Origin of the sequence: Pseudomonas caspiana, assembly GCF_002158995.1 — a bacterium.
Classification (GTDB): Bacteria; Pseudomonadota; Gammaproteobacteria; order Pseudomonadales; family Pseudomonadaceae; genus Aquipseudomonas; species Aquipseudomonas caspiana.
The window spans coordinates 22688-138030 of the sequence record NZ_LOHF01000012.1 but is presented as its reverse complement, the minus strand read 5'-3'; the positions used below and the strand labels follow the sequence as shown (position 1 = coordinate 138030).

At 56.9% G+C, this 115343-nt stretch carries 100 protein-coding genes and 1 pseudogene (1 of these 101 cut by a window edge); 63 read left to right on the top strand and 38 right to left on the bottom strand.

Annotated elements, in window-relative coordinates; translation table 11 throughout:
- The 4 genes from pyrC to bfr form a co-directional block, all read left to right on the top strand.
- Nucleotides 1-960, top strand: the 3' portion of a protein-coding gene (pyrC, locus tag AUC60_RS15580; RefSeq protein WP_087269124.1) for a dihydroorotase. The gene continues 87 nt to the left of window position 1, outside the view; 960 of the gene's 1047 nt are visible here — the last part of the coding sequence; its start codon lies beyond the left edge, outside the window; its stop codon occupies nt 958-960.
- Nucleotides 957-1628 carry a ribonuclease T gene (gene rnt / locus AUC60_RS15575; protein WP_087269122.1) on the top strand — a complete coding sequence of 224 codons (672 nt, stop codon included), beginning with the start codon at nt 957-959 and terminating at the stop codon, nt 1626-1628. The genes pyrC and rnt overlap by 4 nt, the downstream gene beginning before the upstream one ends.
- A 434-nt stretch (nt 1629-2062) precedes the next feature.
- Nucleotides 2063-2281, top strand: a complete 219-nt coding sequence (locus AUC60_RS15570) for a bacterioferritin-associated ferredoxin (RefSeq protein ID WP_087269118.1) — start codon at nt 2063-2065, stop codon at nt 2279-2281.
- A 201-nt stretch (nt 2282-2482) separates the two neighbouring features.
- Nucleotides 2483-2956 (top strand): bacterioferritin, encoded by a 474-nt coding sequence (gene bfr, locus AUC60_RS15565; RefSeq protein WP_087269115.1) that lies wholly within the window; start codon nt 2483-2485, stop codon nt 2954-2956.
- Nucleotides 2957-3121: 165 nt separating this feature from the next.
- Here the strand turns inward: bfr and grxD are convergent, their stop codons facing one another.
- From grxD to AUC60_RS15550, 3 genes are all read right to left on the bottom strand, one after another.
- Nucleotides 3122-3463, bottom strand: coding sequence for a Grx4 family monothiol glutaredoxin (grxD, locus tag AUC60_RS15560; protein WP_087269113.1), 342 nt, complete (start codon nt 3461-3463; stop codon nt 3122-3124).
- Between the two features lie 100 nt (nt 3464-3563).
- Nucleotides 3564-5672: a molybdopterin oxidoreductase family protein gene (locus AUC60_RS15555; RefSeq protein WP_087269110.1), complete on the bottom strand. Its 2109-nt coding sequence runs from the start codon at nt 5670-5672 to the stop codon at nt 3564-3566.
- 180 nt (nt 5673-5852) lie between these two features.
- Entirely contained in the window at nt 5853-6143 is a 291-nt protein-coding gene (locus AUC60_RS15550; protein WP_027900758.1) for a hypothetical protein, read from the bottom strand.
- A gap of 453 nt (nt 6144-6596) precedes the next feature.
- Here AUC60_RS15550 and argF point away from each other — a divergent pair, with 453 nt between their 5' ends.
- Together argF and AUC60_RS15540 are read left to right on the top strand one after the other, a co-directional pair.
- On the top strand, nt 6597-7517 hold the full coding sequence (gene argF, locus AUC60_RS15545; RefSeq protein ID WP_087269107.1) for an ornithine carbamoyltransferase: 921 nt from the start codon (nt 6597-6599) through the stop codon (nt 7515-7517).
- Complete coding sequence (locus AUC60_RS15540; protein ID WP_087269104.1) at nt 7514-8587, top strand: ABC transporter ATP-binding protein; 1074 nt, start codon at nt 7514-7516, stop codon at nt 8585-8587. The genes argF and AUC60_RS15540 overlap by 4 nt, the downstream gene beginning before the upstream one ends.
- Nucleotides 8588-8647: 60 nt before the next feature.
- On the opposite strand, the gene AUC60_RS15535 is transcribed toward AUC60_RS15540, so the two are convergent.
- The gene (locus AUC60_RS15535; protein WP_087269101.1) at nt 8648-9436 is read right to left on the bottom strand and encodes a PhzF family phenazine biosynthesis protein; all 789 of its coding nucleotides are present in this window, start codon (nt 9434-9436) and stop codon (nt 8648-8650) included.
- A gap of 282 nt (nt 9437-9718) precedes the next feature.
- Nucleotides 9719-10189, bottom strand: a complete 471-nt coding sequence (ybaK, locus tag AUC60_RS15530) for a Cys-tRNA(Pro) deacylase (RefSeq protein WP_087269098.1) — start codon at nt 10187-10189, stop codon at nt 9719-9721.
- Nucleotides 10190-10546: 357 nt separating this feature from the next.
- On the opposite strand from ybaK, the gene AUC60_RS15525 reads away from it, so the two are divergent.
- From AUC60_RS15525 to AUC60_RS15475, 11 genes are all read left to right on the top strand, one after another.
- Nucleotides 10547-11413: an MIP/aquaporin family protein gene (locus tag AUC60_RS15525; protein WP_087269232.1), complete on the top strand. Its 867-nt coding sequence runs from the start codon at nt 10547-10549 to the stop codon at nt 11411-11413.
- 49 nt (nt 11414-11462) lie between these two features.
- Nucleotides 11463-12968 (top strand): glycerol kinase GlpK, encoded by a 1506-nt coding sequence (glpK, locus tag AUC60_RS15520; protein WP_087269095.1) that lies wholly within the window; start codon nt 11463-11465, stop codon nt 12966-12968.
- Nucleotides 12969-13084: 116 nt separating this feature from the next.
- Nucleotides 13085-13840, top strand: coding sequence for a DeoR/GlpR family transcriptional regulator (locus AUC60_RS15515; RefSeq protein WP_027900765.1), 756 nt, complete (start codon nt 13085-13087; stop codon nt 13838-13840).
- A gap of 283 nt (nt 13841-14123) precedes the next feature.
- A complete protein-coding gene (gene glpD / locus AUC60_RS15510) occupies nt 14124-15662 on the top strand; it encodes a glycerol-3-phosphate dehydrogenase (RefSeq protein ID WP_087269092.1) in 1539 nt (512 codons plus the stop codon).
- Nucleotides 15663-16074: 412 nt separating this feature from the next.
- A complete protein-coding gene (locus tag AUC60_RS15505) occupies nt 16075-16989 on the top strand; it encodes a glutamate/aspartate ABC transporter substrate-binding protein (protein ID WP_087269090.1) in 915 nt (304 codons plus the stop codon).
- Nucleotides 16990-17087: 98 nt separating this feature from the next.
- On the top strand, nt 17088-17834 hold the full coding sequence (locus AUC60_RS15500; protein ID WP_087269087.1) for an amino acid ABC transporter permease: 747 nt from the start codon (nt 17088-17090) through the stop codon (nt 17832-17834).
- Nucleotides 17834-18505: an amino acid ABC transporter permease gene (locus AUC60_RS15495; RefSeq protein WP_167384359.1), complete on the top strand. Its 672-nt coding sequence runs from the start codon at nt 17834-17836 to the stop codon at nt 18503-18505. Before AUC60_RS15500 ends, AUC60_RS15495 begins: the two co-directional genes overlap by 1 nt.
- Entirely contained in the window at nt 18502-19236 is a 735-nt protein-coding gene (locus tag AUC60_RS15490) for an amino acid ABC transporter ATP-binding protein (RefSeq protein WP_087269085.1), read from the top strand. The genes AUC60_RS15495 and AUC60_RS15490 overlap by 4 nt, the downstream gene beginning before the upstream one ends.
- 67 nt (nt 19237-19303) lie before the next feature.
- Complete coding sequence (aauS, locus tag AUC60_RS15485; RefSeq protein WP_087269083.1) at nt 19304-21196, top strand: two-component sensor histidine kinase AauS; 1893 nt, start codon at nt 19304-19306, stop codon at nt 21194-21196.
- A gap of 118 nt (nt 21197-21314) precedes the next feature.
- On the top strand, nt 21315-22643 hold the full coding sequence (gene aauR / locus AUC60_RS15480; protein ID WP_087269080.1) for a two-component response regulator AauR: 1329 nt from the start codon (nt 21315-21317) through the stop codon (nt 22641-22643).
- 142 nt (nt 22644-22785) lie between these two features.
- Nucleotides 22786-23115, top strand: coding sequence for a GlpM family protein (locus tag AUC60_RS15475; RefSeq protein WP_167384360.1), 330 nt, complete (start codon nt 22786-22788; stop codon nt 23113-23115).
- Nucleotides 23116-23251: 136 nt separating this feature from the next.
- Here AUC60_RS15475 and AUC60_RS15470 read toward each other — a convergent pair whose 3' ends face one another.
- The 3 genes from AUC60_RS15470 to metE form a co-directional block, all read right to left on the bottom strand.
- Nucleotides 23252-23899 (bottom strand): DsbA family oxidoreductase, encoded by a 648-nt coding sequence (locus tag AUC60_RS15470; RefSeq protein WP_087269074.1) that lies wholly within the window; start codon nt 23897-23899, stop codon nt 23252-23254.
- 56 nt (nt 23900-23955) lie between these two features.
- A complete protein-coding gene (locus AUC60_RS15465) occupies nt 23956-24948 on the bottom strand; it encodes an alpha/beta fold hydrolase (protein WP_087269071.1) in 993 nt (330 codons plus the stop codon).
- A 236-nt stretch (nt 24949-25184) separates the two neighbouring features.
- Nucleotides 25185-27485, bottom strand: a complete 2301-nt coding sequence (metE, locus tag AUC60_RS15460; protein WP_087269068.1) for a 5-methyltetrahydropteroyltriglutamate--homocysteine S-methyltransferase — start codon at nt 27483-27485, stop codon at nt 25185-25187.
- Nucleotides 27486-27607: 122 nt separating this feature from the next.
- Between metE and metR the strand changes: the two genes are divergently transcribed.
- The 6 genes from metR (at nt 27608) to AUC60_RS15430 (ending at nt 34576) form a co-directional block, all read left to right on the top strand.
- A complete protein-coding gene (metR, locus tag AUC60_RS15455; protein WP_087269065.1) occupies nt 27608-28525 on the top strand; it encodes a transcriptional regulator MetR in 918 nt (305 codons plus the stop codon).
- 325 nt (nt 28526-28850) lie between these two features.
- A complete protein-coding gene (gene gcvH / locus AUC60_RS15450; protein ID WP_087269062.1) occupies nt 28851-29234 on the top strand; it encodes a glycine cleavage system protein GcvH in 384 nt (127 codons plus the stop codon).
- A 10-nt stretch (nt 29235-29244) separates the two neighbouring features.
- The gene (gene gcvP / locus AUC60_RS15445) at nt 29245-32109 is read left to right on the top strand and encodes an aminomethyl-transferring glycine dehydrogenase (protein WP_087269060.1); all 2865 of its coding nucleotides are present in this window, start codon (nt 29245-29247) and stop codon (nt 32107-32109) included.
- Between the two features lie 149 nt (nt 32110-32258).
- Nucleotides 32259-33383: a glycine cleavage system aminomethyltransferase GcvT gene (gene gcvT, locus AUC60_RS15440; RefSeq protein WP_087269057.1), complete on the top strand. Its 1125-nt coding sequence runs from the start codon at nt 32259-32261 to the stop codon at nt 33381-33383.
- A gap of 394 nt (nt 33384-33777) precedes the next feature.
- Nucleotides 33778-33990 carry a cold-shock protein gene (locus AUC60_RS15435; RefSeq protein WP_027902257.1) on the top strand — a complete coding sequence of 71 codons (213 nt, stop codon included), beginning with the start codon at nt 33778-33780 and terminating at the stop codon, nt 33988-33990.
- Nucleotides 33991-34090: 100 nt separating this feature from the next.
- Nucleotides 34091-34576: an RDD family protein gene (locus tag AUC60_RS15430; RefSeq protein ID WP_087269054.1), complete on the top strand. Its 486-nt coding sequence runs from the start codon at nt 34091-34093 to the stop codon at nt 34574-34576.
- A gap of 249 nt (nt 34577-34825) precedes the next feature.
- Here AUC60_RS15430 and lptG read toward each other — a convergent pair whose 3' ends face one another.
- Complete coding sequence (gene lptG, locus AUC60_RS15425; RefSeq protein ID WP_087269051.1) at nt 34826-35887, bottom strand: LPS export ABC transporter permease LptG; 1062 nt, start codon at nt 35885-35887, stop codon at nt 34826-34828.
- The gene (gene lptF, locus AUC60_RS15420) at nt 35880-37001 is read right to left on the bottom strand and encodes an LPS export ABC transporter permease LptF (RefSeq protein WP_087269049.1); all 1122 of its coding nucleotides are present in this window, start codon (nt 36999-37001) and stop codon (nt 35880-35882) included. Before lptF ends, lptG begins: the two co-directional genes overlap by 8 nt.
- A 320-nt stretch (nt 37002-37321) precedes the next feature.
- Here lptF and AUC60_RS15415 point away from each other — a divergent pair, with 320 nt between their 5' ends.
- From AUC60_RS15415 to rlmF, 5 genes are all read left to right on the top strand, one after another.
- Nucleotides 37322-38812 carry a leucyl aminopeptidase gene (locus tag AUC60_RS15415; protein WP_087269045.1) on the top strand — a complete coding sequence of 497 codons (1491 nt, stop codon included), beginning with the start codon at nt 37322-37324 and terminating at the stop codon, nt 38810-38812.
- A gap of 206 nt (nt 38813-39018) precedes the next feature.
- Nucleotides 39019-39447, top strand: coding sequence for a DNA polymerase III subunit chi (locus AUC60_RS15410; RefSeq protein ID WP_087269042.1), 429 nt, complete (start codon nt 39019-39021; stop codon nt 39445-39447).
- Between the two features lie 7 nt (nt 39448-39454).
- Nucleotides 39455-39886, top strand: coding sequence for a DNA polymerase III subunit chi (locus AUC60_RS15405; protein ID WP_087269039.1), 432 nt, complete (start codon nt 39455-39457; stop codon nt 39884-39886).
- Nucleotides 39887-40208: 322 nt separating this feature from the next.
- The gene (locus tag AUC60_RS15400; RefSeq protein WP_087269035.1) at nt 40209-43055 is read left to right on the top strand and encodes a valine--tRNA ligase; all 2847 of its coding nucleotides are present in this window, start codon (nt 40209-40211) and stop codon (nt 43053-43055) included.
- Between the two features lie 180 nt (nt 43056-43235).
- On the top strand, nt 43236-44252 hold the full coding sequence (gene rlmF, locus AUC60_RS15395; protein WP_158099125.1) for a 23S rRNA (adenine(1618)-N(6))-methyltransferase RlmF: 1017 nt from the start codon (nt 43236-43238) through the stop codon (nt 44250-44252).
- Between the two features lie 233 nt (nt 44253-44485).
- Here the strand turns inward: rlmF and AUC60_RS15390 are convergent, their stop codons facing one another.
- Nucleotides 44486-44767 (bottom strand): HU family DNA-binding protein, encoded by a 282-nt coding sequence (locus AUC60_RS15390; protein ID WP_027900723.1) that lies wholly within the window; start codon nt 44765-44767, stop codon nt 44486-44488.
- Between the two features lie 405 nt (nt 44768-45172).
- Here AUC60_RS15390 and yejK point away from each other — a divergent pair, with 405 nt between their 5' ends.
- Both yejK and AUC60_RS15380 read left to right on the top strand, forming a co-directional pair.
- Nucleotides 45173-46174, top strand: coding sequence for a nucleoid-associated protein YejK (yejK, locus tag AUC60_RS15385; RefSeq protein ID WP_087269032.1), 1002 nt, complete (start codon nt 45173-45175; stop codon nt 46172-46174).
- Between the two features lie 12 nt (nt 46175-46186).
- Entirely contained in the window at nt 46187-46537 is a 351-nt protein-coding gene (locus tag AUC60_RS15380; RefSeq protein WP_087269029.1) for a glutaredoxin family protein, read from the top strand.
- A gap of 138 nt (nt 46538-46675) precedes the next feature.
- Here the strand turns inward: AUC60_RS15380 and AUC60_RS15375 are convergent, their stop codons facing one another.
- From AUC60_RS15375 to AUC60_RS15360, 4 genes are all read right to left on the bottom strand, one after another.
- Entirely contained in the window at nt 46676-47608 is a 933-nt protein-coding gene (locus tag AUC60_RS15375; protein ID WP_087269026.1) for a glutathione S-transferase family protein, read from the bottom strand.
- 243 nt (nt 47609-47851) lie between these two features.
- Entirely contained in the window at nt 47852-48163 is a 312-nt protein-coding gene (locus AUC60_RS15370) for a GIY-YIG nuclease family protein (protein ID WP_087269023.1), read from the bottom strand.
- 44 nt (nt 48164-48207) lie between these two features.
- Entirely contained in the window at nt 48208-48693 is a 486-nt protein-coding gene (locus tag AUC60_RS15365; protein WP_087269019.1) for a nuclear transport factor 2 family protein, read from the bottom strand.
- Nucleotides 48694-48783: 90 nt separating this feature from the next.
- The gene (locus AUC60_RS15360) at nt 48784-50010 is read right to left on the bottom strand and encodes an MFS transporter (RefSeq protein WP_087269014.1); all 1227 of its coding nucleotides are present in this window, start codon (nt 50008-50010) and stop codon (nt 48784-48786) included.
- A gap of 650 nt (nt 50011-50660) precedes the next feature.
- Between AUC60_RS15360 and AUC60_RS15355 the strand changes: the two are divergent.
- The 4 genes and pseudogenes from AUC60_RS15355 to AUC60_RS15340 all read left to right on the top strand — a co-directional run.
- A pseudogene (locus AUC60_RS15355) lies at nt 50661-50867 on the top strand (DUF6124 family protein); the annotation flags it as partial.
- Between the two features lie 259 nt (nt 50868-51126).
- Entirely contained in the window at nt 51127-51609 is a 483-nt protein-coding gene (locus AUC60_RS15350; RefSeq protein WP_087269008.1) for an Hcp family type VI secretion system effector, read from the top strand.
- Entirely contained in the window at nt 51609-52304 is a 696-nt protein-coding gene (locus AUC60_RS15345; protein ID WP_087269005.1) for a DUF4225 domain-containing protein, read from the top strand. The genes AUC60_RS15350 and AUC60_RS15345 overlap by 1 nt, the downstream gene beginning before the upstream one ends.
- On the top strand, nt 52301-52888 hold the full coding sequence (locus tag AUC60_RS15340; protein WP_087269002.1) for a hypothetical protein: 588 nt from the start codon (nt 52301-52303) through the stop codon (nt 52886-52888). Before AUC60_RS15345 ends, AUC60_RS15340 begins: the two co-directional genes overlap by 4 nt.
- Nucleotides 52889-53545: 657 nt before the next feature.
- Here the strand turns inward: AUC60_RS15340 and AUC60_RS15330 are convergent.
- The 4 genes from AUC60_RS15330 to AUC60_RS15315 form a co-directional block, all read right to left on the bottom strand.
- Nucleotides 53546-54310, bottom strand: coding sequence for an amino acid ABC transporter ATP-binding protein (locus AUC60_RS15330; protein ID WP_027900712.1), 765 nt, complete (start codon nt 54308-54310; stop codon nt 53546-53548).
- Between the two features lie 10 nt (nt 54311-54320).
- Nucleotides 54321-55418 carry an amino acid ABC transporter permease gene (locus AUC60_RS15325; protein ID WP_087268995.1) on the bottom strand — a complete coding sequence of 366 codons (1098 nt, stop codon included), beginning with the start codon at nt 55416-55418 and terminating at the stop codon, nt 54321-54323.
- Between the two features lie 10 nt (nt 55419-55428).
- The gene (locus AUC60_RS15320) at nt 55429-56610 is read right to left on the bottom strand and encodes an amino acid ABC transporter permease (RefSeq protein WP_087268992.1); all 1182 of its coding nucleotides are present in this window, start codon (nt 56608-56610) and stop codon (nt 55429-55431) included.
- 70 nt (nt 56611-56680) lie between these two features.
- The gene (locus AUC60_RS15315; protein ID WP_087268989.1) at nt 56681-57709 is read right to left on the bottom strand and encodes an amino acid ABC transporter substrate-binding protein; all 1029 of its coding nucleotides are present in this window, start codon (nt 57707-57709) and stop codon (nt 56681-56683) included.
- Nucleotides 57710-58189: 480 nt separating this feature from the next.
- Here AUC60_RS15315 and AUC60_RS15310 point away from each other — a divergent pair, with 480 nt between their 5' ends.
- Entirely contained in the window at nt 58190-58846 is a 657-nt protein-coding gene (locus AUC60_RS15310; protein ID WP_087268986.1) for an alpha/beta hydrolase, read from the top strand.
- Between the two features lie 264 nt (nt 58847-59110).
- On the top strand, nt 59111-60604 hold the full coding sequence (gene rhlB / locus AUC60_RS15305; RefSeq protein ID WP_087268983.1) for an ATP-dependent RNA helicase RhlB: 1494 nt from the start codon (nt 59111-59113) through the stop codon (nt 60602-60604).
- A 127-nt stretch (nt 60605-60731) separates the two neighbouring features.
- On the opposite strand, the gene moaE is transcribed toward rhlB, so the two are convergent.
- The 5 genes from moaE to AUC60_RS15280 form a co-directional block, all read right to left on the bottom strand.
- Nucleotides 60732-61181 carry a molybdopterin synthase catalytic subunit MoaE gene (gene moaE, locus AUC60_RS15300; protein ID WP_087268980.1) on the bottom strand — a complete coding sequence of 150 codons (450 nt, stop codon included), beginning with the start codon at nt 61179-61181 and terminating at the stop codon, nt 60732-60734.
- Nucleotides 61182-61183: 2 nt separating this feature from the next.
- A complete protein-coding gene (locus tag AUC60_RS15295) occupies nt 61184-61429 on the bottom strand; it encodes a MoaD/ThiS family protein (protein WP_087268977.1) in 246 nt (81 codons plus the stop codon).
- Nucleotides 61426-61914, bottom strand: coding sequence for a cyclic pyranopterin monophosphate synthase MoaC (gene moaC, locus AUC60_RS15290; RefSeq protein WP_087268974.1), 489 nt, complete (start codon nt 61912-61914; stop codon nt 61426-61428). The genes AUC60_RS15295 and moaC overlap by 4 nt, the downstream gene beginning before the upstream one ends.
- A gap of 191 nt (nt 61915-62105) precedes the next feature.
- The gene (locus AUC60_RS15285; RefSeq protein ID WP_087268972.1) at nt 62106-63500 is read right to left on the bottom strand and encodes a PhoH family protein; all 1395 of its coding nucleotides are present in this window, start codon (nt 63498-63500) and stop codon (nt 62106-62108) included.
- A 332-nt stretch (nt 63501-63832) separates the two neighbouring features.
- Complete coding sequence (locus tag AUC60_RS15280) at nt 63833-64969, bottom strand: polysaccharide deacetylase family protein (RefSeq protein ID WP_087269223.1); 1137 nt, start codon at nt 64967-64969, stop codon at nt 63833-63835.
- Nucleotides 64970-65165: 196 nt separating this feature from the next.
- Here AUC60_RS15280 and yaaA point away from each other — a divergent pair, with 196 nt between their 5' ends.
- From yaaA to AUC60_RS15210, 14 genes are all read left to right on the top strand, one after another.
- A complete protein-coding gene (gene yaaA, locus AUC60_RS15275) occupies nt 65166-65945 on the top strand; it encodes a peroxide stress protein YaaA (protein WP_087268968.1) in 780 nt (259 codons plus the stop codon).
- 817 nt (nt 65946-66762) lie between these two features.
- A complete protein-coding gene (locus AUC60_RS15270) occupies nt 66763-68079 on the top strand; it encodes a nucleotide sugar dehydrogenase (RefSeq protein WP_087268965.1) in 1317 nt (438 codons plus the stop codon).
- A gap of 209 nt (nt 68080-68288) precedes the next feature.
- Nucleotides 68289-69770 carry a mannuronan synthase gene (alg8, locus tag AUC60_RS15265; RefSeq protein ID WP_087268962.1) on the top strand — a complete coding sequence of 494 codons (1482 nt, stop codon included), beginning with the start codon at nt 68289-68291 and terminating at the stop codon, nt 69768-69770.
- Between the two features lie 41 nt (nt 69771-69811).
- On the top strand, nt 69812-70981 hold the full coding sequence (locus tag AUC60_RS15260; protein ID WP_087268959.1) for an alginate biosynthesis protein Alg44: 1170 nt from the start codon (nt 69812-69814) through the stop codon (nt 70979-70981).
- Nucleotide 70982: 1 nt separating this feature from the next.
- Nucleotides 70983-72401, top strand: coding sequence for an alginate biosynthesis TPR repeat lipoprotein AlgK (gene algK, locus AUC60_RS15255; RefSeq protein WP_087268955.1), 1419 nt, complete (start codon nt 70983-70985; stop codon nt 72399-72401).
- On the top strand, nt 72398-73879 hold the full coding sequence (locus AUC60_RS15250) for an alginate export family protein (RefSeq protein ID WP_087268952.1): 1482 nt from the start codon (nt 72398-72400) through the stop codon (nt 73877-73879). Before algK ends, AUC60_RS15250 begins: the two co-directional genes overlap by 4 nt.
- 26 nt (nt 73880-73905) lie before the next feature.
- Nucleotides 73906-75522 carry a mannuronan 5-epimerase AlgG gene (gene algG / locus AUC60_RS15245; RefSeq protein WP_087268949.1) on the top strand — a complete coding sequence of 539 codons (1617 nt, stop codon included), beginning with the start codon at nt 73906-73908 and terminating at the stop codon, nt 75520-75522.
- Between the two features lie 13 nt (nt 75523-75535).
- Complete coding sequence (locus tag AUC60_RS15240) at nt 75536-76975, top strand: alginate O-acetyltransferase AlgX-related protein (protein WP_087268946.1); 1440 nt, start codon at nt 75536-75538, stop codon at nt 76973-76975.
- 8 nt (nt 76976-76983) lie between these two features.
- Nucleotides 76984-78105, top strand: a complete 1122-nt coding sequence (locus AUC60_RS15235) for a mannuronate-specific alginate lyase (protein WP_087268943.1) — start codon at nt 76984-76986, stop codon at nt 78103-78105.
- 196 nt (nt 78106-78301) lie between these two features.
- Nucleotides 78302-79879 carry an MBOAT family O-acyltransferase gene (locus tag AUC60_RS15230; RefSeq protein WP_087268940.1) on the top strand — a complete coding sequence of 526 codons (1578 nt, stop codon included), beginning with the start codon at nt 78302-78304 and terminating at the stop codon, nt 79877-79879.
- 9 nt (nt 79880-79888) lie between these two features.
- The gene (locus AUC60_RS15225; RefSeq protein WP_087268937.1) at nt 79889-81076 is read left to right on the top strand and encodes an alginate O-acetyltransferase; all 1188 of its coding nucleotides are present in this window, start codon (nt 79889-79891) and stop codon (nt 81074-81076) included.
- Nucleotides 81077-81089: 13 nt separating this feature from the next.
- A complete protein-coding gene (locus AUC60_RS15220) occupies nt 81090-81758 on the top strand; it encodes an alginate O-acetyltransferase AlgF (RefSeq protein WP_087268936.1) in 669 nt (222 codons plus the stop codon).
- A 117-nt stretch (nt 81759-81875) separates the two neighbouring features.
- On the top strand, nt 81876-83327 hold the full coding sequence (locus tag AUC60_RS15215; RefSeq protein WP_087268933.1) for a mannose-1-phosphate guanylyltransferase/mannose-6-phosphate isomerase: 1452 nt from the start codon (nt 81876-81878) through the stop codon (nt 83325-83327).
- Between the two features lie 507 nt (nt 83328-83834).
- Nucleotides 83835-84746 (top strand): hypothetical protein, encoded by a 912-nt coding sequence (locus AUC60_RS15210; RefSeq protein WP_087268929.1) that lies wholly within the window; start codon nt 83835-83837, stop codon nt 84744-84746.
- Between the two features lie 31 nt (nt 84747-84777).
- Here AUC60_RS15210 and AUC60_RS15205 read toward each other — a convergent pair whose 3' ends face one another.
- Nucleotides 84778-85365 (bottom strand): hypothetical protein, encoded by a 588-nt coding sequence (locus AUC60_RS15205; RefSeq protein WP_087268926.1) that lies wholly within the window; start codon nt 85363-85365, stop codon nt 84778-84780.
- A 544-nt stretch (nt 85366-85909) separates the two neighbouring features.
- Between AUC60_RS15205 and AUC60_RS15200 the strand changes: the two genes are divergently transcribed.
- From AUC60_RS15200 to AUC60_RS15190, 3 genes are all read left to right on the top strand, one after another.
- A complete protein-coding gene (locus AUC60_RS15200; protein ID WP_144443265.1) occupies nt 85910-87784 on the top strand; it encodes a hypothetical protein in 1875 nt (624 codons plus the stop codon).
- 142 nt (nt 87785-87926) lie between these two features.
- A complete protein-coding gene (locus AUC60_RS15195; protein ID WP_087268920.1) occupies nt 87927-88391 on the top strand; it encodes a multidrug transporter in 465 nt (154 codons plus the stop codon).
- A 16-nt stretch (nt 88392-88407) separates the two neighbouring features.
- On the top strand, nt 88408-89220 hold the full coding sequence (locus AUC60_RS15190; RefSeq protein ID WP_087268917.1) for an SDR family oxidoreductase: 813 nt from the start codon (nt 88408-88410) through the stop codon (nt 89218-89220).
- Nucleotides 89221-89287: 67 nt separating this feature from the next.
- On the opposite strand, the gene AUC60_RS15185 is transcribed toward AUC60_RS15190, so the two are convergent.
- Entirely contained in the window at nt 89288-89500 is a 213-nt protein-coding gene (locus tag AUC60_RS15185) for a DUF6124 family protein (RefSeq protein WP_087268913.1), read from the bottom strand.
- A 622-nt stretch (nt 89501-90122) separates the two neighbouring features.
- Between AUC60_RS15185 and AUC60_RS15180 the strand changes: the two genes are divergently transcribed.
- Nucleotides 90123-92183, top strand: a complete 2061-nt coding sequence (locus AUC60_RS15180; RefSeq protein ID WP_087268910.1) for a hypothetical protein — start codon at nt 90123-90125, stop codon at nt 92181-92183.
- Between the two features lie 287 nt (nt 92184-92470).
- Here AUC60_RS15180 and AUC60_RS15175 read toward each other — a convergent pair whose 3' ends face one another.
- The 4 genes from AUC60_RS15175 to AUC60_RS15160 form a co-directional block, all read right to left on the bottom strand.
- Complete coding sequence (locus tag AUC60_RS15175; protein WP_087268908.1) at nt 92471-93346, bottom strand: efflux RND transporter periplasmic adaptor subunit; 876 nt, start codon at nt 93344-93346, stop codon at nt 92471-92473.
- A 16-nt stretch (nt 93347-93362) separates the two neighbouring features.
- Nucleotides 93363-93563 carry a DUF1656 domain-containing protein gene (locus AUC60_RS15170; protein WP_087268906.1) on the bottom strand — a complete coding sequence of 67 codons (201 nt, stop codon included), beginning with the start codon at nt 93561-93563 and terminating at the stop codon, nt 93363-93365.
- A complete protein-coding gene (locus AUC60_RS15165; RefSeq protein WP_087268903.1) occupies nt 93553-95724 on the bottom strand; it encodes an FUSC family protein in 2172 nt (723 codons plus the stop codon). Before AUC60_RS15165 ends, AUC60_RS15170 begins: the two co-directional genes overlap by 11 nt.
- A 187-nt stretch (nt 95725-95911) precedes the next feature.
- Nucleotides 95912-97414 carry an efflux transporter outer membrane subunit gene (locus AUC60_RS15160; RefSeq protein ID WP_087268900.1) on the bottom strand — a complete coding sequence of 501 codons (1503 nt, stop codon included), beginning with the start codon at nt 97412-97414 and terminating at the stop codon, nt 95912-95914.
- Nucleotides 97415-97596: 182 nt separating this feature from the next.
- On the opposite strand from AUC60_RS15160, the gene AUC60_RS15155 reads away from it, so the two are divergent.
- Together AUC60_RS15155 and AUC60_RS15150 are read left to right on the top strand one after the other, a co-directional pair.
- The gene (locus AUC60_RS15155; RefSeq protein ID WP_027900201.1) at nt 97597-98544 is read left to right on the top strand and encodes a LysR family transcriptional regulator; all 948 of its coding nucleotides are present in this window, start codon (nt 97597-97599) and stop codon (nt 98542-98544) included.
- Nucleotides 98545-98777: 233 nt separating this feature from the next.
- Nucleotides 98778-99752 (top strand): 2-hydroxyacid dehydrogenase, encoded by a 975-nt coding sequence (locus AUC60_RS15150; protein ID WP_087268897.1) that lies wholly within the window; start codon nt 98778-98780, stop codon nt 99750-99752.
- Between the two features lie 97 nt (nt 99753-99849).
- Here AUC60_RS15150 and AUC60_RS15145 read toward each other — a convergent pair whose 3' ends face one another.
- The gene (locus tag AUC60_RS15145; RefSeq protein WP_087268894.1) at nt 99850-100749 is read right to left on the bottom strand and encodes a DMT family transporter; all 900 of its coding nucleotides are present in this window, start codon (nt 100747-100749) and stop codon (nt 99850-99852) included.
- Between the two features lie 121 nt (nt 100750-100870).
- On the opposite strand from AUC60_RS15145, the gene AUC60_RS15140 reads away from it, so the two are divergent.
- Nucleotides 100871-101749, top strand: coding sequence for a helix-turn-helix domain-containing protein (locus AUC60_RS15140; RefSeq protein WP_087268891.1), 879 nt, complete (start codon nt 100871-100873; stop codon nt 101747-101749).
- A 41-nt stretch (nt 101750-101790) separates the two neighbouring features.
- Here AUC60_RS15140 and AUC60_RS15135 read toward each other — a convergent pair whose 3' ends face one another.
- From AUC60_RS15135 to AUC60_RS15125, 3 genes are read right to left on the bottom strand one after another with little or no spacing between them, the layout of a single operon-like run.
- Complete coding sequence (locus AUC60_RS15135; RefSeq protein ID WP_087268886.1) at nt 101791-102123, bottom strand: DUF3325 domain-containing protein; 333 nt, start codon at nt 102121-102123, stop codon at nt 101791-101793.
- On the bottom strand, nt 102123-103712 hold the full coding sequence (locus AUC60_RS15130; protein ID WP_087268883.1) for a PepSY-associated TM helix domain-containing protein: 1590 nt from the start codon (nt 103710-103712) through the stop codon (nt 102123-102125). Before AUC60_RS15130 ends, AUC60_RS15135 begins: the two co-directional genes overlap by 1 nt.
- The gene (locus tag AUC60_RS15125; RefSeq protein WP_087269220.1) at nt 103709-104065 is read right to left on the bottom strand and encodes a DUF3649 domain-containing protein; all 357 of its coding nucleotides are present in this window, start codon (nt 104063-104065) and stop codon (nt 103709-103711) included. The genes AUC60_RS15130 and AUC60_RS15125 overlap by 4 nt, the downstream gene beginning before the upstream one ends.
- A 208-nt stretch (nt 104066-104273) precedes the next feature.
- On the opposite strand from AUC60_RS15125, the gene AUC60_RS15120 reads away from it, so the two are divergent.
- From AUC60_RS15120 to fecA, 3 genes are all read left to right on the top strand, one after another.
- Nucleotides 104274-104777: a sigma-70 family RNA polymerase sigma factor gene (locus AUC60_RS15120; protein ID WP_087268881.1), complete on the top strand. Its 504-nt coding sequence runs from the start codon at nt 104274-104276 to the stop codon at nt 104775-104777.
- Nucleotides 104774-105751, top strand: a complete 978-nt coding sequence (locus tag AUC60_RS15115) for a FecR domain-containing protein (protein ID WP_087268878.1) — start codon at nt 104774-104776, stop codon at nt 105749-105751. The genes AUC60_RS15120 and AUC60_RS15115 overlap by 4 nt, the downstream gene beginning before the upstream one ends.
- A gap of 241 nt (nt 105752-105992) precedes the next feature.
- Nucleotides 105993-108347 (top strand): TonB-dependent Fe(3+) dicitrate receptor FecA, encoded by a 2355-nt coding sequence (gene fecA / locus AUC60_RS15110; RefSeq protein WP_087268875.1) that lies wholly within the window; start codon nt 105993-105995, stop codon nt 108345-108347.
- 347 nt (nt 108348-108694) lie between these two features.
- Here fecA and AUC60_RS15105 read toward each other — a convergent pair whose 3' ends face one another.
- Nucleotides 108695-111187 (bottom strand): TonB-dependent siderophore receptor, encoded by a 2493-nt coding sequence (locus AUC60_RS15105; protein ID WP_087268872.1) that lies wholly within the window; start codon nt 111185-111187, stop codon nt 108695-108697.
- A 251-nt stretch (nt 111188-111438) separates the two neighbouring features.
- Between AUC60_RS15105 and AUC60_RS15100 the strand changes: the two genes are divergently transcribed.
- Complete coding sequence (locus tag AUC60_RS15100; RefSeq protein WP_087268869.1) at nt 111439-111867, top strand: HPF/RaiA family ribosome-associated protein; 429 nt, start codon at nt 111439-111441, stop codon at nt 111865-111867.
- 86 nt (nt 111868-111953) lie between these two features.
- Here the strand turns inward: AUC60_RS15100 and AUC60_RS15095 are convergent, their stop codons facing one another.
- Both AUC60_RS15095 and AUC60_RS15090 read right to left on the bottom strand, forming a co-directional pair.
- A complete protein-coding gene (locus AUC60_RS15095; protein ID WP_087268866.1) occupies nt 111954-112916 on the bottom strand; it encodes a FecR family protein in 963 nt (320 codons plus the stop codon).
- A complete protein-coding gene (locus tag AUC60_RS15090) occupies nt 112913-113458 on the bottom strand; it encodes a sigma-70 family RNA polymerase sigma factor (protein WP_087268863.1) in 546 nt (181 codons plus the stop codon). The genes AUC60_RS15095 and AUC60_RS15090 overlap by 4 nt, the downstream gene beginning before the upstream one ends.
- Before the next feature lie 165 nt (nt 113459-113623).
- On the opposite strand from AUC60_RS15090, the gene AUC60_RS15085 reads away from it, so the two are divergent.
- Complete coding sequence (locus tag AUC60_RS15085; RefSeq protein WP_087268860.1) at nt 113624-113959, top strand: DUF3509 domain-containing protein; 336 nt, start codon at nt 113624-113626, stop codon at nt 113957-113959.
- A 243-nt stretch (nt 113960-114202) separates the two neighbouring features.
- On the opposite strand, the gene AUC60_RS15080 is transcribed toward AUC60_RS15085, so the two are convergent.
- Nucleotides 114203-114652: a phosphate-starvation-inducible protein PsiE gene (locus tag AUC60_RS15080; protein WP_087268857.1), complete on the bottom strand. Its 450-nt coding sequence runs from the start codon at nt 114650-114652 to the stop codon at nt 114203-114205.
- Nucleotides 114653-115010: 358 nt separating this feature from the next.
- On the opposite strand from AUC60_RS15080, the gene AUC60_RS15075 reads away from it, so the two are divergent.
- Nucleotides 115011-115265, top strand: coding sequence for a YebG family protein (locus tag AUC60_RS15075; protein WP_087268854.1), 255 nt, complete (start codon nt 115011-115013; stop codon nt 115263-115265).
- The last annotated feature ends 78 nt before the right edge of the window (nt 115266-115343 follow it).

The following is a 115343-nucleotide window of genomic DNA, read 5'->3' as shown; positions in this document are numbered from 1 at the left end:
GTTGCGCGCACTTTTGGCCGCGCAATCATCATGCCTAACCTGGTACCGCCCGTTCGCAATGCTCAGGAAGCCGACGCTTATCGTCAACGCATCCTGGCTGCCCGGCCGGCCGGCAGCCGCTTCGAGCCGCTGATGGTGCTTTACCTGACCGACCTGACGCAGCCGGAAGATATCCGGACGGCCAAGGCCAGCGGTTTTGTCCATGCCGCGAAGTTGTATCCCGCCGGAGCGACCACCAACTCCGACTCGGGCGTGACCAGCATAGACAAGATTTTTCCGGTTCTTGAAGCCATGGCCGAAGTCGGCATGCCGCTTCTGGTCCATGGCGAAGTAACACGCAGCGACATTGACGTGTTCGACCGCGAGAAAATCTTCATTGATGAGCATCTGACCCGCGTGGTTGAGCGCTTTCCGACCCTGAAAGTGGTGTTTGAACACATCACCACCGGCGAGGCCGTACAGTTCGTCAATCAGGCATCGGCCAATGTTGGCGCGACGATCACTGCGCACCATTTGCTCTACAACCGCAATCACATGCTGGTTGGCGGCATACGTCCGCACTTCTATTGCTTGCCGATCCTCAAGCGCAACACGCATCAGACCGCTCTGCTCGATGCCGCCACCAGTGGCAGCACGAAGTTTTTCCTCGGCACCGACTCGGCGCCGCATGCTCAGCACGCCAAGGAAAATGCGTGCGGGTGCGCTGGCTGCTACACCGCCTACGCCGCTATCGAGTTGTACGCTGAAGCTTTTGAGCAACGCAATGCACTGGACAAGCTGGAAGGCTTCGCCAGCCTGCACGGTCCTGCGTTCTACGGCCTGCCACTGCCAAAAGACACCATTACGCTGGTCCGTGAAGAATGGACCGCGCCCACCAGTCTGCCGTTTGGCGAGCTGTCCGTAATACCGCTGCGCGCGGGTGAAAAACTGCGCTGGCGTCTGCTGGAGAAACACGCGTGAGTGAAGATCATTTCGACGACGACCAGGAAGGTCAAGGCGGCGGTTCGCGCCACCCGATGGCCGCCCGCTTTCGCGGCTACCTGCCTGTCGTCATCGATGTAGAAACCGGTGGTTTCAACTGCGCGACCGATGCCCTGCTGGAAATCGCAGCAGTAACCATCGGCATGGACGAAGATGGCTTTGTGTTCCCGGAGCACACGCACTTTTTCCGTGTGGAGCCGTTTGAAGGCGCCAACATCGAAGCGGCTGCGCTTGAGTTCACCGGCATCAAACTCGATCACCCGCTGCGCATGGCGGTCAGTGAAGAGACGGCACTGAATGATATCTTTCGCGGTGTTCGCAAGGCGTTGAAGGCCAATGGCTGCAAGCGCGCGGTGCTGGTCGGCCACAACGCCAGCTTTGACCTGGGCTTTCTGAACGCTGCGGTTGCGCGACTGGACATGAAACGTAATCCATTCCACCCGTTCTCCAGCTTTGATACCGCCACGCTGGCCGGGCTTGCCTATGGCCAGACCGTGCTCGCCAAGGCCTGTCAGGCAGCCGGCATCGATTTCGACGGCCGTGAGGCGCACTCAGCGCGTTACGACACCGAAAAGACCGCTGAACTGTTCTGCGGGATCGTCAACCGCTGGAAACAGATGGGTGGCTGGGAAGACTTCGGCGATTGATTGCGAGGGCCTGCAACGGGTCTTGCCAACTGCAACGTTTGCTTTGAACTGACCGACGCCATTGCGAAAAAGCTCGGCTCTTACAGGAAATACGGTTTTCTGTAGGAGCTCACGAGCACGGCGAGGCAGCGATAGCTTTCTGCCTGAACCCACCGCAATCGCGGCCTCGCGATGCTCGTGCGCTCCTACGGAAATCATTCCATTTCAAATAGCTAATCATGCTGCATAAGGCCACAGCTTGCCCGTGATAGTGATTCAACAGGCAGCCGCGAAGCCGGATGGAGTACCGCAAATCCAACGCACTCAGCGCAGCCGCCCGACGTTGTTTCACCACTCGTCGGCCCCGAGAGAAACCTTCTCAATGAGTTTTGACAAGCATTCTCATTAACATTAGTATCCCCGGCAACGAGAAATTACAGCGACGGTTCTCATTTATGTATGTCTGCCTCTGCCAAGGTGTTACCGACGGTCAAATCCGCGATGCAATTTTCGAGGGTTGCTGCAGCTACAAAGACGTTCGTGAAACGCTGGGTGTTGCCACCAAATGTGGTAAATGCGCCTGTTTAGCCAAAGAAGTGGTACGCGATACCCTTACCGAATTACAGAGTAGCCAGGCTTCATTGGCTTATCCGGCAGAATTTTCAGCCGCCTGATTCAACCGAATTCAAAGAACCGGACCTCGTGTCCGGTTTTTTTATGCCCGTAATTCAAACGCTTAGCGTCAAGATGCGGAACACAAACATTCTTATTACTATTTATTTTCACTTACTATTCAATAACTTAGGTTTGACAGACTAATACGCGCGGCTCAAACTCGCCCTTTATATATACAAACCATTGGCAGGACCTCAAAAATGAAAGGCGACATTACAGTCATCCAGCATCTCAACAGGATCCTCGGAAACGAGCTGGTCGCAATCAATCAGTACTTTCTGCATGCGCGCATGTATGAAGATTGGGGCCTGAACAAACTGGGTAAGCACGAGTATCGCGAATCCATCGACGAGATGAAGCACGCTGACAAGCTCATCAAGCGCATCCTGTTTCTCGAAGGTCTACCTAACCTGCAAGAGCTGGGCAAAATCCTGATCGGCGAACACACCAAGGAAATGCTTGAGTGCGACCTGAAGATCGAGCACAAAGGCCTGGTTGATCTCAAAGCAGCCATCGCTCACTGCGAAGTCATTGGTGACTTCGGTAGTCGCGAAATGCTGGAAGATATCCTGGAGTCCGAGGAAGAACACATCGACTGGCTGGAAACCCAACTGGGCCTGATCGAGAAAGTCGGCATCGAGAACTACCTGCAATCGCAGATGGGCGAAGACTGATTCGTCAGATCTGCTGAAATGGAAAAGCCCCGCTTTCGAGAGAAAGCGGGGCTTTTTTGATCCCGGTGATAATCTGTAGGAGCTGCCAGAGGCTGAGAAATACGGAGCATCATTAGAATGCTATCGCAGCCTTCGGCGGCTCCTACAGGTACACGCAGCCAGTAATCAGGCTTCGGTGTTACCCGCAGCAGCTTTGGCAGCTGCGCCTTTCACCAACTCCTGCAGCGAACCGTCCGCCTGCATTTCAGTGATGATGTCGCTACCGCCTACCAGCTCACCGGCAACCCACAGTTGTGGAAAAGTTGGCCAGTTGGCGTACTTTGGCAGGTTGGCGCGGATTTCAGGATTCTGCAGGATGTCGACGTAGGCGAATTTTTCGCCACAGGCCATCAATGCCTGAGAGGCTTTTGCCGAAAAGCCGCACTGCGGGGCATTCGGAGCACCTTTCATGTAGAGCAGGATGGTGTTGTTGGCAATCTGGTCTTTGATCGTTTCGATGATATCCATGGAGCACCTCGGCTTAACTTTTCCGACTCAGTTGTCGACACGGTGGCGCATTGTAACGGAAACCCGAGCGTGACGCTCTGACTTCCCAGCCCGCCCACCATCATGCCGCCGCGACTTGAACGCTCACACCATTGAGCACCGCATTGCCGGACAGGCTATCAAGTTCTCGCTCATCGGTCAGGTCATTGGCACTCTCCCCCGGCTGATGCGAGGCAATCTCCATCTGTACACCGGGCTTTGCGTGCCCCCAACCATGAGGCAGGCTGACAACACCCGGCATCATGTCCAGACTCGCCATAACCTGCACTTCAATGACACCCACCCGGGAACTGACCCGCACCTGCTGCCCGTCATTCAAGCCCCGACTGGCCAGATCATCGGGGTGCATCAACAGATGATGACGAGGCTTACCCTTAACCAACCGGTGATAGTTATGCATCCATGAATTATTGCTGCGCACATGGCGGCGGCCAATCAGCAGCAGCTCACCATTCCCTGGAGCGCTATCAACAGCGAAACGTGCAATGTCAGCCATCACGACGTCAGGTGCAGCCTGAACGCGACCACTGGCAGTCTTGAGGCGTGAAGCCAGATTAGGCTTCAACGCGCCCAGGTCCAGACCATGAGGATGGTCCCGCAAAGTGTCCAGCGAGAGCTTGTAGTCCGAGCCGTCGCCGTACAATCCACCACGCAAACCGCGATCAATCATCTGCGCCGGGGGCATGGTCGGCTTCAGCTCACGCCCCGCCCTTTCGGCAAAGGCTTTCGCCAGGCCGACGAAAATCTCCCAGTCATGCAGTGCACCCTCGGGCTTCGCCAGAATGGCCCGATTGAATCGTGTGACATTGCGCACTGCAAACGTGTTGAACGTCGTGTCGTAGTGGTCATTTTCCAGCGCGGAGGTAGACGGCAGAATCAGGTCGGCGTGCCGCGTGGTCTCGTTGATATACAGATCGATGCTGAGCATGAATTCCAGACCGTCCAGCGCGTGATCCAGTTGACGGCCATTAGGCGTCGACAACACCGGGTTGCCCGCAACCGTTACCAGTGCCTTGATCTGCCCTTCTCCCTCACTGAGCATTTCCTCGGCCAACGCCGCGACCGGCAACTCACCGGCGTATTCGGGCAACCCGGAAACCCGACTCTGCCACTGATTGAAATGACCACCGGAGGTTGAGCCCACCAGATCCACCGCTGGCTCAGTGCACAGCACACCGCCCACCCGATCCAGATTGCCAGTGACCAGATTGATCAACTGCACCAGCCAATGGCACAGCGTGCCAAACACCTGAGTGGAAATCCCCATGCGGCCGTAGCACGCCGCCTTATCGGCAACCGCGAAGTCTCGGGCCAGTTGGCGGATCTGCTCAGCGGGCACCCCGCAGCGCGGGCTCATGGCTTCGGCGCTGAAGGCCGCGATGGCCGAGCGCACTTGATCCAGACCATCGACCGGTAAATGGCTGTCCCGAGTCAGGCCTTCGTCAAACAGGGTGTTCAGCAGGCCAAACAGCAGCGCCGCATCCCCCCCCGGTCGCACGAACAAATGCTGATCGGCGATAGCGGCCGTTTCAGTACGTCGCGGATCAACGACCACCACTTTGCCGCCTCGTGCCTGGATAGCCTTCAGGCGTTTTTCGACATCCGGTACTGTCATGATGCTGCCGTTGGATGCCAGCGGGTTACCGCCCAGTATCAACATGAAATCAGTGTGATCGATATCGACAATGGGCAGCAGCAGGCCGTGGCCATACATCAGAAAACTGGTCAGATGATGGGGAAGCTGGTCGACTGAGGTCGCCGAATAGCGATTACGGGTTTTCAGCAAACCCAGAAAATAATTGCTGTGGGTCATTAACCCGTAGTTATGCACGCTCGGGTTGCCCTGATACACGGCCACGGCGTTCTGCCCGTGGCGCCGCTGGATGTCCAGCAACCGCTCGGCGACCAGATCGAATGCGGCTTGCCACTCAATGGGCTGCCACTGATTGCCCACGCGCTGCATAGGCTGGCGCAATCGGTCAGGGTCATTCTGGATATCTTGCAGCGCCACGGCCTTGGGGCAAATATGGCCGCGACTAAACGCATCCAGAGGATCGCCCTTGATCGAGGTGATCGACACCTGGTTTTCAGCACTTGTAGTGGTTTCAATGCTCAAGCCGCAAATGGCTTCGCAGAGATGGCAGGCACGGTGATGGAGGGTCTTGGTCATGGCCAGCCTCATGTTTTTGTCGTGACGATCTGAAACGATCGCTCAAACGAAACTATGAGGCGTGCCTTGCGACTGCGCCAGAGACGTTCGTCTCATGAATCGGCGGGCATCAAGCGGGCCGATGGCTGGCTGACTCTAGCCAGGCAAATGACCTGGCATCCGGCGGGCCTGTGCGATGGATCAGCCGCCGATGGGGGTGATTTTGCGCTGCAGCTGAATCTCGTGAACCGTTTCGATCTGCTCTTGAGCCAAGTGAACACCGGTCAGCTCACCGATCAGACGCCAGTGTTCATCAAGACCAGAACTGATCGTAGCCATTCGATCGATCATGTGCCGTCCCGCAGCCCGGGTGACTTCGTCGTTGCTACGCAGGAGTTCGAAAGACATCGATGTCATCGAAGCGGTGAGATGCGTCAGGGTGCGAGCCGTTAGCCCGAGCAGTTCCGTCAGCTGTTTTTCTTTCGATTCCATTCCCCAGACCCCTTGATACACGATGAGCAGTTATACCCTGCGCCGATTATTTATGGAACGGACCACTAGCGCGCCGCGTGAAGCAGATCGCATAAGTGCAACGATATGACCGCTCAACTGCTCAACTGTTGCAGGATCGGCAGTAATTGCAATCTCGCATGAGGGCAGTGTACAAATACTCCCCTCGGGACACCTCTGGCTGGCCAGTTGCCGCCACCTAGAGCATTGCTCAGCTTGATAACTCAGGCAAGCTCCGAATGCAGAAAACTGCCTCTGTTGCGAATAAAAAACATTCGGACATAAGCATCCTATTGGTAAGAGGCGACATTTTTTTATACCATCGCGCCTTTCCTATTCGTCGCCCCGTGCGGCTTCCGCCGCAGGTCTCGCCCGTTTTCCCGATAAAACCCGGCTTTGAGCATCTGCGGTCTGTTGCAAAAAAGGTAGTTAATAATGAACGCCAGGCACTTTCTCTCGATGATGGATTACAAGCCAGAAGAACTCCTGCGCTTGATCCGTCGAGGCGTAGAGCTCAAAGACCTGCGAAACCGAAGCGTGCTTTTCGAACCGCTTAAAAGCCGGGTTCTGGGCATGATCTTCGAGAAATCTTCGACACGTACCCGTGTTTCGTTCGAAGCCGGCATGATCCAGCTGGGTGGTCAGGCCATCTTTTTGTCACCTCGCGACACCCAATTGGGTCGTGGCGAGCCGATTGCCGACTGCGCGAAAGTGCTTTCGAGCATGCTTGATGCCGTGATGATCCGTACATTTGCTCATAGCAACCTGACGGAATTTGCCGCTAATTCTCGTGTGCCCGTCATCAACGGCCTGTCCGATGACTTGCACCCCTGCCAATTGCTGGCCGACATGCAAACCTTCCTCGAGCATCGCGGCTCGATCAAAGGCAAGACCGTTGCCTGGATCGGCGATGGCAACAACATGTGCAACAGCTATATAGAAGCGGCGATCCAGTTCGACTTCCAGTTGCGCGTGGCTTGCCCTGAAGGTTATGAGCCTAATCCCGAGTTTCTGGCGTTGGCCGGTGATCGTGTGACGGTTCTGCGGGACCCGCGCGCGGCAGTGGCTGGCGCCCATCTGGTGAGCACTGATGTCTGGACCTCCATGGGCCAGGAAGAAGAAACCGCCAAGCGCATCGCCTTGTTCACCCCCTTCCAGGTGACCCGCGCACTGCTCGATCTCGCCGACAAAGACGTGCTGTTCATGCACTGCCTGCCAGCCCATCGTGGTGAAGAAATCAGTGTCGACCTGCTTGATGACCCCCGCTCCGTCGCGTGGGATCAGGCTGAGAACCGTCTGCATGCACAGAAAGCGCTGCTGGAATTTCTGGTTGCGCCATCCTGCCAGCCTGCATGAGTTCGCCACTGCTGCTGAACTTGCGCAATCTGGCCTGCGGGTATCAGGAACAACGCGTGGTGCAGGACCTGAACCTGCACCTCAACGCTGGTGATATCGGCTGTTTGCTGGGTTCATCCGGCTGTGGCAAAACTACGACTTTGCGCGCCATTGCCGGTTTCGAGCCGGTTCATGCCGGGGAAATCACTCTGGCGGGCGACGTTATCTCCAAACCAGGGTTCACCCTGCCGCCTGAGAAACGCCGGATCGGCATGGTGTTCCAGGACTACGCACTGTTTCCGCACTTGAGCGTTGCCGAGAACATCGCTTTCGGCATTCGCAAGCATCCACGTCTCCAGCAAGTCACCAACGAGCTGTTGGAGTTGGTCAATCTGGGCGATCTAGGCAAACGCCTGCCCCATGAACTGTCCGGCGGCCAACAGCAGCGCGTTGCGCTGGCGCGAGCCTTGGCACCAGAGCCGCAACTGTTATTGCTCGACGAGCCATTTTCAAATCTGGATGGCGAACTGCGCCGCCGCCTCAGCCATGAAGTCCGCGACATTCTCAAGGCCCGAGGCACCAGCGCAATACTGGTCACCCATGATCAAGAAGAAGCCTTCGCCGTCAGTGACCATGTGGGCGTATTCAAAGAGGGTCGTCTGGAACAATGGGACACGCCCTACAACCTCTATCACGAACCGCTGACACCTTACGTCGCCAGCTTTATCGGTCAGGGGTATTTCATTCGCGGCGTGATGATCGACCCCCAATCGGTGCAGACCGAACTGGGCGTTCTGCTGGGCAACCGCGCCTATCCCGGCACGAAGGGCAGCGCGGTGGATGTGCTACTGCGACCGGATGACATCATCTACGACCCGAACAGTGAGCTGAAAGCCCGGGTGAGCAGTAAAACCTTCCAGGGCGCCGCAACGCTGTATCGCCTGCAACTGCCGACGGGCAGCCAGCTGGAAGCGATCTTCCCCAGCCATGCGGATTATCAAGCCGGTGAGCAGGTGGGTATCCGGGTGTCGGCCGACCATCTGGTGCTGTTCCCCGCTGCTGGCAGCGTGGCGGTGCAGCAGGCGGTTTAGCCTGGATGAATTGAAATGTATTCTCCTGTGGGAGCGCATTCCAACTGGAGGCCGCGTGATTCAGCCCAGGCTAACCATCAACTTACCGCTCGCCACCAACGTGGCATGACCGCCGATTTTCACCCGTTCCCCTTCCAGTCGACAGAACAACGCCCCGCCGCGCTCCGAACATTGGTAGGCATTTAACACATCCTTGCCCAGTCGCCCGGCCCAGTACGGAATCAGCACACAGTGCGTCGATCCGGTTACCGGGTCTTCCGGGATGCCAATCGCCGGGGCGAAGTAACGCGAGACGAAGTCAAACTGTTCGCCCTTGGCGGTCACGATGACACCGGGCCATGGCAGCTTTGCCAAGGCAGCCATGTCAGGCCTGCATTCACGTACCGCCTGTTCGGACTCAAGCACTACCATCAATTCCACTGAGCCGAGCGCATCAACAATGCTGGTGCCCAAGGCACGCTCAAGCTCCAACGTCACCCCGACCTCGTGAGGGATCATCGCCGGGAAATCCAGCATTAATAACCCGTCCTCTCGAGTAACGCTTAACGCACCGGACTTGCAGAAAAAATCGAGCTGTTCCGCAGGCTCGCCGAAAACAGTAAACAGCACATGGGCAGCCGCCAGCGTTGCATGCCCGCACAGTGGCACTTCAGTCTTGGGTGTAAACCAGCGAATGTGCCAGCCGAGCGCTTCGCGCACCACAAACGCGGTTTCCGCCAGATTGTGCTCGGCAGCAATGCGCTGCATCAACTCGTCAGCCAGCCATGCATCAAGGCGATAAACCATCGCCGGATTACCGCTGAACGGACGATCACTGAAGGCATCGACCTGATGAAATTCGAGAAACATAAGTGATGCTCCAGTGCGATTGATGCGTTGCACAATGCATGCCTGCAGCCGTGTTCACCAGAGACAGATGGCCCGATTACCGAGCATACATCCACAGCGCGAGGCGAAAGGTTTGATCCTTTCAAACAAAACGCGCTCTTCCGATATGGCCCAAATCCTGTAGGAGCTCACCGAGGTTACGAGGCCAGCGATCGCGGAGTGTCAGACAAACCGCTATCGCGGCCTCGCGGTGCTCGTGCGCTCCTACAAATCCAATGTTTGCTGCGAGACAGCGCGCAGCTTTCAGCCTCGCCCCACCGACGCAAACATCGCGCCGGTATGTTCAGCAAGTACCGTCGGCGCCAGTTCTACTTCAAGACCACGACGTCCGGCGCTGACGTAAATCGTCGCGAACTGCTCAGCGCTTTGATCAATAAAAGTACGCAACCGCTTCTTCTGACCCAGCGGGCTGATACCGCCCAAGAGATAGCCGGTGGAGCGTTGCGCAGCAGCCGGGTCAGCCATTTCGGTTTTCTTGGCTTTCGCAGCGGTAGCCAGAGCCTTGAGGTCCAGGGTGCCAACAACCGGCACCACAGCGACCAGTAATTCACCTTTTTCGGTACTTGCCAGCAGTGTCTTGAACACCTGCGCCGGTTCGAGCCCCAGTTTTTCCGCCGCCTCAAGGCCGTAGGAAGCAGCTTTCGGGTCATGTTCGTAGCTGTGGATACGGTGTTCAGCGCGAACTTTTTTCAATAGATCCAATGCAGGTGTCATGCAGCGCTCCAAAGGCCAAAGCGGCCAGTTCAGGTGGATTATTCTAGGCGCTCAACCGTCTGTACACCCCGTTTTTACTGGGCAAAACGTGAAACGCGGAAAAAAGCCAAAGAAGGTGTACACAACACCGATCAATCCGCGTAAAAAGCCATGCGCCTGACATCGCCTGCAGGTTCGCTTCTACTTTCAACCACATTCGTTCCTGTCTATTTTTGTTCGTTTACGAATATTCACTGGAACTTTAGTGCCATTTAAGGTCGAATCCTGAGGTCGAGGATGGGGTTTCCTCGAGCTCGTTATAAGACGCGCACTGGTGAATTTCACACAGAGCCGCACAAGAACAAAAAAGAGGTTTTCATGACTAACGCACTGCAAGAACCAACGCTGAAAGGTCAATGTGTGGCCGAATTCATGGGCACTGCCCTGATGATTTTTTTCGGTACCGGCTGTGTCGCAGCGCTCAAGGTTGCGGGTGCCACGTTCGGGCTTTGGGAAATCAGCATCATCTGGGGTCTGGCGGTCGCCATGGCCATTTATCTGAGCGCAGGCGTTTCCGGGGCGCACCTCAATCCGGCAGTCAGCATCGCACTGAGCATTTTCGCCGGTTTTGAAAAACGAAAATTACCCTTCTACATTGCCGCGCAAATCGCAGGAGCTTTTTGCGGTGCCGGTCTTGTTTATCTGCTGTATATCAGCCTGTTCTTCGAATTCGAACAAACGCACCAGATGATTCGTGGCTCGGTTGCCAGCCTCGAACTGGCCTCTGCATTTTCCACTTACCCTAACCCGTCTATTTCTGTAGGCCAGGCGGCGCTGGTGGAGTGTGTGATCACTGCGATTCTGATGTGCGTCATCATGTCCCTGACTGACGACAACAACGGCCTGCCGCGCGGCACCCTCGCGCCACTGCTTATCGGTTTGCTGGTTGCACTGATCGGTGCCTCGACAGCCCCATTGACAGGCTTCGCGATGAATCCGGCCCGTGATTTTGGTCCTAAACTGATGACGTTCCTGGCAGGCTGGGATGAGGTCGCGTTTACCGGTGGCCGTGACATCCCCTACTTTCTGATTCCGATTTTCGCGCCGATTCTCGGTGCGTGCCTCGGTGCCGCTGGCTATCGTGCGCTGATTGCGCGCCATCTGCCGCCCACCGTTCCTGCTGTAGAGACTGCGACTGTAAAAGACGCTGACGTTGTTCCAGGCAAAGCCCAGATTTCATCTTGAATCTCGCGCGTCTGCTTTTAACTTCACCCATTAGCACAAGGCAATCGACATGACCGACTCACAGAACAAGAACTACATCATTGCCCTCGATCAGGGCACGACCAGCTCTCGTGCAATCATCTTTGACCGCGACGCCAATGTCGTCAGCACCGCGCAAAGCGAATTTGTTCAGCACTACCCGCAAGCGGGCTGGGTTGAACATGATCCAATGGAGATCTTCGCCACTCAAACCGCGTGCATGACCAAAGCACTGGCTCAGGCTGATCTGCACCACAACCAGATTGCTGCCATCGGTATCACCAACCAGCGTGAAACCACGGTTATCTGGGAAAAAGAAACCGGTCGCCCTATTTATAACGCCATCGTCTGGCAGTGCCGCCGCAGTACCGAAATCTGCCAGCAGCTCAAGCGTGACGGCATGGAAGAGTACATCAAGGACACGACTGGCCTGGTGATCGACCCGTACTTCTCGGGTACCAAGGTCAAGTGGATTCTCGACCACGTTGAAGGCAGCCGCGAACGCGCCCGCAAAGGCGAGTTGATGTTCGGCACCATTGATAGCTGGCTGATCTGGAAATTCACCGGCGGCAAAGTGCACGTCACCGATTACACCAACGCATCGCGCACCATGCTCTTCAACATCCATACCCTGGAATGGGATCAGCGCATGCTCGAAGTGCTGGATATTCCACGTGAGATGTTGCCGGAAGTGAAAAGCTCTTCCGAGGTTTATGGCCAGAGCAAAAGCGGTATTCCGATTGCCGGTATCGCAGGCGATCAGCAAGCCGCGCTGTTCGGTCAGATGTGCGTTGAGCCAGGCCAGGCCAAAAACACCTATGGCACCGGTTGCTTCCTGCTGATGAACACCGGCAAGAAAGCCGTTAAGTCCGCTCACGGCATGCTGACCACTATCGGTTGCGGCCCGCGCGGCGAAGTCGCCTACGCCCTTGAAGGCGCTGTGTTCAACGGCGGCTCGACCGTGCAATGGTTGCGGGACGAACTGAAAATCATCACCGACGCTGTCGACACCGAATACTTCGCGGGCAAGGTCAAGGACAGCAACGGCGTTTATCTGGTCCCGGCCTTCACCGGTCTGGGCGCTCCGTACTGGGACCCTTATGCCCGTGGCGCATTGTTCGGTCTGACGCGCGGTGTGAAAGTCGATCACATCATTCGCGCAGCGCTGGAATCCATCGCCTACCAGACCCGCGACGTTCTGGACGCCATGCAGCAGGATTCCGGCGAGCGCTTGAAATCGCTGCGGGTTGACGGCGGCGCAGTGGCCAACAACTTCCTCATGCAGTTCCAGGCCGACATCCTCGGCACTACGGTTGAACGCCCGAAAATGCGTGAGACCACAGCACTGGGCGCGGCCTATCTGGCCGGTTTGGCCATCGGCTTCTGGAGCAGCCTGGACGAGTTGAAAAACAAAGCCGTTATCGAGCGCGAGTTCGAGCCGCAATGCGCCGAAGAAGAGAAGGAAAAACTCTACGCCGGTTGGCAGAAGGCTGTAGCGCGCACCCGCGACTGGGAACCGCACGAAAACAACGAGTAACCGTTACGCTTGCGACGGGTAGCAGGATCATGGCTAACGAGTTTCCGGCTGACAGGCAGTACATGCCTGCGGCATCATGGGCCGCATTTGGCAGCCTGTAAGGAAACCCAACAAAAATGAATCTGCCTCCCCGTCAGCAGCAAATCCTCGAACTGGTCCGTGAACGCGGCTACGTCAGCATCGAGGAAATGGCCACGCTGTTCGTCGTGACCCCGCAGACCATCCGCCGCGACATCAATCAGTTGGCGGAATCGAACCTGTTGCGCCGCTACCACGGCGGCGCAGCTTATGACTCAAGCATCGAAAACACCGCCTACGCCATGCGTGCGGACCAGATGCGCGATGAGAAGCAGCGGATTGGCGAAGCCATTGCCGCACAAATCCCCGATCACGCGTCGATATTCATCAACATCGGTACTACCACCGAATCGATCGCGCGCGCCCTGCTCAACCACAACAACCTGAAAATCATCACTAACAACCTTCATGTGGCCTCGATGCTCAGCGCCAAGGAGGACTTCGACGTCCTGCTGGCGGGAGGCAACGTGCGCCGTGACGGCGGTGTGATGGGTCAGGCCAGCGTGGATTTCATCAACCAGTTCAAAGTCGACTTCGCGCTGGTGGGCATCAGCGGGATTGATGAAGACGGCAGCCTGCTGGACTTCGACTATCAAGAAGTACGCGTCTCTCAGGCGATCATTGCCAACGCCCGGCAGGTCATCCTGGCCGCCGACTCCAGCAAGTTCGGCCGCAATGCCATGGTGCGTCTCGGCCCGATCACCCTGATTGACTGTCTGGTAACCGATCAAGCTCCCGCTCCGGCGCTGGTGCAGTTGCTGGCGCAGAACAAGATTCGGCTGGAAGTGGTGTAGTTAACTTTCCTGACAACACACATCTACCCCTGTGGGAGCTGGGTTCGCCCGCGATAAACGATAACGCGGCATGTCTACTGGCTGCGTCTCATGCATCGCGAGCAAGCTCGGCTCCACGAGACCAACGTCCCGCCCCATGTTCACTTTTGTTCTTTTCCCCCTCCCCGATCAGTATTTTCAATGACAACTGACTGGAAGCCCCTGCGTTATTGAGCTATGATTTTCGAAAATGAACATTAATGTTCGAATTCGTTATCCGAACAATAAACTCAGGAGGCCACCGATGCCCCATTCCAACCTGTCTACACCGCCACTTTCCGAGGTCTACGACATCGCCGTCATCGGTGGTGGGATCAACGGTGTCGGGATCGCAGCGGATGCCTCCGGTCGCGGTCTGTCAGTTTTTCTGTGCGAAAAAGACGACCTGGCCAGCCACACCTCTTCTGCCAGCAGCAAATTGATTCACGGTGGCTTGCGCTACCTGGAACATTACGAATTCCGTCTGGTGCGTGAAGCACTGGCTGAACGTGAAGTGCTGTTGGCCAAGGCGCCACACATCGTCAAACCAATGCGCTTTGTCCTGCCACACCGCCCACACCTGCGCCCTGCGTGGATGATCCGCGCTGGCTTGTTCCTTTACGACCACTTGGGCAAACGCGAGAAGCTGCCGGGTTCGCGCAGCCTGCGCTTCGGCAGCGAAAGCCCGCTGAAATCGAATATTACTCACGGTTTCGAATACTCCGACTGCTGGGTCGACGACGCCCGCCTCGTGGTGCTCAACGCCATGGCCGCCCGCGAACAGGGCGCGCACATTCACACCCAGACGCGCTGCCTGAATGCCCGCCGTACTAACGGCCTGTGGCACCTGCACATGGAGCGCGCCGACGGCACGCTGTTCTCGATCCGCGCCAAGGCCCTGGTCAATGCTGCCGGTCCATGGGTGGCCAAGTTCATTCGCGATGATCTGAAGCTGGATTCGCCTTACGGCATTCGCCTGATTCAGGGCAGCCACTTGATCGTGCCGAAACTGTACGAAGGTGAAAACGCTTTCATCCTGCAGAACGAAGACCAGCGCATCGTGTTCGCGATTCCTTATCTGGAGCACTTCACCATCGTCGGCACCACGGACCGCGAGTATCAAGGTGATCCGAATAAGGTCGAGATTACTGATGGCGAGATGGACTACATGCTCAAAGTGGCCAACGACCACTTCAAAAAGCAACTGAGCCGCGATGATGTGATCAGCACATGGTCGGGCGTTCGCCCGCTGTGCAACGATGAATCAGACAATCCCTCGGCCATCACCAGGGACTACACCTTGTCGTTGTCCGGTAGCGCTGATGAAGCCCCTATCCTTTCGGTATTCGGTGGCAAGCTGACCACCTATCGCAAGCTGGCAGAGTCGGCGATGGCTCAATTGGCTCCATTCTTCAAACAGATGAAGCCGAGCTGGACCGCCAAAGCCAGCCTGCCTGGCGGCGAAGACATGACTACCCCAGCCGAGTTGGCCAACCAGTTGACGAGCCGCTTCGTCTGGCTGCCAAGCGAAATCGCGCAACGCTGGGCACGCACTTACGGCAGCCGCACCTGGCGCCTGCTGGAAGGCGTACAGAGCATTGCCGACCTGGGTGATCATTTGGGCGCTGGCTTGTACACACGCGAAGTCGATTACCTGTGCAGCACTGAATGGGCAACGGCCGCCGATGACATTCTGTGGCGCCGCAGCAAACTCGGCCTATTCATGACGGCTGAAGAGCGCGAAGGCGTTCAACAGTATCTGGACACCGTGGCGCGTAACAAAGGTGCTTTCGCAGCGGCTTGATGCGCTGACCCTTGTAGGAGCTGACGAAGGCTGCGATGCGATGTCTCTGTTACACCGCTTTCGCAGCCTTCTCCTACAACATGTGGTCCCGCGCTCCAACCTGATGTATCAGACCCAAAATATCTGCAGTTCTGCCGTTAATGCACCATTCGGATTTCCGAACATCCCTCCCCCATTAGTTCGGCATCCCGGACGCCAGACACTATCCCGCCAAACACAAACACCATATTAAAGCCTTATAAATCATAACGTTAACCTCAAATAAACAGCTTGGCACGCCTCCTGCTCTGTACTAATCAGTCGATCGCTTCGACCGTAGCCTGTCTCCTGTCGGCCGCAGTTGAAGCATGGGCCGAAGAGGCGGGCCGCCAGGTAGCAGGCCCCATAAAAAAAACAATCCGAGGTATAACCGATGCGCATCGTTCCCCATCTTCTGGGCGCAGCAATTACTGCTGCTCTGATCAGCTCTCCAGTTTTCGCCGCCGAATTGACCGGCACTCTGAAGAAAATCAAAGAGTCCGGCACTATCACCCTCGGTCACCGCGACGCTTCGATCCCGTTCTCCTACATCGCTGACGCTTCCGGCGTACCGGTTGGCTACTCCCACGACATCCAGCTGAAAATCGTCGAAGCCATCAAGAAAGACCTGGACATGCCGGACCTGAAGGTCAAGTACAACCTCGTCACTTCGCAAACCCGTATCCCGCTGGTACAGAACGGTACCGTCGACGTTGAGTGTGGTTCGACCACCAACAACGTTGAGCGCCAGCAGCAGGTCGACTTCTCGGTCGGTATCTTCGAAATCGGCACTCGCCTGCTTTCCAAGAAAGATTCGAGCTACAAAGACTTCGACGACCTGAAAGGCAAGAACGTCGTGACCACCGCTGGCACCACGTCCGAGCGCATCCTCAAGGCCATGAACGCTGACAAGCAAATGGGCATGAACGTGATATCGGCCAAAGATCACGGCGAATCCTTCCAGATGCTGGAATCGGGTCGCGCAGTAGCGTTCATGATGGACGACGCGCTGCTGGCCGGTGAAATGGCCAAAGCCAAGAAGCCGACGGACTGGGCCGTTACCGGCACTCCACAGTCGTACGAAATCTACGGTTGCATGGTGCGTAAAGGCGACGAGCCGTTCAAGAAAGCCGTCGATGACGCCATCGTTGCGATCTACAAGTCGAACGAGATCACCAAGATCTACAGCAAGTGGTTCGAACAGCCGATCCCGCCAAAAGGCCTGAACCTCATGTTCCCGATGAGCGACAAGGTCAAAGAGCTGATCACCAATCCGACCGACAAAGCGGCTGACGACAAAAAGGCTTAATTGCCAAAACTGGATCGTCAATAAAAACAGCCTGAGACCGCCCCGTGCGGTTTCAGGATGCCGTGCCTGCATCTGGATCGATCAGAGGGGAGACCCTGATGAATTACAACTGGGACTGGAGCGTTTTCTTCAAGTCCACTGGCGTTGGCAGCGAAACCTATCTGGACTGGTTCATTTCCGGTCTGGGCTGGACTATCGCCATTGCTGTCGTCGCCTGGATTATTGCCTTGCTGCTGGGCTCCGTACTGGGCGTCATGCGCACAGTGCCGAACCGTGTGGTGGCCGGCATTGCCACGGTCTACGTGGAAATCTTCCGTAATGTGCCGCTGCTGGTGCAGCTGTTCATCTGGTACTTTCTGGTGCCGGACCTGCTGCCCGAAGGCATGCAGGAGTGGTACAAGCAAGACCTGAACCCGACGACCTCTGCATTTCTCAGCGTAATCGTCTGTCTGGGCCTGTTCACCGCTGCGCGAGTATGTGAACAAGTGCGCACCGGTATCGAAGCGCTGCCTCGCGGCCAGGAGTCTGCGGCGCGCGCCATGGGTTTCAGCCTGCCGCAGATCTACTGGAACGTGCTGCTGCCGCAGGCGTACCGGATCATTATTCCGCCGCTCACCTCCGAATTTCTCAACGTGTTCAAGAACTCGTCAGTGGCATCGTTGATCGGCCTGATGGAATTGCTTGCGCAGACTAAACAGACCGCCGAGTTCTCCGCCAACCTGTTCGAAGCCTTCACCCTGGCGACGTTGATCTACTTCACCCTGAACATGAGCCTGATGTTGCTGATGCGCCTGGTCGAGAAGAAAGTCGCTGTGCCCGGACTGATCTCCCTGGGGGGCAAATAATGGATATGGACTTCTCAGGAGTCGTGCAAGCCATTCCCGGCATGTGGAACGGCATGGTCATGACTCTGCAACTGATGGTCATGGGCATTATCGGCGGCTTGGTGCTTGGCACCATTCTGGCCTTGATGCGCCTGTCGTCGAGCAAGCTGCTGGCCAGCGTGGCCGGCGCTTACGTCAACTATTTCCGCTCCATTCCGCTGCTGCTGGTCATCACCTGGTTCTATCTGGCAGTGCCGTTCGTGCTGCGCTGGATTACTGGCGAAGACACGCCTATCGGCGCATTCACCTCCTGCGTCGTGGCTTTCATGATGTTCGAGGCGGCCTACTTCTGCGAAATCGTCCGCGCCGGTGTGCAGTCGATTTCCAAGGGCCAGATGGGCGCAGCCCAAGCGCTGGGCATGACCTACGGGCAAATGATGCGGTTGATCATCCTGCCTCAGGCTTTCCGCAAGATGACCCCGCTGCTGTTGCAGCAAAGCATCATTCTGTTTCAGGACACCTCGCTGGTTTACACCGTAGGCCTGGTGGACTTCCTCAACGCCTCGCGGGCCAGTGGCGACATCATTGGCCGTGCCAATGAGTTCCTGATCATCGCCGGTCTGGTGTACTTCACGATCAGCTTTGCCGCCTCGTTGCTGGTGAAGCGTCTGCAAAAAAGGTTCGCCGTATGATTTCCATCAAAAACGTTAACAAGTGGTATGGCGACTTCCAGGTGCTGACTGATTGCAGCACCGAGGTCAAAAAAGGCGAAGTGGTCGTGGTCTGCGGTCCTTCGGGCTCCGGCAAATCGACCCTGATCAAGTGTGTGAACGCCCTGGAACCGTTCCAGAAAGGCGACATCATCGTTGACGGCACTTCGATTGCCGACCCGAAAACCAACCTGCCGCAATTACGCTCCCGGGTTGGCATGGTGTTCCAGCATTTCGAACTGTTCCCACACCTGAGCATCGTTGAAAACCTGACGATTGCGCAGATCAAAGTGTTGGGGCGCAGCAAGGAAGAAGCCACTGAAAAAGGCCTGAAGCTGCTGGATCGCGTTGGTCTTTCCGCCCACGCCAACAAGCATCCCGGCCAACTGTCCGGCGGTCAGCAACAGCGTGTGGCGATTGCCCGCGCACTGGCAATGGACCCGATCGTGATGCTGTTCGACGAGCCGACCTCGGCACTCGATCCGGAAATGGTCAACGAAGTGCTCGACGTGATGGTGCAGCTGGCTCAGGAAGGCATGACCATGATGTGCGTGACCCACGAAATGGGCTTCGCCCGCAAAGTGGCCAACCGCGTGATCTTCATGGATCAGGGCCAGATCGTTGAAGACTGTGAGAAAGAAGAGTTCTTCGGTGATGTCAGCGCCCGCTCCGAACGTGCGCAGCAGTTCCTCGCCAAAATCCTTCAGCACTAAAAGCGACACCTGGCAGCGGCCCGGCTCCTTGAAGCGTCGGGCCGCTGTTCGGCTCAGGACGACTGTGATGAAATGCGACCCCAATCTTTATCGCGCCGCGCCGCCATCACTTGCCGTGAAACCCCGTCTGATACGCCACTTGTTTCTGCCGCCGTTGATCATCGTGCTGATGTTCGGCCTGGGCTACGTCGCCTATTTGATCAGCGAACACTACGGCATTAAAACCCTGAGCGAGAGCGGTGAACGCCAGCTTGAGCTGCATGCCCGCACCCTCGAAAGTGAAATCAACAAATACACGTATCTGCCCAGCGTGCTGGAGCTGGAGTCCAGTGTTTCAGCACTGCTCAACGAACCGACCCCCGAGCTACGCAGCGAGGTCAACGATTACCTTGAAGGCCTGAACCGCCGCAGCCGCAGCCGCGCGATTTATGTGCTCGACACCACCGGTCGGGTATTGGCCACCAGTAACTGGCGCGATGCCGACAGCTATCTGGGTGAAGACCTGTCATTTCGCGCCTATTTCCAGGATGCCGTGCGCGGCTTGCCGGGACGCTTCTACGGCATCGGCAGCACCACCGGCGAGCCCGGTTATTACCTGGCGCACGGCCTGGAAGAGAAAGGCAAAATCGTCGGCGTGGCGGTAATCAAAGTGCAGCTTGAAGCCCTGGAGCAACGCTGGCAACGTGCGCGACTGGAGGCCTTCGTCAGTGACGAGAACGGGATCATCATTCTCTCCAGCGACCCGGCTCGCCGCCTCAAATCGGTACGCCCGCTCACGCCGGAAATCAAAGAGCGTCTGGCCCGCAGCCTGCAATATTACTGGTGGCCACTCAACGAACTGGTGCCACTGGAACGTGAGTTGCTTTCGGAGGGCGTGGAGAAGCTGACCTTCCCGGCCAACGTCAGCGTCGACCTTGAACACAAACAGGTCAGCTATCTGGCCCAGACCCGCCAGCTCAGCGATACACCCTGGCACCTGACATTGCTGACGCCCCTCGAAGATCTGCGCCGCGAAGCCGGTAGCCAGGGCATGCTGGTCGCAGTGGCCTGTGCATTAGTCGCGTTCCTGCTGATCGCCTGGAATGAGCGCCGCAAAGTCCTCTCCACGCGCCTCGCCGCACGTGAAGCCCTGCAAGCCGCCAACGACGAACTGGAGCGCAAGATTGCCGAGCGCACCGAGCATTTGCGCGCCAGTAACGAACGCCTCAAGGGTCAGATTCGCGAACGTCGGCAGGCTGAAGACACCTTGCGCAAAGCGCAGGACGAACTGGTTCAGGCAGGTAAGCTGGCGGCGATCGGGCAGATGTCCACCAGCATTGCCCACGAGCTTAACCAGCCGCTCGCCGCACTGCGCACCTTGTCCGGCAATACCGTGCGTTTCCTCGAACGGGGCGCGCTGGATACCGCCAGCACCAACTTGCGCACCATCAACGATCTGGTCGACCGCATGGGCCGCATCACCGCCAGCCTGCGCGCCTTCGCCCGTCGCGGCGATGACAAGGGCCAGGCGAAGCTGAGCAAAGCCGTTGAGGCGGCGTTGCAATTGCTGGCACCTCGCCTGGAAAACTTCTCTCTTGAGTTACATCAGTTGTATGCCGACGCCGATCTGATGATTGATCAGACTCGACTTGAGCAGATTCTGGTCAATTTGATCGGCAACGCTCTGGACGCCATGCACGCGCAGCCCTTGCCGGAAATCTGGCTTGAGGGCTCGATGATCGAGGGCCGCTATTGCTTACGGGTTCGGGACAACGGCCACGGCATAGACGACGAAACCCGCAAGCATCTGTTCGAACCGTTTTTCACCACCAAACCCGGTGAGCAAGGTCTGGGACTGGGCCTCACCCTCTCCGCCAGCCTCGCTGCAGCAACCGGTGGCAGCCTGAGCGCTGAACAGCCGGAGCATGGCGGTACAGAGTTTGTGTTGTGGTTGCCGGTGGTAAAGGAGCCTAACGTATGACCGGCTCTGCTTTTGTAGGAGCTGCCGCAGGCTGCGAAAGCGATGAACCTGACGCACTGCGGTTCGCAGCCTGCGGCAGCTCCTACAGGGTTAACCACGCCAACGATGAGACCTTCAAATGACCACTGACCTGACCGTACTCATCGTCGAAGACGACCCCCACGTCTTGCTCGGCTGCCAACAGGCGCTGGCGCTGGAGGACATTCCCAGTGAAGGTGTGGGCAGTGCCGAGGAAGCGCTTGAACGGATCGGCGATAACTTTGCCGGGATTGTGATCAGTGACATTCGGCTGCCGGGCATCGACGGCCTGGAGTTGCTCAGCCGTCTCAAATCTCGTGACCGTAGCCTGCCGGTGGTGTTGATCACCGGCCATGGCGACATCTCCATGGCAGTGAATGCCATGCGCGACGGCGCTTATGACTTCATGGAGAAGCCTTTCTCCCCTGAGCGCCTGGTGGAAGTCACCCGTCGTGCACTGGAGCAACGGGGTCTGGCGCGAGAAGTCTGGGCATTGCGCAAGCAACTGGCCGAGCGCGATTCACTCGAAGGCAAAATCATCGGCCGCTCCCCGGCCATGCAGAATCTACGGGCGCTGATTGCCAACGTCGCCGACACCTCAGCCAATGTGCTGATCGAAGGTGAAACCGGCACCGGTAAGGAACTGGTCGCGCGCTGCCTGCACGATTTCAGTCGTCGGCATCAGCAACAGTTCGTCGCGCTCAACTGCGGTGGCCTGCCGGAGACCCTGTTCGAAACCGAGATCTTCGGCCACGAATCCAACGCCTTTACAGGTGCAGGCAAGCGGCGCATCGGCAAGATCGAACATGCGCACAATGGCACGCTGTTCCTTGATGAAGTGGAAAGCATGCCAATCAGTCTGCAGATCAAACTGCTACGGGTATTGCAGGAACGCACGCTAGAACGACTGGGCTCCAATCAGAGTGTCGAAGTCGATTGTCGGGTGATCGCAGCCACCAAATCCGACCTCGATGAGCAAAGTAAAGCCGGACAGTTTCGCAGCGACCTGTATTACCGGCTGAACGTGGTGACGCTGGAGTTGCCGCCTCTACGGGAACGTCGCGAAGACATCCTGCAACTGTTCGAACACTTTCTGCAGCTGTCCGCGCTGCGTTTTGATCGCGAGACACCGCAACTGGACCCGCAAACCTTATCCAGCCTGATGAGCCACGACTGGCCGGGCAACGTGCGCGAGCTGCGCAATGTTGCCGAGCGCTTTGCGTTGGGCCTGCCAGCGTTCAAAAAACCTAATGCAAGCCTTGAAGAAAGCCAGAGCCTGGGCTTTGCCGAGGCAGTAGAAGCCTTCGAGAAAAACCTGCTCAGCGAAGCCCTGCAGCGCAGCGGCGGCAATCTTAGCCAGGCCAGCCAGGAGCTGGGCATGGCCAAGACCACACTGTTTGATAAGGTCAAAAAGTATGGGCTTGGATAATTCACCGAATCTGTACAAGCTCACGAGCACCGCGAGGCAGCGATGGCGGTGTTTCAGGCAGGCCGCTATCGCTGCCTCGCGGTGCTCGTAAGCTCCTACAGGATGCGTATTTCAATTTTAGGAAGGGGATTCTGTGGATTTGTTGTTCAAGGCCCTGCTGGGCGCCGCTGTTGTGGTCATCCTCGCCGCGTTGGCCAAGACCAAAAACTACTACATCGCAGGCCTGGTTCCGCTGTTTCCGACCTTCGCGCTGATCGCTCATTACATCGTTGGCAAAGGCCGCTCACTGGACGACCTGAAGACCACCATCCTGTTTGGCATGTGGTCGATCATTCCCTACTTTGTTTATCTTGCGGCGCTTTACCTGCTGGTCGATCGCTGGCGGCTGGAGGTTTCCCTCGCATTGGCCGCCGTTGCGTGGCTGGTGGCGGCCACGTTGCTGGTGACGGTGTGGGTAAGATTTCACGGTTGATCAGCGACGAAAACTCCAACCACAGGAAGCGAATTCAGTCACGAAGAGGCCAGTACATCCGATAGAAATTCGTCGTTTGTACAAACGCATTCGCGAATAAATTCGCTCTTACAGGCTTTAACCCAGCAATTGCGACTTACTTGCCCTCAGCCACTATCTGCCGAATGGCTCCCACGAACACCTCGACCGGCTGCCCACCTGAGACCGCATATTGGTCATTGAAGACAATCGTCGGCACTGAACTGATGCCCCGTGAAACCCACAATTGCTCCTGCTCGCGAACCTCGGCCGCAAACTGGTCGCTGCTCAGAATCGCCTCGGCCCGAACACGATCAAGACCGACTTTCTGTGCAACATCGGCCAATACGCGATGGTTGGAAGGATCGGCGAGGTCTGTGAAATAAGCCGCGAACAATGCTTCTTTCAGTTCTTTTTGCTTGCCTTCAAGCTCAGCCCAGTGCAGCAGCCGGTGGGCGTCAAACGTGTTGTAGATACGACGGTCACCCTGGGTGAAAGTGAATCCCAGCTCGGCCCCACGCTGACGAATGTTTTCCCGGTTGGCGGCAGACTGCTCAGGCGTAGAACCGTATTTCTCGAAGATGTGCTCGTTCAGGTCCTGACCTTCGGCGGGCATGTTCGGGTTCAGCTCAAAAGGCTGGAAATGAATCTGTGCCCTAACTTCATCGCCCAATTCAGCGAGTGCTTCGTTCAGCGCGCGCAGACCGACGACACACCAAGGGCAAGACACATCAGAAACGAAATCGATTTTTAGCGGAGTGCTCATGGCAGGCTCTCTATGGAAAAGAAAGCCACCACGATACGCCTAAGTTGGAAGATTGTTCAAAGCTGAGCCATGTTCCGGCCGTCGTCGTGCTGCGCTCGCAAGTAGGGCAACACGGCGGCCAGCAAGGGCGCTTTGAAGGCTTCCTGAAAACGGTGCGCCAGGCCCGGAATCAGCCGCAACTGGCTACCCCGAATATGCGCCGCCACATGCACACCGTGCATGACCGGCAACAGTGGATCGGCGGTGCCGTGCACCACCAACACCGGCAGACGAAGACGGTCGAGCAATTCCACCCGGCTAGGCTCGGCCAGAATCGCCAGGATTTGACGCTTCACGCCTTCAGGATTGAACGCCCGGTCGTAGGACGCGGCGGCCTGTTGCAACAACATGGCGCGGTCATCTTTGACTTCCGGGCTACCCAACGCCGCGAGCAAGTCAGCCTGTTGTTCCAGCGCTGCTTCGCGATTTGGCGCACCGCGCTTGGCCAACAATTGCAGCAACGCAGCATTGGGCATCGGTAAACCCTGCGCTCCAGAGCTGGTCATGATCAAAGTCAGGCTTTCAATGCGCTGCGGTGCAAGATCGGCCAGATGCTGCGCAATCATGCCGCCCATACTCGCGCCCAGCACATGGAACTGGCGAATCTGCAGCGCATCCATCAAACCCAGCGCATCGTCTGCCATGTCGGTCAATGAATACGGCGCAGACACCTGCAAGCCAAGCTTGTAGCGCAGCACTTCATAAGTGAGATTGGCGTTGGCTGGCGGGGCAATCCAGGTCGACAGCCCGACGTCACGATTATCGTAGCGGATGACCCGATAACCCTGCTGACACAGCGCTGCCACGACCTCGTCAGGCCAGTGAATCAACTGGCCACCCAGCCCCATGACCAGCAACAAGGCAGGGTCGGATTCGTTGCCGATACTCTGATAAGCCAGCCGCACTTCTTTGAGCGCGGCTATCTGCACAGGAACATTGACATCACATTTGGAGGCCGCAAAAGACGGCAAGCCGCACAAAAGTGCGGCCAGAAAAAGAAGAACGCGCATTAACAAACACCAACAAACAGATCCCCAGTAGGCAACGAGTGTGATGAAGTTTTGCAAAGCGCGCTGCCACAGTTACGTGACAGTTTGATGAAGGGGGCTGAGCGGTCGTTTTCAGGTTGCCGCTGACGTGGGACCGGCTTTAGCCGGGAAGAGGCAATGACATCCAATGCATTTGTTGCGTCAGACATGCCGCCTTCCCGGCTGAAGCCGGTCCCACGAGGTGTGCGGAGCTTGCCTTATGCCAACTCGCTGCGCAGAGCCCGCGCCGCGGCCACCATATTCACCAATGCCGCCTCGGTCTCGGGCCAGGCGCGGGTTTTCAGGCCGCAATCCGGGTTGACCCACAAACGCTCGGCCGGCACGTGCTGCACGGCCTTGCTCATCAACCGCACCATCTCTTCAGTGCCCGGGACTCTGGGCGAGTGAATGTCGTAAACCCCTGGACCGATGTCGTTCGGATAGTCGAACGCCTTGAAGGCCTCCAGCAACTCCATGTCTGAACGCGAGGTTTCGATGGTGATCACATCGGCATCCATCGCCGCTATGGACTCAATCACATCGTTGAATTCGCTGTAGCACATATGGGTATGGATCTGCGTCTCGTCCTGCACGCCGCTGGCGCACAGACGAAACGCTTCAACCGCCCAATCCAGATACTCCTGCCACTGTGCCCGGCGTAGCGGCAGGCCTTCACGAAAGGCGGCTTCGTCGATCTGCACAATCTTGATGCCGGCCGCTTCCAGGTCCACCACTTCATCGCGAATCGCCAGCGCCAGTTGTTGCGCCTGTACCTTGCGGGACACGTCTTCACGTGGGAACGACCACATCAACATGGTCACCGGACCGGTCAGCATGCCCTTCATCAGCTTGTCGGTCAGGCTTTGTGCATAGCTGATCCACTCCACGGTCATGGCCTGCGGGCGGCTCAGATCACCAAAGATCACTGCTGGTTTGACGCACCGAGAACCATAGCTCTGTACCCAGCCAAAGCGGGTGAATGCATAACCGTCCAGTTGCTCGGCGAAGTACTCGACCATATCGTTGCGCTCGGCCTCACCGTGTACCAGTACGTCCAGCCCAAGACGCTCCTGAATCTGCACGGCATGGCGGATCTCATGACGCATCGCGTCGTGGTAATCATTAGCGGACAGCTTGCCCTGCTTGAAAGCCTGTCGCGCCAGACGAATCGACGCAGTCTGTGGGAACGAGCCGATGGTCGTTGTCGGAAAGGCGGGCAAGTTCAGGCGCTGGCGTTGCTGCTCGATACGCTCGGCGAATGCTGACTGGCGCTGGCTGTCCTGCGCTGTGATAGCAGCGATACGTGCCTGGACCTGCGGCTTGTGAATACGCGGCGATTGCAGGCGGCTGGTTTGTACGGCGCGGCTTTCGGCCAACGCATTTTTTATACTGTCTGGATCATTCAAAGCTTTGGTGAGCAGCGAAATTTCGTCGCATTTCTGCACGGCAAACGCCAGCCAGCTCTTGAGTTCGGCATCGAGCTTGTCTTCACGGCTCAGATCAACCGGGCTGTGCAACAAGGAGCAAGAGCCGGCCACCCACAGATTGTCGCCAAAACGCTGCTGCGCTTCACGCAATTGATCCAGTGCTTGCTCAAGATCACAACGCCAGACATTGCGCCCGTTGACCACTCCCAGTGACAGCACTTTATAAGTCGGCAAGCGATCCAGCACCGCAGCCAGTTGGTCCGGCGCGCGCACCAGATCAATGTGCAGACCATCCACGGGCAACGAAGCCGCCAGCCCGAGATTGTCTTCCAGGCCACTGAAGTAGGTCGCGATCAGCTTCTTCAACGGCGAGTATTGCAAGCTGTGATAAGCCCGCTCGAAGGCGTTTTTCCAGTCCTGAGGCAGGTCCAGAGTGAGGATCGGCTCGTCGATCTGTACCCATTCCACACCCTGCCCCGCCAGCCGACCGAGGATTTCCCCATACACCGGCAGCAGGCGTTCCAGCAGCTCCAGCTTGTCGAAGTTGTCGCCCTTGGCTTTGCCCAGCCACAGGTAAGTCAACGGGCCGATTAGCACTGGCTTGACCTTGTGGCCCAGAGCACGGGCTTCGTCCACCTCTTCGAACAACTGCTCCCAGCTCAGTTGGAAGCGCTGATCCTGAGTGAATTCCGGGACCAGATAGTGGTAGTTAGTGTCGAACCACTTGGTCAGCTCCTGAGCGTATTGCTCTTGACCATGGCCGCCGCAGCAGCTTTCGGCACCGCGGGCCATGGCGAACAGGGTATCCAGCGTTGGCAAGCCGCGAGAGTCTTTGGTGCCCGCAAAGCGCTCAGGAACCACACCGAACGCCAGTGAGTGGCCCAGCACTTGGTCGTACCAGGCAAAATCGCCTACCGGCAACAGGTCGATACCCGCGTCTTTTTGCAGCTGCCAATGAGTGGCGCGCAGGTCTTGGCCGACACGGCGTAGCCCGTCCTGATCAAGACTGCCTTTCCAATACGCTTCCAGCGCTTTTTTCAATTCGCGATCAGCACCGATGCGCGGAAAACCAAGATTGTGGGCCAAGGCCATGATGAAGCTCCTGTCGAAATATGACGCTATTGTCGACAGCCGGAGCAACGTGAGACAAACTCATTGTTTTCGCGTTGATCACAAAATCTATTCATGAAGTGCTAATATGCCTGCGAGACGACATGCTTGAGATACGCCATCTGAAAACCCTGCACGCCTTGCGTGAGGCAGACAGCCTTGTAGAAGCCGCCGAGCGCCTGCATCTGACGCAATCAGCGCTATCCCACCAGTTCAAGGAACTGGAGGAGCGGATGGGTATGCCGTTGTTTGTGCGCAAAACCAAACCCGTACGCTTTACTAGCGCCGGCCTGCGCCTGCTGCAACTGGCCGACTCCGTATTGCCGCAATTGCGCGGCGCAGAACGCGACATTGCGCGGCTGGCGGGCGGCACTGCCGGGCGCTTGCACATGGCGATTGAATGCCATAGCTGTTTTCAGTGGCTGATGCCGACTATCGACCAATTCCGCGACGCCTGGCCGGAAGTCGAACTGGACCTCGCCTCAGGCTTTGCCTTTGCGCCCCTGCCTGCCCTGGCCCGTGGCGATCTGGACTTGGTAGTGACGTCAGATCCGCTTGAGCTGGTGGGCATTACCTACGTCCCGTTGTTTACCTATGAGGCCATGCTGGCGGTTGCCAATCAGCACCCATTGGCCAGCAAGCCCTATATCGTGCCAGAAGACCTGATCAAGGAGACCCTGATCACTTACCCGGTGGAGCGTGATCGGCTGGACATCTTCACTCGCTTCCTCGAACCCGCCGACATCGAACCGGCTCAAGTCCGCACATCGGAGCTGACCGTGATGATGATGCAACTGGTCGCCAGCGGCCGCGGCGTGTGCGGGATGCCGCATTGGGCTCTGCATGAATACAGCTCGCGGGGCTATGTGAAAGGCAAGCGCCTGGGCGAAAAAGGATTGTTCGCTACACTCTATGCCGGAGTGCGAACCGACATGCTGGACGCGCCCTATATGCGCGACTTTTTGCTCACCGCAAAAGACACCTCGTTCTCGACACTGGATGGGGTGAGTGCGGTGCGGTAGCGATAGGGGCAAACAAGCTCTCAACTTGGCAATGCGATCCTGTGGGATCGTTGAGCACCACCCTCACTTGTATCGAAATCAATACGACGTAACGATTTCATTACGACATCCGTATATCCATAGCCGCCAAGGCTTTGATCCACCAGGCATTTGTAACGCGATACAAGCTGTATCGATTTCGCTACAGGACAGTGCAAGACCGCCACCCGGAAAACTCTCAAGCCATTGATTAATATAGAAAATTAATTATTGGCCGCATATTTGCTAAGTGATTACGATCAATGATTGCGCCCGCCGCGAGCGCTACGTCACCTTAGGAGTATTTATGAGCGAGTTGCGATTCACTGTCGATCACGAATGGCTGCGAGCCGAAGCCGATGGCAGTGTCACCGTAGGCATCACGCCCTATGCGCAAGAATCTCTGGGTGACGTGGTTTACGTACAACTCCCTGAGCTGCAGACCTACGCCAAAAACGCCGAAGCTTCGGTAGTGGAATCGGTAAAAGCAGCCAGCAGCATCAACATGCCGCTCGATGGCGAAGTGGTTGAAGTCAACCAGGCCCTCGACGCTACTCCAGAACTGGTCAATGAAGACGCCCTTGGCGCTGGCTGGTTCTTCCGCTTCATTCCCCAAGACGCCAGCGCTATCGGTAGCCTGCTTGATCAGGACGCTTACGACCGTCTGATCAAAGCCAACGCCGAAGCCTGAGGAGCAGACCATGACTGACCGCATTCAACTGAGCACCGCCAACGAATTCATCGCCCGTCACATCGGCCCACGTGCTGCTGACGAGCAAGCCATGCTGCAAACCCTGGGCTTTGATTCGCTGGAAGCCTTGAGCGCCAGCGTCATCCCGGAAAGCATCAAAGGCACCAGCGTACTGGGCATGGAGCCGGGCCTGAGCGAAGCCGACGCACTCGCGTCAATCAAAACCATCGCCAGCAAGAACCAGCTGTTCAAGACCTACATCGGTCAGGGCTACTACAACACCCACACGCCTGCGCCGATCCTGCGCAACCTGCTGGAAAACCCGGCGTGGTACACGGCCTACACGCCTTATCAGCCAGAAATTTCCCAAGGCCGTCTGGAGTCGCTGCTGAATTTCCAGACCCTGATCAGCGACCTGACCGGCCTGCCGATCGCCAACGCCTCGCTGCTCGACGAAGCCACCGCTGCTGCCGAAGCCATGACCTTCTGCAAACGCCTCAGCAAGAACAAGAGCAGCCACCAGTTCTTCGCTTCCAGCCATTGCCATCCGCAAACCCTCGACGTGCTGCGCACCCGCGCCGAACCACTGGGCATTACTGTTGTAGTGGCTGACGAAGCAGAACTGACCGATGTCAGCCCGTTCTTCGGCGCCCTGCTGCAATACCCGGCCAGCAATGGCGACCTGTTTGATTACCGCGAACTGGTTGAGCGCTTCCACGCCGCCAACGCACTGGTGGCTGTAGCGGCCGACCTGCTGGCGCTGACTTTGCTGACCCCACCCGGTGAATTCGGCGCAGACGTGGCCATCGGCAGCGCCCAGCGTTTTGGCGTGCCACTGGGTTTTGGCGGCCCGCACGCGGCTTACTTCTCGACTAAAGATGCGTTCAAGCGCGACATGCCAGGCCGACTGGTCGGTGTTTCGGTGGACCGTCACGGCAAGCAGGCATTGCGCCTGGCGATGCAGACCCGCGAACAACATATCCGACGCGAGAAAGCCACCAGCAACATCTGCACCGCCCAGGTGCTGCTGGCCAACATCGCCAGCATGTACGCTGTTTACCACGGCCCGCGCGGCCTGACGCAAATCGCCAACCGCGTGCATCAGTTGACGGCCATTTTCGCCAAAGGCCTGAGCCAGTTGGGTTTGAACGTCGAGCAGCAGTACTTCTTCGACAGCGTGACCGTAAACACCGGCGCCGATACTGCAGCGCTGCATGCCAAGGCTCGCGCCCAGCAGATCAACCTGCGGGAAATCGACGCTCAGCGTCTTGGCCTGTCGCTGGACGAAACCACCTCGCAAGCATCGATAGAAGACCTGTGGGCGATCTTTGCCGGCGAAGGGCAGACCCTGCCGGACTTCGCAGCATTGGAGCAAAATACTGAATCCCGCCTGCCGCAAGCACTGCTGCGTGAATCGGCGATCCTCAGCCACCCGGTATTCAACCGCTACCACTCCGAAACCGAGCTGATGCGCTACCTGCGCAAACTGGCCGACAAGGATCTGGCGCTGGATCGCACCATGATCCCGCTGGGCTCGTGCACCATGAAACTCAACGCTGCCAGCGAAATGATCCCCGTGACCTGGGCTGAATTCGGCAACCTGCACCCGTTCGCCCCTGCCGAACAAAGCGCGGGTTATCAGCAACTGACCGACGAACTGGAAGCAATGCTCTGCGCGGCGACCGGTTACGACTCGATCTCGCTGCAGCCTAACGCCGGTTCTCAAGGCGAATACGCCGGCCTGCTGGCGATCCGCGCCTATCACCAGAGCCGTGGCGACGAACGCCGCGACATCTGCCTGATTCCGCAATCGGCTCACGGCACCAACCCGGCCACCGCCAACATGGCTGGCATGCGCGTTGTTGTGACGGCGTGCGATGCCCGTGGCAACGTCGACATCGAAGACCTGCGCGCCAAAGCCATCGAGCACCGCGATCATCTGGCCGCGATCATGATCACTTACCCGTCGACTCACGGCGTGTTTGAAGAAGGCATCCGCGAAATCTGCGCCATCGTTCACGACAACGGCGGCCAGGTTTACATCGACGGCGCCAACATGAACGCCATGGTTGGCCTCTGCGCACCGGGCAAGTTCGGCGGCGACGTGTCCCACCTGAACCTGCACAAGACTTTCTGCATCCCTCACGGCGGTGGCGGCCCGGGCGTTGGCCCGATTGGCGTCAAGTCGCACCTGACCCCGTTCCTGCCGGGCCACGCCACCATGGCACGCAAGGAAGGCGCGGTCTGCGCAGCGCCATTCGGCAGCGCCAGCATCCTGCCGATCACCTGGATGTACATCAGCATGATGGGCGGCGAAGGTCTCAAACGCGCTTCGCAACTGGCAATCCTCAACGCCAACTACATCTCTCGCCGCCTGGAAGAACACTACCCAGTGCTCTACACCGGTAGCAGCGGTCTGGTGGCTCACGAATGCATCCTTGACCTGCGTCCGTTGAAAGAAACCAGCGGCATCAGCGTTGATGACGTTGCCAAGCGCCTGATCGACTTCGGCTTCCACGCGCCAACCATGTCGTTCCCGGTCGCGGGCACCTTGATGATCGAGCCGACCGAAAGCGAATCCAAAGAGGAACTGGACCGCTTCTGCGACGCCATGATCAAGATCCGCGAAGAAATCCGTGCAGTGGAAAGCGGCGTACTGGACAAGGAAGACAACCCGTTGAAAAACGCCCCGCACACGGCGGCGGAAATCGTTGGCGAGTGGACCCACCCGTACAGCCGCGAACAAGCGGTGTATCCGGTCGAGTCGTTGATCGATGGCAAGTACTGGCCACCGGTTGGCCGCGTCGACAACGTGTTCGGCGACCGCAACCTGATCTGCGCCTGCCCGTCCATCGAGAGCTATCAAGAGGCGTGATTCATTAACCGGGAATCGTCGTGGGACCGGCTTTAGCCGGGAAGAGGCCAGTACATCCTGTGCATTTATTGCGTCAGGAATGCAGCCTTCCCGGCTAAAGCCGGTTCCACGTCCCGGCCATCAGCGCCATCTATTCAAAGGAATCGATCATGACCACCGAACAACTCCTTACCACCCCGCTACACGCCCTGCACCGCGAACTCGGTGCCAAGATGGTGCCTTTCGCGGGCTACGACATGCCAGTGCAATACCCGGCTGGCGTGATGAAAGAACACCTGCACACCCGGGAAAAAGCCGGGCTGTTTGATGTATCGCACATGGGTCAGATTCGCCTGACGGGGGCCGATGCGGCCAAAGCACTGGAAGCGCTGGTACCGGTCGACATCATCGACTTGCCCGTTGGTATGCAGCGTTACGCAATGTTCACCAATGAAAGCGGTGGCATCCTCGACGACTTGATGGTCGCCAACCTGGGCAATGATCAACTGATGCTGGTGGTCAACGCTGCCTGCAAGAACGAAGACCTCGCCCACCTGCGCAAACACCTGGGCAACCATTGCGAAATCCAGCCACTGTTTGAAGAGCGTGCCCTGCTCGCCCTGCAAGGTCCGCAAGCGGTAACAGTGCTGGCGCGCCTGGCTCCGGAAGTCGCAAAAATGACCTTCATGCAGTTCGCCAGCGTGCAGTTGCTGGGCGTTGACTGCTACGTCAGCCGCTCGGGCTACACCGGCGAAGACGGCTACGAAATTTCCGTTCCGGCTGATCAGGCTGAAACACTGGCTCGGCGCCTGTTGGCCGAACCGGAAGTGGCCCCGATTGGCCTGGGTGCACGTGACTCCCTGCGTCTGGAAGCAGGCCTTTGCCTGTACGGCCATGACATGAACACCGAGACAACGCCTGTCGAAGCCAGCCTGCTGTGGGCAATCTCCAAGGTTCGCCGCGCAGATGGCGCACGCGCTGGCGGCTTCCCGGGCGCAGAGCAGATCTTCGCTCAACAGCAAACAGCGCCCTCCCGCAAACGCGTTGGCCTGCTGCCACAAGAACGCACGCCGGTGCGCGAAGGGACAGACATCGTCGATGCCGATGGCAACTCCATTGGTACTGTATGCAGTGGCGGCTTCGGACCAAGTCTTGGCGGCCCTTTGGCGATGGGTTATTTGAAAAGCGCGTTTACGGCACTGGACACTCAAGTCTGGGCGGTAGTGCGCGGCAAGCAAGTACCAATGCTTGTTAGCAAAATGCCTTTCGTCGCACAGCGTTACTTCCGCGGCTGAAACTTCGCGGCTGATTATCGGCGTCAAAAAAATGTGGCGGCTGACACTCATATCGGCCGCCTGTAATACGCGCACTAAACAGCAGCGCAACAATCAACACAGCGCACTCGAAGAGTGCGCCTAACAGTAAAAAACTATCGATTAAGCGCAACTGGTAAATATTTTAAAACGCCGCAAAACCTCCTGAATACAGGCACCGGACAGGGGCTTGTGTTTGTAACAAGAGTTAGCGTAAAGTTTCTCAACTGTGTTTGCATGGGTCGCTGAAACGGGACCTGGGCAGTAGCGCCAAGTTTGCTACAACCCGCTCTACGCTTCTTTATTCCTGCAACCAGCCCAGTACTCTTTCATGTGAATGAGGCTGTCATCAATTCAAGTTCCAGGGAATAAGAAAATGGCTGAACGTCAGAGCGGTACCGTCAAGTGGTTTAACGACGAGAAAGGTTTTGGTTTTATCACTCCAGAAAGCGGTCCGGATCTGTTTGTGCACTTCCGCGCTATTCAGGGCAACGGCTTCAAGAGCCTGAAAGAAGGTCAAAAAGTGACTTTCGTTGCTGTGCAAGGCCAGAAAGGTATGCAGGCTGACGAAGTTCAAGCCGAAGCGTAAGCCTCGGAACATGAAAAGCCCTCTGGTATTGATATCAGAGGGCTTTTTTGTGGGCGCGAGTTAGTAATATGGGCTTTTCGGACCACTGAGAACTGCCGCCATGCCCCGACACATGCTTAGCCCGCAAGGCGACTTCCCTCCCGCCAGCCTGGGCCGCCGCTTCGCTGCGATCTGCTATGACGCGCTGCTGTGCGTTGCCCTGCTGCTGGTGACGGCGTTTATCTACAAGCTTGTGTTGATGGCGTTTTTGGGTGAGGCCCGACTCAAGGTGATGTCCGAGTCCGGCTCGCTGGACGGTGATCCGCTGCTCTCTTCCATTCTGCTGCTGGTGGTGTTCGGGTTCTTCGCCAAGTTCTGGACCCACTCAGGGCAGACGCTGGGCATGCAAGTGTGGGGCATCCGGGTGCAGAACGCCGACGGCAGTGGGATCAGTCTGCTGCAAGCGCTACTGCGGTTTATGGTGTCTATCGCATCCTGGCTGTGTGTCGGCCTGGGGTTCATCTGGGCGCTGTTTGATAAACAGAATCGCAGCTGGCATGACCTGTATTCCAACAGCCAGCTGGTGCGGGTGCCGAAGCAGAGGTAGGGCTTCTCATCTTTGCGTTTGGATATTTCAAGCCCGAGCATTGTGGAGTGCCATTGATTTGTTCGTCGTCTGCGACATCGTCATCGCAGGCAAGCGCCAAGCGCGCAGCTACGTTGAACGACGATCGCATGTAGGAGCGCGCTTGCCCGCGATGGCTTCGATACATTCACAACAGTCTTTAAAAGTGAATGCCGGTCTCGCGCGCACAAAAAAACCGACATGAAGTCGGCTTTTTCACAGCAGCAAACCCTACCCGGCCCTGCGCAACAGCAGCACCCCGGCCAGCGCACAGACACCTGCTGGCACCAGCACGGCAAACAACGGCGAGAAGCCGAACACCAGACTCGATGGCCCCAGCAGGTCCTGCACAATGCGGAAGGTGAAACCCACCAGCACGCCGGTAAACACCCGCTGGCCCAACGTCACGGAACGCAGCGGACCGAAGATGAACGAGATTGCCATCAGCACCAGCGCCACGGTTACCAGTGGCTGCAAAACCTTGGTCCAGAACGCCAGCCAGTAACGGCCATTGCTCAGCCCTTGATCAGCGAGATAGTGCGCGTACTGCCACAAGCCAGTAATCGACAGCGAGTCAGGCGGCATGATGACGGTACTGAGCAATTGCGGGCTCAGCGCTACGTCCCAGCGCTCGTCCGCGGTCTTGATGACTTCGGTACTGCCATCGCGGAAGAAGGTGGTGGAGATGTCATTCAGCGACCAGTGATCTTCGTTGAATTTGGCCTGCCTGGCGAAGCTGGCACTGAGCATGTGCCGTTCATTGTCGAATCGATACCGGGTCACGCCATACAGAATGCCGTTAGGTTGCACCGAGTTGATGTGAATGAACTCATCGCCCTGACGGTGCCACATGCCATGCCGCGCACTCTGTGCGTCACCACTGCCCTGCGCCAGCGAACGGTTGGCCTGAGCCTGATTTTCAGCTGCCGGGGCCACGTATTCGCCGATCAGCACACCAGCAATCATCAGCACCAGCATGGGTTTCATGACCGCCCAGACGATACGACCGATGGAGACACCTGCGGCGCGCATGATGGTCAATTCGCTGCTGCTGGCCAGGCTACCCAGACCAATCAGGCAACCGATGAGTGCCGCCATCGGCAGCATTTCATACACACGCCGTGGCGCCGTCATCAAGACGAAGCTGCTGGCGTCCAGCAAGGTGTAGGTGTCGCTGACATCGCCCATTTCATCGATGAAGGCAAACAGCGAGGCCAGACCGAGAATGATGCCGAGTACTGCAAGGATCGCAACGAAAACACTTTTACCGATGTAACGATCGAGCTTAACCATGAGCCACCTCCGACGCGCTGCGGCGACTCGCCATCTTCAAGCGTAAAGGCTCCCAATACAAAAGCCCCAGGCCGATCAACAGGAACAATACGTGCACCCACCAGATACCGAGTGCCATCGGCAGCTTGCCTTTCTCCAGCGCACCGCGCACAGCAATGAGCATGGTCAGGTAAGCCATATAAAGAAGGATCGCGGGCAACAGCTTCAGATAGCGACCCTGACGCGGATTGACCCGCGACAGCGGCACAGCCATCAAGGTCACGATGAAGACCAGAATCGGAAGCGAGATACGCCATTGCAGTTCAGCCTGATTGCGACGTACATCGCTGCCAAACAGATCGGTTGTCGGGATGGCTTCACGGTCCGTAATTTCGTCGCTGATGTCCGGCTTGGGCAGCATTGCGCCATAAGTGTCGTACTTGATCGCACGATAGTTGGCTTCGCCCGGATTGCCGTCGTAGCGATAACCGTTTTCCAGAATCAGGAAGCGGTTACCGTCGGCCTTGACCTCCTGATGGCCTTTTTCTGCCACCAGAACGGTAATCCCGCGATCCTTGCTCTTGTCGGAAGACATGCGTTTTTCCGAAATGAACACGCCGCTCAGATTCGAGCGATCATCGGAAAGCTCCTGCGTGTAGGTGACACGAGTCCCGTCGCGCAAGGCCTGGAAACGGCCTGGCACCAAGGTATCGAACTCGGTCATTGCGTCTTGCTTGTTGATCAGCAGGGAAAACTGCGTCGCACCTTGTGGGGCCAGACTGAAACTCAACCACGCTACCAACAGCGCCACGACGGTTGCAGGCGCCATCGTCATCCACAGCAAACGCTGCTGGCTCATACCGGTGGCGGCAAGAACGGTCATTTCGCTTTCAAGGTAAAGCCGACCGTAAGCCAGCAGAATCCCCAGAAACAGCCCCAGAGGCAGAATCAGTTGCAGGAAGCCGGGCATACGAAAACCCATGATCATGAACAGCACGCCTGGATCCAGCGCCCCGGACGCGGCCTGCGCGAGGTACTTGATGAAGCGTCCGCTCATGATGATTACCAACAACACGGCGCTCACAGCGCTCAAGGTAACCAGCACTTCTCGGGACAGATAACGAAAGACGATCAAACCAGACACTCCAGGGTCGCCAGGCTCAGGCAGCCAGACAAGAAAAAGGTACTAGCAGTGGCGGCAGACTTAACAGGGCTCTGCCAAAAATATGCGGCATTATCCTGTGAATGGAGTGCTCTGTCACTGCGTGCTCCGGATAGTTCTCACGGAAACGTCCTGCATAGAGCCACATTCGCGTGTTTTACGGGGTTGTCAGCGGTCCCGTGGCGGGGTCAAACTGCGGGCCTTGTCGTTGGCATGTTGATGCGAAGCACCTGCTCCCTGCCACGCACGTCATTCATTTCGCGATAGCTCATCGTTTATTCGGGGACCCCGACATGGAATTGGTTGTTAAAAGCGTAAGCCCAGAAACCTTGAAGACCGCGACCCTGGTAGTCGCCGTAGGCGAAGGTCGCACGCTCAGCGATGCCGCAAAAACCGTAGACGCTCTCAGCGGCGGCGCCATCAGCGCAGTGCTCAAGCGCGGCGATCTGGTCGGCAAAGTGGGTCAAAGTCTGCTGCTGCACGCCCTGCCAAACTTGAAAGCCGAACGCGTTTTGCTGGTCGGCACCGGTAAAGAGCCCGAATTGTCTGACCGTCAATTCAAGAAAATCATCAGCGCTGTGCTGTCGACGCTTAAAGGTCTGGGCGGCAGCGACGCAGCCATCGCTCTGGATCAGGTCGTCGTCAAGAATCGCGACACTTACGGTAAAGCGCGCCTGCTGGTAGAAACACTGGCCGATGGCGAATATGTTTTTGATCGTTTCAAGAGCCAGAAAGCCGAAGCCAAAGCGCTGAAAAAGGTCACGTTGCTGACCGACAAAATCAGCGTCGCCGATGTAGAGCGTGCAGCCACCCACGCCCAGGCCATCGCTACCGGTATGGCCTTGACCCGCGATCTGGGCAACATGCCGCCGAATATCTGCCACCCGACTTATCTGGGCGAACAAGCCAAGGCGTTGGGCAAGGCACACAAGAACCTCAAGGTTGAAGTTCACGACGAGAAGAAACTCGCTGATCTGGGCATGGGTTCGTTCCTCGCCGTGGCACAGGGCAGTGCTCAACCGCCACGCCTGATCGTCATGAACTACTCCGGCGGCAAGAAAAGCGAAAAACCGTTCGTACTGGTCGGTAAAGGCATCACCTTCGACACCGGCGGCATCAGCATCAAGCCTGCTGCGGGCATGGACGAGATGAAGTTCGACATGTGTGGCGCTGCCAGCGTGTTCGGCACCCTGCGCGCCGTGCTGGAACTGCAACTGCCGATCAATCTGGTGTGCGTCATCGCCGCCGCCGAGAACATGCCGAGCGGCACCGCGACTCGTCCTGGCGACATCGTCACCACCATGAGTGGCCAGACCGTGGAAATCCTCAACACCGACGCCGAAGGCCGTCTGGTGCTGTGTGATGCGCTGACCTACGCCGAGCGCTTCAAGCCTCAGGCCGTGATCGACATCGCTACCCTGACCGGCGCTTGCGTCGTCGCATTGGGCGGTCACACGTCCGGCCTGCTGGGCAACAACGATGCGCTAATCAATCAGTTGCTCGACGCGGGCAAGTTCGCCGACGACCGTGCCTGGCAGTTGCCGTTGTTCGATGAGTATCAGGAGCAACTGGACAGCCCGTTCGCCGACATCGCCAACATTGGTGGCCCGAAAGGCGGCACCATTACCGCAGCCTGCTTCCTGTCGCGCTTCACCAAAACCTACGACTGGGCGCACCTGGATATCGCCGGCACAGCCTGGTTGAGCGGCGGCAAGGACAAGGGCGCCACTGGCCGTCCGGTTCCATTGCTGACCCAATACCTGCTCGACCGCGCAGGCGCATAAGGAAAACCGGGGCGGTTGCAGTCATATGGAAAAAAACGCAGCCCTGTAGGAGCTCACGAGCAACGCGAGGCAGCGATGGCGGTTTTCCTGATACACCGCTATCGCGGGCGTCGTAACCTCCGTGCGCTCCTACAGGGATATGCATTTCAAATCCATGATTGATGTGATGTTGATGAGAAACAAGCGCCCCGCGACCTGGAAACTACATGACACAAGTCGACTTTTACATTCTCCCCAGCCCTGATCCGTCAGCGCGCCTGGACTTTGCCTGCAAGCTCACGGAGAAAGCCTGGCGCATGGGTCACCGGATTTACCTGCACTGCAGCGATGCCGCGCAGCGTGAAGAACTGGATGCCCGGCTGTGGCGCTTCAAAGGTGAAACTTTTATTCCCCACGGTGACGCCGAAGATGATCAGGTCGCGCCTGTGGTGCTGGGCCTGGGTGAAGACCCGGGGCAACATCAGGATCTGCTGGTCAATCTGGACCTGCGCATCCCCGAATTTTTCAAACGTTTCGCCCGCGTGGCGGAAATAGTGGTGGAAGACCCCGCCATACGACTGGCCGCACGAGAGAGTTTTCGTTTCTATCGTGAACAGGGCTATCCTCTGCAAGATCACCGACTACAGCGGCTTTGAGCACACGATGGATAATTCAAAACCTCTGAAAGACCCCGCCCACTTGCTGGACGACCTTGAATCAATCCGCCAGTTGCTGGGCGATGACACTCAACAGGCACCGGCTCACGGCGAGGGCCAGATCCCTTTGCTGTTCGACGTCGTGGGTGCAAAACCGGCGCTCAGCCAGGAACTGGATTTCGGCGATGAAGATGATGCCGAGATTCCAACCTTGACGCCCGAGCCAGTCGTGCCGCCTGTGGTGCCAGTCGCTGCAGCAGAACCGGTGCAGGCAAAATCCAAAGAGGACGCGCTGCTCCATCTCGACTCCGAACTGCGCGCTGCTGCACAGCTGATCATGCAAGACGTCATCGACGACTTCGCCCCGCATATCGAAACCGAGATCAAACGCCGCCTTGAAGCGCGGATGGAGCGGTTGCTCAGTCAGTATCAGAATTAACCCCACTCCACAGGACACACTGATGACGTGGGACCGGCTTTAGCCGGGAAGAGGCCAGTACATTCACTAGATATTTGTCGTCAGAAACGCCGCCTTCCCGGCTAAAGCCGGTCCCACGTCAACTTGCGGGCAAACATAGAACCTCCCACATACGACTGCGTTAATTTCACGACAGCGCGGTGTCACAGACACCGCAGCAGTCCGCGCCCGACAATTGCCTTCTAATTTTTACAGCCCATTATCGCCCCGCTCTACGCCCAGCCGTTCATCCCCGCTATACTTGTCGGCTTTCCTGAATTACAGCAATAGGTTCCCGCCGCGCATGGACAAGACCTACCAGCCGCACGCTATTGAAACTTCCTGGTATCAAACCTGGGAATCCGAGAATTACTTCGCCCCGCAAGGCGCTGGTGACTCGTACACCATCATGATCCCGCCGCCGAACGTCACCGGCAGCCTGCACATGGGCCATGGTTTCAATAACGCGATCATGGACGCCTTGATCCGTTTCCGCCGCATGCAGGGCCGTAACACCCTGTGGCAGCCGGGCACCGACCACGCCGGTATCGCCACGCAAATGCTGGTAGAGCGTCAGATCGAAGCTCAAGGCCTGAACCGCCACGATCTGGGCCGCGATAAATTTCTGGAAAAAATCTGGGAATGGAAGGATCAGTCCGGCGGCAACATCAGCCGTCAGATCCGTCGCCTGGGCTCGTCCGTCGACTGGAGCCGTGAGCGTTTCACCATGGACGACGGCCTGTCCGATGCGGTTAAAGAAGCCTTTGTGCGCCTGCATGAAGACGGCCTGATCTATCGTGGCAAGCGTCTGGTCAACTGGGACACCAAGCTGCACACCGCTATTTCCGACCTTGAAGTGGAAAACCACGACGAGAAAGGCTTCCTGTGGAACCTGCGTTATCCACTGGCTGACGGCGCGAAAACTGCTGACGGCCTGGATTACCTGATCGTTGCCACGACTCGCCCGGAAACCATGCTGGGTGATGCCGCCGTTGCCGTTAACCCGGAAGACGAGCGTTACAAAGCACTGATCGGCAAGTTCGTTGAGCTGCCACTGGTTGGCCGCCGCATCCCGATCATCGCGGATGAATACTGCGACCCTGAGTTCGGCACCGGCTGCGTGAAAATCACCCCGGCCCACGACTTCAACGACTACGAGGTGGGCAAGCGCCACAACCTGCCGCTGCTGAACATCTTCGACAAGAACGCAAACGTTCTGGCGACGGCGCAGGTGTTCAATCTCGACGGCACCCTGAACGAAACCGTGGATGGTACTTTGCCTGCCGAATACGCAGGTCTTGACCGTTTCGAAGCGCGCAAACAGATCGTTGCTGCCTTTGACGCCGCCGGCCTGCTGGTCAGCGTTGACGATCACGCTCTGAAAGTCCCGAAAGGCGACCGTTCCGGCACCATCATCGAGCCTTGGCTGACTGACCAGTGGTACGTGTCCACCAAGCCTCTGGCTGAACCGGCCATTGCTGCTGTCGAAGACGGCCGCATCGCCTTCGTGCCCAAGCAGTACGAAAACATGTACTTCTCCTGGATGCGTGACATCCAGGACTGGTGCATCAGCCGTCAGCTCTGGTGGGGCCACCGCATCCCGGCCTGGTACGACGAGTCCGGCAAGGTATACGTCGGTCGCGACGAAGCCGAAGTCCGTGCCAAGAACAACCTGGGCCCCGACGTTGCGCTGCAACAGGACAACGACGTACTCGATACCTGGTTCAGCTCGGGCCTGTGGACGTTCTCCACCCTGGGCTGGCCGGAAAAAACCAAGGCGCTGGAGACCTTCCACTCCACCGATGTGCTGGTCACCGGCTTCGACATCATCTTCTTCTGGGTTGCCCGGATGATCATGCTCACCATGCATTTGGTGAAAGACGAAGACGGCACGCCGCAAGTACCGTTCAAGACTGTTTACGTGCACGGTCTGGTCCGCGATGGCCAAGGCCAGAAGATGTCCAAGTCCAAGGGCAACGTACTGGACCCACTGGACATCATCGACGGCATTGAGCTGGAAGATCTGGTGCAGAAACGCACCTCCGGCATGATGCAGCCGAAACTGGCGAAGAAGATTGAAAAGCAGACCCGCGACGAATTCGCCGACGGCATCGCCAGCTATGGCACCGACGCCCTGCGCTTTACCTTCTGCTCGCTGGCGTCCACCGGTCGTGACATCAAGTTCGACATGGGCCGCGTTGAAGGCTATCGAAACTTCTGCAACAAGATCTGGAACGCCGCGCGCTACGTGCTGGACAAAGGCGAAGACTGCGGCCAGAACGGCGAAGCGGTCGAACTGTCGCTGGCTGATCGCTGGATCATCTCGCAACTGCAACGCACCGAAGCCGAAGTAACCCGTCAACTGGACCAGTTCCGTTTCGACCTCGCCGCGCAAGCGCTGTACGAGTTCATCTGGAACCAGTATTGCGACTGGTACCTGGAACTCTCCAAGCCAGTGCTGTGGGACGAGAATGCCCCGGTTGAACGTCAGCGCGGCACTCGCCGTACGCTGGTTCGCGTGCTGGAAGTTGCGCTGCGTCTGGCGCATCCGTTCATGCCGTTCATCACCGAAGAAATCTGGCAGCGCCTCGCGCCGCTGGCAGGTGCGGAAGGCAAAACCATCATGCTGCAACCTTGGCCAGTGGCCAACGAAGCACGCATCGATCAGGCCGCCGAAGACGACATCGAATGGCTCAAGGGCCTGATGCTCGCCACCCGTAACATCCGTGGCGAAATGAACATCGGTCCGGGCAAGCCGCTGCAACTGTTCCTCAAAAACGTCAACGCCGAAGACTTGCGCCGCCTGCAGGAGAACGATTACCTGCTGAAGAAACTGGCCAAGCTGGAATCCATCACCGTACTGGAAGCAGGCGCTGAAGCGCCGCTGTCAGCGACCGGGCTGGTGGGCGAGATGGAAGTGCTGGTGCCGATGGCGGGGCTGATCGACAAAGATGCCGAGCTGGCACGTCTGGACAAGGAAATTCTGCGTCTGCAAGGCGAAGTGCAACGGGTGGGCGGCAAGCTGTCCAACGCCGCCTTCGTCGACAAGGCACCGCCGGAAGTCATCGCCAAGGAACGCGCCAAAATGGCCGAAGCCGAACAGGCTTTGGGCAAACTGGCCGAGCAGCATGCGCGGATTGCGAGTTTGTAAACACAGCGATGACTAAAAAGGGAGGTCCATCGCGACCTCCCTTTTTTATCGCATATTTTTTGTAGGAGCTGCCGCAGGCTGCGAAGCGGTGGTAGCTTCAAAGGTGCTGCAAGGGTTTAGACCCATTCGCAGCCTTCGGCAGCTCCTACAGGGGTCGCCTTCCTCACAGAATCTGACCCCATGACCATCCCGAACACCCCAAAACCACCCCGCAAGAAGCCCAAACCGGCGCAGCCATCCAAGCCTGCCGAGCCCCGTGAAAAGGCTACTTTGCACCCACGTAACCGCCATCAAGGCCATTACGACTTTCCCAAGCTGATCAAAAGCAGTCCGGAGCTAGGCCAGTTTCTGATCACCAACCCGTACGGCAAAGAAAGCATCGACTTCGCCAACCCTGCCGCCGTACGCGTGTTCAACCGTGCGCTGCTCAAGTCGTTCTACGGCATCGCCCACTGGGATATCCCGGCCGACTACCTGTGCCCGCCGATTCCAGGCCGTGCAGACTACCTGCACTTCCTTGCCGACCTGCTGGCTGAGCGCAATGAAGGCGTAATCCCTCGTGGCGCGTCGATCAAAGCGCTGGACGTCGGCACCGGTGCGAACTGCGTCTATCCACTGATCGGTCATAGCGACTATGGCTGGCAGTTCCTCGGCTCGGAAATCGACACCACAGCCGTTGCCGCCGCCACTGCAATCATCAAGTCCAACAACCTGAGCAAGGCCATCAGCCTGCGCCAGCAAAGCAATCGCAAGCAAATCCTGCTGGACCTGCTCAACAGCGACGAACGCTTCGACGTGAGCCTGTGCAACCCGCCCTTCCATTCCTCACTGGAAGAAGCGCAGCGCGGTAGCCAGCGGAAATGGCGCGCACTGGGCAAGGCTGATCCGAAACGCAAGTTGCCGGTGCTCAACTTTGGCGGACAGTCGCAGGAACTCTGGTGTGAAGGCGGCGAGATCGGCTTCGTCACGCAACTGATCAAAGAAAGCACGCAAGTGGCGAAGCAGGTGCTGTGGTTCAGCACACTGGTGTCGAAGGCATCCAACCTGCCGATGATTCAGAGCACACTGAAGAAAGCAGGCGTGTTTGAGAGTCAGGTGGTCGAGATGGGTCAGGGCCAGAAGCAGAGCCGATTTGTGGCGTGGACGTTTCATGACAAGGCCAAACAAGAGGCATGGCGCCAGGAGCGCTGGGTGTAAACAGACTCTGTTAAAGCTACGCAATCTACGTGGGACCGGCTTTAGCCGGGAAGAGGCCTGTACAGCCACTGAAAATGGGTTGTTAGAAACACCGCCTTCCCGGCTAAAGCCGGTCCCACGTCATGTCTGCGGGGAAGCATAGCCCCCCTACAAGTCCGACATCGCGTTTGCCAGACACAAAAAAGCCGTGCCCGGTTAACCGGTGCACGGCTTTTTCAACAGCAAGCGTGTGCTTACTTGTTGATCGAGTCGTTCAGCACTTTAGCTGGTACGAACTTGATGACTTTCTTGGCAGCGATTTCGATGGCAGCGCCAGTCGAAGGGTTGCGGCCAGTGCGAGCTGGACGCTCGGCTACTTTCAGTTTGCCGATGCCCGGCAGAGTGATTTCAGCGCCGTTTTCCAGTTGGTCGGCAACAATTTGGCCCAATTGCTCAAGAGCATTACGCGCGGTGGTTTTTGGCGCGTCGATAGCTTCTGCGATATCGGCGATCAATTGGTCTTTAGTCAGAGCCATGGTGGTGTTCCTTCCCTATCAAATTCATTTGGATTGCAGAGTGCAGCGTCGGCCTGGAGCCAGATCATGAACCCGACCCTCCAGTAGCAGCCACGATTAATCGCGAAGTGTAGATACTGAAACCGGGCATTGGTTCGGCCCAAACGCACACAAACTGCGGTGCTTGGCGCGCTATGCTGCGCAAGACGGGGCAAAACTAGCACAGAGCCGAGCAAATATCCGCACTAACCTACCCGTTTGGACAGGTTTCTCCCGTTTGAGCCTAAAAAAAACGCCTCGGACACCCCATGAGAGCTAAAACCAAGGGGTACAGCCTCGTTTCACGACTCGGGTGCGTTACACTGCCCGCCGTAAATCGAGCAGCGCCGCTCGTCAGTATCCCGCTCACAACCAGCCGAGAAACCCATGCCGATCCGTCATTGCATCGTCCACCTGATCGACAAGAAACCCGACGGTACGCCCGCAGTTCTCCATGCACGCGACTCCGAACTCGCTGAGTCCCAAGCCATCGAGAACATGCTGGCCGACCTCAACGAGAGCTATAACGCCAAACAAGGCAAGGCCTGGGGTTTCTTCCACGCCGAGTCTGGCGCGCATCCATTCAGCGGCTGGCTGAAGGAATACATGGACGGTGGCAAAGACTTCACGGCATTCAGCCGGGTCGCAGTAGAACACCTGCAAAAGCTGATGGAAGAATCTAATCTCTCCGTCGGTGGTCACGTGCTGTTTGCCCACTACCAACAAGGCATGACTGATTACCTGGTCATCGCCCTGCTGCACCACAGCGAAGGCGTGGCCGTGAGCGAAACCCTCGACGTGACCCCGTCGCGCCATCTGGACCTTGGCCAGCTGCACCTGGCGGCGCGGATCAACGTGTCCGAGTGGCAGAACAACAAGATGTCCAAGCAGTACATCTCGTTCATCAAGGGCAAGAATGGCAAGAAGGTTTCGGAATACTTCCGCGACTTCATCGGCTGCCAGGAAGGCGTCGACGGCCCCGGCGAAACCCGCACCTTGCTCAAAGCGTTCAGCGACTTCGTTGAAAGCGAAGACCTGCCGGAAGATTCCGCCCGCGAGAAAACCAAAACCTTGGTCGACTACGCCAGCAGCCAGAGCAAGATGGGCGAGCCCATGGGCCTGGAAGAACTCTCCGGCCTGATCGACGAAGAACGCCCGCGTGCCTTCTACGAGCACATCCGCAACAAGGACTACGGCCTGTCCCCGGAAATCCCTGCGGATAAGCGCACCCTCAACCAGTTCCGCCGCTTCACAGGCCGCGCTGAAGGCCTGTCGATCAGCTTTGAAGCGCACCTGTTGGGCGACAAGATCGAATACGACGAAGCAGCCGGTACGCTGATCATCAAGGGCCTGCCGACGCAGCTGACTGATCAGCTCAAGCGCCGCTGAGGAAACTCGATCATGCTGCTACGCACATTGAAGAAGTTCGCGCTGATCATGCTGGTCGTCGTGGTTTATCAGAACTGGGGCAAGATCGAGCACTTCTTCAACCCGGCGGATGCGATCCCTGCGCAAACTCAGGCGCAAGCCCGAGTGGTGATGTACGCCACGGAGTGGTGCGGCTATTGCAAACAGACACGGCGTTTTCTCGACAGCAAAGGTATTCCGTTCAAGGAATATGACATTGAGAAGTCAGACGAAGGCCGTAAGGCTTACGAGGCGCTGGGTGGACGTGGCATCCCGTTGATTGATGTGAATGGCACGATCATCAGGGGCTTCAGCGAAGAAGCGATATTGGCGGCGTTGAAGTGATCGCAGAAATCCAGGGCTAAATAAATCCCTGTGGGAACGAGGCTTGCCCGCGATAAAATCGACGCGGTTTACCCTGACCTCCGAGGTGCCAGTATCGCGGGCAAGCCTCGCTCCCACAGATAGATTCAAGCCAAGCTCTCAGCGCTTCTCGATCCGAAACCCCAACCGCGGAAAGTGCACATGCACCACTCCCGCCCGCTCATCTTCACGACGCAGAATCAGCTCTTCGAGCCCATTGAATATCAGCTCACCCTCGACCGCATCAACGCCGTAATCGATGGCTGAAATCGTCACCGAATCCCCCGCCTTGAAGCCATTAGGATCAACAAACTGCTCATCCGGCAATGCAGCAGGCGTTGCATTCAAAGCAATCTCAAGCGCCTCAGCTGAACTCAACTCGCTCGGCGCGCCATGACCAAAGCCCAGCACGCGGCCCAACCAGGCCGACACCTCAGGGTAGGCATCAACCAGCGGTGCAGTCACTGGGGTTTGCTTGAGAAACCACAACGTATGGGCGACCGAGAAATCAGCAATCGACGGCGCACCAAACAGGAAATCGCCATTGCGTGCCAGCTGCAGCTCCAGCCGTGACATCAACGTCGGCCATTGGTGTTTGGCCTGTTCGACAGGCAGACGAGTTGCACTGCCACCCTGAAACAACGCAGCGCGATCAGCGACGAAAGCTTTCACGGCTTCAGGCGGGACTTTGGCAAAACGTACCGCCAGCGATTCAGGCTGAAACACCAGACTCACGGCGTGCATGAACATCACCGAATCCGCCCAGGCCGCAAAGCTGGCCACGGTGAACTCCTGCCCTTGCGGGAAGAACGCAGGGGATGCCTTTTCCTGCTCCAGACGACGAGCCATCAAGGCGGTGTCGCAGTAGATATCAGCGCCGACCTGTAGCACCGGAGTTTTGCGATAGCCACCGGTCAGCGCAGTCAGATCGGGCTTTGGCATGATCGAAGGGATGCTGACCGAGCGCCAGGACAGACCTTTGAAACCCAACATCAAGCGGGCTTTTTCAGCGAACAGCGAGGTGGGGTAATGGTGCAGGATGATGTCGGTCATGTCTGGCTTTCCGGCAGAAGGTAGGCCCGCAGCTTAACCGGGTCCAGGCAGCGAGCCTACCCGGCAGGCCTGATAGCAGATCATCACAGCGATGGATTGATAATCAGCAAACATCGAGGTTTGACTGAAAAAACGCAGATAAACCTGTAGGAGCTCACGAGCAACGCGAGGCAGCGATGGGGTTCTGTCTGATACACCGCAATCGCGGGCCTCGTAAACTCGGTGCGCTCCTACAGAAAACTATCAATTACGGGTGCAATAACTCGCCACCAGACATTCCTTTGCACTCTTCCTCAGCTTCTTGATCAACCGCTCCTGACGCAGTGCCTCCCCCTTGCTGACGCACTGCTCGACATACACCAGCGCCACCGCCGGGCTGGAGTAGAAGTAGCGCGCCCCTTTGCCACTCTGATGGGCGGCGAAACGGCGTTGCGGATCGTCGCTGATGCCGCAGTACAACGAGCCGTTTTCAGCGCGCACGAGATACACGAACCAGGGTTTGCAGACCACTGGCTCGGATGTCTCGGTGACGGATGAGGACAAGGCTTCAGGCATGACGGCAGATCAAATAACGCGAAAGACGCGATTCTATCAGAGGCTCAACGCCCGACCTGAAACGCTTTAAGGCCTTTCTGGGCCTGGGCGCGGATGGCGTTCTGCACAAATGGCGCCCAGCCCAGCAACAGGCCCTTGGCTCCCAACGCCTGTCGGGACCAGCGCCACAGGTCGAAGTCATCATGATGCTCGGCGATCTTGCCGTCGCGAAACACGAAGCGCGCCTGAATGTCGTTAACCACGGTGTTGCCGGTCTGGCTGAACAGATACGTTGCAACCCAGTGCGCCGCGCCGCTGCGTTCGTCAGCACGAACGCTGTCAAAGGTCAGGGAAAAGTCCTTGGCTCGTGAGGTGAGCATGCGCCACATGTCGCAGGCTTGCTGACCACGCAGTTCGCCGAAGACCGGATCGCTGAACAGCACGTCATCGGTGTAGCACGCGGCCATGGCCTCTGCGTCGAGGCGGTTGAAGGCCTCGTAAAAACGGGTAATCAGCGCGTTATTGATCAGGCGTTCGTCTTCGTCGCTCATGCATGCAGGTCCATTGGAGCAAAAGGTGCCTGCACGATAAGCGGCAACCGTTGTTTTTGCCATGGGCATAAGCGAGGCAAATGGCTCGACTCAGACTTTTTCGCTACTGACCTGCACATAAAGCGCTCGCCCGGCACCAAGACCCGCGACGATAGCCGACAAGCCCAGCACTGCGAAGATCCAGCCAATGGAATCCCAACCGCCGGTAACGTCATGCACAATCCCGACGGCAAAAGGACCTATGGAGGCGATGGTGTAACCGATGCCCTGAGCCATACCCGACAGGTTCGACGCCACGTGGGAGTCACGGGATCGCAACACTATCAGCGTCAGCGCGATACTGAAAGCACCACCCTGCCCCAAGCCCAGCAAAATAGCCCAACCCCACAGGCTGTCGATTGGCGCATACAAACAGCCAAACAACCCGGCCAGTGTCATGGACATGACCAACACCACGCCCAGGCGCTGATCCTTCCCGCGAGTCGCCAGCCAAGGAGCGGTCAATGCGCTGATCAACTGGACCATGATCGACCCGGACATCATCAATCCGGCGTCCGTCGGGCTCATGCCCCGGCCGATCAACACCGAAGGCAGCCAGCCGAACACGATGTAGGCCAGCGAAGATTGCAGGCCCATGTACAGGGTAACTTGCCAGGCCAGCCGATCGCGCAACAGGCCGCGCACGCGATAGGTCACCTGGTTTACATCGTGCTTTTGCCGGGTCTGTGGCCACCAGATCAGTGCCGCCAACAGTGCTGGAATCATCCAGAAGCCCAGTCCGATCGCCCAGTTATCGTCGAAGTACTGAGTCAGCGGAACCGTCGAACCTGCCGCCAACGCTGCCCCCAGACACAAGGCCATGGTGTACACGCCGGTCATCGTACCGGCTTGCTTGGGGAAGTCGCGTTTAACGATACCCGGCAGCAGCACGCCAATCACACCGATGCTCGCACCAGCCAGAACACTGCCCGCAAACAGCCCGATCTCACCGAACAGGCTACGCAACACGATACCGGCGGCCAGGGTCAGCAAAATCACCAGCACCACCTGCTCGCTGCCAAAACGTCGTGCCAACCGAGGCGCCAACGGCGCGAACAAACCAAGACACAACACCGGCAGAGTGGTCAGCAGCCCTGCCGAAGCAGATGAAAGCCCAAGACTGCTGGAAACACTGCTGAGCAGCGGCGCCATACTCGCCAGCGCCGGACGCAGGTTCAGCGCCACCAGTACCAGCCCGAGCAGCAACAGCCACGGCCGATTAATTACAGAGGAAGGGTTTTGCGGGGTCGAGCTCGCCGATGGCGCCTTGGTCGTCATTGTTTTCTCAGGGGCAGGTAGTGAAGCGGCGCAGAGCGCCAAAAAGGTGCATCGTGTTGGAGAACACGCACGAATACAAGTTTCGTGCGGATTGAATACAGTTCTGAACTGAAATGCGATCTCCTGTGAGATGTCTCTGACACAGCACTATGGAGCGCTAAACAGAGAACCTGTGGGAGCGAGGCTTGCCCGCGATATGGGCGATAAGGTGTCAAGCCTTACCATGAGTTATCGTTCATCGTCGGAATGCCGCCCAGACCAAGCCCAGCTCCCACAGATTTGCGCGTCACTGGAAACATCATCAGCCCTGACTCTGCCCTGAAGCCACTTGCAGCAACACATTTGCCAGACCTGATCCCTTCCCCTTGCCAGACGTTTCCGAGAAACTTGTCCCTCACTTGCGCCTGTAAATCCGCCTCACTAGGCTGCGTCGGTCGCTGCTCATCAGCGATCGGGTTTAGTCGCCCGGATCAATAGGCGCACAGGTGTTCACCGTTATGGTGGCTGTGCGCAGGGCATCTTCGGGTGCGCCGGTTTCTCCTATTGTCCGGTCGACTAACCTGCTGCACAGCCGCCACCCTTCGTTTAGTCGCGAGGTGTGCTGGCTCCGTATCCAATAGGAGTTGTACATGCTCAACAACAATACTGATTCAGCCAACCAATCCATGACCTATGCCGCCGACCTGCTGCGCTGCGCAGCCGCCACTGCCTATGAGTCCGCCGATCACCTGTGCGGCAGTAAGCGCGACTTGGCGTTTTCGGTGGTGCATTTGATCGAGATGGCGCGAGGGGCGGTGGAGAGATCCCTGCTCAGTACCGAGAAACCTCCGGCAACTCTCATCAAAAAATATAACTAACTGATCTGGAATACTTTTTACTGTAGGAGTGAGCTTGTTCGCGATTGCGTAAGGTCAGGCAATAATTTATCGAAACAAAAATCGAATCGCGAGCAAGCTCACTCCTACAAGGTTCATGCTTGCTTCGCGGCAGCGTGGTGTCAGAAACACCGGGCCGACGCTTACGCGCAACGTCCTTCAAGAATCACAGAAACGCCCTACATAACCCTTGAACCCTCCTCCCTAAACTGATCGGCCATTTATTTCAGGACGATCAATCATGGCTCATCCCATCTACATGACCATCAAGGGCAAAGAACAGGGCGATATCTCCGCCGGTTGTTCAACCCCAGAGTCCATGGGTAACAAATGCCAGGAAGCGCACCTGAATGAAATCATGGTGCTGTCCTATACGCACCAGATGGCCAACGTCGCCAACATCGACCGCGCCACACACATGCCCGTCGTCATTACCAAAAATATCGACAAGTCCTCACCGCTCCTGGCTCAAGCTTTGGCGCAACGCGAATCCATTACCTGCAAGATCGACTTCTACCGCACCACGCCAAACGGCACTCAGGAGAAGTTTTACAGCGTCGAGATCCAGAACGCGGTGATCGAAAACCTGCTCGTTCAAACGCCTCACGTCACCCTCGATAACGATGCCGAACCCGTCGAACAACTCGCCATACGCTACGGCGACATCAGCTGGACCCACCACGCAGCAGGTACTAGCGGTTACAGCTACTGGGGCGAGTCCTGATGGCAGAGCCCAAGTCGAATACGTCCGAGACCAAGCAGCTTAAACAGGCCGCTGTTGCGCTGACGAACCACGCTTGTACGTTGAGCATGCAGCATATTCAGGATGGGATGTTGCGGCTGCAATTTAATCGGGAAGTGGCGTATTACGCGCAGGGGATTGTTCGGGATGTTGAAGGTGGGAGGAAGAGTGTTGCGCAGGGGGTCGAGGCGCTATGGGGCGAGCATGCTGATCTGCGAGAGAAGTCATGGTTTTATTTTAAAAATGGCCTTGGAATGGCTGCCGGAGCTTTACAAATTACGGGTGGGGTCGGCATCTGCTACGGATCCCTTGGCCTAGCCTGTATCCCTGGGGCTGGGATAGCACTACATGGCGCAAACAATGTTTACGAGAACGCGAATAACCTTGTGAACAAAAGATCGGATACAGAAGGTTTTCTCAGACAGGCTTATCAAAAGGCCTTCAGAAGCAAATCCGGCGGAAATATTGCTTATGGATTAATGGACATCTGGGGCTCGGGATACGGGGCATATCGACTTGCCATCTCAAAAAATTCCTGGAAACTGTTCCGCAATATAGATTCCGACTATATCAGGGCTTATAAGGAAACAGCCCCTTGGATACTGACGACTGATGGCCTCTCTACCGGGATAACAACTTACGGGGTAGCAAATGAATTACTTAGGGATGAGAAATGAATTCTCTTCAATTCGGCTTAGCAGCATTCTCAATTTCTTCGCTGGCGCTATCATTATGGGCAAAATCCGCACTTAGAAAAAATAGATTATCCCGCATACTTTTTCCGCTGGCGCTAATCTATAATTTTTCGTTTGGCTGCTTCCACCTCTACTTCCTAGAAACCGGTCGGGTACCGCTGATTGGAACAATAGACAGCCCTATTCTGGCCTGGCTGTCACTGATTATGGTTTTCGCCTATAGTTATGCCATACCTTGGTCTTGGCTAAGCAGGGTGAATTTCGACTTAAATAGGCCGAATGATAATAAAAAGAAGCTTGCCTCAATAATACCCGCTGTAGAGCAGCTACTTCATTTATTGAAAGTCACCCTTGTCATACTAGCTTCTGCATTTTTCTATTCGGTCATAGCTGTCGCGTTATTGAGTCAAGCTATCCCACTGAATGGCATCGAAGACACTTACTACGCCATAGGCTGCGCTGCGCTTTATCTAGTTCTCGTTAGCGTTGGAATTACCCTTTACAAGTTTCGTAATAGAACCACCATACGCGCCACACGTAAACGGGGGAGCGGACATCAAGACTAGCATGACCTTCAATCTCTATTTCGTCATTGGCTGCCTGTTATCCTACCTGCCCGCATTATGGGCAAAATTCTCCTTCAGTGGAGAAAATCATACTCAGGCAACATCAATAGGCGCAGTTATATACAGTATATTTTTTACTTACTTACATTGGCGATTCATCGTCAAGGGAGCGTTGCCATTCCTGGGAGTATACGAGCGAGAGCCTATGGGATGGCTGTCGCTGCTTATGGTGTTAGCACACGCTTATGCGCTCCCGACTGCGGGCAATATTTGGTTTTGGAACCGAAAGAAAAAAGGATAGCCGAGTTCTAAAAACAACAGGCCTATAAAACAGCACACAACGCGCTGTCGCGCAGCAAACACGGTACCTGCAGGAGCGCACGAGCACCGCGAGGCCGCGATAGAGGTGTGTCAGAAAGACCGCCATCGCTGCCTCGCGATGCTCGTGAGCTCCTACAGAAAAGTATTCCAAATCAGATAGTTAAATTTTGTTTGATAGGAGCGAACGTGTTCGCGAAGCAATCGTCCATCCGATATATTCATCGCCTGATACACCGCCTCGCGAACAAGTTCACTCCTACAGGTTTTCTATAAACCCAACCCCCATAAAAAAACCCGAACACAAGGTCCGGGTTTTTCAGTCCATCACTCAGCCAATCAATGCAAAATCTGGCTCAGGAACAGACGCGTACGGTCACTTTGTGGATTGTCGAAGAAGTCGTTCGGCGCAGCCTGTTCGACGATTTCGCCTTTGTCCATGAAGATCACGCGGTTGGCCACGGTGCGGGCGAAGCCCATTTCGTGGGTTACGCAGAGCATGGTCATGCCTTCTTCTGCCAGGCCGACCATGGTGTCCAGAACCTCTTTCACCATTTCCGGGTCGAGTGCCGAAGTCGGCTCGTCGAACAGCATGATTTTCGGCTTCATGCACAGCGCACGGGCGATTGCCACGCGCTGTTGCTGACCGCCGGAAAGCTGGCCCGGGAATTTATGCGCCTGCTCTGGAATGCGTACGCGCTCCAGGTAGTGCATGGCGATTTCTTCGGCCTTTTTCTTCGGCATCTTGCGCACCCACATCGGCGCCAGCGTGCAGTTCTGCAGAATGGTCAGGTGCGGGAACAGGTTGAAGTGCTGGAACACCATGCCGACTTCGCGGCGGATGGTTTCGATCTGCTTCAGGTCCGAGGTCAGTTCGGTGCCATCGACGATGATCTTGCCTTGCTGGTGCTCTTCCAGACGGTTCAGGCAACGAATGGTCGTGGATTTGCCCGAGCCCGAAGGGCCGCACAACACGATACGCTCGCCCTGACGCACGTTCAGGTTGATGTCCTTGAGCACGTGGAACTGGCCGTACCATTTATGGACGCCTTCCATCCGGATCATGCCTTCGGCGCCCAGAGGCTTGGTGATAACTTCACTCATGTCAAAACTCCTAACGCTTGTGGCCTGTGTCCAGCTTACGTTCCAAGTGCATGGAATAGCGGGACATACCGAAACAGAAGATCCAGAACACCAGGGCCGCGAAGACGTAGCCCTCGGTGGCCATACCCAACCACGACGGGTCGGCGGTGGCTTGTTTGACGCTGTTGAGCAGGTCGAACAGGCCGATAATGATCACCAGACTGGTGTCTTTGAACAGGGCAATGAAGGTGTTGACGATGCCGGGAATAACCATCTTCAACGCCTGCGGCAGAATCACCAGGCCCATGCTGCGCCAGTAACCAAGGCCCATGGCCGCGGCCGCTTCGTACTGACCTTTAGGGATTGCCTGCATGCCGCCCCGAACCACTTCAGCGATGTACGCCGACTGGAACAGGATCACGCCGATCAAGGCTCGCAGCAGTTTGTCGAAGTTCATCCCTTCCGGCATGAACAGCGGCAACATCACCGAGGACATGAACAACACGGTGATCAATGGCACGCCGCGCCAGAACTCGATGAACGTCACACACACCACGCGCACCGCAGGCATGTTCGAACGACGACCCAGCGCCAGCAAAATACCCAGAGGCAATGCACCGGCAATACCGACGGTGGCAATCACCAGCGTCAGCATCAGGCCGCCCCACTGGCTGGTAGCCACGTGGGTCAGACCAAACGCGCCGCCGCTCAGCAGGTAGAAAGCAACAATCGGGTAAACAATCAGGAAGCCGATGGCGTAAATCGCTTTACGCGGAAACTTCGAGATAAACAGCGGAGCAGCACCGACGATCGCCAGAATGGCGGTCAGGTCCACCCTCCAGCGCAGTTCGGTCGGGAAGTAGCCGTACATGAACTGGCCAAAGCGCTGTTGGATAAACACCCAGCAGGCGCCTTCCTTGGTGCAGTCAGCTCGTGTGGTACCGATCCAGTTGGCGTCCAGCAATGCCCAGCTCAGGATCGGTGGCACGACGAGGTAGATCAGGTACAGCGAGAACAAGGTCAGCAGCGTGTTGATCCAGCTGGAGAACAGGTTCTGGCGCATCCACGCCACAGGGCCGAACACTTTGCCCGGTGGTGGCATGTCAGGTTTGAAAGTATGAGTTGTCATGCGCGTTTCCTCACCGCTCAATCAGCGCAATGCGCTTGTTGTACCAGTTCATCAGCAGGGAAATGCTGATACTGATCGCCAGGTACACGCTCATGGTGATGGCAATAACTTCAATGGCCTGACCGGTCTGGTTGAGCACCGTACCGGCAAACAGCGAAACCATTTCCGGGTAACCAATCGCGGCTGCCAGCGAGGAGTTCTTCGCCAGGTTCAGGTATTGGCTGGTCAACGGCGGGATGATCACGCGCAGTGCCTGCGGGATGATGACCTTACGCAGGGTCGGCCCGGGGCGCAAGCCCAGGGAGCGAGCTGCTTCTGTCTGACCGTGGCTGACCGACTTGATACCCGAACGCACGATTTCAGCGATGAACGCCGCGGTATAAACCGTCAGTGCCAGGGTCAGAGAGATCAGTTCCGGAATCAGCACCCAGCCGCCAACGAAGTTGAAGCCTCTGAGCTCTGGCACTTCCCAATGCACCGGTGCGCCAAAAATCAACATGCTCAAAGCCGGGATTGCCAGAAACAGCGCCAGACCAGCCCAGAACTTGTGGAACGGCTCGCCAGTGGCTTCAAAGCGCTTGTTGGCCCAACGGGTCATTGCCACGATAGCGACAATGGCCACGATGATGCTGGTCACGAACGGCCAGGCACCTTCAGCGGCAATAGCGCTCGGCATGTTCAGACCGCGGCTGCTGATGAAGAACATGTCGAAGTAACCGTGCGCCTGCCTTGGACCCGGCAGGGTCAGGAAGACAGCGGTGTACCAGAACAGGATCTGCAACAGCGGCGGGATGTTACGGAAGACTTCGACGTAGACCGTCGCCAGCTTGCTGATCATCCAGTTGGGTGACAAGCGTGCGACGCCGATGATGAAGCCCAGGATCGTGGCCAGAAAAATACCGATGACCGACACCAGCAGCGTGTTAAGCAAGCCGATGACAAACACGCGGGCATAGCTGTCCGCTTCCGTGTAGTCGATCAAATGCTGCGCAATGCCAAACCCGGCACTGCGTTCAAGAAATCCGAAACCTGAGGTAATACCACGGTGTTGGAGGTTGGTCTGGGTGTTGTCGAACATGAACCAGCCCAACGAGACCACCGCCAGTACGGTGATGATCTGAAATAACCACGCGCGCACTTTTGGGTCGCTCAAAGAGAGCTTTTGCTTGGGTGCGACGATTTGCTTTTCCATGAAGTGCCCCAGGAAAAATGAAACAAAACGACGCCCGACAGCCGGTTAAAGCTGTCGGGCGCCGGGTCAATCAACGAATTGGTGGAGCGTACTGGATGCCGCCGGCATTCCACAGAGCGTTCTGGCCGCGCTTGATTTTCAGCGGGGTCGATTCGCCCAGGTTGCGTTCGAATACTTCGCCGTAGTTACCGACTTGTTTAACGATCTGAACCACCCAGTCTTTCGGCAGTTTCAGGTCTTTGCCGTATTCACCGTCAGCACCCAACATACGGGCAACGTCCGGGTTCTTGGTGGCTTTGGCTTCAGCTTCAACGTTTTTCGAAGTGATCTTGGCTTCTTCGGCGTTGAGCATTGCGAACAGGGTCCATTTCACAATGGAGAACCACTCTTCGTCGCCTTTACGTACGACTGGGCCCAGAGGCTCTTTGGAGATAACTTCTGGCAGAACCACGTAGTCAGCCGGGCTGGCCAGTTTGCTGCGCTGTGCGTACAGCTGCGACTGGTCGGAGGTCAGTACGTCGCAACGGCCGCCTTCCAGGGATTTGGCGCTTTCGTCGGAAGTGTCGAAAGTGATCGGGGTGTATTTCAGACCGTTCGAACGGAAGTAGTCGGAAACGTTAAGTTCGGTGGTAGTACCAGCCTGGATACAGATGGTTGCACCATCCAGTTCCTTGGCGCTTTTGACGCCCAGCTTGTTGTTTACCAGGAAGCCGATACCGTCGTAGTAAGTCACACCAGCGAACACCAGACCCATGCCCGAATCGCGGGAGCTGGTCCAGGTGGTGTTACGCGACAGGATGTCGATCTCGCCCGATTGCAGCGCGGTGAAACGCTCTTTGGCGTTCAGCTGGCTAAATTTCACTTTGGTGGCGTCACCGAAAACGGCAGCAGCAACAGCGCGGCAGACGTCGGCGTCGATACCGGTGATCTTGCCGGTAGCATCAGGAACGGAGAAACCTGGCAAACCGTCGCTCACACCGCACTGTACGAAGCCTTTCTTCTGAATGGCGTCCAGTGTTGCGCCCGCTTGAGCAAAACTGCTCACGCCGAGTGCTGCTGCAGCGGCTACTACGGCCAGGGTGGATTTCAACATCTTCATTCAAACCTCCAGTTTTGCTCTTTGTTGTTTAGGCGCTTCAATCCCGTCGCACCCTTGTGAGGCATTGACAACCCGTGCTGGCTTATTTTTGGGTCATCCGACTTTAGGCCAGTTCATGAGCCAGGCGTGAGGTCATCTCATCGCTCGCATTCATGATCTTAGACGGCCTACAGGATTCAAGCCCCATGATGTTCCTGAACCAATCCGGTACAGGATGAACCGTGCCGCAAATCCTGATGCATGGACTCCGTGCTTGCCCCCGTTGCGTATCGGTAATAGCACAATAGTGTTACCGATCGAGGTAAGCGCTTCACTCCCCGGTTTTTCATAGCAAACGCCGTACCAGCATGGTGGCGATGTCGAATTAGCGACAGGTCAAGAGAAAAACTTGTAACCTTGCGACATCTTCTTTCATTTTTAACAACTCGCGCACCGCATTAACGCACTGCAAAAGAGCGAGCGCACCCGGATAGAGCACTCATGACTAACCCGCTGATTCTCGAACCTGTAAACACTCCTGATGCATGCGTGATCTGGCTGCATGGCCTTGGCGCAGATCGCTATGACTTCATGCCGGTGGCTGAAGCGCTTCAGGAGTCGTTGCTGAGCACCCGCTTCATCCTGCCTCAGGCACCGACCCAGGCCGTGACGATCAACGGCGGCTATGAGATGCCGAGTTGGTACGACATCAGGGCCATGAGCCCCGCCCGCGCTATTGATCACGACCAATTGGAGGTTTCTGCGCAGACCGTTCTGGACCTTATAGAAGGCCAGCGCAACAGCGGCATCGACCCGGCACGGATCTTCCTCGCAGGGTTTTCTCAAGGCGGAGCGGTTGTATTGCACACCGCATTCAAGCGCTGGCAAGGTCCATTGGGCGGGGTACTTGCCCTGTCTACTTACGCACCGACCTTTGGCGAACAATTACAACTGTCGGACAGCCAGAGAAGCATCCCGGTGTGCTGCTTGCACGGCACTTTCGACAATGTGGTTCAGAAATCCATGGGGCTGGCAGCTTATGAGTTTTTAAAGGCTCAAGGCGTAACCGTTACATGGCAGGAATACCCAATGGAACACCAAGTGTTACCGCAGGAGATTTCTGACATTCGAGCCTGGTTGATCGACAAGCTCGGCTGATTGGTTGCTTGTAAACGGGCAAACACAGCCTGGGTAGTAGCGCACGAGCACCGCGAGGCCGCGATAGCGGTGTGTCCGACAGGACGCTATCGTTGCCCGTGAGCTCTTACAGAAAAGCATCCAATCCTCACCAGAAATGCCGCACGACTTGCTAAAGCCATTCCTTCGGGATTTGGGCCTATGTAGCCCGTTTGGCATGACACTACGCCGCGCATGATTCTTGCTTTACACTGCTCGGCGTACATTCCTTAACCAACTGACGAGATGACCGTGCTCAAAGCACTTAAAAAGATGTTCGGAAAAAGCGAGGCTGAGCCGCTCGCCGCTGGCCCTGTTACTCCTTCCCCTGCCCCGCAAAGCAAGACTGAAGGCCATTCAAGGGATCGCAGCGCTGCAGCCAAAGCACCTGCCCAACCCCGTGCAGACGATAAAGAGCCGAGTGCACAGGCTGAAACGGCAGACCAAACCGTCGTCGCCAAACCCAGGCCCGAGCGCCCACGTCGCGAACGTGCCCCCAAGCCGGTGGTCATTCCCTGGAAGCTGGAAGATTTCGTCGTCGAACCTCAGGAAGGCAAAACCCGCTTCCATGACTTTGCCCTCGCTCCCGAATTGATGCACGCGATTCAAGACCTCGGCTTCCCCTATTGCACGCCGATTCAGGCGCAGGTTCTGGGGTTCACCCTCAAGGGCCAGGACGCCATCGGCCGCGCGCAGACCGGCACTGGCAAAACCGCTGCCTTTCTTATTTCTATCATCTCGCAGTTGACCCAGACGCCTCCCCCCAAAGAACGCTATATGGGCGAGCCTCGCGCACTGATCATCGCCCCGACCCGGGAGTTGGTCGTGCAGATCGCCAAGGACGCTGCTGACCTGACCAAGTACACCAACCTGAACGTCATGACGTTTGTGGGCGGCATGGACTTCGACAAACAGCTCAAACAGCTTGAAGCGCGTCATTGCGACATCCTGGTGGCCACACCAGGCCGTTTGCTGGACTTCAACCAGCGCGGCGAAGTGCATCTGGACATGGTCGAAGTAATGGTCCTCGACGAAGCCGACCGCATGCTCGACATGGGCTTCATCCCGCAGGTTCGCTCGATCATTCGTCAGACGCCACACAAGGGCGAACGCCAGACCTTACTGTTCTCGGCGACTTTCACTGACGATGTGATGAACCTCGCCAAGCAGTGGACCACTGAACCAGCCATTGTCGAAATCGAAGCCGAGAACGTTGCCAGCGAAAACGTCGAACAGCATATCTACGCGGTTGCCGGCGCAGACAAATACAAACTGCTCTACAACCTGGTCAACGACAACGGCTGGGAACGCGTCATGGTCTTCGCCAACCGCAAGGACGAAGTACGCCGCATCGAAGAACGTCTGGTCCGTGATGGTGTGAACGCCGCGCAGTTGTCAGGCGATGTGCCGCAACACAAGCGCATCAAGACGCTGGAAGGCTTCCGCGAAGGCAAGATTCGTGTACTGGTTGCCACTGACGTCGCCGGTCGCGGAATTCACATCGACGGTATCAGTCATGTGATCAACTTCACGCTGCCCGAAGTGCCGGATGATTATGTACACCGCATCGGCCGTACAGGCCGGGCGGGCGCAGCAGGCGTATCGATCAGCTTCGCCGGTGAGGACGACTCTTATCAATTGCCCGCCATTGAAGAGAAACTGGGTCGCAAGATCAGCTGCGAAACACCGCCGACCGAGTTGTTGCGTGCGGTAGTGCGTAAGCCAGCACAAACCATCTGACTCGATGCAATCGACGTGGGACCGGCTTCAGCCGGGAAGAGGCCAGTACAGTCAATGAAATTTCATGGCTAGAAACACCGCCTTCCCGGCTAAAGCCGGTCCCACGTCAGTGTGGATCTGCAGCGCACTATTTCCACCGCCCCGCCGCCGCTTTATCACTCTCGCGCCCCTCGACCCATTTCGGCCCTTCTGAAGTGTTTTCCTTCTTCCAGAACGGCGCACGGGTCTTGAGGTAGTCCATGACGAAATCACAGGCTTCAAATGCGGCCTGACGATGCGCACTGGCAACGCCGACAAACACAATCGGCTCACCCGGCTCCAGCGCGCCAACGCGATGCAGCACTTCCAGCTTGAGCAGCGGCCAGCGCTGTTCAGCCTCGACAACAATCTTGGCCAAGGCTTTTTCAGTCATGCCGGGATAGTGCTCCAGGAACATCCCCGATACTTCCCGCCCCTCATTGAAATCCCGCACGTAGCCGACAAAACTCACCACCGCACCGACGCCAACATTGGCTGCGTGCAACGCGTTGACTTCAAAGCCTGGATCGAACTGTTCTGCCTGAACCCTGATGGCCATAATCAGCCCCCGGTCACGGTGGGGAAAAACGCCACTTCGTCACCAGCCTCCAGCGGCTCATCCAGCTGACACAGCTCTTGATTGCGAGCACACATCAGGTTCTGCTCGGCCAGCACCTGCCAGACACCCTCACGAGTCAGCAACTGCAAGCGCAAGGCGTCGATACTGGCGAACTCACCTTCGACCAGCTCGCTATCAATGCCAAGGGTTTCCCGGTAACGGGCGAAATACTGGACCTTGATGTTCATGGCGTCACCGATGCCTGCTCGTCCGCGATGAAGTGCCCGCTTTTACCGCCGAGCTTTTCCAGCAACCGAACGTTCTCAATGTTCATGCCGCGATCAACCGCCTTGCACATGTCATAGATGGTCAATGCTGCAACACTGGCGGCGGTCAGCGCCTCCATTTCTACACCGGTCTGCCCGGCCAGTTTGCAGCGGGCGATGATGCGTACGGCGTCGTCCCCCTCGGCGCTGAGTTCGACCTTGACGCTGGTCAGCATCAACGGGTGGCACAAAGGGATCAGATCACTGGTTTTCTTCGCCGCCTGAATCCCGGCAATACGCGCCACGGCAAAGACATCCCCTTTGGGATGCCCGCCGCTAACGATCATTTGCAGGGTTGAAGGAAGCATGCGAACCAGCGCTTCGGCCACAGCCTCACGGGACGTCACGGCTTTATCAGTGACGTCGACCATATTGGCGCGACCTTGGGAATCGAGATGAGTGAGCACAGCGTTACTCCTGAACAGGAGCGGGGATTGTAAACCTAAAACACAGCGCGACAGGAATTGTGGCAGATGTATCTGAATGAATACGAAACCTGTAGGAGCCGTCGGAGGTTACGACGCTCGCGATGGCGGTGTATCAGGTAAAACGCCTTCGCAGCCTTCGTGCCTCGGCAGCTCCTACAGTCATCGCCTATTTAAAGATGCGACTCCGCATATTCAGCCAGGATTGAGCGTGGCACGCCTTGCAGCGAGATGTGCACGCCGTTCGGGAAGTCTTTGAAACGCTCCGTCAGGTAGGTCAGCCCCGAACTGGTGGCCGACAGGTATGGAGTATCGATCTGCGCCAGGTTGCCCAGACAGACCACTTTGGAACCTGCGCCCGCACGGGTGATGATGGTTTTCATCTGGTGCGGGGTAAGGTTCTGGCATTCATCAATCAGGATCAGGCTTTGCTGGAAGCTACGGCCCCGAATGTAGTTGAGGGATTTGAATTGCAACGGCACTTTGCTGAGGATGTAATCGACGCTGCCATGGGTGTTTTCGTCGTCCATGTGCAAAGCTTCGAGGTTATCGGTGATGGCGCCGAGCCAAGGCTCCATTTTTTCTGCTTCGGTGCCGGGCAGGAAGCCGATTTCCTGGTCCAGCCCCTGCACGCTACGGGTGGCGATAATCCGCCGATAACGCTTGCTAACCATGGTCTGCTCGATGGCAGCAGCCAGCGCCAGAATGGTTTTACCCGACCCGGCAGCACCGGACAGGTTGACCAGATGGATATCCGGATCAAGCAAGGCAAACAGCGCCAGGCCCTGGTAGATATCACGCGGTTTGAGGCCCCAGGCTTCCTGGTGCAGCAACGGCTCCTGATGCATGTCCAGAATCATCAGCTCGTCGGCCTTGACGCCTTTGACCCAGCCGACAAACCCTTGCTCGTCGATGATGAACTCGTTGATGTGTACCGACGGCAGCATTTCCGTCATTTGCACACGGTGCCAGGTACGACCGTGATCCTGACGGGTGTCGACCTTGCTGACCCGATCCCAGAAGGAGCCGGTCACGTTGTGATAACCGCGGGACAGCATCGATACGTCGTCGACCAACTGGTCGGTGCTGTAATCCTCGGCGGCGATCCCGCAGGCACGCGCCTTGAGGCGCATGTTGATGTCTTTGGTGACCAGCACGAGACGCAAGTCCTTGTCGCGCGCATGCAGGTCGATCAACTGGTTGATGATGATGTTGTCGTTCAGGTGTTCAGGAAGAAGGCTGTTGGGCTCCTCGCGCTTGCTCATCATGATCGACAGGAAGCCTTTGAAGACTCCCGTGCCACGGTCGATAGGCACTCCCTTCTCGACTTCTTCAGGCGTAGCTTCGCCCAGTGTCTTGTCGATCAGGCGGATGGCTTGACGGCATTCGGCAGCGACCGAATGTTTACCGGCTTTGAGCTTGTCCAGCTCTTCCAGCACGGTCATGGGGATGGCGACGCGGTGTTCTTCGAAGTTCAGCAGGGCATTTGGATCGTGGATCAGTACGTTGGTATCGAGCACGTAAAGGATTGGCTGGTTAGAAGAAGGGGTGCGTCCGTGATCATCCATACTCGCTCACCTTTGTAAAAGCCAGGCGACGCAGACTACTCAAAACTGCGCCACGAAAAGGCCGCCGGGCTCTCTCCTTAAGGCAGGAGAGAATTGCTCAAGATGGAGTCTTGGAGGACGCCACCTGTGTTGCAGGTTTCGGCGGTCTGATAGTGGTAATACCGCAAAACACATGACAGAAAAAAGCACTTTGACACTTTTTTGAAGTTTATTTCACAGTATGACGAATAGCCCTTGGCGGCCTGCCCAAGCCCGTTTACAGTCGGAAGTCCGCTCTACCCGAAATCCTCGGAAAATTCGCCTGACTCTCGTCTGAAAATGAACGCTAGCCCTTATTCTGCGGGCCTGTCAGGGATATTGTGGCAATCATCCCAGATCAACTCACTTTGCGCGGTGTTCGCCAGCAGCAACGGCACTGCCGATTGCACTCGGGCGCTTGCGTCATGAAACACCACCGTACCGCGTCGCCAGAGCAACATCAGGTTCACCACCCGGTCCGTGATCTGCTCGGAAGTCAGCCGACCGTTGCTGTCCTGCGCGTCGATAGTCCACAGTGAAACCCGCAGGTTCTGATCTCGGAAGAACTGACCACTGTCCGCACGTCGATGGCCATAAGGTGGACGGAAAAGCGGTATGAAGTTATCCGGCAGCAATTGCTGAGTCAGCGCCTCGCTGCGCAACACAGAGCTCTGCCAGTCGAGCCATTGGCTATGAGAGCGATATTCCCAACCCTGAATGCCAACGCACTGCAGACGATAAAGCGACTGCAACGCAGTACCGTTAGTCGCGGCGAGGCGTTCTTGCAGGTTTTTACCCAACACAAAAAACGTCGCGTTCATCTTTTGCTGGCGCATGAAGTCAGCCAGCCAGTCAGTCCCGCCGTCGGCGCCGGTAGGGCCACTTTCGAAATTCAGCTGGAATGTGCGATCAGGCATTGCATCGCCACTCAACTCATCAGAGTTATAAAGGGCGATTTCGCTGCTGGTCTGCGGGAACAGAGCCGCCAGGTACATCAGCTCGTTGAGGTAGAGCCGATGAAAATTTGCACTCGGTACACCCCAGTTGGCATAGAACGAATCACTGGCGATGGTGAATTCGGCGGCACGCTGGCGCAGTTGCTCCATGTCTTCAACCAACACGCAGAACGATGCGTCCTGCGGGCAGCTCAACTGTGCATTCTGGTAACCCTCCAGCAGACGGTTCCAGAGTCGGTGGCGAAGCAGGTTTACTGAAGGCACATTAATGTACCGAAGCCCGAGACGGCTCTTGAGCCCCTGCTCGTCCAGCTCTTCGCTGGCCAGCAATTCGTGGGCGAAGCCGAGAATCTCTGCACGGGAAGCTACATCGAACAGATCCGGCGACTCCAGCCGTTCAGGCCAGAAGCTACGGTCAATCGTGGCGATCGGAGGCGGAGCCGCCATGGCCTGAACGCTGAACAGACACGCGCACACAGCTAGAAACTTACGCAACACCACTCGCTCCCTGAACATCGAACCCGGTTAAGCGCCGCACTATAGCTGATATGAGTGGCAGGGCTGATTTCCAGGCCGATACAAATTCTTCTGCAGGAGCTCACGCATCAAAACATCTCACCTATCGCCACCATAGCTGGAGTCAGGCAACAACAGCCCCTAGAATCGCCCGACGATTAAAGGAGACGACCCTATGCTGATGGTGATTTCCCCGGCAAAAACCCTCGATTTCGAAACCCCGCCGACAACCGAGCGCTTCACTCAGCCGCAATATCTGGACCATTCCCAGGAACTGATCGAAATACTGCGTGAGCTGACACCCGCACAGATCGGCGAGTTGATGCACCTGTCGGACAAGCTCTCAGGGCTCAATGCCGCACGTTTCGGCAGCTGGACCCCGGCGTTTACCCCGGAGAATGCCAAACAGGCTCTGCTGGCGTTTAAAGGCGACGTGTATACCGGCCTGCAGGCCGAGACCTTCAGTGACGCGGAACTCAGCTATGCCCAAGACCATTTGCGCATGCTGTCCGGCCTTTATGGCCTGCTGCGGCCACTCGATCTGATGCAGCCTTACCGACTGGAAATGGGCACCAGACTGGCAAATGGTCGGGGCAAGGACCTGTACGCATTTTGGGGCACCCGGATAAGCGAGTGGCTCAACGAAGCGCTGGCCGAGCAAGGCGATGACCTGTTACTGAACCTGGCGTCCACTGAGTACTTTTCGGCCGTTAAACGTTCAGCGTTGAATGCACAGATTATCGACACTGAGTTCAAGGACCTGAAAAACGGCCAGTACAAGATCATCAGCTTCTACGCCAAGAAGGCTCGCGGGATGATGAGCCGCTTCGTGATAACGGAAAAAATCAACACGCCCGATGCACTTAAACAGTTCGACGTGGCGGGCTACCGCTACAGCAATGAGCAGTCCACCGCGACCAAGTTAGTCTTCCTGCGGGACACTCCCGAGTCTTGAATCTGCTCTTCAAGGCGCGATCTCCGTCCCCATCGCGCCTTTTCCCACCCCTGAACTATCGTGCAAATTGCGAATTGACAAATTAACGTCGCCAGTTTCATGTCGCATTTTTTAAGCCACTGATTTTCTCAAAAAATTAACAAACTTTTTGTGTACTAGCATTTGGCTTTTCCACATTAGTGGCACTGTCACATTCGCTTCTCGGGAACCCGCGATAATCAAGGGATACAGCGAATGTGACATCAATGTGCAACTACTCAATCTTTGTCGCCAAAAAGAAAAATTCTCGAAAAGAGGACGAGTGGCCAGGAACTTATCCCGAAACCAGACGCTCCTACATCCCGTAACAATTCTCGCCTTCCTTGTGAGAGATCACTTACAAGCGGTGTAGAAGATGTGGAAGTTGCCGTTCATAACACTGGTTCCAGGATCAGAGGCGGTAGGTAGTCAGGAGATTGACTCACACTTATAAAGCTTTAGTCGTTTGGCAAAGCACTGTTCAAGTGCAAAGCGCAATATTGGGGCATGGCAGCCGAGGCTCTGGTCCGGGCCTGTCAGCAACGAGACAGCGTTAGCACTCAAAGGAGTGGTTTACCACATCCCAGAGCGAGGCCCTGTAGCTGTTACAGCCAGGTTACTTGCCGTTCAAGACTCAGCAGTATTTGAGATTGCCTTAGTTACTTCTGGCACTCACCTTTTTTAAATATGCCTGTACTTGTTGTGCGACTTCTTTAAGTCACACTTTAGAGTGCGCGATACCTGCTGGCCAAAATTCAATATCCAGCCAACTTATGGCGTGTAAATCGAGGAGAGTACGATGCGTATCAGCATCTTTGGTTTGGGTTATGTCGGTGCAGTATGTGCCGGTTGCCTTTCTGCGCGGGGTCATGATGTTGTTGGTGTGGATATCTCTAGCGCCAAGATCGACCTTATCAATAACGGCAAATCGCCAATCGTAGAACCCGGTCTGGGCGAACTTCTGGACAAGGGTATTCGCACTGGCAAATTGCGCGGTACCACGGATTTCTCCGAGGCCATTCGCGCCACTGACGTGTCGATGATCTGCGTTGGTACCCCTAGCAAGAAAAACGGCGACCTGGAACTCGATTTCATCGAATCCGTTTGCCGCGAAATCGGCTTCGTACTGCGTGAAAAAGACACTCGTCACACCATCGTTGTGCGTAGCACGGTTCTGCCGGGCACTATTGCCAACGTTGTGATCCCGATCCTCGAAGACTGCTCCGGCAAAAAAGCCGGCGTCGACTTCGGCGTTGCAGTGAACCCTGAGTTCCTGCGCGAAAGCACCGCGATCAAAGACTACGATCACCCGCCAATGACCGTTATCGGCGAGTTCGATAAAGCGTCCGGCGACGTGCTGCAAGCCCTGTACGAAGAACTCGACGCTCCGGTCATCCGCAAGGACATCGCCGTTGCCGAAATGATCAAGTACACCTGCAACGTATGGCACGCCACCAAGGTCACTTTCGCCAACGAAATCGGCAACATTGCCAAAGCGTGCGGTGTCGATGGTCGTGAAGTGATGGAAGTGGTTTGCCAGGACAAACAACTGAACCTGTCTCAGTACTACATGCGTCCAGGCTTCGCTTTCGGCGGCTCTTGCCTGCCAAAAGACGTCCGCGCCCTGACCTACCGTGCTGGTAGCCTCGATGTTGAAGCGCCTCTGCTCAACTCGCTGATGCGCAGCAACGTTTCCCAGGTACAGAACGCTTTCGACATCGTGGCGTCTCATGACACTCGCAAAGTCGCGCTGATGGGTCTGAGCTTCAAGGCCGGTACTGACGACCTGCGTGAAAGCCCGCTGGTAGAGCTGGCTGAAATGCTGATCGGTAAAGGCTTCGAGCTGAGCATCTACGACAGCAACGTTGAGTACGCTCGTGTTCACGGTGCGAACAAAGACTACATCGAATCCAAGATCCCTCACGTTTCGTCCCTGCTCAACTCGGACTTCGACGCTGTGATCAACAACGCCGACGTGATCATCCTGGGTAACCGCGATGAGCGCTTCCGCGCCCTGGCCGACAAGGCTCCAGCGGGCAAGCAGATTGTGGACCTGGTCGGCTTCATGACCACCACCACTGCCGAAAACGCTAGCGCTGAAGGTATCTGCTGGTAACGGCTGTCAGAGCGCCCTTCGGGGCAGGTCAACCGTAGGAGCCAACTTGTTGGTGAGACGACTGACCGGTTTACAAGACCGGTCAATCCTTTCACCGACAAGCTGGCTCCTACCGCGGACGGCTACGGAAAAAGGGCGCTTGTTACACGCCTGCCTAACCCAACTCGGGCCACCTCAAAGGCTCACCCGATACCGAGACGGATGCAGATATGCACAGGCTTAAGCATGGTCTACTACAGGCCGCAGGTTGGTTGTTCTACCTGAGTTTATTAGGGGCACTCGCGACAGCGTTGCCTACCAGTATCTTTGACTCGCAGTCGAAGAACTTTATTTTCCTGATTGGCGCCGTCGGCATCTGGCGCTACTCAATGGGTATCACGCACTTTGTGCGTGGCATGATCTTTCTCTACATCGTCTACCCGCACTTGCGTCGCAAAGTGCGCAAGCTGGGCACATCAGCGGACCCGTCTCACGTGTTCCTGATGGTCACCAGTTTTCGTATCGACGCACTGACCACCGCCCAGGTGTACAGCTCGGTCATTCGCGAAGCCATCGAATGCGGCTTCCCGACCACCGTGGTCTGCTCTCTGGTGGAAATGTCCGACGAGTTGCTGGTCAAGGCGATGTGGGAAAAGGCCAACCCGCCTGAACACGTGAAGCTGGACTTCGTACGTATTGCCGGTACCGGCAAGCGTGACGGTCTGGCCTTTGGTTTCCGTGCAATCTCCCGGCACATGCCCGACGACCGCGCTGTAGTGGCCGTGATCGACGGCGACACCGTGCTGGCTGAAGGCGTAGTGCGCAAAACGGTTCCGTGGTTCCAGCTGTTCGGCAACGTCGGCGGCCTGACCACCAACGAGTTCTGCGAAGTGCGCGGCGGTTACATCATGAGCGAATGGCACAAGCTGCGTTTCGCCCAGCGTCACATCAACATGTGCTCGATGGCTTTGTCCAAACGCGTACTGACCATGACCGGTCGTATGTCGGTGTTCCGCGCAACGGTTGTGACTGACCCTGAGTTCATCGCCGACGTTGAAAGCGATTCGCTGCACCATTGGCGTCTGGGCACTTTCCGGTTCCTGACCGGCGATGACAAATCCAGCTGGTTCAGCCTGATGCGCCTGGGCTACGACACGTTCTACGTGCCGGACGCGGCCATTCACACCGTTGAACACCCGCCGGAAAAAAGCTTCCTGAAAGCCAGCCGCAAGCTGATGTATCGCTGGTACGGCAACAACCTGCGTCAAAACTCGCGTGCATTGGGTCTGGGCGTTCGCCGTCTCGGCGTCTTCACCAGCATCGTGCTGTTCGACCAGCGCGTGTCGATGTGGACCTCCATTCTCGGCCTGACCGTTGCGATCATCGCCAGCTTCAAATACGGCGGCATGTTCATCCTGATGTACCTGCTGTGGATCGGCATTACACGCCTGATCCTGACCCTTCTGCTGTCCTGCTCGGGACACCGGATCGGGCCAGCCTACCCAATGATTCTTTATTACAACCAGATCGTCGGCGCACTGATGAAAATCTACGTTTTCTTCCGCCTGGACCGCCAGTCCTGGACGCGCCAAGACACCAAACTCAGCCGCGACATGGCCAGCTTTCAAGGCTGGTTCAACACCTGGTCGTCTCGGACCATGACTTTCTCGGCTGGCACCATCTTCGTCGCAGTGCTGTTGACGATGGTTTAAACCGGGCCAACGGATTAATCGCTTAAGTAGGAAAATTAGCCATGAATACAGCCGTGAATGCAAACGTCGTACATGAATCCGAAGCCCAGCGCCAACACGCCCGGGTCAAAATCCCCGCCAAGCTGCGCTTGCTCGAAGCCCCGGGTGCCCCGCTGGTCCGCGTAGAAGACCTTTCTGCAGGCGGTCTGAGCTTCGTCGCGCCTGCTCAGCAGCGCCCGACAGCAGGTGAGGTAATCAAGGGTCGTCTGCAGTTCCTGATCGACAACCTTGGCCTGGCCATGGACGTTGAACTGCAAGTGCGCTCCATCGATGCCTCCACCGGCCGTGTCGGCTGCCAGTTCCAGAATCTGGAAGCACAAGACATCGCGACCCTGCGCCACTTGATCACCTCGCACCTGAGCGGCGACATCGTCAGCATGGGTGAAGTACTGGCCACTCTGCAGCGCGACAACTTCACCAAGGCGCGCAAGGTAAAAGGCAGCGGCGATGGCATGACTGCTTTGGGTCGCCTGCGCGCCGTGACCTTCAGCCTCGGCATCTTCATTGTCGGTCTGGCCGCGTTTGGCTTCATCTTCAAGACTGTTTACAGCCTGTACTTCGTCAGCCACTCCTCGGCAGGTCTGGTGACCTTGCCTGCGATGGACGTGACCATGCCGCGCGAAGGTACCGTGCAGAGCCTGGTGGCGGTCAACTCGCCGGTAGCCAAAGGCGCGCCGATGGCTTCGTTCAACACCAGCATGCTGGAAATGCTCAAGGGCAGCCTGAACGGCGATGACCTGCAGCCAGCCAAAATCGAAGAACTGTACGGCAAGCAAATGGCCGGCACCCTGACCAGCCCATGCGATTGCGTAATCGCCAAGCAACTGGTTGCCGATGGTCAGTTCGCTGCCAAAGGCCAAGTGATCTTCCAACTGGTGCCGCGCAACACCGCTGCCAACGTTGAAGCACGCTTTACCTATCGCCAGTTCAACGAAGTCAAACCAGGCACCCGTGTGAACTTCCAGGTGGCAGGTGACGACACCGTACGCACCGGCAAAATCATCAGCAGCACCAACCTGAGCGAAACCGATCTGGCCACTGACATCCGTGTACAGATCAAGCCTGACGAAGTGCTGGACACTTCCCTGGCTGGCCGTCCGGTTGAAGTCACCAGCGATCGTGGTCCATCGATGAACTGGTTGATCGACAAAGCCATGGCCGCGGGTCTCTAACATGCGTAGCCCATTACAAAGATTGTCGAGCCCTACACTGTTGAGCCTGGCCGTTGCCATCGCCCTGACCGGCTGTGCCGGCCTGCCCGATCAACGCCTGGCCAATGAAGCCCTGAAGAACGGTGACACCGCACTGGCAGAGCAGAACTATCGGCAACTGGCGGACCTGGGCTACAGCGATGCACAGGTTGGCCTGGCTGACATTGCTGTGCAGAGCGGTGATCCGCAGCGCATCAAGGAAGCAGAAGCCACTTACCGTGCAGCAGCTGAAACCTCGCCACGTGCTCAGGCTCGCCTGGGTCGCCTGCTGGCCTCCAAGCCTGGGGCAACCGAGGCCGAGCACCACGAAGCCGAAGACCTGCTGAAAAAGGCCTTCGCCAGTGGCGATACCAGCTCGCTGACACCGCTGGCCATGCTCTATCTGCAGTTCCCGCACAGTTTCCCGAACGTGAACGCCCAGCAGAAAATCAGCGAATGGCGTGCACAAGGCTATCCGGAAGCCGGTCTGGCTCAAGTGCTGCTGTATCGCACCCAAGGCACTTACGACCAGCACCTGGATGAAGTGGAAAACATCTGCAAAACCGCATTGGACAAGGTCGACATCTGCTACGTCGAGCTGGTCACGGTCTATCAGAAACGTGGCCAGAACGAGCAGCGCACCGCAGTGGTCGAGCAGCTTAAAAGTGCTTACAGCGTGGGTCGTGTCGGCGCCCAGCGTGTCGACAGCGTAGCCCGTGTTCTGGGTGACGCATCTGTCGGTACTCCGGATGAAAAAACCGCGCAGCAATTGCTGGAACAGGTTGCACCGGGCTACCCCGCTTCGTGGGTGACGCTGGCCAAACTGCTTTACGACTTCCCCGAACTGGGCGACGTCGACAAGATGATGGAGTACCTGGATAACGGCCGTGCTGCGGACCAACCCCGCGCCGAACTGTTGCTGGGTCGCCTGTACTACGAAGGTAAATGGGTACCGGCTGATTCACACAAAGCCGAAGAGCACATGAAAAAAGCCGCCGCCGGTGGTGAGCTCTCCGCGCATTACTACCTGGGTCAGATCTACCGCCGTGGCTACCTGGGCAAGGTCGAATCACAAAAAGCACTGGATGAACTGCTGATCGCTGCTCGTGGCGGCCAGAACAGTGCTGACTTTGCCATTGCCCAGCTGTTCTCCCAAGGCAAGGGCACCATGCCCAATCCGGTCAATGCCTGGGTGTTCAGTCAACTGGCTCTGCAAGCTCCACAGCCGACGCCAGCGGCCACTGAACTTGCGCAGGAAATCAGCACTGCCCTGCCACCTGAAAAACTCGCCACCGCCCAACGGCTGTTGCAGCAAGAGAAAAACGTCCGGGGCATCACCAGCCAAAACGCGCTGGCCATGCAGGCCCTGAAAGAAGAAGACGGCGAGGACGCACCACTATGAAGTTGAATCCCCTGATGGCCGCAGGCCTGGGTCTTGGCTTTACCCTGCTTTGGGCTACGCCGACACTGGCGGCCCTGACCGAAGAAAAGAACTTCGGTCTGGAAGTAAAAATCAGCGGCCAGGCCGAAGACGACCGTGACCTGGGCACTCGCTCCGGTGGCGATGTCAACGGTATTGGTCTGGACCTGCGTCCTTGGGTCTATGGCGAACGTGGCGACTGGAGCGGCTATGCAATGGGCCAGGTGGTAACCGCCACTGACACCATTCAGACTGACCCTCTGGAACAAACCGATTCCGACACCCAGCAAACCACTCAGGCTCGCGGCAACGCCAGCGAACGTGAAGTTGACAAGAGCTATCTGGCCTTGCGCGAATTCTGGATCGGTTACAGCGGTTTCACAGCGTACCCGGGTGAAATACTCAAGGTCGGTCGTCAGCGCCTGCGCAACGACGACGGCCAATGGCACGACACCAACATCGAAGCCGTGAACTGGGTCTTCGACACCACGCTGCTCAAAGCCGACGTGGGCGTGGCTCAACGCTTCAGCGAATACCGCACTGACCTGACTGAACTGTCCCCGCAAGACGAAGACCGCAAGCACATCTTCGGTGACGTCAGCTACCAGTGGATGCCAGGTCAATGGGCTGGAGTGCGTGCGCACCACAGCCAGGATGACGGCAACCTGAAAAGCGCAGGCCGGGAACTCGATGACCTGGACAAAACCTCCAACGGCGAGTTGACCTGGCTGGGTCTGCAGGCCAACAGCGATGCTTACAACCATCGCAATACCAACCAGATCAATTACTGGGGCAGCGTGACCTGGCTGACCGGTGACCGCAGCCAGATCGCAGCCGTGGGGCAGCCTGACGGTACGTTCCAGGCTGGAGACAAGACCAACAGCAACGTCAATGGCTGGGCAACCGATCTGGGTCTGCGTCTACGCCTTGATCCGCAGTGGCAAGTGGGTGCGGCTTATTCGCGCGCCAGCAAGGAATACGAGCAGAACGGTCTGGAATCCAACCGCTCGAACTGGACCGGTACCCGCTCTCGCGTACACCGCTTCGGTGAAGCTTTCCAGGGCGAAATGGCCAACGTGGAAAGCGGCTCGCTGTTCGCTTCCTGGCAGTTGCAGGATGAGTACGACGCATCGTTGATCTACCACAAATTCCGCCGCACCGATGGCAATGCACGCATCGGCACCTCAGGCATCAACGCCGTAGGCGCGGATGAAAGCGGCGTTCTGTCGTCCCTGCCACTGACCACCGACGGCAACAAAGATCTGGGTCAGGAAATGGACTTGGTCGTGACCAAGTACTTCAAAGGCGGCCTGATGCCTGCGGCACTCAGCCAGTCGATGGATGAACCTTCGGCGCTTGTTCGTCTACGCGCCGGTGTCTTCAAACCGGGCGATGCCTATGGCAGCGGAGTCGACAACTACATGCACCGCGCCATCGTCGACGTCATCTGGCGCTTCTGATGCAACCGCGAAAGGAGTGCGATGAGATGAACAGTCAAGCAAGCAGTCTGCGCAACCGCGCATGGCCACATGCACTGCTCGAAAGCGCAGTGCTGAGCGGCGCGCTGTTGCTCGCCAGCTCCGCCATGGCCGCCACCGCGCCGGCCAGCCCGGCTCAGGCGACCACCCCAGGCATGGTCAAAGAGCTGCAAGAAGCCAAGAGCTACACCATCAGCAGCCCGCCGGTGGAAACACTGGCGCTGGACAAACCGCAGTTGCCGGACATTTCGGGCTACACCGCCGAAGCTGCCGCGAAGAAAATCGTGCGCAGCAAGCCTGGCAAGGTTCGCATCACCCGAATCATGGAAGAAGTCGGTCTGAAGGAGTTCGTTGGCGGTGACAACAAGATGGCCGAATGGGTTGCCCGCCAACAAGGCATCCCTCAAGCGATCGTGATTGAAGGCGGCTACATGAACATCCAGGACCTGGCTAAAAAGGTCCCCAAGCAATACCTGAGCGAAGTGTCGCCGGGCGTTTACATTGCCCGCCTGCCGATTCTGGTCAAGGCTGACGCGACCTTCGAGGTGGACAAGAAAGCGCACGAGTTGCGCCTGTCACAGGAAAAGGGCTCGTTCCTGGTCAACGAAGGCAAGCTGTTCATGAGCGACACCCAGCTCAACGGCTGGCGCGAAAAGACCAACAGCCTGTCGACTTTCCGTACGCCCAAGGAATTCCGTCCGTTCCTGCTGTCCTGGGGTGGTTCCGAGACTTACATCATCAACACCAAAATGGCGAGCCTGGGCTACGACCAGAGCAAGTCCTACGGTGTGAGTATTTCTCAGTACACGCCCAACACCGCCAAGCAGATGAACAAGCCCGATCCAACCGGCTGGATCGTCGGTTCGGAGTTCTCTGATATGTGGTACGGCTTCTACTGCTACGAAACCAAAGACTTCGTAGTCAAAAGCAGCACCTACCGCGACAACATTGTTTACGGCATTGACCCGCATGACCGTTCCCACGGTCTGATCATTGCCGAGAACAACGTCTACGGAACCAAGAAAAAGCACGGGATCATTATTTCCCGTGAGGTGAACGACAGCTTCATCTTCAACAACAAGAGCCACGACAACAAATTGTCCGGCCTTGTTCTGGACCGTAACAGCGTCAACAACATCGTCGCTTACAACGAGATCTACAAGAACCACACCGACGGCATCACCCTGTATGAAAGCGGCGACAACCTGCTGTGGGGCAACAAGGTCATTGCCAATCGTCGTCACGGCATCCGCGTACGTAACAGCGTGAACATCAAGCTGTACGAAAACATCGCCATGGCTAACGGTCTACTGGGTGTTTACGGACACATCAAGGACCTGAGCGACACCGACCGCGACATCGCCCTCGACCCGTTCGACACCAAGGTTTCCTTGATCGTGGTCGGTGGCGAGCTGACCGGTAACAGCTCAGGCCCGCTGTCCATCGACTCCCCGCTGAGTATCGAACTCTATCGTGTGGCAATGCTGGCTCCGAGCAAGACCAGCGGCATCAGCTTCAACGGCGTATTGGGTGACCGTCAGGACGAAATCCTCGACCTGCTGGTTCGCCAACAAAAAGCCGTTCTGATTGATCCGGTCGAAAGCCAGAAAGAACTTCAGGACTGAGAAGGTAATTTTTATGCACGCACACATGATCAAGTTACTCAGCCTGTCCGGCCTGACCGCAGCCCTGATCGCAATCAGCGGCGGCGCACGTGCCGACGAGGTGCAGGCGCCGAACTTCACAGCCGAGCCTTGCTGCCAGCTGTGCCCGCAAGCGCATGACGCAAGAAACTACACCACGCGCTATCAGCAGAACTTCACCACGCTGGTACAAGCGCAAGGCGACTGGTTGTTCCGGACCCAGGAAGACCTGCGTACCGAATTCAACACTACGCCTGAAGGCTATCGCCGCATGCAACAGCTGCACGATGCGTTCAAGAGCAAAGGCGTTGAGTTGGTGGTGGTTTACCAACCCACACGTGGCCTGGTAGATCGCAACAAGCTGTTCCCTGCCGAGCGCGACAAGTTCGACTACGAAAAAGCACTGAACAACTACAAGGCCATGCTCGGTCGCTTCGACAAGATGGGCTACTGGGTACCTGATCTGTCGCCGTTGACCAACGAGCAACAGGCGCACGACTTCTACTTCCGTGGCGACCAGCACTGGACGCCATACGGTGCTCAGCGCACAGCAAAAATCGTCGCTGAAACCGTGAAGAAGATTCCGGGCTACGCCGACATTCCAAAGCGTGAATTTGAAAGCCACGTTTCGGGACGCATGGGCAAGACCGGCACCCTGCACAACATGGCGGCGCAATTGTGCGGCAACACCTACGCCATTCAGTACATGGACCAGTTCACCACCGAGCCTAAAGGCGAGGCTGGTGACGGCGACCTGTTCGGTGATTCCGGCAACCCGGAAATCACCCTGGTCGGTACCAGTCACAGCGGCAAGAACTATAACTTCGCCGGCTTCCTGCAAGAGTACATCGGTGCCGACATCCTCAACGTCGCCTTCCCTGGCGGCGGTCTGGAAGGTTCGATGCTGCAGTACCTGGGCAGTGAAGACTTCCAGAAACGTCCACCTAAAATCCTGATCTGGGAATTCTCACCGCTGTACCGCCTGGACCAGGAGACCATTTACCGCCAGATGATGTCGCTGCTCGACAACGGCTGCGAAGGCAAACCCGCAGTGATGAGCGCTAGCACCACGCTGAAAACCGGCACCAACGAAGTGCTGGTCAACGGCAAGAATGGAATCAAGAACATCCGCAACGGCAGCAATCAGATCGACATCCGTTTTGCCGACACTTCGGTCAAAGTCCTGCAAGCCAGGCTCTGGTACATGAACGGTCGTCACGAAGATCTGAAAATCGAAAAACCGGAAACATCCGATACAGACGGGCGCTTCTCCTTCGAACTGCGAACAGATGAAGACTGGGCTGACCAGCAACTGCTCGCACTGGAAATCCAGGGTCCGGAAGCGGGCACTGCACCCCAGAAAGTCGAAGCGAAAGTATGCAAACGCAACGTGTTCCCAGCCACTGCGCAGCAAACCGCGCAAGCCGGGTTATGAGGCTACCTATGCACACTCCGAAACTGATGTTACCTACCCTTCTGTCACTGGCCATCATGGCCGGTGGCGCCGGGGCCGCCAGCGCCGCGAACCTCGTGCCGCCGAAGGGCTACGACGCTCCGATCGAAAAAATGAAAACCGGTGACCACAATTTCAGTTGTGAAGCCATTCCCAAGCCTTACACCGACAAGCTGGTGTTTCGCAGCAAATACGAAGGTTCCGACAAGGCGCGTGCGACCCTGAACGAACAGTCCGAGGAAGCCTTTCGCAGCGCGACCAAAGACATCACCACCCTTGAGCGTGGTGTCAGCAAAGTCGTTATGCAGTACATGCGCGATGGTCGCCCTGAACAGCTCGATTGCGCGCTGAACATGATGACCACTTGGGCCAAGGCCGATGCGCTGGAATCCAAAGACTTCAACCACACCGGCAAGTCGATGCGCAAATGGGCATTGGGCAGTATGTCCTCCGCTTACCTGCGCTTGAAGTTCTCCGATTCGAAGCCTCTGGCCAACCGTCAGGCGGACGCGCAAATCATTGAGGCATGGTTCAGCAAACTGGCTGACCAGGTCATCAGTGACTGGAGCAACCTGCCGCTGGAAAAAATCAACAACCACTCGTACTGGGCCGCATGGTCGGTGATGGCAACGGCTGTCGCCACCAACCGCCAGGACCTGTTCGACTGGGCGATCAAAGAATACAAAGTCGCTGCCAATCAAGTCGATGCGGAAGGCTATCTGCCTAACGAAATGAAGCGTCGTCAGCGTGCCCTTTCCTACCATAACTACGCGTTGCCACCACTGGCGATGATCGCCAGCTTTGCGCAGGCCAACGGCGTGGATGTGCGTCCGGAAAACAATGGTGCTCTGAAGCGTCTGGCTGATCGCGTGCTCTCCGGCGTGAAAAACCCGGAAGCCTTCGCTGCCAAGAACGGTGAGAAACAGGACATGACGGACCTCAAGAAAGATCCGAAATTTGCCTGGCTTGAACCGTACTGCTCGCTCTACACCTGCAGCCCTGAAGTGCTTGAAGAAAAGCATGAAAAACAACCCTTCAAGACTTTCCGCCTGGGCGGTGACCTGACCAAGGTCTACGACCCAGAGCACGAGAAGGGTGACAAAGGCTCGTAAGTAATCCCCTGTAGGAGCGCGCTTGCCCGCGATTGCGGCGTGCCAGACGTCACAAACGTGGACTGAACTGACGCTATCGCGGGCAAGCGCGCTCCTACAGACAGGGTGAAACAGTAAACGCATCAACCTCCATATTTTTATGGGGGGTTTGGGGGGGCTTTAGGCCCTTGACTGATGGATAAACGGAGATATCAGGATGGTGTTCTCATCCAACGTGTTCCTGTTCCTGTTCTTGCCGATCTTCCTCGGCTTGTACTACCTGAGCGGGCAACGCTATCGCAATCTGCTGCTGCTGATTGCCAGTTATGTGTTCTATGCCTGGTGGCGTGTGGACTTCCTCGCGCTGTTCATCGGCGTAACGGTGTGGAACTACTGGATCGGCCTGCAAGTAGGTGCGGCAGGCGTTCGCACCAAGCCGGCACAACGCTGGCTGTTGCTGGGCGTGGTGGTTGACCTCGGTATCCTGGGCTACTTCAAGTACGCTAACTTCGGCGTCGACAGCATCAACGCAATGATGACGTCGGTCGGTCTGGAACCTTTCATCCTGACCCACGTGTTGCTGCCGATCGGTATCTCGTTCTATGTCTTCGAGTCCATCAGCTACATCATTGACGTGTACCGCGGTGATACCCCGGCTACACGTAACCTGATCGACTTTGCTGCGTTTGTGGCGATCTTCCCGCACTTGATTGCAGGCCCCGTGCTGCGTTTCCGTGACCTGGCTGACCAGTTCAACAACCGCACTCACACCCTGGACAAGTTCTCCGAAGGCTGCACGCGCTTCATGCAGGGTTTCATCAAGAAAGTGTTCATCGCCGACACCCTCGCGGTTGTTGCCGATCACTGCTTCGCCCTGCAAAACCCGACCACAGGCGATGCCTGGCTGGGTGCGCTGGCTTACACCGCGCAGCTGTATTTTGACTTCTCCGGTTACAGCGACATGGCGATTGGTCTGGGCCTGATGATGGGTTTCCGCTTTATGGAAAACTTCAAACAGCCTTACATCAGCCAGTCGATCACCGAGTTCTGGCGTCGCTGGCACATCAGCCTCTCCACCTGGTTGCGTGACTACCTGTACATCACCCTGGGCGGCAACCGTGGCGGCAAGTTCGCGACCTATCGCAACCTGTTTCTGACCATGCTGCTGGGTGGTCTGTGGCACGGCGCCAACATCACCTACGTGATCTGGGGTGCATGGCACGGTGTCTGGCTGGCGATCGAAAAAGCCATCGGCCTGAACACCGCTCCACGTACATTCAACGTAATGCGCTGGGCTTTGACCTTCCTGATCGTGGTCACTGGCTGGGTGATCTTCCGCGCAGAAAACCTGCACGTTGCCGGCCGTATGTACGGCGCGATGTTCAGCTTCGGCGACTGGAAACTGTCGGAACTCAACCAGGCAAGCCTCACCGGTCTGCAAGTGGCGACCATGGTCGTGGCTTACGCAACGCTGGCGTTCTTCGGTCTGCGCGACTTCTACACCAACCGTCCTGCCGAAAAAGCTGCCAGCAAGACCAACCCGGATCTGGGCGTTCAGGCTGACGGCCCTGCCACTGCGCAGCCAGGCATGATCAAAGCCGTACCGGGCGACAAACCAGGAAGCATTCACGAGCCAGGCTACATCGTGGGTACTGAAGCTCAGGTACAGCCTGCTTACTGGGTTGCCGACTGGCCACGTTACGCAATGCGTGCAGTGATCCTGCTGCTGTTCATTGCTTCGATTCTCAAACTGTCGGCGCAAAGCTTCTCGCCGTTCCTTTACTTCCAATTCTGAGGACATGCCATGACCCGCTCATTACGCATCCTCTACATCGGCCTGTTTCTGGCTATCCTGCTGATACTGGGTATCTGGTCGCTGCGCAGTTTTGCCAGCTTCTCGACAACCCCTGAAACCACCGTGCTTAACGGCAAGTGGGCCAAGGCTGCGGAAACTCATTACGACGAAGAGTTTCCGATCAAGCGCCTGGGCACCAACCTCTGGGCAGCGCTGGATTACAAGCTGTTCAACGAAGGTCGTCCTGGCGTTGTACTCGGCAAGGATCAGTGGCTGTTCACTGATGAAGAGTTCGATGCCATCGCTAACGGTGACAAGAACGAAGCGGAAAACCTGGCAATCATCCAGGGCGTACGTGACGAACTGAAAGCCAAAGGCACACAGCTGGTACTGGCAATTGTTCCTGCCAAAACCCGCCTGTATCCGGAGCACATTGGCGACAACAAACCCGCCACTTTGCACACCGACCTTTATCAGCAGTTCCACGCACAAGCGGCGCAAGCCGGTCTGGTTGCTCCTGATTTGCTTGCACCGCTGCAAGGTGCAAAGCAACACGGCCAGGTCTTCCTGCGTACCGATACTCACTGGACGCCAATGGGTGCAGAAGTTGTGGCCAAGCAGTTGGGCGAAGTCATCGCCCAGCAGACGCCACTGAGCGGCGAGCCTGAAAAGTTCGTCACTCAGGCCAAGGAAACAACGCCCTACAAAGGCGACCTGACTAACTTCCTGCCGCTTGACCCGTTGTTCAGCAACCTGTTGCCGCAACCTGATCAACTGCAACAGCGCAGTACCGATCCGGTAGCAGCACAAGCCGAAGGCGATGACGCATTGTTCGCCGACAGCGATGTTGCTGTTGGTCTGGTAGGCACCAGCTACAGCGCCAACCCGAACTGGAACTTCGTCGGCGCACTTAAAGAAGCGCTGCACAGTGATGTTGTGAACTACGCAGAAGACGGCCACGGCCCGATCCTGCCGATGCTCAAATACTTGCAAACCGACGCGTTCAAAAACAGCCCGCCGCAAGTCCTGATCTGGGAATTTCCGGAGCGTTATCTGCCCGTTCACAACGACCTTAAAGACTTTGATCAGCAGTGGATTGCACAGCTAAAAAAAGCTGCTCCTGACGCGATCAAAACGCAACAAAACGTCGTTCAGAACGTCAAATCTTCCGACTCGCCAAACCAGGCCCAAAACTGAGAGGACTACCCTTATGACCTTACAGAATTCGAACACTCGCACTGCCAAGAAAAGCCTGCTGAAAACCTGCGCACTGGCTGCCGGTATCAGCCTCTTCACCCTGCAAGCATTCGCCGGTGACTCCGCGCTGTACGGCCCAACCGCACCAAAAGGTTCGACCTTTGTGCGTGTCTACAACGCCAGCAGCTCCGAGATCAGCGCTTCGGTTGGCAACACCAACATGAACGAAGTGGCGCCACAGGGCAGCACTGCATTCAGCTTCATGCCACAAGGTGATTACACCGCCAAACTGGGCAGCCAGAGCGTCCCGGTGAAACTGGCAGGCGACCACTATTACACCCTGGTCAACAACGCCAGCGGCAAGCCACAACTGGTTGAAGAACCACCGTTCAAAAACAAGCAGAAATCCCTGGTTCGCGTACAGAACCTGAGCGACAAGGCACTGACCTTGAAAACTGCTGACGGCAAGACCGAAGTCGTAAAAACCGTTGCCGCCAAAGGCACCGGCGAGCGTGAAATCAACCCGGTAAAAGTCAGCCTGGCGCTGTACGACGGCGACAAGAAAGTCACTGACCTGAAACCGGTTGCCCTGGAGCGTGGCGAAGCTGCCGTGCTGTACATCACCGGTAGCGGCAGTGGCCTGTCTCCGGTGTGGGTAAAACCACCGGTAGCAACTCGCTAATTACGGATTTGTCAGCCGGCCCGATCCATCATCGGGCCGACCGACGCGGAACAAAAACAAGACTGAAACGACAGACCGACGTACAGCCCTATTTCGAAATGCTCTTGGAGAAACAAAATGATTCCAGTGATCTTGTCAGGCGGTAGCGGTTCACGACTCTGGCCGCTTTCGCGTAAGCAATTCCCAAAACAGTTTCTGGCGCTGACCGGGAACCACACCCTCTTCCAGCAAACCCTCGAGCGCCTGAAGTTCGAAGGCATGCAAGACCCGATCGTGGTCTGCAACAAAGAGCACCGCTTCATCGTTAACGAGCAGCTCAATGCACTGGGTCTCGAAACCCAGACTGTGATCATGGAACCGTTTGGCCGCAACACTGCGCCAGCCGTTGCCATCACCGCCATGCTGCTGCTCAGCGAAGGCAACGACGAGCTGATGCTGGTAATGCCCGCTGACCACGTGATCGAAGATCAGAAAGCCCTGCAACGCGCACTGGCTCTGGCCACCGTCGCAGCAGAGCGCGGCGAAATGGTCCTGTTCGGTGTCCCTGCTACCAAGCCGGAAACCGGTTATGGCTACATCAAGTCCACTGCCGATGCGCTGCTGCCAGAAGGCGTGAGCCGCGTGTCGCACTTCGTTGAGAAGCCTGACGAACAGCGCGCTACCGAGTTCGTTGAAGCCGGTGGTTACTACTGGAACAGCGGCATGTTCCTGTTCCGCGCCAGCCGCTTCCTCGAAGAACTGAAAAAGCACGATCCGGACATCTACGACACCTGCATGATGACCCTGGAGCGCAGCAAGCACGAAGGCGACACCATCGACATCGACGAAGCCACCTTCGCCTGCTGCCCGGACAACTCCATCGACTACGCCGTGATGGAAAAAACCCAACGCGCTTGCGTTGTGCCATTGACCGCTGGCTGGAACGACGTTGGCTGCTGGTCCTCGCTGTGGGCTGTGCAACAGAAAGACAGCAATGGCAACGTCACCAAAGGCGACGTGGTTATCCAGGACAGCCGCAACTGCATGATCCACGGCAACGGCAAACTGGTGTCGGTGATCGGTCTGGACAACATCGTCGTGGTCGAAACCAAAGACGCCATGATGATTGCCCACAAGGACAAAGTTCAGGGCGTCAAGCAAATGGTCAACACGCTCAATGAGCAAGGCCGCAGCGAAACCCAGAACCACCTTGAAGTCTATCGTCCATGGGGTTCTTACGACTCCGTCGACATGGGTGGCCGCTTCCAGGTCAAACGCATCTCGGTAAAACCGGGTGCCAGCCTGTCACTGCAAATGCACCACCACCGCGCCGAACACTGGATCGTGGTTTCGGGCACTGCCCAGGTTACCTGCGACGAAAACGTGTTCCTGCTGACCGAAAACCAATCGACCTACATCCCGATTGCCTCGGTTCACCGCCTGAAAAACCCAGGCAAGATCCCGTTGGAAATTATCGAAGTCCAATCGGGCAGCTACCTGGGTGAAGACGACATCGAACGTTATGAAGACGTTTACGGTCGCTCCGCGCAACTGGAAGCTGGCGTCAAGACGCAAACCATTGCACGTTAATTTGCTGTTTTAACTGCAATCGGCAACGAGCAGTACACCTCAACAACCTTTTGCGTACCCCATCCGCAGTAGGTTGTTGAGGTTTTTTTTGGTCTGCGTTTTTTGTAATCGAAATGGATCCTGACTCTTTGAACGGGAATTTATTCGCGGTGAGGGCAGTAAATCCAACACATCTACGGGGCTGATAAAAAGCTCTCGCTAATAGTTCGCTCCGACAGGTTCTACGCCGGACGTCCTACCTTACTCGACTTTCCGCACACCGCTCGCTGTGGGAAAAAGAGACGCAAAACGCAAGTATTTATAACAGCCATCTGTAAGAATTTTATGAGTTCTTTCAGGAGGCGCAGCGCATTTACTTTTAATTACACTTTCAGCATTGACCGCACACCGCACTCGATGATTACGTCACTTCATTAGTTAATCAAACCACCTCATTGTACAAAAGTATGTTTGGCGTATCGCCCGGCACTTACATTCGTGCAAGAAGAAATTATAAAAGGACTTACAATGAACAACTGCACTCTTAAAAAAACACTGCTTGCGACATCAATTTTTCTAGCGCTGAGTGGAATATATGGTTCTACAGCTTTAGCCACACCGGCCTGTGACCCAGACACCCTCCAGCAAGCTAATACCCTCGAAGGCAAGAGTACTCAAGAACCCACAGATGCGTTAACCGATGTCACCGATGTCCAAATCACAGACCTGCCGGATAAAATCAACAGTATTGTTGATAAACTGGAGAGCGCTGGCGATGTTAAATACTACAGTTTCACAGCGTTGCGTGGACAGAAAGTAATGATCAACGACGTTCTGCGAGGGGTTGAAGGCTCGTTTTGGAAAATCGAATATAACATCGCAGGTGATTGGCAACCTCTACCTACGTCAGAACCATTAATTACGCCCCCACTAAACATCGGCCAGAAAGTTCAGCTCAGAATTTCTTACCCGGCCGGAGTACGCTTTCAACCAGATAAATACTTCAACATTGATTTCGGCTCAGCTCCATACGCCCACAACATCAGGATCGAAACAGAAGGCCCGAATACCGAAACCTATTTCTCGACATCAACATTCAGAGACAAAATTATGTGGGCGACGAATATCAGGGACTCAACAGGTCAGCTTTTAGAGGGGGCTACTGTTGAATTTGTCATAAATACCGATGACCAAGATCCCTCCAGAGAGGTTACATCGCGCCGTGTCACCGTCACTGGAGGCATCGTGGAATACGTCAGTTTTCAGGGTTGCAGTGGGCGCCACGTGACCACCCCTTTTATCGGGGTGTATGACTTTATAAGAAAATGGCAAGCAACCTACAATAGCGGTCACTGGCGCGTTTCTGTCCGAGGCAACTCGTCTACTGGCATCAGTCCCGTCTCTATCACACAAATTTGCTCGATGAAAATCATCGGTTGAAATTTGAAGGCTAACGGCATTCCCCGTGCGGTTAGCCTTCTCGCAAACAAGAGTGGGCAAAATGCCGAGCATGGTTGCCTGACAAGCTCTCTATCATGCGCCCTACTAAACCCGCCAACATCCAGATATAGTCTTCTGCCGCCCTCTTGAATTCTGAATGATCATTAAGCAATTCAAAAAGCTGTTTCTCCGCCTTCTCATCGAGTGGACGTAATTTGCTGACCGGTCTAATGGTGCCTGTTTCATCAACTGAGAAACTTAGTTCGTTCAGTAACTCAGGATCAACACCGACAACCGTCTTTTTGACGTCTACCCAGATACTATCCATTTGAGTTGCAACGCACTCGGCAGCGCGCCTGCGGGCATCTATTTTTGAGTGTTCGTAAGCATCCCGCGGGCTCAGTGCTGCCGCAGGGCATACACAACCCTCATGCAAGCGCAGCGTATTAGTAAATCTTACTTCGTCATAAACATAATCGGGCTCCGGCTGACTGATCACAAAGTCGCACTCTCGCGCGGTAGCCTCATCAACTCCCCCCTCCCTTTTGGCTTTCTCATAGGCAATTTCAATTGCGCGTTTATACGAATGATTTTGATCGACGATAAAAGTGAGGTTCATGTTGGGCTCTCATGCCAGTGTACATAAGAGGTGTAACGGCACAACCATGAATTAGCTGACCTGAGTATTGAGACCGAAAAATCCTGTCAGCTTGTATGACGTAGCCTACAGTACCTGACTCTAATCCTTTTCCAGAAGTGCCCGGTATTTATTCTAGCCGCTGATGGTTTGCAGTCCCTTTAGACGTTGTGGAGGCTTCCAACCCTTCCACCTCTACTCATTAGCAGACCTTGGCCTGCTCTCATCAAACAACAGCAAGTACTAGATGCATTTTCTGTAGCTGTTTACTTCGCGACAACGGTGCGTCGTGGACATAAGACTCACGCCTACAGATGATCACCGAACCCATGGGAGTTAGACTATTTCGCAACAATGCCTATCGACGCTCGCAATAAACGATGCGAAGAATCCGACTTAGAGCGGTCGCTTCCGCCCCCAACATTTGTTCTGCATAGATTGTCACTGTCAGTTATGACAGTGACAACGCTCAACGGTCTGGCGCTTAAATATCCACGAAACCTTTAATTTCGAAGAGGTCGTAGAAATGAACACCGATGACCGCCCTGCTTCGCCTGAACAAGCGTCGTTATCCTCGACCACAGAAGACGAAGCTTCACTATCAGGCTCCATAAACCAAGAAGATCTCACGCCGTCTCCCGGCGACAGTGATGAGCAATCAATTGACTCAGGTTGCCCTGGGGGCAGCGCTTCGGGAGGAATTTGCACCCCCTACAATAATCTGCATCGCAGCAGCTGGATGTCTACTTACGATGGGGTTCGAAAGTTGCGAATTGCAGACGCAATATTGCCCGGCACTCATAATGCGGGCTTCGACAAAGAGGCTCCCTACAGCCCTAACTCCAATACCTGCCAGGACGTCTCACCGTACAAGCAGTTGATGACAGGCGTCAGAGTACTGGACTTGAGGGTGCAGTTTTTCGACGGCTATCCCGCAGAGGATCCAAAACGGTTCATGATTTTCCATGATCTGGTTTCACAACGTACTGTCGCCAACGATTTTCTGGGAGAGATTTTGCGCTTCAGGACGCATACGCCTGGTGCAGGCGCTCCCAAACGAGAAATCATTGTTCTGGACTTCCATCAGTTCAAGAACTTCACCGCCGCCGCCCATCTGGAGTTACACCAACTGATAAAGTCCAGATTAAACGATATTTTGATTCCCCCCTGGATGAACGCGCTCACCATCAGCCAGATCTGGGAATATGAAAATCCAGCGGTCGTTATTGCCTATAACGATGGTCAAAGAGACTCTCTATTCTGGCCTGGCGTGAACCATCGCTGGATAGGTTCCAACACGCCTACCACAGATACACTCAAAGCCTTCATGGATCGGGTAGCACAAGAAGATAAACCGTATGAGGAACTCAGATCGATTCAGTGTGCCAAGTACGTTGCGTTCCCGGCCTTTGTCCCAGATGATTTCTCCGATAAAATCCGTCAATGGTTTTATTCAACCAATCAACTTTCTTATATTCAGAAGTTTTTCGTGATCAACACCGACTGGTCGCTGAGGCAACGGCTGATCGACAACTGCATACATGCAAATGTCCAGAAACTTATCCGAATGGGGCCATACGCGGACATTAATGTCCCACAAGTCCCCGACGGCTACATATTACCGAGCGGCAACCGAGCACTGATTGCGCGACTTGGCAATGCCAGCTGGACAAGGATAATTTCTCCCCCCGCCTACCTGACCACAAACTCGACTGTACTGATTATAAGTTCAGCCACCTACTCCACCGAGCTCGTCACGAACCGGATAGACTTTCCGTTTGATTCAATGTTGCTCAACACTGGCGACATGCTCTCATTGAGCGCTATCAACGGAACATTGAGGTACCGCATTCTGGCCACGACCTATCTCGCGGATGAGCCAGAAATTCCGGCGCCGGGTTTACACGACAAGCTCATTCACTATCAACTTGCTGATGGCCATTGGTCGCCCCAAATCAAGCTAGCGCCGCTGGCTCCAGACTCCAGCATTGTGCACATTGCATCCAGCGCATCACTCGCCGCAACGCTGGATGGATCGAACCTGGACTATGGGCTCGACATCCCTATCCCTACCGGCTTTTCGGAGTATTTCATTTTTCATGAATACTCCGGAAAATGGGAAAGAATCGGTGATGAGCCCATACCGCCTCCCGAACTCACGGCACCCACGGGGTTTCGAATAGCCCATAACACTTACCAACCGATAGATTTGAGCTGGAATCGGGTGGCTGCAGCGGTCAAATACAAAGTCTACCGCTGGTGGACGCAGATTGACGAAACAACAGATCTGAGTTTTGTGCGCAACATTGAAGGCTATGGGCGTTATCACGTCCGGGCTGTAGACGCCGCTGGTAATCTTTCACAGAGAACCGATTATTTGTACTTCTTCCCGCCCTCATAAAATCCGTTAATACGTAAAGGGATTGCCTTGAGACAGCAATCCCTGGATGCGTAATCGTCTGACCGACTTATCGCATAGCCATTAGCAAACCCCACCCCGCTTTCGGTACGATGCATCCTCATCTGTTCACGAGGCGCGAATCATGCTGTTTGGCGCACTGCTTATCCTGACCTGGCTGGTATTGCTGCTGCGTTACCCGGCCAAGGCCTTGCCTGTTTCACTCGCGGCTGCCGCTGGCCTGGGGATCGTGGCGATGGTGGTCATCTGGCAAGACAGTCAGGAAACCCGACGCCTGGAACACCTGGGCATCCGCATGGATTACGCCCCCGACCAATGCCCAGTTGGTAAACCGCTATTGGTGCTGATTGATAACACCAACAAGGTTCCCCTCGTAGAATTGCGCTGGCGCGTCGCCGCTTATGCGCCCGGTGATACCGTGAACCTGACCGACGATGCTTATGCAGGCCCTCGATATAGCGGGCCGGGGGATCTGCAGGCCGGTAGTCAATGGCAAGATTGCTTGCCGCTACCACCCTTGCGCCAAGGCTACCGCCCGCAGACGCTGGAGTTTCGCGCGGAGCATTTACAAGGTAGTTTTTCAAACTAATCCAAGGAATAACAAGATGCCCAACGTCCTCATCACTGGCTGCTCCAGCGGCATTGGCCGCGCTTTGGCGGATGCATTCAAAGGTGCGGGTCATGAGGTCTGGGCCACTGCGCGCAAGCCTGAAGACGTTGCCGCGCTGAATGCTGCCGGTTTCACAGGCGTACAACTGGACGTCAACGACAGCGTCGCGCTGGAGCAATTAGCGGCACGCTTTGATGGGCTGGATGTGTTGATCAACAACGCAGGTTATGGCGCCATGGGACCGCTGCTCGATGGCGGCGTCGAGGCGATGCAGCGCCAGTTTGAGACCAATGTGTTTTCGGTGGTGGGCGTGACGCGGGCGTTTTTCCCGGCACTGCGCAGTCGCAAAGGTCTGGTGGTCAATATCGGCAGCGTATCCGGTATTTTGGTTACGCCATTTGCCGGGGCGTATTGCGCGTCGAAGGCCGCGGTGCACGCTTTGAGTGAAGCATTGCGTCTGGAGTTGGCGCCCTTCTCGATCAAGGTGCTGGAGGTTCAGCCCGGTGCCATCGACACGAGTTTTGCGAAAAACGCCAGCCATGAGGCTGAATTGCTGATCAACGAACAATCGCCATGGTGGCCTCTGCGTGAAGGGATTCGAGCAAGGGCCAAGGCCTCGCAAGACAACCCGACCCCCGCCATCGATTTCGCCCAGGATGTGCTGCGCGCCGTGCAACAGACCGAACCGCCACGACTCCTGCGCTCGGGCAATGGCTCAAGGGTGTTGCCGTTGATGAGCTGGTTGTTGCCCAAAGGGTTGCTGGATAAAAAACTGCGCCAGCGGTTTGGGTTGGAAAAGACGCTGTAGTTACACTTCCCGATTGAATACGAGCCCATGTAGGTGCCAACAAACTGGCCCCTACATGGAGACGGAGTTACCTGGACTCAACCCGTGCCAACGAGCGTTCGAGTTCGGCTTTGGCCATACCGATCAGGTGTACCACCGAGAACGCCAAGTCGCGTTTCGGGCCATTGAGGCTATCGCCGGTTTCATAAGCCGTGGCGGCTGCGCAACGTAGCAGGTCGCTGACGTGCAGCAGCGATTCTTCGAGGGTGGGTTGTGGTGGATCTGGCGTTACTTTGATCATCTGATTAGGCCTTTAGCTAGACCACCGAATGATCGCTGCTAAACAAGCAAAGGTGGCGACTTTGATACGGGTTAGCAGACCGGCGACCCAATCCCAAAAACCGGCGCACCCGAAGATGCCCCGCACAAAGCCGCCATAGACGGTACTTGCACCGGAATTGAAGTCAAACAGGCTGCTAAACCCGGTCGCTGATACTCAACGACGGACGCAGCCTAGTGCCCGAAATCACCCTGCGCAAGGGCTGGGGATTTTCTCGGAAACTTCACTCAGAAGAAAGGGAAAAGGCCGCAGGAATGGGGTGTAGGACTGGGTTATTTGGTTAGCTGAAGTTACATGAACGACGCTGGTTCATGTGGCATCACTGATGACGTGGGACCGGCTTCAGCCGGGAATAGGCCGGGACAGGCTCCGAATCTTCATCTGCAAAAATACCGCCTTCCCGGCTAAAGCCGGTCCCACGTCAGCCTGCGGAGCGCAGTGCCTCACGACACGCCTGCATCCCGCGCCTTTACCCCGCGAAAACAAAGAAACGTCCTACAACCGCGCCAAGTCTCAGCCTCTATATTTCATAGCCTGAGCAGAGCAATGGATGCACTGCCTATGACCTGTCAAGGAATGACAAATGAGCACCACAGTTACAGTCCCTGCCGATATCGACCAACTGGCCAGTGAGCTGGCCGATTTGGTTGATGCGGTCTCTCAACCCAGGTTGCTTTCCCCTTTTGCTTTTATCGATGATTTCATTCGCACAGCAGTAAAGCACTCAACGATGTATGAGCCGCATAAGGCACTGGTCACCAGCAACATGAAGATCAATGTCGAATACACCGACTCTCGTCACAGCGGATTGATCGGCGTCAGCCCTCCCCTCCCCAAGATCGCCACCTTTGAACTCCACCAGATAGTCACCGACTTCTTCCGCCACGACCTCAAAGATGCCACACGACTGCGGATCCGCTGGCCCCCTGCGTTTACGCCTGACTTACGCGATCTGTTCGATACGGTGAACCTGCAGGAGCGCTATATCAACGAGGTCGAGGCGCACTTTAATCGCCCTAACGTCAAAGAACTTTCCCTGCTGCTCACGCGACATGAACTGGACAGCATTATTCGTCGATACCTGGAGCACAGAGCCTCAGCCGAAGCGCTCATTGCACTCGCCAATGATTACCTGAGCGGCTGGATTGAACCCCGGCTCGTGCAGTTTGAGGGCACGTCGCGAGTGAAGCTGGAACGGGCGCTGTTCCTGCCAACGCCTGAATACTATGAAGACCAGACAGTTCAAGGCTTACTGGTATTCCTGGGCAATGATCCGCAGCAAAAATCGGTCTACGAAATACCGCGTGATTTCGATCAGTTTCGGGCGCTGATAGAAAGAAACGCCGCACTGCGCAACAAGGTACTGGCGCGCATCCCGCTTTATCAGCGACTCAAGCCCGGCAATGACGAAGTCAAATATGTGCGCAGGTTCGAGACCAAGTATTACTGGGTCGCTCCCATCACATTTCATGCAAGCCCCGACATCGCCAATGCGCTGTTTGATCTGAGTTATCAGCGCCTGCTGTCTGATATCGATACGCTGGTTTCGACGGATACCGAGCGCCTCGCTGATTCGGCTCTTGAGTTCAGCGGTTATCTTCTGGCAGGCCTGTCGCTGGGCATCACGCTGCCGGTCAGTGTCAGTCTGGTGCCCATCAGGCTGGTCGCGGCTTTCCTGCTGGGTATCGCCTCTGCGGCTACCGATGCGGTAAGGGCCGAGCTGGAAGATCTGCCCGAAGTAGCGGCCGATTTGTACCGCGCGGCCATCATCAGCGCTTTGGCAGAAGTCATTGGCCCTCTGGTGTTGAAGGTCGTTGGCAAAGGGCTTTCAGCGCTGGCCAGGACCCAACTCGCACAGAGGCTCAAAGTCATCCTGAACACAAAAAAACTGCCGTCTTCAGCGACGCCTTATCTGATCGATGCGTTGGAACGCTCGAAACACTCGGCAAAGATGCGCTCGCTGGAATTGAAACTGAACGCCGACTTTAAAAAAGGTCCGCAGACGACGCAGCTATGGGTGGAGAACCAAGGGCGGTTTTCACAACAGTTCATTGAGCCGTATGACATCACGGTTTATCGCGGTTTTGTTTTTCGCGGCGACTCACGCACTCCCGACATCATCTTTGAGAAGGGCTTCAGGTTGCGAACAGCGGCCGCTGACTTGCAAAAAGATCTTCATCAAGCGACCGGCGTTCGCGGTGGTTTTGGTGGAGGCCATGACGCCTTGGACCCGGATGGAAGAGGCATCTCGACGTCGGTTTTCTATGACAAGGATCACGTAGGAGCTTTTACCTACGGTGGCGCCAAAGGAGGCCACACTTACCTCGTCGACGCCCGCCAGCTCGATGGTTATCACCTTTATGCCAATGACTTTGCTGCACGCTACCCCCAATCGCCTCGCCTGGACCTGGCTCCGGTCGAGATCAATTACGCAACTGATATACCCGCCTCGGCAATTGTCGGGGCCTACGACAAGAATGGGCTATTCATTCCCAATCTTGACGGGCTGCGCAGAACAGCGAGGATCAACCAGGCAAGACTTGAGCGAGAGCTGACCAAACGCACGTTCAACCGCGCGATTCCGAAAACGGGGCCTGATGAAGCCAGACTGGGGATTGAGGCGACACTCAGGTTGTTCTCCTGAAGCTCATCGCAGACAAGGTCGAGCACCGCCAGGGTTAGATGATCAGCCCGATAGATCCGGGCCCTATCGCGAGCAAGCTCAGCTCCCACAGAATCCAGGCAAATTCGTAGGACTGGCCAGGCGGCGTTCCGCTTTAGCCGGGAGAGCGGTGTTTCTGCCGAAGAACATCCAGCGACTATCCGGACGCCCTCCCGGCTAAAGCCGGTCCTACAGGGCTACGTAGGTTTTGTGGGAGCTGAGCTTGCTCGCGATGCAAACCACTCGGTGTGATGTCTCACGCCGGTTCATCATTCACCGCTCGCTCCCCCAACCTCAGGATTCACAATCACCGTGCATGTAGTGCCCGCCGACAGCAGCACGTCGGCCGGTACTTCATCGAGATGTATCCGCACCGGTACTCGCTGTGCCAGGCGCACCCAGTTGAAGGTCGGGTTGACGTCGGCAATCAGTTCGCGACTTTCCGGGTTGTCACGGTCGTAAATGCCTCGGGCGATGCTTTCCACGTGACCTTTGAGCAACTGGCCGCTCATGAGCTGCATGTCCGCCGGATCACCCACACGGATGTGCGGCAGCTTGGTTTCCTCGAAAAAGCCATAGACCCAGAACGAGTTCATATCCACTACGGCCATTTTCGCCTCACCGATGCGCGCATAGTCGCCGCGATGCACGTTGAGGTTGGTGACGTAACCGTCCACGGCGGCCAACACTCGCGTGCGACGCAGGTTCAGTTCAGCGGCTTCAAGCCCTGCCAGCGCCAATTGATAATCGGCCTGAGCAGAGGTGGCGATGTTGCTCGCGTCGTCGCGACTTTCGGTTGAGATCACCAGATTGTCCATGTCGGCGCGGCGCTTGGCGTTGACCTTGCGCATCTCCCAGGTGGCCTTGCGTGACGCCACCAAGGCCTGAGCCTGCTTGACCGCCACCTGATAATGCTCGGGATCAATCTGCATCAACAGATCGCCCTTTTTCACCTGCTGGTTATCGTGCACCGGCACGTCGACCACTGTGCCGCTGACGTCGGCAGCAACGTTGATGATGTCGGCACGCACCCGGCCATCGCGGGTCCAGGGCGTGTCCATGTAGTTGACCCACAAGGTGCGGCCGATCCAGATGGCCAAAGCCAGGACCAGTAACGTGGCAATCAGGCTGAAGAGCTTTTTCATGAGGGCTACTCGAGAATCAACGGTAAACGGTCAGCGCCATGGCGCCGAAGATGCAGGTAAACAGGCTTAGGCGCAGCAGTGCCGGGTGCCAGAAAAAGCGGTACAGATCAAAGCCTGACAACAGCCGGTCCAGCGCCCAGGCAAGCACCATTGCGATCAAAAACAGGACGGTCAAGCTGGGCATGTACAGGCCATGAAAAGCAATTTCACGAGGCATGAATCAGTCCTTGCCTTTGGCCTTCGCGAGCACGCACGGCCAGGGGTGATTGAGGGTCCAGCAGTGATGAGCGAATGAAGTGCAGGTAGCTCTTCACTCGCCGCAAGGCAGAGGTATCGAAATGCGGCGCAAAGGGTTCGTCACTGTTTTGCACCCGGTTGATGGCGTGATCAACCGCCGCCAACGCGCGCTGCCAGTTACTGTGATCCGGCTGGATGAACAACCGGATCAAAGCGCGCCCCATTACCCGGATCGCCACCCGCCAGGATTGCCAGGGCGCATAAGCTGGATGTACCGGGAGGATGTCCTGCTCGCGACGCAGTTCGATAATTGCGTGGCCGATCTCCAGCACGACGAACATCCAGTGCAGCAATTCACGCTGCACCAACGGTTTGCCTGCTGCCAGACCATAGGCCTGGTGCATGAGGTCGCGGGTCTGGCTTTCGAAACTTGAGCCGAGGCGATTCAGCGGTGCGCTGATGGCAAACACCACCTGACGGCGCAAATCGCCCTCTAGCTGTCGCCACATCCAGCGTGCATTCGGCGGCAGAATGATTGCCCCCGCTGCGGCACACAGCAGCATGCCGATGACCATGGCGATGTAGTCGTTGATGAAGGTGTAAGGGTTGTAGATCGTGAGGTTGTCGGGCACCGAGCCGATGCCGAAGAAAATCAACAATCCCAGGCCATAGCCGGACCACTGCGGCCGCGATCCGAGAAACGCGCCGAGCATGAATACCGGCGCGAGAAAAAGGCACAGCAACGGGAAGCCATCGATGTTCGGGAAAATAAAAAAGGTTTCGATGAACCCCAGCACGGCCCCAAGCAAGGTGCCGCACGCCATCTGAAATGACATGCGGCGCGGGTTGTTGGTGGTGGACGATAACGCCACGGTGGCCGCCGATACGAGGATCATGGTCGCGCCGCTGGGCCAGGCAGTCGCCACCCAGTAAGCACTCATGATCGCCAGAATGAACGTTGCACGAATGCCCGCCGCCGCGGCTGTCATCCAGCTGGTTTTGGGCAGGAATGCTTCTTCCCACTTTTCCCTGATGTGCTTGTGATCGGCCAGTGAGGCATGGGTCTGGGCATAGTCGTGCATGTCGCTGACCAGGCGGTAAAGCAACTCGTAAGCGGTGTGAAAATCCAGCAGCTCGGCTTCGCTGGGCTGAATGTCTTCCAGAGCGGCACGCTCGGCGCGCACACGTTCAGGCAAGTCGGCCTTGAAGTCTTCCAACTGTTGCACCAACTGCCTGGCGTCATCAGGGGTCAGGAAGCGATTAGCGAAACCGTCGAGCAGCGTTGCGAAGGCGGTAAGGCCGGGTTCAGCAGCAATGACGACTCGACTGACGCCGTCACCGCGCACGCGCTCGAGCAACTGGTGCAGCGCGTTGAAGCGAGTGGTGATGGCCATGAATTCGCTGTTCAGGCGATTGAGCCGACCATTGCGCCTGCGCATGTGTGGGTCTTCAAAAACGGTGACACTGCGTAGACCTTCCAGGCCGATGGCTTCGGCGACAAAACGTACGTTGCCGGTTTCAAAGGCGTCCCGTGGAGTAGTGCCGCGCAAACCATCAGCGACGAAGCGAGCGAACACGCCGAAGCGTGAGTACAGCGCGTTACGCATTGCCGCGCTGGAGCTCTGCGGCAGGATCGCGGCGGTGACGGCAGTGGAGCAGACGATGCCGAGGCTGATTTCCAGTACCCGCCAGACCGCCGCCATGAACGAGCCTTCCGGATGTGCCAATGCGGGCAGGCCCACCATCGCCGCGGTGTAGCCTGCCAACACGAAACCGTAGGCGCGAAAGTTGCGATAGCGTGCGGCGCCTGCCGAACAGAAGCCCACCCACAGCGCCAGACTGCCGAGGAACAGTTCGGAGTTCTGAGCGAACAAGGCCATCAGTACGACCATGACCGTAGAACCGGCCAGGGTGCCGAGCAATCGGTAGAAGCTCTTGGCGAACACATGGCCGCTTTGCGGCTGCATGACGATGAACACGGTAATCATCGCCGTGCGCGGCTGAGGTAATTCCAGGCGCAGGGCCAGCCAATAGGTGAGGAACGCAGCGATCAGGACCTTGAAAATATAAATCCAGGTAACACCGTCACTGCGCGCCCAGCTGTTGAATTCCCGCCGCCATGGGAGTTGGGTGAGCTTCATGCCCGTCCAGCCTCTGTAGGAGCCGCTGAAGGCTGCGAAAACGGTATGTCTGACAGAACGCTTCGCAGCCTTCGGCAGCTCCTACAGGGGGCGGGATTTTCTGTAGGAGCCAACTTGTTGGCGAGGCGGTCGAAGCGGCGCGTCAGGTATGAAGCCTCGCGAACAAGTTCGCTCCTACCGAAAAGCATCACCGATCCAACACTGCAGGCGTTTTCGGTGCCTGGGTCTGGCCTTCGGTTGGTGTATCGCTGCCAGCTTCCAGCCCGCCGCCCAGCGCTACGACCAGCTCGGCATGGGCGCTCAAACGGGCGGCCTGGACTTGCTGTTGAATCTGTTGCTGCCGAAACAACAAGGTCTGAGCGTTGAGTACGTTGAGGTAGTCGGTCAGCCCGCGTTGATAAGCGATCATCGCGATGTCATAGGTCTTCTGCGCTGAGGCCACGGATTCGCCGGAGAACACTTGCTGCTTGTCCATGGATTCACGGCGGATCAATTGATCGGAAATGCTCTTGAGCGCATCAACCAGCGTCTGGTTGTACTGCGCCACGGCCAAGTCATAACCGGCTGACGCCTCACCCAGTTGCGAACGCAAACGCCCACCATCGAAGATCGGCAAGCTCACCGCAGGCCCTGCGCTGTAGTTGAATTTTTTACCCGCCAGAAATTCAAGCATGCCGCCGCCCGTGGCCATGTAACCCAGGTTGGCGATCAGGTCCACGTTGGGATAAAAACCTGCATGAGCCACGTCAATGCCTCGGGCCTGAGCCGCAACGGCCCAGCGGCTTGCCACCACGTCAGGACGCTGACCGAGCAATTGCGCGGGTAAAGCCGAAGGTAATTTCAGTGCAGTCTTGAGCGCCAGTGTCGGGCGATGCAGGCTGGCGCCCTCCCCCGGACCTTTGCCCGCCAGCGCGGCCAACTGATTGCGGCTCAGTGCAATGGCTTCGTCCAGTGCATCGATTTGCCGGTGAGTTTCCGGCAGCGGTGTTTCAGCCTGGCTGACTTCAAAGTGAGTACCAATCCCGCCCTGCAAACGACGCTGAGCCAGATCGAGAATCTGTTGCTGCTGGGCGAGCGTCGCTTCAACGATGTCGCGCTGGGCGTAGTTCAGGGACAACTGGATGTAAGCGCGAACAATGTTGTCCTGCAATTCGAGCTGCGCCTGACGAGCCTGGGCAGCGCTCATGTGGGCCAGGTCCAGCGCCCGTTCGGTAGCGTTGCGTTCACGCCCCCAGAAATCCAGCGAGTAGCTCAGACCAAGGGACGCATTGTTGTCCCATGTGGTGGTATTGGCGAGCGCGCCGGGGCCGTAAAACTGATCCGTCGCCCAGTCATGACGTTTGAGGGACGCTTCGCCATTGACGTGCAGCGACTCGGCAGATTCAGCCATGCCCGCCATGGCTTTGGCCTGACGAACCCTGGCGGCAGCCATCGCCAGGCTCGGCGCACCGGCAGCGGCCAGATCAATCCAGTGGTCCAGTTGCGGATCGTTATAAGCGCGCCACCATTGCGCGACGGGCCAATGAGCCTCTTGGTCGGCACTGCGAATGGCAGCGTCGGTGGCCAGGCTTTCAACAGGCAAAGCTTTGCCTTGTGGTGCGATCCCGCCGGTTCCGATGCAGCCGCTGATGACTAACGTTAAAGCCCAGACACTGAAGGGCGCAGCCCTTCTGATGATGCGACGCGGCACGAATGCAACTTCCCGACGTAAGGTGTGATGACTCAGGTGGCGCGATTCTAGGGGCGCGTCAGGTCGCCGATAAGCCGGGGGAATTGTGAATCTTTGTTACAGAATCAGAGATAATCCTTAGGTATGCTGACATGGCTCAGTTACTTCGTGTCACAATTTGCTATCTCTCTAGAGAACTGCCCATGGATACCCTGCAAAACATGCGCGCGTTCAGTTGTGTGGCGCAAGCGGGAAGCTTCACGGCTGCTGCCGTCCAGCTCGACACTACTACCGCCAACGTTTCGCGCGCCGTTTCTAATCTTGAAGCGCATCTGCAAACCCGTCTGCTCAACCGCACCACACGCCGAATCGCGCTCACAGAAGCCGGCAAGCGTTATCTCCTGCGTTGTGAACAGATTCTGGGTTATGTGGAAGAGGCCGAGGCCGAAGCCAGCGATGCTCATGCGCGACCAGCCGGTCAGCTCAAGGTGCATTCGATGTCCAGCGTTGGTCAGCATTACGTGATCGATGCTATTGCCCGCTACCGGCGCAATCACCCGGATGTTTCCTTCGACCTGACCATGGCCAATCGCGTGCCGGATCTGCTCGAAGAAGGCTATGACGTGTCCATCGTGCTGGCCAGTGAGCTGCCGGACTCGGGCTTCGTGTCCCAGCGTCTGGGCATCACCTACAGCATTGCCTGTGCGTCGCCGGAATACGTCAAAAGCTTCGGCATCCCGCTCAAACCCACTGACCTGCTCAACCATGCCTGCCTGCGCCTGGTCAGCCCGGTGTTCCCGCTGGAGAAGTGGCTCTTCGACGGCCCGGAAGGTCAGGAAATGGTCACAATCCATACCTCGCCATTTCTGGTCAATTCCGCAGACGCGATGAAGACGGCGATCAGTAGCGGCATGGGTGTTGGCATCCTGCCGATCTACTCCGCCATCGAAGGCTTGCGCAACGGCACGCTGGTGCGGGTGCTGCCCGAGTACCGCTCGCAGGAGCTGAACCTGTACGCCATCTACCCGTCGCGTCAGTACCTGGATGCCAAGATCAAGACGTGGGTGGAATACCTGCGCGGCTCGCTGCCGGAAATCCTCGCGGCGCATGAGGCTGATCTGCATACACACGCCATGCGGTCGATCGCCTGAACCCTGGAATGCATTCGGTGCCCCTGACACCGCGCTGTCGCGCAGCAAACGGGGACCTGTAGGAGCGCACGAGCACCGCGAGGCCGCGATTGCGGTGTATCAGACACGACCCTATCGCAGCCTCGCGTTGCTCGAGAGCTCCTACAGGCCGATGTTTACGGCTCGACGACGAGAATGTTAGCGTGCTACTCATCTGTAACCCTTTATAAAAAGCGTGCGAGAGTAGCTACCCCATGAAAAAGACCGTACTTGCCTTTAGCCGTGTATCCCCCGAAATGGCCGAACGGCTGGAACAAGACTTCAACGTGATCGTGCCCGACCCGAAGCTGGGCGACATGAATGCGCAGTTCAATGACGCACTGCCCAAGTGTCACGGCATGATTGGGGCGGGTCGCCAGTTGGGGCGCGAGCAACTGGCAGCCGCCACGCAGCTGGAAGTGGTGTCGAGCATTTCAGTGGGTTACGACAACTACGACGTCGGCTACTTTAACGAGCGCGGCATCATGCTCACCAATACCCCGGATGTGCTGACAGAAAGCACCGCAGACCTCGGGTTTTCCCTGATCATGAGCAGCGCCCGCCGGGTTGCCGAACTGGACGCCTGGACCAAGGCCGGTCAGTGGAAGCGCAGTGTTGAGGCCGCGCAATTCGGCACGGATGTGTACGGCAAGACGCTGGGTATCGTCGGCATGGGCAACATCGGCGCAGCGGTTGCACGTCGTGGTCGTCTGGGTTTCAACATGCCGATCCTGTACAGCGGCAACAGCCGCAAGACCGAGCTGGAACAGGAGCTGGGCGCGCAATTTCGCAGCCTTGATCAATTGCTCGCCGAGTCGGACTTCGTTTGCCTGGTGGTGCCGTTGAGCGAGAAGACCAAGCACCTGATCAGCAGCCGTGAACTGGGCTTGATGAAGTCCAGCGCGATCCTGATCAACATTGCCCGAGGCCCGATCGTCGACGAAGCTGCCCTGATCGAAGCCTTGCAGAACGGCACCATTCGCGGCGCCGGGCTGGATGTGTATGAGAAGGAGCCGCTGAGCGAGTCGCCACTGTTCAGCCTGAAAAACGCCGTGACCCTGCCCCACATCGGCTCAGCCACCACGGAAACCCGGCAAGCCATGGCAGACCTTGCCTACACCAACCTGCGCGCTGCGTTGCTGGGTGAGAAGCCGAAGAACCTGGTGAATCCGCAAGTTTGGAAGGATTGATAGCCCTGTAGGATCTGCCGCAGGCTGCGATTGCGGTATACCTGAAAAACGCTTCGCAGCCTGCGGCAGCTCCTACAGATAATGCATTCCACTTACTTCAAGCCAGCTTCGCCCCCACTGGCACCACCGCCTTCGGCTTCCTGAACACCAGAATATTGCCCAGCATGACCAACACCAGCCCCATCAACGCCGGGGCGGTCCATTGGTAGCCTTCCACTAACGCCGAGATGTTCAGCGCCACCACCGGGAACAACACCGTGCAATACGCTGCGCGCTCCGGCCCCATGCGGCCGACCAGCGTCAGGTAGGCGGTGAAGCCAATGACCGAGCCCGGAATCACCAGATACAGCAACGAACTGATGTAGCGGGTCGTCCACTCAAAACCAAACGGCGTACCACTGAGCAAGCAATACAGGCTGAGCATCCCGGCGCCGTAGAGCATGCCCCAGGCATTGGTGGTCAGCGGCCGTAAACCGGCTTTCTGCTGCATGCTGGAAAGCATGTTGCCCGCCGAAAAACACATCGTACCCAGTAACGCCAGGCCAAGGCCCATGAGTGTTTCGCGACTGGCGCTGTGCCCGGACAGCTCAGGCCAGAACATGCATCCCAGCCCGATCAGGCCCAGCGCACCGCCGGTCAATACGCTGCGCGCGATTTTCTGTTTGAAGAAAATCCGGGCATTCAGGGCGTTCCACAACGTCGCGGTGGAAAACACGACTGCGATAAGCCCGCTAGGAATCCACTGACTGGCGGTGAGGAAACACATGAAGTTGATACAAAACAGGCACAGCCCCTGAGCGACGCAGAGCATGTGGCCACGCTGATTGACCTTCTGCAGCTTGCCGCTGAGCAGCAGCATCGCGAACAACACCAGCGCGGCAAGGCCGAATCGATAAACGATGGAGACCGCAATCGCCACTTCGCCAAGCTGCAACTTCAGTGCGATCCAGGTGGTGCCCCAGATCAGGACGGTAAGCAAATAAAGCGAAATGTTCATGATGCGACTCCCGATTTGAGCCATCAGTCTGCGACGAGCATGAACCGGCCATTTGCATAATCTTGCGCATTTGCTTCAGCGGTGGCTGGCAGCGAGTGCTGTAAGGCGTAGGATGCGAGCCATGCCAGCCATCGAATCCATTCAGGTCTTTCAGGCCCTTAACAGTTCACCCCACGCTCAACTTGAGCAGAGCGCGGTGCTGGGCGATGGTTTGGTCGCGGCCTTGTGGAACAATCGCCACGATTCGCAGGAGTATCACGGCCCCAGTCACCACACGCTGTCTTGCTACATCGACGGCGGCACGGGCACGTTTCGTCGCGACCGACCGGATCAGAAAGGCAGCCCCGACAAACTCTGCACCCTGCCCGCCGGGCATGAATCCGCCTGGGTGATCAATGGCGAGATTCGTCTGGCGCATCTTTACATCAGCCCGGAGCAGTTCGCCCTGGGTTGCATTACCCTGCTGGACCGCGAGCCGCGTGAGCTGCAGTTGCGGGAAAACACGTTTCACGATGATCCCGGACAGGCCCAGCGCTTTCGTCAGTTGATCCAGATGAACTGGAATGAGCCCGGCGAGCGTTTGTTGACCAGCAGCCTGGCCCACGAAATGCTCAGCCGCGCCATGTTCGATCAGGTTGGCATGCGTGAAGGTTTGCGTTTGAAAGGTGGGCTGGCTGCGCATCAACGTCGGCAGTTGGTGGAGTTCATCGAAACTCACCTCGCCGAACCGCTGAGCCTTGGGCAACTGGCGGGGCTGTGCGCATTGTCTGAATATCACTTCGCGAGGATGTTCCGCGAAAGCTTCGGCTTGCCGCCCCATCAGTACCTGCTGGCCCGACGCCTCAACCATGCCCGGCAGTTGCTGCGTTCAACGCACATGGCCTTCGGGGCGATTGCGCTTGAGTGCGGTTTTGCCAGCGCCAGCCATTTCAACAATCGCTTCCGGCAAGCAATGGGCGCGACGCCGGGGGAGTATCGGTTGGCGTTTTCCGGACGTTGAATCCAATCCTGTAGGATCAATGGATTTCAGCAAGACAGGTGTCACGCCAGCATCTGATTAATAAAAATCAGCGGCCCCACCAACACCACCGCAGCGGCCAGTACCAAGACCAGTCGTGGCAGGAACGGGATCAGGAACACCAGCAACAACGCGCTGCCCATGAGCGCCGCAAACCATTGCACCAGGCCCACCCCAATCGGGGTGGAAGCCAGCGCGGCCCACAACGAAAGCGCCAGACACAACCAGCCAACGGCCTTGAGCAAACGACTGCGGCTGGCGCTGATTTTACCGTGCAGTAACTCGCCATAGTGTTTGGTCATGGACAGGCACAACGCGGTGAAGCCCACATAACACAGCAAAGTCGCCAGCCACATCAGTGCACCTCCTTTTCAAACCTTGCTGTGCCAATCACCGACGCAGAACGCTGTTCAGCAGCCACTGCAATCGGCGGCACCCGGCGGAATTTCTTTGCGCCCCATGCCATAAACAATCCGGTAAACAAAACGGTCAGGTCAAAGCCGATCAATACCCAGTCCTGATTTTGCAGTGACGCCAGCAGGTACTCGCCACTGGTGACGATATCCAGCAACGGCAACCCGGCAAATAGCACCGCGCCCAGCATCAATTGCTCGCGCCACGCCTGGCGCCCCTTACGCAGCAACGCATGCAGCACTGACAGACCCCAAACGCTGAAGAACAGGTTGATCTCCCAATCGCTACGTTCGGCCAGCCCAATCGGCAGCAGACGGTTAGCCCAGAAGAAGGCCGCGATGGCGACCATCAGACCGGCCATGCCTGCAATGTTCAGTACTTCGACAAGCCTCAATTCGAAAGGCAAAACACCGGTTTTGGCGTGCTTCACCTGACGCTTGACCAGCCACATCACCAGCCCCGTGCCGATCATCGCGGTCCCGGCAATGCCGAACACAAAATACAACCAGCGCAGTAACGGACCGGCGAACTCGCCCAGATGCAAACCGTACATGGCTCCAGATACCAGCAACGGGACGGAGCGCTGAGTCGGTGCAGTCAGCAACTCACCACTCACACCGTTGAACACCACGTTAATACCCGGATCGTGAATGACGCTGCTGCCAGCACCGGGAGACACCACGACCGTTGCCGCTGCATCACCCGGGTTATAGACCACCAAGCGCTCCACCTCTTTATCGGGCCATTGTTGCCCACCCGCGCGCACGATCGGCGCAAGGGGTGCCAGGGCAGCAGCCGCACCGGTTGCCTTGGTTGTGTTGGTATTCGGAAAAACATCGGCAAAGAACGCCTGAGTGTCCTTGCCATAAGAGGCCACGATACTCGCAGGCATGACCAGCGACATGAAAATCACCAGGCTGCTGTAAGTGATCATCAGGTGAAACGGCAACGCCAGCACGCCGATCGCGTTATGCCCGTCCAGCCAGGAGCGCTGCCCCTTGCGCGGCCGGAAGGTAAAGAACTCTTTGAAGATTTTCTTGTGGGTGATGATCCCGGTGATCAGCGCGATAAACATCAGCATCGCCGCGATGGTCGACAGCCAGCGCCCCCACGGATGCGGCATTTGCAGCTGGAAGTGAAAACGATAGAAGAACTCGCCGCCCATGCTGCTGCGCGTCTGGATTTCCTCACCGGTTTGCGGGTCCAGACTCTTGCGGGTAAAGGCCCCGCGTTTGCCTTCTTGCGCAGCGGTCTGCCACATCAGGCCCAGTGCAGGCTCACGCTCATCAGGCAGGTCAATAAACCAGCGTGTGGCGCCCGCAGCATTTTGCTGCAGATAGGCCTGGGCCCGCTCGACACTTGCTTGCGTGTCCACGACTCGCGCCGGAATCTCCGGATGGGTCCAGCGATTAATTTCTTCCTTGAAGTAGGACATGGTCCCGGTCAGGAATATCGCAAACAACAGCCAGCCGAATACCAGGCCGATCCAGGTGTGCAGCCAGGCCATGGCCTGACGGAAACCTTCCTTCATGACAACCACCGTCCCAGACCAAACACCGCGGCAAGAATCGCTGCGGGCAGCAATACACCCGCCCATGCACGCCAGGCCGTCCGGCAGGCAAAGCACCAGATAACCACCAACAGATACGCTACAAAGGACAGCATCATCCCGGTAACGACCGCATCGGCACGGGGCATCGGCACCCACTGGCTAATGCAAACGCTGGTCAGGGCCGCGACCAGATATCCGCCCAGCAGCGCGGCCACAATGCGTGAAGCGACCGCTAGGCGATAAGCCAGGGTCACGCCGGCCGGCTTGGCTTTGCGTAAGCGCTCTTTAACGTCAGGGGCGGTTTGCGGAGCATCCATGGTCGCGTCATTCATCAATGAGCAATCGTCAGTAAAGGACAGCGCACAGTGAACCATTGGCGTTGAAACGGCATGAGAGTTTCCTGATCGGGAGGCTATCGGGCAGGGCATTCTTTGACGCTCTGCACGAACAGAACGCAATATTAATGATAAATATTCTCATACGCAAAAGAGTCTGCCAGAATCCGCGCAATTAAATGGTTCATCCGGACTGCACCCGCTCATGCCCATCGCCCAATACACGCTTAACGAAACTGTCGAAGGCCTGTATCACGCCCATCACAACTGGCTGACGAGCTGGTTGCGGCGGCGCTTGGGTTGCCCGCACAGCGCGGCGGATCTGGCACAGGATACCTTCGTCAAAGTCCTGCTGGCCCGCGATACAACCGAGATCATCGAGCCGAGGGCGTTCCTGACCACCATCGCCAAGCGCGTGCTGTTCAACCACTACCGTCGTCAGGATCTTGAGCGCGCTTATTATCAGACGCTGGCAGAAATGCCGGAGTGTGTCGCCCCTTCGGAGGAAGAGCGGGCGATCATTCTGGAAACCTTGCTGGAGCTGGATCAGTTGCTTGATGGCCTTCCGGTTGTGGTCAAGCAAGCTTTCCTGTTGTCGCAAATCGACGGTCTGAGCCACGGAGAGATCGCCGCACAGCTGGGGATTTCCATCGCCACGGTCAAACGGCATCTCAATAAAGCGCTGTTGCGCTGCTACTTCGCGCTATGAATTCGAATACCGAATCCCTGAACAAATCCGACATCGCGCCTGCCGTGGCCGAGCAGGCGGTGAGCTGGCTGATCGAAATGCAGAGCGGCGCCCTCGCCCCTGTGCGTCAGCAGGCCTGGCAACTCTGGCTGAACAGCAACACCGAGCACCAGCGGGCGTGGGCGCATATTCAGCGGGTCAATCAGCGTTTGAGCGGGCTGTCTTCGCCATTGGCGCATGCGGCGATCAACGCGCCGAGGTCCAGCAGCAGGCGTCAGGCGCTGAAACTGCTGTTGCTGTTGGGCGCGGGCTCGGCTGCCGGTTGGGGGTTACGCGACCAGCTTTCGTTACAGCCGTTGCTTGCCGACTTTCACAACGGTGTTGGCCAGCAGCGCAAGATCGCGCTGGACGACGGCAGCGAAATTCACCTGAACACCGCAAGCGCTATCGACCTGCGCTTTGATGCCCAACAACGCCTGATCAAGCTGCTGCAAGGCGAAATCATGCTGACGGTCGCCGATGATCCACGTCCGCTGAATCTGATCACGGCCGAGGGCAACATTCGTCCGATGTCGGCAGGCAGCCGTTTCGACGTGCGCCAGTTCGACGGTAAAACCCAATTGGCCGTGTTCAGCGGCACGGTACAGATCAATCCGGTCACATTCACTGGCCCAGGCTTGCAGTTGCAGGCCTCGCAGCAGGTGGTATTCAACCGCAATGTCTGGGAACCGGTGAGAGCGCTGGACGCCAACAGCGGCGCGTGGGCCGATGGCATGCTGGTCGCAGCGCACATGCGCCTGCAAGACTTCCTCGCCGAACTGAGCCGCTACCGCCGCGGCCATCTGCAATGTGATGCGAAAGTCGCGGACCTGCTGATTTCGGGCAGTTATCCACTGGCCAACAGCGAGCGGATTCTGGACTTGCTGGAGGTTGCATTGCCAGTCAAGGTCAAGCGATTTACCCGCTATTGGGTGAGTGTCGAGGCGCGGGTTTAGCCCCAAGTTCATTAAACAACACGCATTTGAAATGAGATCCCTGTGGGAGCGAGGCTTGCCCGCGATAAGGCTAGATACGATTCACTTTAGATCGCGTTCAGCCTTATCGCGGGCAAGCCCAGCTCCCACATAGCCTGCATTCCAACTGGAATAATTATTTTTCAAAACCGGTGAGCCGTTTTTGGCTTCTCGCGTGACAGACAGGGAAAGCACCTCAATCCTCTCGCCCAAGGACTCCTGTATGTCAGTTCGCCCCAGCCGTTTGTCTCCCCTGTCTCGCTCGTTGCGGCACATCGTGTTTGGTGCCGGTCTTTCGCTGTGCAGCGTGCCGCTGGTGCTGGCCGCCGATGTCGACAGCAAGTCGTATCACATTGCCCCGAGCGCGCTGGAAAACGCGTTGAACCAGTTCGGTCGCGAAGCAGGCGTGCTGATTTCCTATGGTTCGCAACTGACCAGCGGTTTGCAGAGCCGTGGGCTGGAAGGCCAATACACAACGGAACAAGGGCTGGCGGCATTGCTGGAAGGCACAGGCCTGCAGGCCAATCCAGACGGCCAGAACGGTTTTACCCTGCAGCCGGTCAGCGCGCCGGTCAACGGCCCGATCGAGCTGGGCGTCTCAAACGTCGTCGGAGACTGGTTGGGGGAGGCGCAAGAAACTGACGTCTTCGAACATCCCGGCGCACGGGACGTGATCCGCCGCGAAGAAATCGAGCGCATGGGTGCCAGCACTGCACGTGAAGTGCTCAACCGTATTCCCGGCGTAAACGCTCCGGAAAACAATGGCACCGGCAGCCATGACATGGCGCTGAACTTCGGCATTCGCGGCCTAAACCCGCGTCTGGCGTCGCGCTCGACGGTATTGATGGATGGCATTCCGGTGCCCTTTGCTCCATACGGCCAGCCGCAACTTTCCTTTGCACCGGTCAGCATGGGCAACATGGACGCGGTGGACGTGGTTCGCGGTGGCGGCGCGGTGCGTTACGGCCCGCAGAACGTCGGTGGGGTCGTTAACTTCGTGACCCGTGCCATTCCTGACGAACCCACCCTCAAAGGTGGTTTCCAGACTGAAACCAGCCCGTCCTCCAGCCATGACGGCTTCAAGACCACGGGCAATGTATTGGCCGGGGGCACTGCCGACAATGGTCTGGGCGGCGCGATTCTGTACACCGGCGTGCGCGGTGGCGACTGGCGCGAACACAGCGATACGCAGATCGACGACCTGATCCTCAAGGGCAAGTACCAGATCGATGAAGCCAACAGCGTGAACGCGATGGCTCAGTACTACGAAGGTGAGGCCGAGATGCCGGGAGGCCTGAACGTTGCCGACTACAAGGACGATCCTTATCAGTCGACGCGCTTGAAGGACAAGTTCTGGGGCCGCCGCACCATGGTCAACTTCGGTTATCGCTACGAAGAAGACGCGCGGGTTTTCACTGCCAATACGTTTTTCACCAAGACCCTGCGCAGCGGTTATCTGGACCAAGGCAGCTTTGTTTCCCTGTCACCCCGCGAGTACTGGGTTCGTGGTCTGGAAACGCGCTTCTCCCAAGGTTTTGCGCTGGGTGAAACATGGCATGAAGTCGGCGTCGGTTACCGCTACATCAATGAAGCCGGACACGAACTGCGCTATCGCGAAAACACCGTGAACAATGTGCTGCCGACGACCAGCAGCCGCTTCGACCGCGATACCCGCGGCGCTACCGAAGCCAATGCGATCTACATTGATGACCGCATTGACATCGGCAAGTGGACCATCACGCCGGGCATTCGCTACGAAAGGATCGACACTGCGCAATCCGACAACTTCAACAACCTCAAATACAAGGGCGACTACAACACCGCCCTGCCCGCGTTGAACGTGCTGTATCACCTGACCGATAGCTGGAACCTGTATGCCAACACCGAGGGCTCGTTCGGCAGTGTGCAATACAGCCAGATGTCCAGCCGCATCGCCGGGGGCGAAGTCAAACCCGAGAAGGCCCGTACCTGGGAATTGGGCACGCGTTATGACAACGGCAACTTGCGCGCAGAGATCGGCGCGTTCCTGATCAACTTCGATAACCAGTACGAAACCAACCAGACTGACAGCAGCGTTATTGCCCGCGGCGAAACCCGTCATCAAGGGATCGAGACCAGCGTCAACTATGCATTGGCGGGACTGAATCCGGCGTTGGCAGGTTTTGATGTGTACGCCACGTATGCCTTCGTCGACGCGACCATTCGCGAAGACGGACCGAACAAGGGCAACCGTGTGCCGTTCGCGTCGAAACACAAAGGCACCCTGGGTGTCGCCTATACCGAAGGCCCATGGAAGTTGAATCTGGACAGTTCGTACCAGAGCGATCAATTCGCCGACAACGCCAACACCCGCACAGAAACAGCCAATGGCGCTGCAGGCAAGATCCCCGGCTACATGCTGTTCAGCACACGTGCCGCCTACGATTTTGGCCCGCAATTGTCTGATCTGAACGTCGCGGTCGGGGTGAAAAACATCTTCAACCACGAGTACTTCACCCGCTCGTTTGACGACAACAACCGAGGCAAATACGTCGGCGAACCGCGCACGGTGTATGTGCAGACTTCTGTGGCGTTTTGATCCACCGCGTCGCCTGCATCGCGGGCAAGCCCGGCTCCCACTGGCATGGTGACTCTAAGCCGAACTGTGGGAGCTGAGCTTGCTCGCGATGAACGATGACGCAGTATGGCTACTGGCGGCGTCTCATGCATCGCGGGCAAGCCCGGCTCTCATCAAACAACATGCAACCCACTGGATTGCAATGCATTTTCTGTAGGAGCTGCCGAAGGCTGCGAAGCATTTCTGCTGAAACACCGCGATCGCAGCCTTCGGCAGCTCCTACAGGTCCTATGTTTGCCGCGAGACAGCGTGGTGCCATCGACACCGGGGTGACTCCCACAATGATTGGGTTACGCTCAGTTTCGGTGTTACCACCGATACGTCGCACTCGCCTGCACGGTGCGTTGCGAGCCGTACCAGCACCAGCCGTAACCGCTGCAGGACGCGACGTATTCCTTGTCGGCCAGGTTGGTCACATTCAGCGCCAGCCGCAGGTTGTCCATCGGGTTGTACAGGCTTGGAATATCGTAATGAGCTGATGCGTCGAACAAGGTGTACCCAGGCACTTTCAACGAGTTGGCATCATCACCCCAGGTGGCACCTACATAACGCGCACCACCGCCGACACCGAAGCCTTTCATCTGACCGTCACGGAAGGTGTAATCAACCCAGGCTGAAGCGGTATGGCGTGGGATGGCGATGCTGGTCTTGCCTTCTGCAGGCTCAAGCGGACCGCTGGCGATACCGCTACCCGGTGCCACTCTGACGGTGTTGTTCGACTTAGTGGTCTGGTTGTCCAGGTAGGCATAGGCCGCTGTGATGTCCAGGTTGTCGCTGAGGCTGGCTTTGCCTTCCAGCTCAAAACCTCGCGACTGCACTTCGCCGCTCTGTACCTGACAACGGCTGCCGTTGCACCGAGGCGTGATGTCCGGATCGAGAGTCAGCACATTCGATCTACGCAGATCGAAAATCGATGCGGTAATGAAGCTGTTGCTACCCGGCGGCTGGTACTTGATACCCAGTTCGTATTGCGTGCCTTCGGTGGGATCAAATGGCTTGTTGCCCAAGCCGGTACCCGATTGCGGCTCAAAGGATTCGGAATAGCTGATATACGGCGCCAGGCCGTTATCGAATAGATAGACCAGCCCCAGCCGTCCGGTGAAGGCTTCTGCCTCGGTCGAACTCTTGGTTTTCACCCCCGTGGCAATGCGTTTCGAGCTGTTGGTGCTGTCTGCCCAGTCATAACGTCCACCGGCCAGAAACACCCACTTGTCCCACTTCATCTGCTCTTGCAGGTAAAGGCCCTTTTGCTGGCTGCGACCTGTCGCATCGGTGACATAAGCTGGCACTGTCACAGGGCTGCCGTAGACCGGATTGAAGATATCCAGGGATGCAGTCTGGGGAAATCCGGACGCCTTGGTATCCGTACTCGTGTTTTGATAATCGGCACCGAAGAGCACGGTGTGCTGCAACGGCCCGGTGGCGAATTTAGCCTGGACCTGATTATCAATTGTGTAGGAATCAAGATTTACATCAGTCGCGATAACGCTACGGTCAAGAGTTCTGAAATCTGACCGCAGCGAGCTGTTATAAACACTGCGATAGAGCCCCTCACTGCGCATGTACCGGGCGTTCTGACGGATAGTCCAGACATCGTCCAGATGATGTTCGAACAAGTAACCAACGGAATGGTAATTGCGATCACTCTTCTCGATATCCTTCTCGCCATCATAAAAATCGACATCAATGTCACGACCGGTCGGGCTACGCAGCACTGAACCAAAAGCGGGAACAGCCCCATACGAAGCGCCCTTAGGATCCGCCTGATAATTGGCCAGCAACGTCAGCGACGTATCTTCACTCGGCCGCCAGGTAAACGCCCCAGCGATGGATTGGCGACGGGTTTCCGTGTGTTCAACCTGGCCATCAGCATCGTCGTACAGACCGGAAAGACGATAGGAATAAACACCCTGTTCATCAATCGGACCGCCGAAATCAAAGGTCGTACGCTTCTTGTTGAAAGTGCCGTAAGTCAGGCCGATTTCGTGAAACGGAGTGTCAGTCGGCAATTTGCTGACCATGTTCACCACACCGCTCGGACTGGCCTGGCCATACAGCACGGACGACGGGCCACGCAGGACTTCAACGCGCTCCAGATCGAACGAGTCTTTCTGCGGGGAAGCATCGCGGCTGCCCGGCATGCGCAAGCCGTCCAGATAAGTCGCGGGCGAAAAGCCACGAATACTTAGCTGATCAAGACGCGAAGCGGTCGCGCCGCGAGTCTCTGGCACAACGGCTGCGGTGTAGCGCAGGATCTGGTTCAGGCTCTGTGCACCCTGCGCGGTCATCTGGTCTTTGGTCACCACTGAAATCGATTGCGGGGTTTCAATCAACGCGGTGTCTGTCTTGGTCCCGGTACGGCCACGGGTTGCCACATAACCGGAAACCGGTCCCGATGCCGTCTCGCTACGATAGGCGCCCTGAATATCCGTTGCACCCAACTCCATGGCACCGGCCACTGACTCGGGAGCTGCTTCAATGCGATAACGATTGGCCGACAATGCCGTAGCCCGCAAACCGCTGCCCGCGAGCAAACGTGCCAGAGCGACCTGGGTATCGAAATCGCCCTGCAAGCCGGCGCTGTGCTTGCCACGGGTTAGCGCCGGATCGAAGGCCAGCGCCAGCTTCGCCTGCTCGGCAAGGCTGTTGAGTGCCTGGCTCAAATCACCGGCCGGAATCGAAAAGCTTCGTACAGTGGCCTGCGCGGCCGGTACGGATTCAGCAGCATTGAGCGGCGCGGCGGCGAACGCCATGACGACGGCCAGAGCCAGTGGTTGCAGAGAATGGACAGCGCGTGACATGGACGATCCTTGGCTGGGAAATGAAGTACTCCTAGCCATGACGCACACGCGAAGAAAACAGACAGCGAATGAGATGGATTTCCATTCAAAAAGTGATTTTTTTATTTTTTGCCGCGAAATATTTCTTTCACTGTGGGGTTGAATTGTTTCTCCAGAAGCGCCAACACTGTGACTGAGGCCAGACGAAAATGAACCTCCTGAACAGGAGCCATGTCCGATCTCACAAGAGCAAGCCTTAGAAGGGAACAACTATGCAAATCCAGGTCAATTGCGATAACCACATCGAAAGCAGCATCCGACTGGAGGAGTGGGTACGTACCACTGTTGAAAGCACGCTCGAACGTTACGAAGAGGATCTGACCCGCATCGAAGTCCACATCCGCGATGAAAACGGTGACAAGCCCGGCCCGCATGACATGCGCTGCCAAATGGAAGCCCGGCCAAAAGGTCACCAGCCTATCTCCGTGACTCATAAAGCCGACACCCTGGATCAGGCAGTGGATGGTGCCGCAGTAAAACTCGACCATGCCCTTGAGCATCTATTCGGAAAATTGCGTAAAAAGCGCGCAGGTGCGCCAGTTATTGAAGGCGCAGAGCTGGAATCGGAAAACCCCGACGCTCTGTTGCAAGAGGAGTTTCTGGAGAAGGAGCAGGAAAAAAGCGTCGCCCAACTGGGTTGAGCAACGCATTAACCTGAATCAAATTACGACCTCTTGAACGAAGGGCGGACCTGAAAAACCAGGTCCGCCCTTCTTCGTTTCCGGCCTCAATTGGCGGGCGTGATCCTGACGAACAACGGCGTGAAATGCTCGACCCTGATCGGCAGGTTATCGGCCAGTGTGGCGAGCGCCGCGTCACTGTCATCCAGACGAAACACACCGGAAACACGAATGCCCTGCAGCGCCTGCTCATCGAACTGCAGGACGCCGTGCCGCCAGGATGCGAGCGCTTGCAGGACTTCGACCAGTGGGCGGTCATCCGCTTTGAGCATCCCGCGGGTCCAGGCAGCCGGGTCATCGTTCCCCATGGCTTTCGGTGTCTGTACTACTCCATCCTTCAGCGTCGCACTCTGCCCGGTGTTAACCCGCACGTCGGTCGAGCGATCAGCATTGGCGGCAATCGCCGACTCAAGCACGCTGACCTGAACCGAACCATCCGGCCGTTCACGCACCACAAAGCGCGTACCCAGCGCTGTTATGGTGCCTTGACTGGTCTTGACCACGAACGGACGGTGTAGGTCTTTTGCGACCTGTACCCACATTTCACCGCGGTACAACTCGATGACTCGCTGCCGTTCGTCGAATTCTACGTCCAGTGCCGAGTCGCTGTTGAGCTGTAACTGGCTACCGTCGGTGAGCAAAACTTCACGTCTTTCGCCGGTATTAGTGCGTTCATCAGCGAGCCAGACTGGCCCCTGATCAACACTGAACCAGCCGAAAACCAACATTCCCAACAAGGCAATTACTTGTGCAGGCCGGGACGAAAGCCTGCGTTTGGCCGGGGGAAAAACCTTGCCCAATGCTTTCCTGGCGGGCTTGACGGGCAGCTGCTCGAAACTGCCCATCACCTTCTGCATGCGAGTAATGGCCAAGGCATGTCGCGGGTCAGCGTTGCACCACGCATTGAATGCCTGCCGGTCGGCCGCGCTCACGGCATCGTCGTGCAGCAACGCCAACCACTGCGCAGCCTGACCGATCATGGCGTCGCAGGGTTCTTGTTCTACATTCATGACAAGTGGCCCGAACCATGCAGAGTCTTATAGCAATGCACCAGCACGCTGGCCATGTACTGCTTGACCATGCTGGCTGAGACACCTATCACCTGAGCGATCTCGCTGTAACTCAAGCCGTCCAGGCGGTTGAGCAAAAACGCCTCGCGTGGTTTGGCGGGCAAACCTTCCAGCATCACGGAGATTTTTTCCAGGATCTGCAAGGCAGCATGAATCGCCTCAGGGCTGGGAATACTGCCCTCTTCAGCATTGAGGGCCAATACCTCCAGGTAAGCGTGTTCGATCTTGCGGCGCCGGGCACCATCGATTAGCAGACGGGTGGCAGTAGTGGTCAGAAATGCACGAGGTTCTTTGAGGTTTTGCGGCTCTGCGATTGTCAGCACACGGATGAACGCGTCATGGGCCAGATCGGCCGCACGCTGCGAGCAACCGAGCTTTTTACGCAACCACCCGTGCAACCAGGAATGGTGGTCACTGTAGAGCGCGGTAAATTGCCGGTGACGAAGGATCAAGTCGTCATCGGATGCAGGAATGTCGCGCATGCGGCAATGCTTCTCAAACAAGAAAAATTATCATTAACGCGGAAGATGCCATCATTCAGTAACAACGGCAAGCGTAAGAATTTTCCGATCTTTCACTCATTCGTCGAGAACTAAAGGGTCAAACGCCCAGTCAATTTATGCAGTCCCTACTGGCAGGTACCGAAAATGGATAATCCTTTTCAACAGATTACCGATGCTTTTCATCCTGACTATCGGGTGAATCTGAGCATTCAAGGCCTCGACGGCAGCATTATGCTGACGTTGTCGAACGAAACCGGCGTCGTCGCCAAACGTTTGATCAGCGCCGCTCAGCGCAATGATCCCAAACGCTTGCAACGGCTGATCGAAAGCGTGCAATTCGGCATTGCTATCGAAGAAGGCCACAGCGCGATCAAGATTTTGGCAGCGATGACTGACGGCAACGTGAAGCGACTCGCGCCACCACCGTCAACCCTCGCGAACCTGTTGAGCAACCGTCCAACACTGGCGGTGGGAATTTGATGCAGAGTCATCGTTTTTTTCACGATGGCAGCATCCTTCATTTCAACCTCTTGTCAGGCCCTACTGACGTAATCCGCCAGCGGGCCTGAATCATCACAACATCCAATATCCGGAAGCAACTGCACTCCCTCTTCTGCAGGAGTGAACGTGTTCGCGATGGGTTGGAACTGCGTTTCCTCTCCTGAAAACAAAGCATACCGCCATCGCAGCCTGCGGCAGCTCCTACTAAAGCAGTCAGTGGACTCAGCTTTCCGACTTATCCTTCACCGAAGGAAAGCGCGAGGAGGCAAACCGCACCACCAGAATCGCAAACGCCAGCAGCAGAATCCCGCCACACAGATAGATGATCCCCAGATCAGGCGGAGCATGGTGAGAAACGTCGCTGATCAACAACCGCGTCAGGGCGGTGATCGCTACGTAGATCAAGAACCGGATTGGCATGTGGTTGGTCTTGAAGTAGATCCCCACCATCGCCCCGAGCTCGAGATAGATAAACAGCAACAGGATGTCGTCAACGCTGACACTGCCTTTGCCGATCATCTCGACGAAGGCCAGAATCGCACCGTACGCCGTGATCGCCCCAATCCCGAAAAGCGCCAGGTAATGGAAAGCCTCTACGCACAGATTGCCAAGCGAATCCGCTTGATCGTGCAGGGTCTTGCGCAGCTTTTCAGCCCATTTCAGTTCCGACATTTTCAACTCATCCTGTACAAAAATTGAGCAACACTTCCCGGTCAACATAATGCCGCTTTGTAGGTGAAGCTTTGCCGCGCGTGATTCTCAAGCAGGAACGAGGCCATTAGCCAGAGTTAAGAGCGCGGCGGGTTGTCGCAAGGCACATGAAGGGAGTAAAAAAGATGCGTGTTAGCCACTATTCAAGCCAGAGTGATTGGCTTATGCTTACAACTGTATAAACAACCAGTATTCGTTGCGACCGATTGTGCAGCACCGCAAGTCGGCCGTTCTGACCTGCTTCATAAGCGTTGACCTGTTTCACAAGCACAACCAGGGGCGTGCCCCTCCAATACTGCACCTGATTACGAGGCCTCACATGGCTGTTGAAACCCTATATCGCAGTACCCGCGACTTGGAGACTACATTCGTGGATCGTAAACTCGCCGATGCACACGACCAGATGCTTGAACTGGCAGAGTCGCTGACCGAGATTCTGCTGAAGAACGTCCCGGGACTGACCGAGCAGCAAGCAGAAGACACCAGTATTTTCATGGCTAAAAACCGTGTCGTGTTCGCTGCGGCGTTCAAGAACAACGCAAGTGCGCTGGCGGAGTTGGGGCAGGAAGGCTGAGCGCCTGACACCAAAGCAGGCCTAACCGGCGAACATTGGACGGTAGGAGCTCACCGAGGTTACGAGACCAGCGATAGC

What these genes read in the sequence shown, in the direction of transcription:
- AUC60_RS15570 (WP_087269118.1), top strand. Translation starts at nt 2,063, where the DNA reads ATGTATGTCTGCCTCTGCCAAGGTGTTACCGACGGTCAAATCCGCGAT.
- bfr (WP_087269115.1), top strand. Translation starts at nt 2,483, where the DNA reads ATGAAAGGCGACATTACAGTCATCCAGCATCTCAACAGGATCCTCGGA.
- grxD (WP_087269113.1), bottom strand. Translation starts at nt 3,463, where the DNA reads ATGGATATCATCGAAACGATCAAAGACCAGATTGCCAACAACACCATC.
- AUC60_RS15555 (WP_087269110.1), bottom strand. Translation starts at nt 5,672, where the DNA reads ATGACCAAGACCCTCCATCACCGTGCCTGCCATCTCTGCGAAGCCATT.
- AUC60_RS15550 (WP_027900758.1), bottom strand. Translation starts at nt 6,143, where the DNA reads ATGGAATCGAAAGAAAAACAGCTGACGGAACTGCTCGGGCTAACGGCT.
- argF (WP_087269107.1), top strand. Translation starts at nt 6,597, where the DNA reads ATGAACGCCAGGCACTTTCTCTCGATGATGGATTACAAGCCAGAAGAA.
- AUC60_RS15540 (WP_087269104.1), top strand. Translation starts at nt 7,514, where the DNA reads ATGAGTTCGCCACTGCTGCTGAACTTGCGCAATCTGGCCTGCGGGTAT.
- AUC60_RS15535 (WP_087269101.1), bottom strand. Translation starts at nt 9,436, where the DNA reads ATGTTTCTCGAATTTCATCAGGTCGATGCCTTCAGTGATCGTCCGTTC.
- ybaK (WP_087269098.1), bottom strand. Translation starts at nt 10,189, where the DNA reads ATGACACCTGCATTGGATCTATTGAAAAAAGTTCGCGCTGAACACCGT.
- AUC60_RS15525 (WP_087269232.1), top strand. Translation starts at nt 10,547, where the DNA reads ATGACTAACGCACTGCAAGAACCAACGCTGAAAGGTCAATGTGTGGCC.
- glpK (WP_087269095.1), top strand. Translation starts at nt 11,463, where the DNA reads ATGACCGACTCACAGAACAAGAACTACATCATTGCCCTCGATCAGGGC.
- AUC60_RS15515 (WP_027900765.1), top strand. Translation starts at nt 13,085, where the DNA reads ATGAATCTGCCTCCCCGTCAGCAGCAAATCCTCGAACTGGTCCGTGAA.
- glpD (WP_087269092.1), top strand. Translation starts at nt 14,124, where the DNA reads ATGCCCCATTCCAACCTGTCTACACCGCCACTTTCCGAGGTCTACGAC.
- AUC60_RS15505 (WP_087269090.1), top strand. Translation starts at nt 16,075, where the DNA reads ATGCGCATCGTTCCCCATCTTCTGGGCGCAGCAATTACTGCTGCTCTG.
- AUC60_RS15500 (WP_087269087.1), top strand. Translation starts at nt 17,088, where the DNA reads ATGAATTACAACTGGGACTGGAGCGTTTTCTTCAAGTCCACTGGCGTT.
- AUC60_RS15495 (WP_167384359.1), top strand. Translation starts at nt 17,834, where the DNA reads ATGGATATGGACTTCTCAGGAGTCGTGCAAGCCATTCCCGGCATGTGG.
- AUC60_RS15490 (WP_087269085.1), top strand. Translation starts at nt 18,502, where the DNA reads ATGATTTCCATCAAAAACGTTAACAAGTGGTATGGCGACTTCCAGGTG.
- aauS (WP_087269083.1), top strand. Translation starts at nt 19,304, where the DNA reads ATGAAATGCGACCCCAATCTTTATCGCGCCGCGCCGCCATCACTTGCC.
- aauR (WP_087269080.1), top strand. Translation starts at nt 21,315, where the DNA reads ATGACCACTGACCTGACCGTACTCATCGTCGAAGACGACCCCCACGTC.
- AUC60_RS15470 (WP_087269074.1), bottom strand. Translation starts at nt 23,899, where the DNA reads ATGAGCACTCCGCTAAAAATCGATTTCGTTTCTGATGTGTCTTGCCCT.
- AUC60_RS15465 (WP_087269071.1), bottom strand. Translation starts at nt 24,948, where the DNA reads ATGCGCGTTCTTCTTTTTCTGGCCGCACTTTTGTGCGGCTTGCCGTCT.
- metE (WP_087269068.1), bottom strand. Translation starts at nt 27,485, where the DNA reads ATGGCCTTGGCCCACAATCTTGGTTTTCCGCGCATCGGTGCTGATCGC.
- metR (WP_087269065.1), top strand. Translation starts at nt 27,608, where the DNA reads ATGCTTGAGATACGCCATCTGAAAACCCTGCACGCCTTGCGTGAGGCA.
- gcvH (WP_087269062.1), top strand. Translation starts at nt 28,851, where the DNA reads ATGAGCGAGTTGCGATTCACTGTCGATCACGAATGGCTGCGAGCCGAA.
- gcvP (WP_087269060.1), top strand. Translation starts at nt 29,245, where the DNA reads ATGACTGACCGCATTCAACTGAGCACCGCCAACGAATTCATCGCCCGT.
- gcvT (WP_087269057.1), top strand. Translation starts at nt 32,259, where the DNA reads ATGACCACCGAACAACTCCTTACCACCCCGCTACACGCCCTGCACCGC.
- AUC60_RS15435 (WP_027902257.1), top strand. Translation starts at nt 33,778, where the DNA reads ATGGCTGAACGTCAGAGCGGTACCGTCAAGTGGTTTAACGACGAGAAA.
- AUC60_RS15430 (WP_087269054.1), top strand. Translation starts at nt 34,091, where the DNA reads ATGCCCCGACACATGCTTAGCCCGCAAGGCGACTTCCCTCCCGCCAGC.
- lptG (WP_087269051.1), bottom strand. Translation starts at nt 35,887, where the DNA reads ATGGTTAAGCTCGATCGTTACATCGGTAAAAGTGTTTTCGTTGCGATC.
- AUC60_RS15415 (WP_087269045.1), top strand. Translation starts at nt 37,322, where the DNA reads ATGGAATTGGTTGTTAAAAGCGTAAGCCCAGAAACCTTGAAGACCGCG.
- AUC60_RS15410 (WP_087269042.1), top strand. Translation starts at nt 39,019, where the DNA reads ATGACACAAGTCGACTTTTACATTCTCCCCAGCCCTGATCCGTCAGCG.
- AUC60_RS15405 (WP_087269039.1), top strand. Translation starts at nt 39,455, where the DNA reads ATGGATAATTCAAAACCTCTGAAAGACCCCGCCCACTTGCTGGACGAC.
- AUC60_RS15400 (WP_087269035.1), top strand. Translation starts at nt 40,209, where the DNA reads ATGGACAAGACCTACCAGCCGCACGCTATTGAAACTTCCTGGTATCAA.
- rlmF (WP_158099125.1), top strand. Translation starts at nt 43,236, where the DNA reads ATGACCATCCCGAACACCCCAAAACCACCCCGCAAGAAGCCCAAACCG.
- AUC60_RS15390 (WP_027900723.1), bottom strand. Translation starts at nt 44,767, where the DNA reads ATGGCTCTGACTAAAGACCAATTGATCGCCGATATCGCAGAAGCTATC.
- yejK (WP_087269032.1), top strand. Translation starts at nt 45,173, where the DNA reads ATGCCGATCCGTCATTGCATCGTCCACCTGATCGACAAGAAACCCGAC.
- AUC60_RS15380 (WP_087269029.1), top strand. Translation starts at nt 46,187, where the DNA reads ATGCTGCTACGCACATTGAAGAAGTTCGCGCTGATCATGCTGGTCGTC.
- AUC60_RS15375 (WP_087269026.1), bottom strand. Translation starts at nt 47,608, where the DNA reads ATGACCGACATCATCCTGCACCATTACCCCACCTCGCTGTTCGCTGAA.
- AUC60_RS15370 (WP_087269023.1), bottom strand. Translation starts at nt 48,163, where the DNA reads ATGCCTGAAGCCTTGTCCTCATCCGTCACCGAGACATCCGAGCCAGTG.
- AUC60_RS15365 (WP_087269019.1), bottom strand. Translation starts at nt 48,693, where the DNA reads ATGAGCGACGAAGACGAACGCCTGATCAATAACGCGCTGATTACCCGT.
- AUC60_RS15360 (WP_087269014.1), bottom strand. Translation starts at nt 50,010, where the DNA reads ATGACGACCAAGGCGCCATCGGCGAGCTCGACCCCGCAAAACCCTTCC.
- AUC60_RS15350 (WP_087269008.1), top strand. Translation starts at nt 51,127, where the DNA reads ATGGCTCATCCCATCTACATGACCATCAAGGGCAAAGAACAGGGCGAT.
- AUC60_RS15345 (WP_087269005.1), top strand. Translation starts at nt 51,609, where the DNA reads ATGGCAGAGCCCAAGTCGAATACGTCCGAGACCAAGCAGCTTAAACAG.
- AUC60_RS15340 (WP_087269002.1), top strand. Translation starts at nt 52,301, where the DNA reads ATGAATTCTCTTCAATTCGGCTTAGCAGCATTCTCAATTTCTTCGCTG.
- AUC60_RS15330 (WP_027900712.1), bottom strand. Translation starts at nt 54,310, where the DNA reads ATGAGTGAAGTTATCACCAAGCCTCTGGGCGCCGAAGGCATGATCCGG.
- AUC60_RS15325 (WP_087268995.1), bottom strand. Translation starts at nt 55,418, where the DNA reads ATGACAACTCATACTTTCAAACCTGACATGCCACCACCGGGCAAAGTG.
- AUC60_RS15320 (WP_087268992.1), bottom strand. Translation starts at nt 56,610, where the DNA reads ATGGAAAAGCAAATCGTCGCACCCAAGCAAAAGCTCTCTTTGAGCGAC.
- AUC60_RS15315 (WP_087268989.1), bottom strand. Translation starts at nt 57,709, where the DNA reads ATGAAGATGTTGAAATCCACCCTGGCCGTAGTAGCCGCTGCAGCAGCA.
- AUC60_RS15310 (WP_087268986.1), top strand. Translation starts at nt 58,190, where the DNA reads ATGACTAACCCGCTGATTCTCGAACCTGTAAACACTCCTGATGCATGC.
- rhlB (WP_087268983.1), top strand. Translation starts at nt 59,111, where the DNA reads ATGACCGTGCTCAAAGCACTTAAAAAGATGTTCGGAAAAAGCGAGGCT.
- moaE (WP_087268980.1), bottom strand. Translation starts at nt 61,181, where the DNA reads ATGGCCATCAGGGTTCAGGCAGAACAGTTCGATCCAGGCTTTGAAGTC.
- AUC60_RS15295 (WP_087268977.1), bottom strand. Translation starts at nt 61,429, where the DNA reads ATGAACATCAAGGTCCAGTATTTCGCCCGTTACCGGGAAACCCTTGGC.
- AUC60_RS15285 (WP_087268972.1), bottom strand. Translation starts at nt 63,500, where the DNA reads ATGGATGATCACGGACGCACCCCTTCTTCTAACCAGCCAATCCTTTAC.
- yaaA (WP_087268968.1), top strand. Translation starts at nt 65,166, where the DNA reads ATGCTGATGGTGATTTCCCCGGCAAAAACCCTCGATTTCGAAACCCCG.
- AUC60_RS15270 (WP_087268965.1), top strand. Translation starts at nt 66,763, where the DNA reads ATGCGTATCAGCATCTTTGGTTTGGGTTATGTCGGTGCAGTATGTGCC.
- alg8 (WP_087268962.1), top strand. Translation starts at nt 68,289, where the DNA reads ATGCACAGGCTTAAGCATGGTCTACTACAGGCCGCAGGTTGGTTGTTC.
- AUC60_RS15260 (WP_087268959.1), top strand. Translation starts at nt 69,812, where the DNA reads ATGAATACAGCCGTGAATGCAAACGTCGTACATGAATCCGAAGCCCAG.
- algK (WP_087268955.1), top strand. Translation starts at nt 70,983, where the DNA reads ATGCGTAGCCCATTACAAAGATTGTCGAGCCCTACACTGTTGAGCCTG.
- AUC60_RS15250 (WP_087268952.1), top strand. Translation starts at nt 72,398, where the DNA reads ATGAAGTTGAATCCCCTGATGGCCGCAGGCCTGGGTCTTGGCTTTACC.
- algG (WP_087268949.1), top strand. Translation starts at nt 73,906, where the DNA reads ATGAACAGTCAAGCAAGCAGTCTGCGCAACCGCGCATGGCCACATGCA.
- AUC60_RS15240 (WP_087268946.1), top strand. Translation starts at nt 75,536, where the DNA reads ATGCACGCACACATGATCAAGTTACTCAGCCTGTCCGGCCTGACCGCA.
- AUC60_RS15235 (WP_087268943.1), top strand. Translation starts at nt 76,984, where the DNA reads ATGCACACTCCGAAACTGATGTTACCTACCCTTCTGTCACTGGCCATC.
- AUC60_RS15230 (WP_087268940.1), top strand. Translation starts at nt 78,302, where the DNA reads ATGGTGTTCTCATCCAACGTGTTCCTGTTCCTGTTCTTGCCGATCTTC.
- AUC60_RS15225 (WP_087268937.1), top strand. Translation starts at nt 79,889, where the DNA reads ATGACCCGCTCATTACGCATCCTCTACATCGGCCTGTTTCTGGCTATC.
- AUC60_RS15220 (WP_087268936.1), top strand. Translation starts at nt 81,090, where the DNA reads ATGACCTTACAGAATTCGAACACTCGCACTGCCAAGAAAAGCCTGCTG.
- AUC60_RS15215 (WP_087268933.1), top strand. Translation starts at nt 81,876, where the DNA reads ATGATTCCAGTGATCTTGTCAGGCGGTAGCGGTTCACGACTCTGGCCG.
- AUC60_RS15210 (WP_087268929.1), top strand. Translation starts at nt 83,835, where the DNA reads ATGAACAACTGCACTCTTAAAAAAACACTGCTTGCGACATCAATTTTT.
- AUC60_RS15205 (WP_087268926.1), bottom strand. Translation starts at nt 85,365, where the DNA reads ATGAACCTCACTTTTATCGTCGATCAAAATCATTCGTATAAACGCGCA.
- AUC60_RS15200 (WP_144443265.1), top strand. Translation starts at nt 85,910, where the DNA reads ATGAACACCGATGACCGCCCTGCTTCGCCTGAACAAGCGTCGTTATCC.
- AUC60_RS15195 (WP_087268920.1), top strand. Translation starts at nt 87,927, where the DNA reads ATGCTGTTTGGCGCACTGCTTATCCTGACCTGGCTGGTATTGCTGCTG.
- AUC60_RS15190 (WP_087268917.1), top strand. Translation starts at nt 88,408, where the DNA reads ATGCCCAACGTCCTCATCACTGGCTGCTCCAGCGGCATTGGCCGCGCT.
- AUC60_RS15185 (WP_087268913.1), bottom strand. Translation starts at nt 89,500, where the DNA reads ATGATCAAAGTAACGCCAGATCCACCACAACCCACCCTCGAAGAATCG.
- AUC60_RS15180 (WP_087268910.1), top strand. Translation starts at nt 90,123, where the DNA reads ATGAGCACCACAGTTACAGTCCCTGCCGATATCGACCAACTGGCCAGT.
- AUC60_RS15175 (WP_087268908.1), bottom strand. Translation starts at nt 93,346, where the DNA reads ATGAAAAAGCTCTTCAGCCTGATTGCCACGTTACTGGTCCTGGCTTTG.
- AUC60_RS15170 (WP_087268906.1), bottom strand. Translation starts at nt 93,563, where the DNA reads ATGCCTCGTGAAATTGCTTTTCATGGCCTGTACATGCCCAGCTTGACC.
- AUC60_RS15165 (WP_087268903.1), bottom strand. Translation starts at nt 95,724, where the DNA reads ATGAAGCTCACCCAACTCCCATGGCGGCGGGAATTCAACAGCTGGGCG.
- AUC60_RS15155 (WP_027900201.1), top strand. Translation starts at nt 97,597, where the DNA reads ATGGATACCCTGCAAAACATGCGCGCGTTCAGTTGTGTGGCGCAAGCG.
- AUC60_RS15150 (WP_087268897.1), top strand. Translation starts at nt 98,778, where the DNA reads ATGAAAAAGACCGTACTTGCCTTTAGCCGTGTATCCCCCGAAATGGCC.
- AUC60_RS15145 (WP_087268894.1), bottom strand. Translation starts at nt 100,749, where the DNA reads ATGAACATTTCGCTTTATTTGCTTACCGTCCTGATCTGGGGCACCACC.
- AUC60_RS15140 (WP_087268891.1), top strand. Translation starts at nt 100,871, where the DNA reads ATGCCAGCCATCGAATCCATTCAGGTCTTTCAGGCCCTTAACAGTTCA.
- AUC60_RS15135 (WP_087268886.1), bottom strand. Translation starts at nt 102,123, where the DNA reads ATGTGGCTGGCGACTTTGCTGTGTTATGTGGGCTTCACCGCGTTGTGC.
- AUC60_RS15130 (WP_087268883.1), bottom strand. Translation starts at nt 103,712, where the DNA reads ATGAAGGAAGGTTTCCGTCAGGCCATGGCCTGGCTGCACACCTGGATC.
- AUC60_RS15125 (WP_087269220.1), bottom strand. Translation starts at nt 104,065, where the DNA reads ATGAATGACGCGACCATGGATGCTCCGCAAACCGCCCCTGACGTTAAA.
- AUC60_RS15120 (WP_087268881.1), top strand. Translation starts at nt 104,274, where the DNA reads ATGCCCATCGCCCAATACACGCTTAACGAAACTGTCGAAGGCCTGTAT.
- AUC60_RS15115 (WP_087268878.1), top strand. Translation starts at nt 104,774, where the DNA reads ATGAATTCGAATACCGAATCCCTGAACAAATCCGACATCGCGCCTGCC.
- fecA (WP_087268875.1), top strand. Translation starts at nt 105,993, where the DNA reads ATGTCAGTTCGCCCCAGCCGTTTGTCTCCCCTGTCTCGCTCGTTGCGG.
- AUC60_RS15105 (WP_087268872.1), bottom strand. Translation starts at nt 111,187, where the DNA reads ATGTCACGCGCTGTCCATTCTCTGCAACCACTGGCTCTGGCCGTCGTC.
- AUC60_RS15100 (WP_087268869.1), top strand. Translation starts at nt 111,439, where the DNA reads ATGCAAATCCAGGTCAATTGCGATAACCACATCGAAAGCAGCATCCGA.
- AUC60_RS15095 (WP_087268866.1), bottom strand. Translation starts at nt 112,916, where the DNA reads ATGAATGTAGAACAAGAACCCTGCGACGCCATGATCGGTCAGGCTGCG.
- AUC60_RS15090 (WP_087268863.1), bottom strand. Translation starts at nt 113,458, where the DNA reads ATGCGCGACATTCCTGCATCCGATGACGACTTGATCCTTCGTCACCGG.
- AUC60_RS15085 (WP_087268860.1), top strand. Translation starts at nt 113,624, where the DNA reads ATGGATAATCCTTTTCAACAGATTACCGATGCTTTTCATCCTGACTAT.
- AUC60_RS15080 (WP_087268857.1), bottom strand. Translation starts at nt 114,652, where the DNA reads ATGTCGGAACTGAAATGGGCTGAAAAGCTGCGCAAGACCCTGCACGAT.
- AUC60_RS15075 (WP_087268854.1), top strand. Translation starts at nt 115,011, where the DNA reads ATGGCTGTTGAAACCCTATATCGCAGTACCCGCGACTTGGAGACTACA.